Annotated in this window: 115 protein-coding genes and 1 other annotated feature (1 of these 116 running past the window's edge); of the genes, 35 read left to right on the forward strand and 80 right to left on the reverse strand. The window is 48.6% G+C overall.

Translation table 11 applies throughout. The annotated features are described in order from the left end of the window. Positions 1-148: 148 nt before the first annotated feature. The 9 genes from KNQ07_RS05010 to acnA form a co-directional block, all read right to left on the reverse strand. Positions 149-814: a copper homeostasis protein CutC gene (locus KNQ07_RS05010; RefSeq protein WP_214765156.1), complete on the reverse strand. Its 666-nt coding sequence runs from the start codon at positions 812-814 to the stop codon at positions 149-151. Positions 815-839: 25 nt separating this feature from the next. Then, positions 840-1,604, reverse strand: coding sequence for a DeoR/GlpR family DNA-binding transcription regulator (locus KNQ07_RS05015; RefSeq protein ID WP_012370050.1), 765 nt, complete (start codon positions 1,602-1,604; stop codon positions 840-842). Between the two features lie 202 nt (positions 1,605-1,806). After that, entirely contained in the window at positions 1,807-2,427 is a 621-nt protein-coding gene (plsY, locus tag KNQ07_RS05020) for a glycerol-3-phosphate 1-O-acyltransferase PlsY (RefSeq protein ID WP_012370049.1), read from the reverse strand. A gap of 17 nt (positions 2,428-2,444) precedes the next feature. Then, entirely contained in the window at positions 2,445-3,410 is a 966-nt protein-coding gene (locus tag KNQ07_RS05025; RefSeq protein ID WP_214765159.1) for a M15 family metallopeptidase, read from the reverse strand. Positions 3,411-3,505: 95 nt separating this feature from the next. Continuing rightward, positions 3,506-3,940 carry an acyl-CoA thioesterase gene (locus KNQ07_RS05030; RefSeq protein WP_012370047.1) on the reverse strand — a complete coding sequence of 145 codons (435 nt, stop codon included), beginning with the start codon at positions 3,938-3,940 and terminating at the stop codon, positions 3,506-3,508. A gap of 12 nt (positions 3,941-3,952) precedes the next feature. Then, positions 3,953-6,196, reverse strand: a complete 2,244-nt coding sequence (locus KNQ07_RS05035) for an AAA family ATPase (RefSeq protein ID WP_214765160.1) — start codon at positions 6,194-6,196, stop codon at positions 3,953-3,955. A gap of 75 nt (positions 6,197-6,271) precedes the next feature. Beyond that, entirely contained in the window at positions 6,272-6,979 is a 708-nt protein-coding gene (locus KNQ07_RS05040) for a hypothetical protein (RefSeq protein WP_114596152.1), read from the reverse strand. A 196-nt stretch (positions 6,980-7,175) separates the two neighbouring features. Beyond that, positions 7,176-7,640, reverse strand: coding sequence for a DUF3939 domain-containing protein (locus KNQ07_RS05045; protein ID WP_214765162.1), 465 nt, complete (start codon positions 7,638-7,640; stop codon positions 7,176-7,178). Positions 7,641-7,706: 66 nt separating this feature from the next. After that, positions 7,707-10,430, reverse strand: a complete 2,724-nt coding sequence (acnA, locus tag KNQ07_RS05050; RefSeq protein ID WP_214765164.1) for an aconitate hydratase AcnA — start codon at positions 10,428-10,430, stop codon at positions 7,707-7,709. 255 nt (positions 10,431-10,685) lie between these two features. On the opposite strand from acnA, the gene KNQ07_RS05055 reads away from it, so the two are divergent. After that, positions 10,686-11,180: a hypothetical protein gene (locus KNQ07_RS05055; RefSeq protein ID WP_214765166.1), complete on the forward strand. Its 495-nt coding sequence runs from the start codon at positions 10,686-10,688 to the stop codon at positions 11,178-11,180. A gap of 141 nt (positions 11,181-11,321) precedes the next feature. Here the strand turns inward: KNQ07_RS05055 and KNQ07_RS05060 are convergent, their stop codons facing one another. Both KNQ07_RS05060 and KNQ07_RS05065 read right to left on the reverse strand, forming a co-directional pair. After that, complete coding sequence (locus KNQ07_RS05060) at positions 11,322-11,561, reverse strand: hypothetical protein (RefSeq protein WP_214765167.1); 240 nt, start codon at positions 11,559-11,561, stop codon at positions 11,322-11,324. A gap of 65 nt (positions 11,562-11,626) precedes the next feature. Further along, entirely contained in the window at positions 11,627-12,376 is a 750-nt protein-coding gene (locus KNQ07_RS05065) for a nucleotidyltransferase domain-containing protein (RefSeq protein ID WP_214765169.1), read from the reverse strand. Positions 12,377-12,490: 114 nt separating this feature from the next. Between KNQ07_RS05065 and KNQ07_RS05070 the strand changes: the two genes are divergently transcribed. The 5 genes from KNQ07_RS05070 to KNQ07_RS05090 all read left to right on the forward strand — a co-directional run bounded on the left by KNQ07_RS05070 (position 12,491) and on the right by KNQ07_RS05090 (position 15,904). After that, positions 12,491-12,841 carry a hypothetical protein gene (locus KNQ07_RS05070; protein WP_214765171.1) on the forward strand — a complete coding sequence of 117 codons (351 nt, stop codon included), beginning with the start codon at positions 12,491-12,493 and terminating at the stop codon, positions 12,839-12,841. A gap of 49 nt (positions 12,842-12,890) precedes the next feature. Next, on the forward strand, positions 12,891-13,628 hold the full coding sequence (locus KNQ07_RS05075; RefSeq protein ID WP_214765173.1) for an alpha/beta hydrolase: 738 nt from the start codon (positions 12,891-12,893) through the stop codon (positions 13,626-13,628). Positions 13,629-13,807: 179 nt separating this feature from the next. Continuing rightward, entirely contained in the window at positions 13,808-14,242 is a 435-nt protein-coding gene (locus KNQ07_RS05080) for a MarR family winged helix-turn-helix transcriptional regulator (RefSeq protein WP_012370037.1), read from the forward strand. Positions 14,243-14,299: 57 nt separating this feature from the next. Further along, entirely contained in the window at positions 14,300-15,283 is a 984-nt protein-coding gene (locus tag KNQ07_RS05085) for a ring-cleaving dioxygenase (RefSeq protein WP_214765175.1), read from the forward strand. Between the two features lie 78 nt (positions 15,284-15,361). Further along, entirely contained in the window at positions 15,362-15,904 is a 543-nt protein-coding gene (locus tag KNQ07_RS05090; RefSeq protein ID WP_251135838.1) for an NADPH-dependent FMN reductase, read from the forward strand. An 89-nt stretch (positions 15,905-15,993) separates the two neighbouring features. Here the strand turns inward: KNQ07_RS05090 and KNQ07_RS05095 are convergent, their stop codons facing one another. The 3 genes from KNQ07_RS05095 to KNQ07_RS05105 all read right to left on the reverse strand — a co-directional run bounded on the left by KNQ07_RS05095 (position 15,994) and on the right by KNQ07_RS05105 (position 17,686). Next, complete coding sequence (locus KNQ07_RS05095; protein WP_214765354.1) at positions 15,994-16,254, reverse strand: hypothetical protein; 261 nt, start codon at positions 16,252-16,254, stop codon at positions 15,994-15,996. Between the two features lie 281 nt (positions 16,255-16,535). Continuing rightward, on the reverse strand, positions 16,536-17,165 hold the full coding sequence (locus KNQ07_RS05100) for a hypothetical protein (protein ID WP_251139480.1): 630 nt from the start codon (positions 17,163-17,165) through the stop codon (positions 16,536-16,538). Positions 17,166-17,188: 23 nt separating this feature from the next. After that, positions 17,189-17,686 carry a cysteine hydrolase family protein gene (locus KNQ07_RS05105; RefSeq protein ID WP_214765179.1) on the reverse strand — a complete coding sequence of 166 codons (498 nt, stop codon included), beginning with the start codon at positions 17,684-17,686 and terminating at the stop codon, positions 17,189-17,191. Between the two features lie 114 nt (positions 17,687-17,800). On the opposite strand from KNQ07_RS05105, the gene KNQ07_RS05110 reads away from it, so the two are divergent. Continuing rightward, entirely contained in the window at positions 17,801-18,292 is a 492-nt protein-coding gene (locus KNQ07_RS05110; RefSeq protein ID WP_214765181.1) for a GNAT family N-acetyltransferase, read from the forward strand. Between the two features lie 99 nt (positions 18,293-18,391). Here the strand turns inward: KNQ07_RS05110 and KNQ07_RS05115 are convergent, their stop codons facing one another. The 3 genes from KNQ07_RS05115 to KNQ07_RS05125 all read right to left on the reverse strand — a co-directional run bounded on the left by KNQ07_RS05115 (position 18,392) and on the right by KNQ07_RS05125 (position 21,287). Then, a complete protein-coding gene (locus tag KNQ07_RS05115) occupies positions 18,392-19,102 on the reverse strand; it encodes an N-acetylmuramoyl-L-alanine amidase (RefSeq protein WP_214765183.1) in 711 nt (236 codons plus the stop codon). A gap of 110 nt (positions 19,103-19,212) precedes the next feature. After that, entirely contained in the window at positions 19,213-20,403 is a 1,191-nt protein-coding gene (locus KNQ07_RS05120; RefSeq protein ID WP_214765185.1) for an RtcB family protein, read from the reverse strand. Between the two features lie 71 nt (positions 20,404-20,474). After that, on the reverse strand, positions 20,475-21,287 hold the full coding sequence (locus tag KNQ07_RS05125; RefSeq protein WP_214765187.1) for a LysR family transcriptional regulator: 813 nt from the start codon (positions 21,285-21,287) through the stop codon (positions 20,475-20,477). A 106-nt stretch (positions 21,288-21,393) separates the two neighbouring features. Between KNQ07_RS05125 and KNQ07_RS05130 the strand changes: the two genes are divergently transcribed. After that, a complete protein-coding gene (locus tag KNQ07_RS05130) occupies positions 21,394-22,632 on the forward strand; it encodes a purine/pyrimidine permease (RefSeq protein WP_214765189.1) in 1,239 nt (412 codons plus the stop codon). Between the two features lie 108 nt (positions 22,633-22,740). On the opposite strand, the gene KNQ07_RS05135 is transcribed toward KNQ07_RS05130, so the two are convergent. The 4 genes from KNQ07_RS05135 to KNQ07_RS05150 all read right to left on the reverse strand — a co-directional run bounded on the left by KNQ07_RS05135 (position 22,741) and on the right by KNQ07_RS05150 (position 27,054). After that, positions 22,741-23,394, reverse strand: coding sequence for a hypothetical protein (locus KNQ07_RS05135; RefSeq protein ID WP_214765191.1), 654 nt, complete (start codon positions 23,392-23,394; stop codon positions 22,741-22,743). Between the two features lie 262 nt (positions 23,395-23,656). After that, a complete protein-coding gene (locus tag KNQ07_RS05140; RefSeq protein WP_214765192.1) occupies positions 23,657-24,742 on the reverse strand; it encodes an MBL fold metallo-hydrolase in 1,086 nt (361 codons plus the stop codon). 121 nt (positions 24,743-24,863) lie between these two features. Continuing rightward, entirely contained in the window at positions 24,864-25,346 is a 483-nt protein-coding gene (locus KNQ07_RS05145) for a general stress protein (RefSeq protein ID WP_233494556.1), read from the reverse strand. Between the two features lie 121 nt (positions 25,347-25,467). Then, on the reverse strand, positions 25,468-27,054 hold the full coding sequence (locus tag KNQ07_RS05150; protein ID WP_012370017.1) for a peptide chain release factor 3: 1,587 nt from the start codon (positions 27,052-27,054) through the stop codon (positions 25,468-25,470). A 398-nt stretch (positions 27,055-27,452) separates the two neighbouring features. Here KNQ07_RS05150 and KNQ07_RS05155 point away from each other — a divergent pair, with 398 nt between their 5' ends. Continuing rightward, the gene (locus tag KNQ07_RS05155) at positions 27,453-28,700 is read left to right on the forward strand and encodes an MDR family MFS transporter (protein WP_214765194.1); all 1,248 of its coding nucleotides are present in this window, start codon (positions 27,453-27,455) and stop codon (positions 28,698-28,700) included. An 82-nt stretch (positions 28,701-28,782) separates the two neighbouring features. Here the strand turns inward: KNQ07_RS05155 and KNQ07_RS05160 are convergent, their stop codons facing one another. Then, positions 28,783-29,409, reverse strand: coding sequence for a histidine phosphatase family protein (locus KNQ07_RS05160; RefSeq protein WP_214765196.1), 627 nt, complete (start codon positions 29,407-29,409; stop codon positions 28,783-28,785). A 106-nt stretch (positions 29,410-29,515) separates the two neighbouring features. Beyond that, positions 29,516-30,316 (reverse strand): globin family protein, encoded by an 801-nt coding sequence (locus KNQ07_RS05165; RefSeq protein WP_214765198.1) that lies wholly within the window; start codon positions 30,314-30,316, stop codon positions 29,516-29,518. A 140-nt stretch (positions 30,317-30,456) separates the two neighbouring features. On the opposite strand from KNQ07_RS05165, the gene KNQ07_RS05170 reads away from it, so the two are divergent. From KNQ07_RS05170 to KNQ07_RS05180, 3 genes are all read left to right on the forward strand, one after another. Beyond that, positions 30,457-30,897, forward strand: a complete 441-nt coding sequence (locus tag KNQ07_RS05170) for an RrF2 family transcriptional regulator (RefSeq protein ID WP_214765200.1) — start codon at positions 30,457-30,459, stop codon at positions 30,895-30,897. Positions 30,898-30,988: 91 nt separating this feature from the next. Then, positions 30,989-32,002, forward strand: a complete 1,014-nt coding sequence (locus tag KNQ07_RS05175) for a hypothetical protein (RefSeq protein WP_214765202.1) — start codon at positions 30,989-30,991, stop codon at positions 32,000-32,002. Positions 32,003-32,025: 23 nt separating this feature from the next. Continuing rightward, positions 32,026-33,327, forward strand: coding sequence for a VOC family protein (locus KNQ07_RS05180; RefSeq protein WP_214765204.1), 1,302 nt, complete (start codon positions 32,026-32,028; stop codon positions 33,325-33,327). 37 nt (positions 33,328-33,364) lie between these two features. Here KNQ07_RS05180 and KNQ07_RS05185 read toward each other — a convergent pair whose 3' ends face one another. Continuing rightward, positions 33,365-33,688 carry a hypothetical protein gene (locus KNQ07_RS05185; protein WP_012370009.1) on the reverse strand — a complete coding sequence of 108 codons (324 nt, stop codon included), beginning with the start codon at positions 33,686-33,688 and terminating at the stop codon, positions 33,365-33,367. A 92-nt stretch (positions 33,689-33,780) separates the two neighbouring features. Between KNQ07_RS05185 and KNQ07_RS05190 the strand changes: the two genes are divergently transcribed. Next, the gene (locus KNQ07_RS05190; protein ID WP_214765206.1) at positions 33,781-34,206 is read left to right on the forward strand and encodes a DUF2621 family protein; all 426 of its coding nucleotides are present in this window, start codon (positions 33,781-33,783) and stop codon (positions 34,204-34,206) included. Positions 34,207-34,238: 32 nt separating this feature from the next. Here the strand turns inward: KNQ07_RS05190 and KNQ07_RS05195 are convergent, their stop codons facing one another. Continuing rightward, on the reverse strand, positions 34,239-34,721 hold the full coding sequence (locus tag KNQ07_RS05195) for a CcdC family protein (RefSeq protein ID WP_114596177.1): 483 nt from the start codon (positions 34,719-34,721) through the stop codon (positions 34,239-34,241). Between the two features lie 15 nt (positions 34,722-34,736). Then, on the reverse strand, positions 34,737-35,435 hold the full coding sequence (locus KNQ07_RS05200) for a cytochrome c biogenesis CcdA family protein (protein ID WP_214765208.1): 699 nt from the start codon (positions 35,433-35,435) through the stop codon (positions 34,737-34,739). A gap of 213 nt (positions 35,436-35,648) precedes the next feature. Here KNQ07_RS05200 and KNQ07_RS05205 point away from each other — a divergent pair, with 213 nt between their 5' ends. Continuing rightward, a complete protein-coding gene (locus KNQ07_RS05205) occupies positions 35,649-35,846 on the forward strand; it encodes an aspartyl-phosphate phosphatase Spo0E family protein (protein WP_214765210.1) in 198 nt (65 codons plus the stop codon). A 408-nt stretch (positions 35,847-36,254) separates the two neighbouring features. Further along, a complete protein-coding gene (locus tag KNQ07_RS05210) occupies positions 36,255-37,160 on the forward strand; it encodes an SH3 domain-containing protein (RefSeq protein ID WP_214765212.1) in 906 nt (301 codons plus the stop codon). A 54-nt stretch (positions 37,161-37,214) separates the two neighbouring features. Here KNQ07_RS05210 and KNQ07_RS05215 read toward each other — a convergent pair whose 3' ends face one another. The 7 genes from KNQ07_RS05215 to yneA form a co-directional block, all read right to left on the reverse strand. Continuing rightward, positions 37,215-38,981, reverse strand: coding sequence for an ABC transporter ATP-binding protein (locus KNQ07_RS05215; protein WP_214765214.1), 1,767 nt, complete (start codon positions 38,979-38,981; stop codon positions 37,215-37,217). Next, positions 38,971-40,728, reverse strand: coding sequence for an ABC transporter transmembrane domain-containing protein (locus KNQ07_RS05220; protein WP_214765215.1), 1,758 nt, complete (start codon positions 40,726-40,728; stop codon positions 38,971-38,973). Before KNQ07_RS05220 ends, KNQ07_RS05215 begins: the two co-directional genes overlap by 11 nt. Positions 40,729-40,846: 118 nt before the next feature. Then, positions 40,847-41,077 (reverse strand): YneF family protein, encoded by a 231-nt coding sequence (locus tag KNQ07_RS05225; RefSeq protein WP_012370001.1) that lies wholly within the window; start codon positions 41,075-41,077, stop codon positions 40,847-40,849. 108 nt (positions 41,078-41,185) lie between these two features. Beyond that, the gene (tkt, locus tag KNQ07_RS05230; RefSeq protein ID WP_214765217.1) at positions 41,186-43,174 is read right to left on the reverse strand and encodes a transketolase; all 1,989 of its coding nucleotides are present in this window, start codon (positions 43,172-43,174) and stop codon (positions 41,186-41,188) included. A 194-nt stretch (positions 43,175-43,368) separates the two neighbouring features. Next, the gene (locus tag KNQ07_RS05235) at positions 43,369-43,605 is read right to left on the reverse strand and encodes a DUF896 domain-containing protein (RefSeq protein WP_012369999.1); all 237 of its coding nucleotides are present in this window, start codon (positions 43,603-43,605) and stop codon (positions 43,369-43,371) included. 113 nt (positions 43,606-43,718) lie between these two features. Beyond that, complete coding sequence (locus KNQ07_RS05240; protein ID WP_214765219.1) at positions 43,719-44,372, reverse strand: YneB family resolvase-like protein; 654 nt, start codon at positions 44,370-44,372, stop codon at positions 43,719-43,721. A 45-nt stretch (positions 44,373-44,417) separates the two neighbouring features. After that, positions 44,418-44,705 carry a cell division suppressor protein YneA gene (yneA, locus tag KNQ07_RS05245; protein ID WP_214765221.1) on the reverse strand — a complete coding sequence of 96 codons (288 nt, stop codon included), beginning with the start codon at positions 44,703-44,705 and terminating at the stop codon, positions 44,418-44,420. Between the two features lie 208 nt (positions 44,706-44,913). On the opposite strand from yneA, the gene lexA reads away from it, so the two are divergent. The 4 genes from lexA (at position 44,914) to glpK (ending at position 48,475) form a co-directional block, all read left to right on the forward strand. Beyond that, a complete protein-coding gene (gene lexA, locus KNQ07_RS05250; RefSeq protein ID WP_214765223.1) occupies positions 44,914-45,528 on the forward strand; it encodes a transcriptional repressor LexA in 615 nt (204 codons plus the stop codon). A 30-nt stretch (positions 45,529-45,558) separates the two neighbouring features. Beyond that, complete coding sequence (locus KNQ07_RS05255) at positions 45,559-46,029, forward strand: metal-binding protein (protein WP_214765225.1); 471 nt, start codon at positions 45,559-45,561, stop codon at positions 46,027-46,029. A gap of 186 nt (positions 46,030-46,215) precedes the next feature. Further along, complete coding sequence (locus KNQ07_RS05260) at positions 46,216-46,920, forward strand: MIP/aquaporin family protein (RefSeq protein ID WP_214765227.1); 705 nt, start codon at positions 46,216-46,218, stop codon at positions 46,918-46,920. Between the two features lie 37 nt (positions 46,921-46,957). Next, a complete protein-coding gene (gene glpK, locus KNQ07_RS05265) occupies positions 46,958-48,475 on the forward strand; it encodes a glycerol kinase GlpK (RefSeq protein ID WP_214765229.1) in 1,518 nt (505 codons plus the stop codon). Between the two features lie 106 nt (positions 48,476-48,581). Here glpK and dhaM read toward each other — a convergent pair whose 3' ends face one another. The 3 genes from dhaM to dhaK are packed head-to-tail and all read right to left on the reverse strand — an operon-like array spanning position 48,582 to position 50,532. After that, a complete protein-coding gene (gene dhaM / locus KNQ07_RS05270) occupies positions 48,582-48,947 on the reverse strand; it encodes a dihydroxyacetone kinase phosphoryl donor subunit DhaM (protein WP_012369992.1) in 366 nt (121 codons plus the stop codon). After that, positions 48,944-49,543, reverse strand: a complete 600-nt coding sequence (dhaL, locus tag KNQ07_RS05275) for a dihydroxyacetone kinase subunit DhaL (protein WP_214765231.1) — start codon at positions 49,541-49,543, stop codon at positions 48,944-48,946. The genes dhaM and dhaL overlap by 4 nt, the downstream gene beginning before the upstream one ends. Before the next feature lie 20 nt (positions 49,544-49,563). Next, complete coding sequence (gene dhaK, locus KNQ07_RS05280; RefSeq protein ID WP_214765233.1) at positions 49,564-50,532, reverse strand: dihydroxyacetone kinase subunit DhaK; 969 nt, start codon at positions 50,530-50,532, stop codon at positions 49,564-49,566. 166 nt (positions 50,533-50,698) lie between these two features. On the opposite strand from dhaK, the gene KNQ07_RS05285 reads away from it, so the two are divergent. After that, the gene (locus tag KNQ07_RS05285) at positions 50,699-51,394 is read left to right on the forward strand and encodes an AzlC family ABC transporter permease (protein WP_214765235.1); all 696 of its coding nucleotides are present in this window, start codon (positions 50,699-50,701) and stop codon (positions 51,392-51,394) included. After that, a complete protein-coding gene (locus KNQ07_RS05290) occupies positions 51,379-51,705 on the forward strand; it encodes an AzlD domain-containing protein (RefSeq protein WP_214765237.1) in 327 nt (108 codons plus the stop codon). Before KNQ07_RS05285 ends, KNQ07_RS05290 begins: the two co-directional genes overlap by 16 nt. 90 nt (positions 51,706-51,795) lie before the next feature. Here the strand turns inward: KNQ07_RS05290 and KNQ07_RS05295 are convergent, their stop codons facing one another. From KNQ07_RS05295 to hflX, 6 genes are all read right to left on the reverse strand, one after another. Beyond that, positions 51,796-52,065 carry a GNAT family N-acetyltransferase gene (locus KNQ07_RS05295; protein ID WP_214765239.1) on the reverse strand — a complete coding sequence of 90 codons (270 nt, stop codon included), beginning with the start codon at positions 52,063-52,065 and terminating at the stop codon, positions 51,796-51,798. Further along, entirely contained in the window at positions 52,065-52,277 is a 213-nt protein-coding gene (locus tag KNQ07_RS05300) for a (4Fe-4S)-binding protein (protein WP_026833394.1), read from the reverse strand. The genes KNQ07_RS05295 and KNQ07_RS05300 overlap by 1 nt, the downstream gene beginning before the upstream one ends. Positions 52,278-52,371: 94 nt before the next feature. Next, complete coding sequence (gene glnA / locus KNQ07_RS05305; protein ID WP_012369986.1) at positions 52,372-53,718, reverse strand: type I glutamate--ammonia ligase; 1,347 nt, start codon at positions 53,716-53,718, stop codon at positions 52,372-52,374. Between the two features lie 45 nt (positions 53,719-53,763). Continuing rightward, positions 53,764-54,162: a MerR family transcriptional regulator gene (locus tag KNQ07_RS05310; RefSeq protein WP_012369985.1), complete on the reverse strand. Its 399-nt coding sequence runs from the start codon at positions 54,160-54,162 to the stop codon at positions 53,764-53,766. Positions 54,163-54,302: 140 nt separating this feature from the next. Then, entirely contained in the window at positions 54,303-55,580 is a 1,278-nt protein-coding gene (locus KNQ07_RS05315; protein WP_214765241.1) for a methionine gamma-lyase family protein, read from the reverse strand. Positions 55,581-55,582: 2 nt separating this feature from the next. Further along, entirely contained in the window at positions 55,583-56,824 is a 1,242-nt protein-coding gene (gene hflX, locus KNQ07_RS05320) for a GTPase HflX (protein ID WP_012369983.1), read from the reverse strand. 136 nt (positions 56,825-56,960) lie between these two features. Between hflX and KNQ07_RS05325 the strand changes: the two genes are divergently transcribed. Further along, complete coding sequence (locus KNQ07_RS05325) at positions 56,961-57,935, forward strand: tyrosine-type recombinase/integrase (protein WP_012369982.1); 975 nt, start codon at positions 56,961-56,963, stop codon at positions 57,933-57,935. Between the two features lie 62 nt (positions 57,936-57,997). Here the strand turns inward: KNQ07_RS05325 and hfq are convergent, their stop codons facing one another. The 4 genes from hfq to KNQ07_RS05345 all read right to left on the reverse strand — a co-directional run bounded on the left by hfq (position 57,998) and on the right by KNQ07_RS05345 (position 61,598). After that, the gene (hfq, locus tag KNQ07_RS05330; RefSeq protein ID WP_012369981.1) at positions 57,998-58,249 is read right to left on the reverse strand and encodes an RNA chaperone Hfq; all 252 of its coding nucleotides are present in this window, start codon (positions 58,247-58,249) and stop codon (positions 57,998-58,000) included. A 43-nt stretch (positions 58,250-58,292) separates the two neighbouring features. Next, the gene (miaA, locus tag KNQ07_RS05335) at positions 58,293-59,231 is read right to left on the reverse strand and encodes a tRNA (adenosine(37)-N6)-dimethylallyltransferase MiaA (RefSeq protein WP_214765243.1); all 939 of its coding nucleotides are present in this window, start codon (positions 59,229-59,231) and stop codon (positions 58,293-58,295) included. 455 nt (positions 59,232-59,686) lie between these two features. Next, entirely contained in the window at positions 59,687-60,685 is a 999-nt protein-coding gene (locus tag KNQ07_RS05340; protein ID WP_214765244.1) for an ABC transporter permease, read from the reverse strand. Then, positions 60,678-61,598 (reverse strand): ABC transporter ATP-binding protein, encoded by a 921-nt coding sequence (locus tag KNQ07_RS05345; RefSeq protein ID WP_214765246.1) that lies wholly within the window; start codon positions 61,596-61,598, stop codon positions 60,678-60,680. The genes KNQ07_RS05340 and KNQ07_RS05345 overlap by 8 nt, the downstream gene beginning before the upstream one ends. 126 nt (positions 61,599-61,724) lie before the next feature. Between KNQ07_RS05345 and KNQ07_RS05350 the strand changes: the two genes are divergently transcribed. Then, entirely contained in the window at positions 61,725-62,489 is a 765-nt protein-coding gene (locus KNQ07_RS05350) for an SGNH/GDSL hydrolase family protein (protein ID WP_214765248.1), read from the forward strand. An 85-nt stretch (positions 62,490-62,574) separates the two neighbouring features. Here the strand turns inward: KNQ07_RS05350 and KNQ07_RS05355 are convergent, their stop codons facing one another. Next, positions 62,575-62,931: a DoxX family protein gene (locus KNQ07_RS05355; protein WP_012369976.1), complete on the reverse strand. Its 357-nt coding sequence runs from the start codon at positions 62,929-62,931 to the stop codon at positions 62,575-62,577. 211 nt (positions 62,932-63,142) lie between these two features. Between KNQ07_RS05355 and KNQ07_RS05360 the strand changes: the two genes are divergently transcribed. Together KNQ07_RS05360 and KNQ07_RS05365 are read left to right on the forward strand one after the other, a co-directional pair. Further along, positions 63,143-64,273, forward strand: coding sequence for a S1C family serine protease (locus KNQ07_RS05360; protein WP_214765250.1), 1,131 nt, complete (start codon positions 63,143-63,145; stop codon positions 64,271-64,273). Between the two features lie 78 nt (positions 64,274-64,351). Next, a complete protein-coding gene (locus KNQ07_RS05365) occupies positions 64,352-65,599 on the forward strand; it encodes a lysine N(6)-hydroxylase/L-ornithine N(5)-oxygenase family protein (protein ID WP_214765252.1) in 1,248 nt (415 codons plus the stop codon). Positions 65,600-65,660: 61 nt separating this feature from the next. Here the strand turns inward: KNQ07_RS05365 and KNQ07_RS05370 are convergent, their stop codons facing one another. Together KNQ07_RS05370 and KNQ07_RS05375 are read right to left on the reverse strand one after the other, a co-directional pair. Continuing rightward, a complete protein-coding gene (locus KNQ07_RS05370) occupies positions 65,661-66,521 on the reverse strand; it encodes a DUF4003 family protein (RefSeq protein ID WP_214765254.1) in 861 nt (286 codons plus the stop codon). 119 nt (positions 66,522-66,640) lie between these two features. After that, positions 66,641-68,353, reverse strand: coding sequence for an ABC transporter ATP-binding protein (locus KNQ07_RS05375; RefSeq protein WP_214765256.1), 1,713 nt, complete (start codon positions 68,351-68,353; stop codon positions 66,641-66,643). Between the two features lie 216 nt (positions 68,354-68,569). On the opposite strand from KNQ07_RS05375, the gene KNQ07_RS05380 reads away from it, so the two are divergent. Then, on the forward strand, positions 68,570-70,012 hold the full coding sequence (locus tag KNQ07_RS05380) for a C40 family peptidase (RefSeq protein WP_214765258.1): 1,443 nt from the start codon (positions 68,570-68,572) through the stop codon (positions 70,010-70,012). 43 nt (positions 70,013-70,055) lie between these two features. Here the strand turns inward: KNQ07_RS05380 and KNQ07_RS05385 are convergent, their stop codons facing one another. After that, entirely contained in the window at positions 70,056-71,243 is a 1,188-nt protein-coding gene (locus tag KNQ07_RS05385) for a helix-turn-helix domain-containing protein (protein WP_214765260.1), read from the reverse strand. A gap of 121 nt (positions 71,244-71,364) precedes the next feature. On the opposite strand from KNQ07_RS05385, the gene KNQ07_RS05390 reads away from it, so the two are divergent. Further along, positions 71,365-72,633: an MFS transporter gene (locus tag KNQ07_RS05390; RefSeq protein WP_214765262.1), complete on the forward strand. Its 1,269-nt coding sequence runs from the start codon at positions 71,365-71,367 to the stop codon at positions 72,631-72,633. A gap of 19 nt (positions 72,634-72,652) precedes the next feature. On the opposite strand, the gene KNQ07_RS05395 is transcribed toward KNQ07_RS05390, so the two are convergent. Further along, positions 72,653-73,663 (reverse strand): LLM class flavin-dependent oxidoreductase, encoded by a 1,011-nt coding sequence (locus KNQ07_RS05395; RefSeq protein ID WP_114596206.1) that lies wholly within the window; start codon positions 73,661-73,663, stop codon positions 72,653-72,655. 167 nt (positions 73,664-73,830) lie between these two features. Between KNQ07_RS05395 and KNQ07_RS05400 the strand changes: the two genes are divergently transcribed. From KNQ07_RS05400 to KNQ07_RS05410, 3 genes are all read left to right on the forward strand, one after another. Next, entirely contained in the window at positions 73,831-74,319 is a 489-nt protein-coding gene (locus KNQ07_RS05400) for a pyridoxamine 5'-phosphate oxidase family protein (RefSeq protein WP_214765264.1), read from the forward strand. A 125-nt stretch (positions 74,320-74,444) separates the two neighbouring features. After that, positions 74,445-75,416 (forward strand): cation diffusion facilitator family transporter, encoded by a 972-nt coding sequence (locus KNQ07_RS05405; RefSeq protein ID WP_214765266.1) that lies wholly within the window; start codon positions 74,445-74,447, stop codon positions 75,414-75,416. Further along, positions 75,413-75,646: an MGMT family protein gene (locus KNQ07_RS05410; protein WP_214765268.1), complete on the forward strand. Its 234-nt coding sequence runs from the start codon at positions 75,413-75,415 to the stop codon at positions 75,644-75,646. Before KNQ07_RS05405 ends, KNQ07_RS05410 begins: the two co-directional genes overlap by 4 nt. A gap of 96 nt (positions 75,647-75,742) precedes the next feature. On the opposite strand, the gene KNQ07_RS05415 is transcribed toward KNQ07_RS05410, so the two are convergent. The 9 genes from KNQ07_RS05415 to KNQ07_RS05455 form a co-directional block, all read right to left on the reverse strand. Next, positions 75,743-76,255 (reverse strand): pyrophosphohydrolase domain-containing protein, encoded by a 513-nt coding sequence (locus KNQ07_RS05415; RefSeq protein ID WP_214765270.1) that lies wholly within the window; start codon positions 76,253-76,255, stop codon positions 75,743-75,745. Between the two features lie 79 nt (positions 76,256-76,334). Further along, positions 76,335-77,981, reverse strand: coding sequence for an aromatic amino acid hydroxylase (locus KNQ07_RS05420; protein ID WP_214765272.1), 1,647 nt, complete (start codon positions 77,979-77,981; stop codon positions 76,335-76,337). Between the two features lie 59 nt (positions 77,982-78,040). Beyond that, positions 78,041-78,244 (reverse strand) — a binding site (T-box leader). Positions 78,245-78,308: 64 nt separating this feature from the next. Further along, positions 78,309-79,454: an FUSC family protein gene (locus KNQ07_RS05425; RefSeq protein WP_114596212.1), complete on the reverse strand. Its 1,146-nt coding sequence runs from the start codon at positions 79,452-79,454 to the stop codon at positions 78,309-78,311. A 117-nt stretch (positions 79,455-79,571) separates the two neighbouring features. Next, positions 79,572-81,506, reverse strand: coding sequence for a PTS fructose transporter subunit IIABC (locus KNQ07_RS05430; RefSeq protein WP_214765274.1), 1,935 nt, complete (start codon positions 81,504-81,506; stop codon positions 79,572-79,574). Positions 81,507-81,522: 16 nt separating this feature from the next. Continuing rightward, positions 81,523-82,443: a 1-phosphofructokinase gene (gene pfkB, locus KNQ07_RS05435; protein WP_012369960.1), complete on the reverse strand. Its 921-nt coding sequence runs from the start codon at positions 82,441-82,443 to the stop codon at positions 81,523-81,525. Further along, positions 82,440-83,186: a DeoR/GlpR family DNA-binding transcription regulator gene (locus KNQ07_RS05440; RefSeq protein ID WP_147512411.1), complete on the reverse strand. Its 747-nt coding sequence runs from the start codon at positions 83,184-83,186 to the stop codon at positions 82,440-82,442. Before KNQ07_RS05440 ends, pfkB begins: the two co-directional genes overlap by 4 nt. A gap of 231 nt (positions 83,187-83,417) precedes the next feature. Beyond that, entirely contained in the window at positions 83,418-84,245 is an 828-nt protein-coding gene (locus KNQ07_RS05445; protein ID WP_214765276.1) for a fumarylacetoacetate hydrolase family protein, read from the reverse strand. 99 nt (positions 84,246-84,344) lie between these two features. Further along, positions 84,345-85,790 (reverse strand): SulP family inorganic anion transporter, encoded by a 1,446-nt coding sequence (locus KNQ07_RS05450; RefSeq protein WP_214765277.1) that lies wholly within the window; start codon positions 85,788-85,790, stop codon positions 84,345-84,347. Positions 85,791-85,865: 75 nt separating this feature from the next. Beyond that, entirely contained in the window at positions 85,866-86,774 is a 909-nt protein-coding gene (locus KNQ07_RS05455) for a TetR/AcrR family transcriptional regulator (RefSeq protein ID WP_012369956.1), read from the reverse strand. 164 nt (positions 86,775-86,938) lie between these two features. On the opposite strand from KNQ07_RS05455, the gene KNQ07_RS05460 reads away from it, so the two are divergent. Further along, on the forward strand, positions 86,939-88,414 hold the full coding sequence (locus tag KNQ07_RS05460) for a DHA2 family efflux MFS transporter permease subunit (RefSeq protein WP_214765278.1): 1,476 nt from the start codon (positions 86,939-86,941) through the stop codon (positions 88,412-88,414). A 53-nt stretch (positions 88,415-88,467) separates the two neighbouring features. Here the strand turns inward: KNQ07_RS05460 and nrdG are convergent, their stop codons facing one another. From nrdG to KNQ07_RS05535, 15 genes are all read right to left on the reverse strand, one after another. Beyond that, complete coding sequence (gene nrdG / locus KNQ07_RS05465; RefSeq protein WP_012369954.1) at positions 88,468-88,926, reverse strand: anaerobic ribonucleoside-triphosphate reductase activating protein; 459 nt, start codon at positions 88,924-88,926, stop codon at positions 88,468-88,470. Continuing rightward, on the reverse strand, positions 88,901-90,742 hold the full coding sequence (locus tag KNQ07_RS05470; RefSeq protein WP_214765279.1) for an anaerobic ribonucleoside triphosphate reductase: 1,842 nt from the start codon (positions 90,740-90,742) through the stop codon (positions 88,901-88,903). Before KNQ07_RS05470 ends, nrdG begins: the two co-directional genes overlap by 26 nt. Positions 90,743-91,011: 269 nt before the next feature. Further along, positions 91,012-93,051 carry an ATP-binding protein gene (locus KNQ07_RS05475; protein ID WP_012369952.1) on the reverse strand — a complete coding sequence of 680 codons (2,040 nt, stop codon included), beginning with the start codon at positions 93,049-93,051 and terminating at the stop codon, positions 91,012-91,014. Positions 93,052-93,114: 63 nt separating this feature from the next. Then, positions 93,115-93,690, reverse strand: a complete 576-nt coding sequence (locus tag KNQ07_RS05480; protein ID WP_214765280.1) for an AAA family ATPase — start codon at positions 93,688-93,690, stop codon at positions 93,115-93,117. A 43-nt stretch (positions 93,691-93,733) separates the two neighbouring features. Then, positions 93,734-94,414, reverse strand: coding sequence for an LrgB family protein (locus KNQ07_RS05485; protein ID WP_251139481.1), 681 nt, complete (start codon positions 94,412-94,414; stop codon positions 93,734-93,736). Beyond that, the gene (locus KNQ07_RS05490; protein ID WP_012369949.1) at positions 94,407-94,796 is read right to left on the reverse strand and encodes a CidA/LrgA family protein; all 390 of its coding nucleotides are present in this window, start codon (positions 94,794-94,796) and stop codon (positions 94,407-94,409) included. The genes KNQ07_RS05485 and KNQ07_RS05490 overlap by 8 nt, the downstream gene beginning before the upstream one ends. A gap of 177 nt (positions 94,797-94,973) precedes the next feature. Beyond that, a complete protein-coding gene (gene mutL, locus KNQ07_RS05495) occupies positions 94,974-96,797 on the reverse strand; it encodes a DNA mismatch repair endonuclease MutL (protein ID WP_012369948.1) in 1,824 nt (607 codons plus the stop codon). 14 nt (positions 96,798-96,811) lie between these two features. Continuing rightward, positions 96,812-99,343, reverse strand: coding sequence for a DNA mismatch repair protein MutS (gene mutS, locus KNQ07_RS05500; RefSeq protein WP_214765284.1), 2,532 nt, complete (start codon positions 99,341-99,343; stop codon positions 96,812-96,814). 66 nt (positions 99,344-99,409) lie between these two features. After that, a complete protein-coding gene (locus KNQ07_RS05505) occupies positions 99,410-99,847 on the reverse strand; it encodes a YlbF/YmcA family competence regulator (RefSeq protein ID WP_012369946.1) in 438 nt (145 codons plus the stop codon). 115 nt (positions 99,848-99,962) lie between these two features. Next, the gene (locus tag KNQ07_RS05510; protein ID WP_214765286.1) at positions 99,963-100,784 is read right to left on the reverse strand and encodes a DNA-3-methyladenine glycosylase family protein; all 822 of its coding nucleotides are present in this window, start codon (positions 100,782-100,784) and stop codon (positions 99,963-99,965) included. A gap of 12 nt (positions 100,785-100,796) precedes the next feature. Then, positions 100,797-102,065 (reverse strand): DUF445 domain-containing protein, encoded by a 1,269-nt coding sequence (locus tag KNQ07_RS05515; protein ID WP_214765288.1) that lies wholly within the window; start codon positions 102,063-102,065, stop codon positions 100,797-100,799. Positions 102,066-102,181: 116 nt separating this feature from the next. Further along, complete coding sequence (locus tag KNQ07_RS05520; RefSeq protein ID WP_012369943.1) at positions 102,182-102,469, reverse strand: hypothetical protein; 288 nt, start codon at positions 102,467-102,469, stop codon at positions 102,182-102,184. A 129-nt stretch (positions 102,470-102,598) separates the two neighbouring features. Continuing rightward, on the reverse strand, positions 102,599-104,056 hold the full coding sequence (locus KNQ07_RS05525) for a phytoene desaturase family protein (protein WP_214765290.1): 1,458 nt from the start codon (positions 104,054-104,056) through the stop codon (positions 102,599-102,601). Continuing rightward, positions 104,053-105,675, reverse strand: a complete 1,623-nt coding sequence (locus KNQ07_RS05530) for a DUF3153 domain-containing protein (protein WP_214765292.1) — start codon at positions 105,673-105,675, stop codon at positions 104,053-104,055. Before KNQ07_RS05530 ends, KNQ07_RS05525 begins: the two co-directional genes overlap by 4 nt. A 62-nt stretch (positions 105,676-105,737) precedes the next feature. Further along, positions 105,738-106,070: a hypothetical protein gene (locus tag KNQ07_RS05535; RefSeq protein WP_214765294.1), complete on the reverse strand. Its 333-nt coding sequence runs from the start codon at positions 106,068-106,070 to the stop codon at positions 105,738-105,740. 144 nt (positions 106,071-106,214) lie between these two features. Between KNQ07_RS05535 and KNQ07_RS05540 the strand changes: the two genes are divergently transcribed. From KNQ07_RS05540 to KNQ07_RS05555, 4 genes are read left to right on the forward strand one after another with little or no spacing between them, the layout of a single operon-like run. Beyond that, positions 106,215-107,210 carry a siderophore ABC transporter substrate-binding protein gene (locus KNQ07_RS05540; protein ID WP_214765296.1) on the forward strand — a complete coding sequence of 332 codons (996 nt, stop codon included), beginning with the start codon at positions 106,215-106,217 and terminating at the stop codon, positions 107,208-107,210. Then, positions 107,211-108,230 (forward strand): ABC transporter permease, encoded by a 1,020-nt coding sequence (locus KNQ07_RS05545; RefSeq protein WP_214765298.1) that lies wholly within the window; start codon positions 107,211-107,213, stop codon positions 108,228-108,230. Positions 108,231-108,238: 8 nt separating this feature from the next. Beyond that, positions 108,239-109,294: an iron chelate uptake ABC transporter family permease subunit gene (locus KNQ07_RS05550; RefSeq protein WP_376778096.1), complete on the forward strand. Its 1,056-nt coding sequence runs from the start codon at positions 108,239-108,241 to the stop codon at positions 109,292-109,294. Then, positions 109,291-110,043 (forward strand): iron ABC transporter ATP-binding protein, encoded by a 753-nt coding sequence (locus KNQ07_RS05555; protein WP_214765302.1) that lies wholly within the window; start codon positions 109,291-109,293, stop codon positions 110,041-110,043. Before KNQ07_RS05550 ends, KNQ07_RS05555 begins: the two co-directional genes overlap by 4 nt. A 75-nt stretch (positions 110,044-110,118) precedes the next feature. Here the strand turns inward: KNQ07_RS05555 and KNQ07_RS05560 are convergent, their stop codons facing one another. The 5 genes from KNQ07_RS05560 to KNQ07_RS05580 all read right to left on the reverse strand — a co-directional run. Further along, positions 110,119-111,291 carry a glycine C-acetyltransferase gene (locus tag KNQ07_RS05560; protein ID WP_214765304.1) on the reverse strand — a complete coding sequence of 391 codons (1,173 nt, stop codon included), beginning with the start codon at positions 111,289-111,291 and terminating at the stop codon, positions 110,119-110,121. Further along, positions 111,291-112,382 (reverse strand): L-threonine 3-dehydrogenase, encoded by a 1,092-nt coding sequence (gene tdh / locus KNQ07_RS05565; RefSeq protein WP_214765306.1) that lies wholly within the window; start codon positions 112,380-112,382, stop codon positions 111,291-111,293. The genes KNQ07_RS05560 and tdh overlap by 1 nt, the downstream gene beginning before the upstream one ends. Before the next feature lie 95 nt (positions 112,383-112,477). Continuing rightward, positions 112,478-113,344, reverse strand: a complete 867-nt coding sequence (locus KNQ07_RS05570; RefSeq protein WP_012369934.1) for a 2-oxoacid:ferredoxin oxidoreductase subunit beta — start codon at positions 113,342-113,344, stop codon at positions 112,478-112,480. After that, positions 113,331-115,082 carry a 2-oxoacid:acceptor oxidoreductase subunit alpha gene (locus KNQ07_RS05575; protein ID WP_012369933.1) on the reverse strand — a complete coding sequence of 584 codons (1,752 nt, stop codon included), beginning with the start codon at positions 115,080-115,082 and terminating at the stop codon, positions 113,331-113,333. Before KNQ07_RS05575 ends, KNQ07_RS05570 begins: the two co-directional genes overlap by 14 nt. A gap of 203 nt (positions 115,083-115,285) precedes the next feature. After that, a protein-coding gene (locus tag KNQ07_RS05580) for a stage V sporulation protein S (RefSeq protein ID WP_012369932.1) crosses the window boundary here: on the reverse strand, positions 115,286-115,343 show its 3' end. Its footprint extends 203 nt past the window's final position; the window shows 58 of its 261 coding nt (coding positions 204-261); its start codon lies beyond the right edge, outside the window — the gene reads right to left on this strand; its stop codon occupies positions 115,286-115,288.

The following is a 115,343-nucleotide window of genomic DNA, read 5'->3' on the forward strand; positions in this document are numbered from 1 at the left end:
TAAACGGCTTGGCTCCATTAGAATACAGAGCTCAAGCCGTTTAAAAGATTTTTATTATTTATCCTGTCTACTTGACGGGGAGCAGTTCAGATTCAAATCTGCCCTCTTTTCTCATAAGGTTAACTGTTACGCCAACGAATAACTTTGATTAACGTGCCAGCAATTGTTTTAACGCTTTGACCTTCTCCGGATCGACTTGACCGTCGACGAGGACAGCGGATCCGACATGTAACTCGGTTGCGTTCGTTGCATTAAGTAATTCTTCCGCCCGCTCGACTGTGATACCGGAACCCGGCAAGACAATCAGGTCAGGGTGCTGTTCGATTAGTTCGGCGATGACAGCCTGACCTTCCAGTGCCGTCGGTTGTGCCCCGGACGTCAAAATCCGGTCGACTTCCGGAAAATCAGCCAGGACTTCCGCAGCTTCCAGGATGTCCCGACTGCTGTCGATCGCCCTGTGGAACGTTAGCGACAAGTCGCCTTTATGTTTAATAATCCGTCCGAGGAATCCTTCATCAACACGTCCGTCTGCCGTCAATGAACCGACGACGATTCCGGCTGCTCCGAGTTCCCGAATCAAATCAATGTCCGTGATGATCGTTTCCTGATCGGCTTTCGAATAGACAAACGATTTACTGTGCGGTCGCACGAGGACGTGGACCGGAATCTCGACCGAAGACAAGACCTGCCGGATCAATCCGTAACTCGGCGTCAATCCGCCTTCTGATAAGGCCGAGACGAGTTCCAGCCGGTCGGCTCCCGCCCGCTCGGCGGCTGTTGCTTCTTCTACTGTTGCTGCAATGATTTCTAACATGATACATCCCTCCCGCCCTAGTGTATCATGAGACGACGGTCCAATTCACCCGTTCATTAAACAGCTTCATCTCCCAAGACGGCGGATAGGTCGAGGGACTGAGAACGATTTTAGCGCGGCGGAATTCCGCGACCTTATATTTCCGGTTGCCCTCGAATTCGTCACACGCCAAAAAGGCATAGACATCCTTTGTCCGACCGATGATGGCTTTTTGAATCAACGACGACTCGATGTCATCACTGACGAATCCCCGCTCGATCTCGGCTCCGTCGAACGTCAAAAAAGACGCGTCAAACGCATAGGCATCAAGCGCCTGCAAGACTTCGACCCCAACCGTCTGTCCATATGAATCGACGGTTCCGCCGAGTAATCGTATTTCGCCGTGGAACGGTCCCGTTTCCCGGCACTGTTCGAGATGACTGGCAATCGACAACGAGTTCGTGACAATCGTTGCGCTGCCGCTCAAGTACGGTAACAGATGTTCGACCGGCTCCCCTTTGCCTAAAAAGATGCAGGAGTAGTCCGCCAGCCAACCTTTCGCATAACGCGCCAGCCGACGGGACAATTGATCGGTCCGTCTTGAAATCGGCGATTCTTGTTTGCCGCCTTGGTAGATTGCTCCCCCGTAAACCCGCTTCAGTTGTCGTTCCCGCTCGAGTTCCTCGAGATAACGCCGGACAGTCTCCCCGGAGACATCCAGACGGTCAATCAAATCCTTCGTCATGACTTTTCCTTCTTCTTCGAGCCATTGCATGATTTGTGATTTTCGTTCCTCTCCTAATAACGACACATGAACTACTCCCTTCACAGACAAGTACTACTTCTAGTGTAGCGAACGTCTGTAAAGGTCTTGTAAATCCGGTGTAAAAAAACGTGTAATTCCTATGAAATGTTGTTGAATTCGTTTATTTTTCAGATTAACAAGATATTCACAAAAAAAAACGGATCCTCCTGTCCTTCCTTTACAGAAGAACAACAGCATCCGGTTGAAATCAATCGGTGTCTTTTTTATCTTTCGCAAACATACCAATCTTTGATTCCGTCCCTTGACGGATCCGGCTGATATTTTCACGGTGTTTAAAGATGACGAACAGCGCAAGAATCGTAAAGAACGTCGGGACGATCCAGTCCTGCTCGACGATACCGATCGTGATGGCAGCCACGATACCGATGCTTGCTGAGACGATTGAGCTGAGTGAAACCATCCGGCTCAGTCGTAACGTCGTCAAAAAGGAAATCAACAGCACCAGGAACAGAATCGGGCTCGTCACGAGCAGCATCCCGCCGGACGTCGCGACGGCCTTTCCGCCTTTGAACCTGGCAAAGACCGGATAAATGTGTCCGACGACGGCCGCTAGACCCGCAAACAGCGGATGCAGTTCGGAAGCAAGCAGAATCGGCACAAGACTGGCGACTGCCCCTTTGCCGAGATCACCAATCAAGACGATGATCCCCGCTTTTTTTCCTAGGACCCGGAACGTGTTCGTCGTCCCGAGATTCCCGCTGCCGTGCTGCCGAATATCAATGCCGTGTCCCCATTTTCCGACAAGCAGAGCAAACGGAATCGAGCCGAGTAAATAGCCTAAAATTAAAATCCCGATGATTTCAATCATGGTCAACCTCCAACGTATTAGTGACCGACCTTCATATATTCTTCGAGAGTCTGCCCATTATTTTTAATTTGTGTGGCTGGACCGACACCAACATACCGGATGTGCCATGGCTCATACGTGTACCCAGTCCGCGACTGGAACCCACGGTCGTACCGGACGATGAATCCATACTTCGCTGCGTTGTTCGCAATCCATTTTCCTTCTTTTGTATCTCCGAGTTCTGCCGTCAATCCATTCCCGACACTTGGTGCCGAGATATCGAACACAAGTCCGGTCTGGTGCTCACTGTGACCAGGACGGGCCGAATATTGATCGGCTGCCGCTTTTCCGTCACGGGCGACGTAGTTGTTGTAGAGAACCGTCTGACGTGAACCTGAACGGAATCCGCTGACAGCGTTCAGTGTCACACCATCGGCTTTCGCATCAGCAAACATTTTTTCCATTTGCTTCGCTGCCGGTGCCCGCATGTAACTTTGTTCGAGAACGCCTGAATACGAGAAGCTGACATTTGGCACGACTAAATCCGACGGTTTGTAATCGATCGGCAAGCTGTACTTTTTGTTGACGACGACTAACTCACCCAGTGACAGATCGGCTTTTGTATTCGATTTATCGACGTCCGGTGTTTCGGACTCCGGTTTCGACGGTTTGGCCGGTTCCGGATCCTGAGCGGAATCGGTTTTCCCATCGTCTTTTTTATCGGCCGCTTTCTCTTCAGCTGCTTTTTGATCGGCCGCTGCCTGTTCTTCTGCTTTTTTCTCAGCTTCCGCTTTCGCGTCGGCTTCTTTTTTCGCTTCTGCCGCTTCTTTTGCTTCTTTTTCTTTCGCTACTTCGGCATCACTTTTTTCAGAATCTGAAGTGGCCTTTTCGTCTGCGCTTTTATTCGCCTGTTCGGTTTTTGAGTTGTCTTGCGCTTCCTGATCCCCAGGGTTACATCCTGCAAGGAGGAGCGCCAATGTGCTGACTGCTACGATTTTTTTCATTTTTAATTCCCCGCTTCCTTGGTGCTATTCTATGTTACCTCTAATCGACTGATTAGAAAAGCCCTCACGCAAGAAATCCTGCTGAGGGCGGAGGCTTAATTTGAGATGAGTGCAGCATCCTCGGTACGCATTTGTTCGTAAATCGCGTGCCAGTTCGGAAAGACTTTTGGTAAACGGATCGGACGGAAGTTTTCTTTTTTGACGACGACATGCGACGTTTTTCCTGCGACCGCCAGTTGACCGTCGGCATTCTTGACTTCATAGCCGTAAATCGTCCGCAGACCGTCATAATGATCAACCCAGACGGACACCTGTGCTACGTCACCGTACGTCAATGACCGTTTGTAATCGAGATTCACGTTCGTGACCGGCGAGACATATCCGGCTTCTTCCATTTCCTTGTAATCAAGTCCGAGTGACTTGATCAGTTCCGTCCGTGCAATCTCAAAATAAACGAGATAATTCGAATGATAGACGATGCCCATCATATCGGTTTCAGCGTAACGGACTGGTATTTCAATCGTGTACATGTAGCTTCCCCCTTAAAAATCCTCTTTTTCAAGATAGGACCATTCTGAACCGGTTAAGCTAAGTTTGTCAATTAATCGGACGGATTGCTTCGCAATGGCCCGTTCGACGATCGTAATCGCGGCACGGGCATTTCCGTTCGGGACGGTTTCGATCATACCCTCAAGCGTATCTTTCGCTTCCTCCGTCAACTGATACCCATACTGGGCGGCGTAATTAACGATGATTTCGATCAGCTCGTCTTTCGCGTAGTTCGGGAAATGGAATTCGCGTTTAAACCGGGATTTCAGACCCGGATTGCTGGCGAGCAACGCCTGCATCGGCTGCTCGTAACCCGCGAGGACGACAACCAGATTATCGGCATGTTTCGTCATCTCGTCGACCAGCGTATCGATCGCTTCCTTGCCGAAATCGTTGGCACCCCCGTTTAACGCGTACGCTTCATCGATGAACAGAACACCGCCGAGCGCATCACGGATGACGTCCCGCGTTTGTTGCGCGGTCTGACCGACGTAGCCCGAGACAAGATCGGCCCGGCTGACGACTTTCAAGTGGCCCCGCTTCAAGTAACCACACTGGCGGAGGACATCGGCATACAAAGCCGCGACGGTCGTTTTCCCGGTTCCGCTGTTGCCGCTGAAGACCGCATGCAGTTCGACCGGCAACACTTTAAATCCGGCTTCCTGGCGGCGCTTCTGCATCGACAACAGGGCTTGGATCTGTTTGATTTCCGCTTTCAGCGGCTGTAATCCGACCAATTGTTCGAGTCGTTCCTCAACGGTATGATCATCTGAGGCAACAAGTTCAAAATCAGCTTGTTCGAGCAAAGCAAAATCTTCATGACTGGCACTTTCCCCGAGACTGGCCCCTTTTTTAAAGATCGCATCGAGGACGATATTTCGGACAGCGCGTCCGTTACCGAAACTGGCGTCGACCCGTTCGCGTTCGAGCCGGGACAATAACGCCCGCTCGGCCTGCTCCGTCAGGACATAATCGTTGACCGTTGCAATGGAACGTCCGATTTCAAGCAGTTCCGTATCGGTATAATCCGCGAGCAGATAATGATTCGATTCCGGGAAACGGCTCCGCAGACCAGGGTTCGCTTTCAGGAAATCGCGCATTTCTTCCGGATACCCGGCCAGAACGACGGCAAACCGGCCGGCGTATTCCCCGCTCGTCATCGCGGCAACCAGCGTATCAATGGCTGCCTGCCCGTAATCGTTGCCGCTTTGTCCGGCCCGTTTTAAGGCGTAGGCTTCATCGATGAACAAGACACCGCCAACCGCTTCCCGGACTTTACTCATGACCTGTTCTTCCGTCTGACCGACGAACGCACCGACGAGCGACGAGCGATCCGTCTCGACGACTTCCGGCCGTTCGAGCAGACCGAGTTCGTGATAGATTTTTGCCATCAGCCGGGCAAGCGTCGTCTTACCGGTTCCCGGATTTCCCATGAAAATCATGTGGAGTGACGGCTGATCACTCGAGCGGTAGCCGTCTGATGTCCGTTTTTGCTGATATTTCAAGAAACGGTACATCTGATGCACACGCAGTTTGATATCATCGAGACCAATCATCGCGTCGAGTTCCTCAAGCGCCGACCGTTCAACCTGTTTGATTTCTGCCGGCAACAAGGCGACGACCCGGCGCAGATCCTGCAATGCCGTCGCTTTCAGTTCCGTCATCTCCCGAAAAGCGTCACGGGAATAAAACCGTTCCTGCAGACTGTCGAGAAATTCCGTCGCAATCTGTTCGAGCGACGCGCTCGACAACAGCAATGCTTTACCGGCTTCAAACAGTTCCGACCAACGCGCCGTATCCATCCGGCGCAAGCGTTCCGTCTGTTCGACGACCTGTTCCGTCTCATGCAGGATTTGACCCGCTTGTTGGATCAATTCCTTTGTCGCGGACCGTTTGGCATTGGCATTGTCTGTCTCGCGGATCGTCGGGAAGGTATTCGCGACCAGTAACTGATAACTGCTCTGGAGCTGCTGTTCAATCAGCAACTGTTCAAGCCGTTCCGGCAGCCGGTCGTGCTGGCGGATTTCCTGCATCCAGCTTTCGGCCAGGGCATCGATCCGTCCCGTCATGATGTAACGGTGTTCGACGAGTAAAGCTAAAATCCGGACTAATGCTTCTGTTTCCTGTAATAGGCGGCTGCTTTGGGCATAACGTAAGGCGAGAACTTCTTCGACCTTCGCCCCGTTTTCCCAAGCCGTAATTTGTTTGAACATCTCCTCTTTTGAGAACGTCTCCATGTTATCTTGATTCCTCCCGCTTCTCGAAAAAACCGACTGTGGTCGTCACGGTGTGACACTCCAGTCGGTCTGTCCTCATTTAGCTTTTAACCAGTTTGGATCGAATGTATCCAGTGTCTCGATTTTTTTCATCTTGACCGAATAAAAAAGTTTTCCATTGTTACGTGACTCGGCTCCAAGTACTTTCGACCGGTCGGACGCGACATAGTAGGTCGCTTCTTCCGCATTGTCGTCCTTATCGAAGAACGATGGATACTGTTTGATCCATTCTTTCGGGACTGTGCTTGCCGGCTCTTTTTTGACGTAAACGTCAGCCGCATTTCCGGCGATATCGGCTTCGCCTTCGACTTGACCAAAGTCACCATTTTCGATGAACTTGATGATTTGTTCGTTAAAGCCGCGTGACAAGAACGGACGCGGTGCGCTGACACTCTTGGATGCTTTCGTTTCGTTCAACAATTTTCCGTCAGCATCGTATTCGCGGAACATCTTCCCGTCCCAAATCGCCATCGTTCCTTTCGATGGTCCGTCGATGACTTCTGTCCGGAAGTGGCCTTTGTCATCAAAAACGACTTCATATGTCCGCGTCTCGAGAGCGTCTTCCGTCGTCGACAGTTTCTTTTCGACGTACTGAATCCGCGACATCGTGTAAAACGGTTTGACCGGAGCAGCTTTATCTTCATTAGCGGTCTGTGTCTTATTCAAAAGGTAAAAATTATAGGCAAGGAGTATCGCCATTGCCACGATTGCGACTGCAATCCATGTGCTCGTTCGTTTCGTCATGCCATGTACACCATCCTAGATTTGTCTCGTTTCATGTTAATGGTATCGGTTTTAGGCTTAGAATACAAAGGGTTTGTCCAAGATTCCTGCATTTCCGAAGAAATACGTCAGACTTTTGAACAATTGATTCTGTTTTTTAGAAAAGCAGCCGGTTCATCAAAAAACCGGACTGCCCGTTCAGAGCAATCCGGCTGCGTTAATCGGTTTTCGGTTCGAGCGAGACGATCATCGATTCATCGACCAGGTAATAGAGATGTTTCGGCAACTCCCGTAAATAGCCTTGCTCAAACAGCTTTGCACAATCGACCTGGAATGTCTTCGAGTGCGGTTTGAGCGGTAATTTCCGTTCTTTTTCGAAATACCGGTCGACTGCAATCTGGACATGATCCATTTCATAGACCGTCAAATGATCTTTCGCTTCCATGATCGTAAACGTTTCCCGTGACATATAGAAGACCTGCGTCGAGCGGGCACCGAGATAGGGCGCAAGTTGCGTTAAATCAATCCGTTGTTCTTCATCGAGCAGAATCGTCCGGTTCGTCCCTTTCGGCAACGCCAGTTCAAAATCGTGCGTCGCCCGTTTGACTTCATCGAGCGTGACGTCGCGAACCGGCAGCTCGAGTTCTTCTTTTGCTTGAAACCATTTCTTGAATCGGTTCACGGTCTCGCCCCTTTCTGCATCAAAAAAGGTGGGGTTTCCCCCACCTCAAACGTTAATGTAAACGGTTTAGTTTTGCAAGCGTTCGCGGAGAACCATTGGTAAGATTCCGCCGTGACGGTAGTAATCGATATCGACTTCCGAATCAAAACGAGCGATTGCTTCGAACTTCGTGACTTTTCCGTCTGCAGCTGTCGCTGTAACTTCGACGACGTCACGCGGACGAACCGACTCGTCGATCGCGATACTGATTGATTCTTCGCCTGTTAAGCCAAGCGATTCAGCTGATGTGCCGGCTGCGTATTGAAGCGGCAGGACACCCATCATGACGAGGTTGGAACGGTGAATCCGCTCAAAGCTCTCTGCGATGACGGCTTTGACACCAAGAAGGTTTGTCCCTTTCGCTGCCCAGTCACGTGATGAACCCATCCCGTAATCTTTACCGGCGAGGATGACAAGACCTGTACCATCTTCTTTGTACTTCATCGCAGCGTCGTACATCGCCATCGTTTCGCCTGTCGGCCAGTACGTCGTGAAGCCGCCTTCTGTACCCGGAGCGACCTGGTTACGGATCCGGATGTTCGCGAATGTTCCGCGCATCATGATCTCGTGGTTACCACGGCGTGAACCGTATGAGTTGAAGTCTTTTGGTGCGACACCTTTGCTGACAAGGTATTGTCCGGCTGGTGTCGTTTTCGAGAATGAACCGGCTGGTGAGATGTGGTCTGTCGTGACAGAATCCGCAAACTTACCGAAGACACGGAGATCGTTTAATGCTTCGACGTGACCGGCTTCTTTCGCCAAGTTCTCGAAGAACGGCGGGTTTTGGATATATGTCGACTCTTCGTCGAAGTCATACTGATCGCCTGTCGGCACATCAAGGTTGTTCCAGCGTTCGTTTCCTGTGAAGACCGAGTCATACTCGGCACGGAAGCTTTCCGGTGTGACGACCGTGTTGATGATCGTTTGAATCTCGTCACGTGACGGCCAGATGTCCGCGAAGAAGACTTCTTGTCCGTCTTTGCCTGTTCCGAGTGACGCGTTCATGATGTCCACGTCAACCGTTCCGGCAATCGCGTACGCGACGACGAGTGGTGGTGATGCCAAGTAGTTGGCTTTCACGAGCGGGTGAACCCGTCCTTCGAAGTTCCGGTTTCCTGAGAGGACAGACGAGACAAGCAGGTCTGATCCGAGGATCGCGTTTTCGACGGCAAGGTCAAGTGGACCCGAGTTTCCGATACATGTCGTACACCCGTAACCGACTGTGTTGAAGCCGAGTTGATCGAGGTACGGTTGAAGTCCTGATTTCTCAAGGTAATCCGTAACGACTTTTGATCCAGGAGCAAGTGATGTCTTGACGTATTTCGGAACCGTCAATCCGAGCTCGATCGCTTTTTTCGCGACGAGTCCGGCACCAATCATGACGTATGGGTTTGATGTGTTCGTACAGCTCGTGATGGCTGCGATCGCGAGGTCTCCCGTACGCATCTCAACCGCTTCGTCTTCGAATTGAACGACCGCGACTTTGTTTGCTTCTTCTTCCGCAAGACCAAAACCGGCGTTTCCTTGTGGTGCTGTCAACGCTTTTTGGAACGACGTGTGCACGTCCGTCAAATCGATCCGGTCTTGTGGACGTTTTGGTCCGGCAAGTGCAGGAACGATTGTCGACAGATCAAGTTCAACCGTCTTCGTGAATGTTGGATCTTCGTTTTGCGGCGTGTAGAACAAGCCGTTTGCTTTTGAGTAGTTCTCGACTTTTTCGATCAAGTCTTCGTCACGGCCTGTCAGACGGAGGTACGTCAATGTTTCCGTATCCACCGGGAAAAATCCGCAAGTTGCGCCGTACTCAGGTGCCATGTTGGCGATTGTCGCGCGGTCAGACAATGACATCAAGTGAAGGGATGGTCCGAAGAACTCAACGAATTTACCGACAACGTTTTGTTGACGCAACATTTCCGTCACGCGAAGAGCAACGTCTGTCGCTGTTGTTCCAGGGTGCATTTCACCTGTGATGCGGACACCGATAACTTCAGGAACCGGGAAGAATGACGGTTGTCCGAGCATTCCTGCTTCCGCTTCGATTCCACCGACACCCCAACCAAGGACACCAAGTCCATTGATCATCGTTGTGTGAGAATCCGTTCCGACGAGTGTATCCGGGTAGACATCAACCGAACCGTCTGCTGTTTCTTTTTCAAGAACGACAGATGCCAAGTACTCGAGGTTAACTTGGTGGACGATTCCTGTTGCAGGCGGTACAGCACGGTAGTTATCGAATGCTGTTGTTGCCCAGCGTAACAATTTGTAACGTTCTTCGTTCCGTTCGAACTCAAGATCCATGTTTTCAGCGAGTGCACCGGCAAATCCGTAAGAATCGACTTGAACCGAGTGGTCAACGACGAGATCAACCGGAACTTCCGGGTTGATGACTGATGGATCTCCACCGAGGTCCTGCATCGCTTTACGGAGTGACGCGAGATCGACGACCGTCGGAACGCCCGTGAAATCCTGTAAGATGACGCGTGACGGCTTGAACGGCACATCGATATCATTCGATACTTGGGCAGTTCCCCATTTCGCCAAGTTTTCGACATGCTCTTGTGTAATCGAACGACCGTCTTGTTGACGAAGGACGGATTCAAGCAGCACACGGATTGAATACGGAAGACGTTTGACTTCCGTCAGACCGAGTTCTTCCAATTTTTCAATGCTGTAATAGTTGTAATTTTTACCGTTTGCTTCAAACGAACGGCGTGCACCAAACACGTCTTGCGATGGTTGCGTTTGCTTCATGCTGATTCCCCCTTTAAGTGTTGACGACATCAAGCCCCTGATACCGCTTACTTGTACAGCTCTATCATAGTATAATATGAGCCCCGTTACAATTTGAAAGAACAAAAGACCTTCAATAAGTTTTACTTATCTCCTAATTGAGAAGCTATATCAATCATATGCTTACAACGGCACACCGTTTCTAGTTTTTAATGGTTCTGTTACGGGTACAAGTAAATTGTAGAACGACATCAGAACTTTCTGGAGGCGGAAATTATGGCACAATATAAAAATGATGCAACTCACGTCGTCACGACGATTATTTTCAACGATTTGGAAAAAGCAAAAACCGGATTTGAAATGATCAAGGACCTCGAAGCGATCAAAGAGATTGAAATGGAACAGATGGTTCTCGCCGAACGCAATGAGACGGACGGCTTCTCCTTCATCGATGCGATCGACTTCACGCAACAGGATCAATCGTTTAAAGGTTCGTTGATTGGGATGGCCGTCGGCGTTGTCGGTGGACCTTTCGGCATGCTCGTCGGTTCCGTCGCCGGATACCTGATCGGGGCGAACCGTGACGAAAAAAACGAACGCGATTCGTTTGATCTGTTTAACCGGACACTCAACCAGATCAATCCCGACCACTACGGCGTCATCATCATCAGTGAGGTCAACGAGGATTCGGAAGCGATCAACGCGATTGCGGCGGAACTCGGAGCAACCGTGCGCCGGACCGGTGAAACGTTTACGGATGAGACGGTTTAATTAAAAAATATTGTTGCTTCGTCCCCTGTTGTTTGGGGGGCGTTTTTGTGTTCCACCAAATTTAACACGAGTCATTAGTGATTCTTACTGGCAGTCAAATATCATTGTTCCTAAAAATTCGTGTTCTTATTGTAAAACACCTTAGATTTCACCGAATGATTCTGCCGGTCGAATGGTTATCTTTTTTTCTACGGCATTGATTGAAATGACGCAATCCCATGTTGGTTTCAATTGAAGGACTCCTTCTTCATCCACCCAAAGCACAGCATTTAATTCTATAAAGCCACCCATTTCTACCATTTTCTTAGCTTTCTCATCAATGACAGCATGGAGTTCTTCACTTAAACTGACTTCCCAGTCTAAAAATGTATTGGTTTTCATATAGAATCTCCTTTTTTACGTCTTTTTTTAACAGAACAAGAAATCTCTCGCGTGGCAGATAACCGTTAAACAAAAGTTAACGCATATCGATGCAACAACTCACGTAACCATTCATCTGAAAGCTCCATCTTGTCAGTGGACTTCGCTAAATCCTCGATCAGTATGTTCTCAGGAAAATACAGACGCAGTATAGATAGGCTGTCCTCAATGGTGGACGCAAAACTTTGATCTTTTACATTAACGTGCAAGTAAGCGCCACGAATCATCCGTTTTACAAGGGATCTTTTTCCTATCCGAGTCATCTCGCCGGCCTCTAGTTTTTCATGAGCCATTCGTAGCTGAACGGACAAATCCCGATTCAAAGCACGACTAATCCGCACGTCCGGTTTCATATCTGGAAATTGATCAGATAAGTCGAAACCATCTATACAGGAACAAACATGACGTATCCAAAAGCCCCATTCGTACAGATTCTCAGGACTGAGCACTGTATCAAGGATGCCTATGTCGTAATCAACTTTAATAATTTCAGGATGCCGCTCCAACAAGTCTTCTGTTTCTTCTCTTAAAGCGTCAATGTGAACAGTCTCTTTTACAATAACCGTCAAATCTAAATCCGATTTTCCTGCAACGGCTGTGCCGCGACCGATACTGCCATATACGTATACGCTGTGAAGTACTTCGCCAAACTGTTTTTTCAACAAGCCTATCACTTCGTCAATGACAGGACGATACATCACTTGTATACGCATTCTACTCGTTTGATTAATAATATAGCCGGCCTCATCGGTGCCAAGTCGTGTAGGTAATTGCATTTTATCGACACCTCCAACTCATTTCTGTTAATGAAAATTCAACATCATCTACGATAACCATTGGTAAATTGATACAATATTATCATATGTACTCAAAGGAGAATGAGCTCAGATATGTCAGATGAAAATTATACCTATTTGATAGAGGAAATCGAAAATCTGAAATTTCACAATCGTACGTTATTGACTTTACTCGGAAATTTACATCCGAATGCAATGGAAGATACGACGATACATGAAGCAGTCATCCTGTTCGATCTCTCAAAAAATGATTTACGAAAGTTAAAAGACTTAATAATTAATTATGATCAAAACCGCTTTGCTTTTGAACAAAAAGCATTACTGATTAATCCCGTCTTCAGCAAAGACAACTTACTTTTTCTAGTAAACTCTCTTGTTAACTCCGAGATGCTTACTACTATCGGTAATACCATCTTAACTGACTATAAAGTGAAGGCGAACTAACGTACATATATAAAAATAAGAACTATGATGAAATGAGGAATTCCTTTCTATGAAATTATTACCTCCAAAACCCTTTTATTATGAAGGTGGAAAAAAAGCTGTTCTGCTCTTACATTCCTTCACCAGTAATCCGAATGATATGAAAAAGCTTGGAAGCTATTTGCAGCAAAATCAGTACTCCTGCTACGCCCCGACACTCAGTGGACATGGTCTGCCGGCAGAAGAACTTCTGAACTACGGACCAGCCGACTGGTGGCAGGATGTTCTTGACGGTTACCAGCTACTGAAAGACAAAGGATTTGAACATATAGCAGTCGTCGGTCTCTCACTGGGTGGTGTTCTTGCTTTAAAAACAGCACAGGAGTTGCAGATCAACGGTGTAGTCACCATGTCCGTACCCATGTATAAGGAAGCAGGCGTCCTAAAGGAACGAATTGTTTATTACGCCAAACGCTATAAACAACTCGAAGGAAAAGAGGACCAGCAGATTGCATCTGAAATGGCTGAACTGGATCACCTCCCTTTTGAATCGCTGACCCACTTCGAACACCTCATTAATCAGACGAGAGATCAGTTGGCACGTATTACCTCGCCTGTTCATGTCCTGTACGGGGAAATGGATGACCCCTCGTACAAGACGAGTGCCGAGAAGATTTTCCAAAGCGTAACTTCGGATCAAAAAACGATTAAAGGATTTGCGCATTCGAAACATTTAATGACGTTAGGGAAAGACATGAACGAAATCAACCAAGACATTCTTACTTTTTTAAATGAACTGAAATGGTGAAGTATTCCCCCATCCTAAAGGCAACCCGTACGATACGGGCTGCCTTTTTTCATGCTGCTGTATGAATCTAGGCTCTTGTAATCAGAAACCAATCAAAACAATTGACGCCATAAAAAACAGATGGTATATTTATCTCGAATTAAAGATATATGAATTGAAGATAAAAAGAGGTGAACGAAATGGAACAGCCGAATCCGAACTTAAAAGCACTGACAGTCATGGTTCGCGCAGTCGACGCGCTTCATGAAGTCATCAAACAGGATGTTGCGAAGTCCGGACTAAATCCGACTGATTTTTCCGTACTCGAGTTGTTGTATCACAAAGGAAGGCAACCGATTCAGCTGATTGGGAAAAAAGTATTGATTACCAGCGGCAGCATCACCTATGTCATCGATAAGCTCGAAAAAAAGAACTACGTCGTCCGCCAAGCCTGTCCGGAGGATCGGCGCGTGACATTTGCGGAACTCACCACAGAAGGTCAAACGTTAATGGATACGATTTTTCCGGAACATGAACAAGCCATTAATCAGGTTTTCCAAGGGATTGACCAGGCGGAAATTGAATTGTTCATTAAGACTGCTAAAAAAATAGGCTACCAAGCCCAAAATAATTAAATTTTTTTACCTATATATCTCGAATTCGAGATAATAACGATTAAGGGAGCGATTTAGATGAATGAATTAAAAGGAATCCACCACGTCACGGCCATCACAAGCAGTGCCGAGAAAAACTATGAGTTCTTCACAAACGTCTTAGGCATGCGTTTGGTCAAGAAAACTGTTAACCAGGACGATATTCAGACCTATCATTTATTCTTCGCTGACGATAAAGGATCAGCCGGTACCGATATGACGTTCTTCGACTTCCCGGGCATTCCAAAAGGAACACACGGAACAAATGAAATCTTTAAAACCGCTTTCCGCGTGCCGACGGACGAAGCACTCCACTACTGGATCAAACGATTTGATAAATACGATGTGAAGCATCGTGGCATTAAAGAACAGTTCGGTAAGAAGACCCTCTCGTTCGTCGATTTCGATGACCAGCAGTATATGCTGATTTCAGACGAGCATAACGAAGGCATTGCCTCCGGAACTCCGTGGCAAAACGGTCCGGTTCCATTAGAATTCGCCATCACCGGTTTAGGTCCAATCCACATCCGGATTGCCGAATTTGACCGGTTAAAAGAAGTCTTAGAAAAAGCGATGCTGATGCGAGAAATTGATCAAGCAGGATCACTGCATTTGTTTGAAATGGGTCAAGGCGGTAACGGAGCACAGGTCGTCGTCGAACATAACCTCCTCCTTCCGAGCGGACGCCAAGGATTCGGAACCGTCCATCACGTGGCGTTCCGGGTCGAAGATACAGCCGCTTTAAATGAATGGATCGAACGGATGCACAACTTACAATTCAACACATCCGGCTACGTCGATCGTTTCTTCTTCGAATCGTTGTATGCACGTGTCGCACGCGGCGTCCTGTTCGAATGGGCAACAGATGGTCCCGGTTTCTTGGGTGATGAGCCGTATGAAACAGTCGGAGAGAAATTATCGTTACCACCGTTCCTCGAATCGCAACGTCAACAAATCGAACAAATGGTCCGTCCGATTGATACCGTCCGAAGCACGCGAACAATCGAAAAAGAATATCTTTAATCCGGAGGAATTAACTTGAATATCTTCAATAAATTATTTGGTTCAAAGGAAACATCACAACAAGAGGAGGAAACGAACATGACAAAATTAAACATTGGGATTATCTTGGGATCAACACGTGAAGGCCGCTTAAGCCCACAGGTCGGGAACTGGGTGAAAGAGCTGGCGGACAACCGCGGAGACGCCAACTATACGATCATTGACATCGCCGACTACAAATTGCCGCTGCTCGGCGAAAAGGACGGCGATGCATCCGGTGCAGCTGCATGGTCTGAAGCGATTGCCGCTCAAGATGGATTTGTGTTCATCACACAGGAATACAACCACTCGATTGCCGCTTCCTTGAAAAATGCCCTCGATTATCTCCGTGTCGAGTGGAACAACAAAGCAGCCGGTATCGTCTCCTACGGTTCAGTCGGCGGCGCACGCGCAGCAGAACATTTACGCGGTATTTTAGGCGAATTATTGATCGCAGACGTCCGGGTCCACCCTGCCCTCTCGCTGTTCACTGACTTTGAGAATGGAGCTGTATTAAAAGCGGCACCGGTTCAAGCAGATTCCGTTAATCAAATGCTTGATCAAGTCATCCCTTGGGCTGGCGCTTTAAAAACGATTCGTTGATTATTCAATCGCGTTATTGATGTTGAAGAATGTTTGAATAGAGACAAAAAAATGAGAGAATTCCTTATCTTTGGGAGTTCTCTCATTTTTCATTTATTGTCTTCCGTCCACGTATCGACATACGAAACCACGTACTCTTTTTTCGTTCGACTGTACTTCGTTTCGAAATAATAGAGGACATTCTCTTTCTGGTTCAAGACAGAATAAGAATACGTCTTGTACGCTTTTGGAAAAACAGGCTGTTTTTTACCAAAATCAGTCGAGAATACTCCCACTTCTAAACTTTCAGGGCGAAGCCCTAGTGCAAGTGGGAGATGAATCGTCTTCGGGGAAGGCGTGTCTTGCGACACGTTAATTGCCCGACACTCCTGGTTTGAAAGCAATTAAAATCAGGAATAAAAAAAGAGTCATGTTCTTTGAAAACTGAAGATATAGGGTTGTGACAGGAAGTTCGTCTGTCACGTAAAATCTTCAACGTTCACCTTGCGGATGACCGAAGTAGCGAAAACCAAGCAGAGTAGGAATCCGCATAAAAGAAACGGACAAGATCAACGTTCAACCGTCGGGACGACGGGGTTAGCCTGATAAATTTTTGACCGCTAGGTTGAATAACTCAGGAATCCTCCACCTCTTAGCGAAGCGTAGGTGGAGGTAGTTCAACGGCTTGCTTTCCGACTTTTGAATAGTCGATATACGCGACTCTCTCATGTTTCCCAATCCCTGTTCCCGTCAGCACGCCATCCAACTGTTTTTTCGTCATCCCTTTTTTAATCTTTTGATCGTTATAGACACGTTTGGAATTGAAAGCAGATGAGTCAAACCAATGTTTTTCGACGAGTTTTAACTGCTTACTGTGTTCTTTTGATTTAAATACGAGCAACATGCGGACGGTTTGGAACGTCACTTCATCCGGATTGTCCGATTCATTCGATACCTTTGCATCTGGGTACAGATAGAACTCATACTTCAAATATTTCAGCTTTCCACTTTTATCGTATGTGTTGGAATCGTTCAATTCACCACTGCACAAAAGATTCACTTTTACCTCATCTTCCGGGCGGTCACACAGGTGTTTTTTGTAGCTTTTGCCATACATGACTTCCGCAACACTGGTCATCGATGCGTTCAATTTCAGCTTATTAAAGATGTCGTGTTGCGTTTCTTTTTTCGTTTTTGCCACGGTTTCATTTGGTGAATAACTTGTCAACATCAGACCTAATGAAACGGATAAAACAACGAGTGACTTGATGACGTTTTTCATGTTAACACCCTCCTTCAACAACGTTAATCAACCGAAAGTAAATCATTGAATTGAACAATGTGACTGCCCTTTTTCGCATAGTATTCAATCATTTCCGGAAGTTTCTTTTTATCGTAACTCGTTATGCCGTCCGTGATCACCGTCACACCGTAATCCAGTTTACGTAAGTTAAAACAGGTCGATTTGACACAAGCCGTCGCGTCTCCGCCGGTCAGATAAAAGTCGGTGATGTCGTTTTGCTCAATGAATGCTGTGAACGCTTCACTTGTTAAGGCATTCCCCTTATATTTTGTGAATACATGATCTGAAACGATGTTTAAATCAGGTGCTAACTCGGCACCACGCGTCCCGGTTTTAAACGTTCTGGTTCCGGCCGATAAATTCTCGTGCCGGATGTAGACCACATGCATGTCCTGTTCGACCGCCCAATCGATTGACTGATTGATCGTACCGATAACTTCTTTGTAGTTTTTTGTCATGTCATTTTGAATATCAATGACGACTAAGGCTTTCTTTTGCATGTAAACTCCTCCTGAATTAATGAACGGATTTTTAGTTTTGATGATGTTTTGCTTCTGATTCGGATTGGATAACGTACACTTGAGGTAAGAAGCAAATTCAAGGAGGCATGCCCCGTGAAAGAAAAATATTACTTTGACGTCTTTCCTGAACTGACGAGCGAACGGCTCCTCTTAAGAGAAATCCGGTTAAGTGAAGCGAACCACATGATTGAGATTACGGTCTATGATGGTCACCAGGCACAGAACAGCCGGGATGTCATCCGGATTTTGAGTCAGATTGCCCTCGATTACCTCAACGGGGACGGCATTACGTGGGGACTGTATTTAAAGTCGACCGGCGAATTCATCGGCAACTGCTGTTTTTGCAGAGGCTATCAACATAACATCGCCGAAATTGGGTATGTATTAAAACCGGATTTTCGGGGTTACGGCTATATGACAGAAGCCGTTAAAACAGTTACCCGGTTCGGACTCCAGGACATGAAGGTCTCACAGGTTTGCGCCTATACCGAGCTTGAAAATCACGCCTCGCAATCCGTGCTTCTAAAAGCCGGATTCACGACAGGTATTTGCGATCAAGACAGTCATCAGTTTATTTTCAGATAGTCTTAAAAGTAGATATTCTCCATAAAAAAATCACCAAAGTAGCTTGATGCATCAAATTACTTTGGTGTACATATATAAAAACCTAAACGTGTCATTTGTTCACTTTAATGAACTATCAATTCCTTTTATCATTCCATCTACTAATTTTTTTTGATAACTACTTGATGATAATTTTTGATCCTCGGAGACATTAGACATGAATCCCATTTCTACTAAAATAACCGGAGTAGTGGACCAATTGAATCCAGTCAAATCTGTTCTTGGAACTAATCCAGTTCCATAACTTTTTTTAGCTTTCGTCGTATCAATTAAACTTTTTAACATGAGTGATGCACTTTTTTTACTTTGAGAATTAATTGAAACTGTTGACTTACTATTTGGATAGAGAACAGAAATCCCCTCTACTTTACGATCAGTACTACCATCAGCATGAATTCTGACAGTCAATTTGACTTTTTTTGAATTACAGTATTTTGCGCGTTCCGCGTTACTTATGTTCACGTTATGCGATTCTCTAGTCATATATACTTTATAATTTTTCTTAAGTAATTCCTTCTTTAATTTTAATGCAACTTCTAAATTCAACTTATATTCCGGTAGTTTTGTTTTAACTCCGATCGTTCCAGATGTGACCTTAGCTTTCATTACTTTGGAATTCGGAGCAACAGGTTCTTTTTCTAAGTTCTGCTTACTTTGATGTCCTGGGTCGATACAAATCGGAATATTTTTAGAAGAAGATTTCGCACTCGTGTGCGTGTATGACATTCCTAAAATGAACATCGACACAAAAACGATAAAAAATTTTTTCATTTAATTCACTCCCTGCTTATCAATATCTTTTATCGTAACAAAAAAAGCTATTATTAACCTTTTAAAGTAAAAAATATACTTTCTTTCAATTACCTTCAAGAGTTATCGTTTTACTTCGCCTTAAAGTTATAGAGCGGCTTGATGACTTTGAGTAATTCGACCGTATCCATTGTGTTCCGGATGATTTCCTCCATCGGCTTATAGACGAATGGTGACTCATCACGTGTCGATTCGACGACCGAACTCGACCAGACGTCCTGCATCGTCGCTTCAAACTCTTTCAGATCAACGGATTTAAAGGCTTTCGAACGGGACATGATCCGTCCTGCCCCGTGTGGTGCCGAATAGTTCCAGTCCGGATTGCCTTTTCCTTTGACGATCAGTGAACCGTCGCGCATGTTCATCGGAATGATGGCGACTTCACCGGCTTGCGCCGAAATCGCGCCTTTCCGGAGAATCATCTGCTCGAGATCGATGTAGTTATGGATCGTATCGAACTGTTCCGTGACCGACCAGCCCATCGCTTCAACAATGACCTCCGTCATCGCTTGACGGTTCAGTGCCGCGTAGCGTTGGGCGATCTTTAAGTCATGCAGGTAGTTGTCCATATCGGAACCGGACACGTACGCTAATTCTTTATTGGTTTCATTGAATTGACTCTTCAGCTCGACCAGAGTCGATTGGATGTCCTGCTCCCGTCCCTGTTCTTTCAGCGAGGCGACGATCGCCTTGGTATCGACGGTGAATTGTGACGCTTCCGCCAACTTTTGATAATGCTCGGCAATCGTTTTTCCGAGATTTCGGCTGCCGGAATGAATCACGAGGTAGAGATTGTCTTCCTCGTCTGTATTCAGCTCGATGAAATGATTCCCGCCGCCTAACGTGCCGATCGACAATCGGGCGCGTGTTTCGTTAAACGGTGCCAATACTTGATCAAACGGAATCTGTTCCGATAACCGGTGCGGCTGATTACGGACGGACATGCCGCTCGGAACCAGTGCCTGAATCGCAGCATCCAACTTCTCATAATCGACGCCGGCTGTTCCTTCACGGTTGATTTGTGTACATAACATGCCGCAGCCAATGTCGACACCAACGAGATTCGGAACCACTTTATCGTGAATCCGCATCGTCGTGCCGATGACCGAGCCCTTGCCGGCGTGACAATCGGGCATGATGCGGACATTGCCGCCGACAGCAATGTTTTCGTTCAGCATTCCCGTCACCTGCTCAATCGTCATGTCATCGACATTGTGTGTAAAAATCTTCGCTTCGCCGTACTTTCCGCGAATCGTCTTCATTTCATCCTCCCCCTTACCTTCCTGTCTCTTGTTCTAGTATCCTATAAAATCCCTTTTTTAACAATTCGTTCTTACTCGTGGACAATCGAGACCCATTGTTGGGTCAGCGCCGATTGACCGTCTTCCGTCAACCAGACAAGAGCCGTCGTACTCGTCGCGTCCGGTAACCGTTTCCGCACCAGTCCCGTCATGTCGAGCTCGCGGAGCGTACTTTCCGGTAACAGTGTCACCGCCTGTCCACTGCGGACAAGTCCAATCAAAGTCAAGACGTCGGAACAGGTTTCCTGTGAGACGACCCCAAACTGCTGGCTGAGCGTTTGAAAGACACCAAGTCCTTCCTGACTCGGAATGATGACATCAGCATCCGGGAAATCGGGATGATGGACTCGGTAAAACGGTTCCTCTTCCATCCATTCGATCGTGACACCTTGTGCCTCAATCGGCAGCCGGACGAATGCCACGTCGATTGCATGATCCTTCAAACGATCAATCAAGGCCGCGGACTCGCCCTGATGAATTTGCAGCGTGATCCGGGGATGGCGTCGTTTCATCTCTTGTACCCATCCCGTCAATCGACCGGCGGACAACGTATTGACCCCGATCCGTAAGATGCCGGTCCGCCCTTCCTTGATGTCACTGACTTCAATCCGCGTTTCCGCTTCGTATCGCAACAAGGAGACGGCCCGTTCATACAACCGCTCACCGCTGGCCGTGATTCGGATGCCGCGTCCCGCCCGTTCAATCAGCCGTACACCAAGCAACTCTTCCATCTTTCGAATTTGTTGGGTCAAAGCAGGCTGTGCCATCCGCAGTCTTTCCGCCGCCCGCGTGACAGATTGTTCTTCGACGACCGCGCAAAAATAACGATATTGGCGTAAATCCATCTTCATCATCTCTTTCATATGTTTTCAGTCATAAATATGTATGAATCATAACATAAATCATATGATATGATGCTGAAATCAGCGATTTTTAAAGGAGACGATTTTTGTGAAACGTACGACGTCCACGATCCAGTGGATCATTTTCTTATTAGCCAATACGATTGCCTTGCCCATCGTCGTTGCCAGCCTGTTCGACCTCTCAAGTGTTGAGACGGCCGCACTTGTGCAACGGTCCTTCTTCGTCGGCGGGATTGCCTGTTTTCTCCATGGTGTCTTCGGTCACCGCTTACCAATCGTGTCCGGTCCGGCCGGTTCATGGGTCAGTATTTTTGTTGTCATCGCCGCGTTGCCGGTCGATTCAAAGACGGCCTTCACGATTGCGATGGCCGCTGTCGTCATCGCCGGCGTTGTCCTGATTTTCCTCGGATTGACGGGTTGGACGCGCTTCTTATTACCGGTCTTTACGCCGCTCGTCAGCGGAACGTTTTTGCTTTTATTATGTATTCAACTGACCGGCGTCATGCTCGGAGCAGTGCTTGCCGTTGAAGCGACACGACTCGCCGGCATTCTGACATTCCTGCTTGTGCTCGGACTCAGTCAATTCGGTCCGACGCGTTTACGGCCATTCGCTTTGATGATCGGTATTGTCGTCGGCTGGCTGGTCAGCCGTCCGTCGCTGCCGGAAGCGTCCGGTGTCTTCGCCTTTCCGACCGCTTTACCGTTCGGGATGCCGCAATTTGACGGCAGTGCGTTTCTCGTCGCGATTCCGTTTGCGATTCTTTTAATCGTCAATCTGATTGCTGCGTTAAGCGCCGTCGAAGCGACGATTCAGAAAAAAGGGGCCTTGAATCAAGGACTGACGATCGAAGGAATCATTCACTTGATTGCAGCGACGTTCTCGACGCTCGTTCCGGTTCCGTTACCGATTACGAGTGGTTTCATTGCTCAGACGGGAAGTAAGGAACGCCGGCCGTTTTTGATTGCCTCACTTGTCATTGCCCTGGTCGGCTTTTTCCCGAGCATCATCGGCATCATCGCCACATTACCACGCAGTGTCGCCAGTGCCGCTTTGCTTGCGACGTTACCGCACATGTTCCTGATTGCCTGGCAGTCGGCTGAAAGCAGCATGACGACGAGCCGTCGTAAACATGCCTTTGCGATTTGCGCCGTCATCGGGATCAGCATCCTCCTGCAATCGACGGTTCTTGCGGAAATCTTGCCGCTGACGTTACGTCCGTTCTTCAGTAACGGCCTACTGATCGGGACGATGCTTGTCCTCGGGTTTGAAGTCATCGAACGTTTGCGTTCACGACGTGATGCTAAATCAGAACGGCTTGCAAGTTAATCTTTCCGAAAACACAACATCCCCGTACTCTCGCGATAAGCGAAAGGACGGGGATGTTTTTTGTATCAAATTAATTCAAGCACAGTAATTTAAAGCTTTAACCATAATCTATTTAATCTTAAGCATATGTGCAGCACTGTGTTCAATTGAATGTCCATCATCTGTTATCAAGTAAACTCCTTTAGCATAAAAGGTTGTTTCTTTTATATATTCGATGATTTTTTCCTGAAGCAAGTACTCGTGATCTTCAGGAAAGTGTTCTAATGTAAATATCGTCGTAGAAAAAATCAATGTCACATCGTCATAATTTTTTTGAGATTTTTTGATGATATTCTGCTTTGTCTTTTCAAGAAAGATATTTCTTTTCTCCTCAAGAGACTCTAGACTGCTTAACCGTGATTGCCATCTTCCAACTTCATTTAATTTTTGTGAGATTTTTGTATCTTCTTGCCCGTCTATGTAAGAACTCACTTCAAATTTCTCAACTGCTCCATCAGTCTTTTTCATCAAAAAATCGTATCCTTGGTTTCCTAAAACAACTTTTATTTGTGCTCCTTTTGAAAAGAAAGGCGACATCGAGAAAATATATGCCGGTGTAAACTCTTCGCAAAATTCTTTAAAATGCCCTTTCTTTAATCTTAACAGTTTCAAAACTGAAGAATCTTTTTTAGCTTGATCAATTACAAACTTGTAATAGGTCGACATTTCCTCAGCATTTCTATATTGAGACAAATCATCCAACAAACTCAATTGTTCTTTCAAAATTAATCTCCCCTTTCAAAAAGATGAGTACATTTAACAAAAAGACGAGAACGATTAAAAATCATTCTCGTCTTACAAACTTTTCGTTAAACTCGGTTTCTTCCCGTAACTCCTTCAGGAAAAAGCGCGTGCTTTTCGCGCTGTCAGAGACAAACGAGACCCGGCTCCTCGTCCGAAAGGAATAGGAGCCGCGGCTTGTGTCTCGCCTGAGAAAAGTACGTTAAAAGAGTACGATTTTCACTTAACTTAACTTAACTTAACTTCACCGTACCTCGCGCCACCATTTACGCGTCTGACTGGCCTCGGTGACACTTTCACCAATCATCGGGGTCACGACCGGTACGTCGTGTTTCGCTGCTTCCTTCAGGACGCGTTCAACCGGTTCGAACCACGGATGAAACGCCAGCGTAAACGCCGACCAGTGGACGGGAATCATCACGTCCCCTTTGACATCGAGATGCGCGGCGAGCGTCTGTTCCGGCAACATATGCGAACTCGACCAACGGGTGTCGTATTGTCCGCATTCCATGATCGTTAAATCAAACGGACCATATTGTTCCCCAATGGCTTTGAAGTGAGGACCATACCCGCTGTCGCCGCTGAAGAAGATTTTTTTCGAGCCCTCAATCACCCATGACGCCCAAAGCGTCGAAAATTGATCGAGCCCGTTGCGACCCGAGTAGTGCCGGGCCGGTGTTGCCGTCAGGCGGAGACCGTTCGTCTCAACCGATTCATGCCAATCGAGTTCCGTAATCCGGGCCGGATCGACACCCCAGCCTTTCAGACGACTCGCGACACCAAGCGGGACGATGAATTGACCGACACGATCTTTTAACGCCAGGACCGAATGATAATCCAAGTGATCATAATGGTCATGTGAATAGATGACGAGATCAATCGGCGGTAAGGCGTCAAGATCGACCTGTGACGTCGTCTGGAACCGTCCGCCCCCGAGTTTCGGGAACGGTGACGGGGCACGTCCGAGCATCGGATCAAAGAAAATCGTCTGCTGATCGAGTTCAAGCAGGAACGCTGAGTGACCGAACCAGGTTACGCGCGGTTCCGTTCCGTCCGTCCGTTGTTCAAACGGAACAACCGGCAACGGTTTGACCGGTTTTAACGACGGCAGCTCCCGTCCGTAATCTTTTAAGATACTTTTCATTGTGTCCCATTCCATCTTTAATTGGAATGGCAGTTCATTTTGAAACTTTCCGTTCGAAAACTGAGCCGAACGGGCATAACGCTGTTGATCTGTCTTCGATGGTCGGCGGCCGAATAGCGGATAACGGGTCATGAAGACCGCTCCGAGGACGCCGAGTCCGGTTAGTGTTGCGACTGTTTTTTTCATTTTTCTTCACCTCTTTGATACGTTCAGTATAGCACCGGCGATTTTTAAAGCGGTAATGAACAAACTTCACTTCTCAAAAAAAGACGCCAAACTGAAAAGCTCAGCTTGGCGTCCCGGTTTATTAATCTACATCATCGGCTTTCCATTTTGAACGGTCGCTCTTGTCGTGATCATCCGAATGCTCTGATTCATAATCATTGATGCCCGGATTTGCGACTTTTCCGCCGTGACGGTCATTCTCATCGTTAGAATGATCATGTAAATGGTCGTGATCATGGTCGTGATTGTGATCATGTGTATGGTCATGTTCATCGTGCCGGTCTTTTGCGAACAATGCGATTCCTCCCCGCTCGACTTCCTGGTAATGGCGTTCCGCTTCATGATCGGAATGACCGACCCGCTTTAGTGTTTCCCGAAGCGGCGGCTCATGACTGAACTTTGATTTGATTTGGTCAATCCAGGACGCACCCGATGTTTCATCTGTTGCATCATCCCGTCCCACTACTGAAAAATCAGAATCTTTATGTCCTTGCTGTTTTAGTGCTTGCATTTTTTGATGTAAACTCGATTCATCATGAAAAATTCCGATAAATTTTTTCGCCATCGTCAACACCATTCCTCTCACAGAGATATGAATTTACAGACTCCAATTTTTACCCTTCTTTTCGGATCTCAAAACGAAAAAAACGTATCTTCCAGTGAACCGGAAGATACGTTTTAACAGATTAGTCTTTGAGTAATTGTGGTGAATCAACGAGTGTGATGACACCGTCGTTTTTCTGAACGAATCGTTCGTAGACGAAATCATTTGCAAACAAGAGAACCGGGTTTTCCCAGCGGTCGTAGACGAGGACAGTCCGTGAATCAGTCAATTTCTTGACTTCACTGATTTCTGTCACTTTGACCCACTTCGCGACCTGGAAGTTTGCCGCATCTTTTAAGATATCAACGCCGTATTCCCCTTTGAGACGGTGTTCGAAGACTTCGAATTGAAGTTGTCCGATTGCGCCGAGGATGATCTCGTTATATTCCGTCTTGTAGACTTGAATCGCTCCCTCTTGTGCAAGCTGTTCGACGCCTTTTTGGAACTGTTTTGATTTTAGGGCATTTTTCGTGAAGACTTTCAGGAACAATTCCGGTGCGAACGTCGGCAAGGCCTCGTACTGCAGGCTCGGATCACCGTTCGTGATTGTATCGCCGATTTGGTAGTTGCCGGAATCGTACAGACCGATGACATCGCCAGCAAACGCTTCGTTGACCGTTTCCCGCTCATCTGCCATGAACTGTGTCGATTGCGACAGCTTCATCTTTTTGCCGGTCCGCGTCAGGACGACTTCCATCCCACGGTCGAACTTACCGGTACAAATCCGGACGAACGCGATCCGGTCACGGTGATTCGGGTTCATGTTTGCTTGGATTTTGAAGACAAAACCGCTGAAGAAATCTTGTGCCGGCTCGATTTGTCCTTTGTTCGACTCACGCGGAGTCGGTGACGGTGACAAGTTGAGATAATGCTCAAGCAACGGTGTGATCCCGAAGTCGACTAAGGCAGAACCGAAGAAGACCGGAGTCAATTCACCTTTCGCAATCAATTCTTCATTGTATTCATTGCCGGCTCCGTCGAGTAAATCAACTTCGTCGACTAACGTGTCGTACATTTCATTGTTGATCGTTGAGGCTAACTGATCGTTTGCGAGTCCTTCTTCGCCGAGATCAATCGTCAGACGATCATTTTTGAAGCAGTGGAACTTCTCGTTGACACGGTCGTAGACACCTTCGAACTGTTGTCCGGATCCCGCAGGCCATGTGACAGCAACCGACGGAATGCCGAGAACTTCTTCAAGCTCTTCCATTAACTCAAGCGGGTCACGTGCTTGACGGTCCATCTTGTTAATAAACGTAAAGATTGGAATTCCGCGCATCCGGCAGACCTGGAACAGTTTTTTCGTTTGGGACTCAATCCCTTTCGCGGCATCGATGACCATGATCGCCGAGTCGACGGCTGTCAGGATCCGGTACGTATCTTCCCCGAAATCAGAGTGACCCGGTGTATCCATGATCGAGACGATTTTTTTATCGTATTCGAACTGCATGACGGAAGAAGTAACGGAGATTCCCCGTTGTTTTTCGATCTCCATCCAGTCGGATTTCGCAAATTTCGAGTTTTTCCGTGCCTTGACGGATCCGGCTTCGCGGATTGCTCCACCGTGGAGCAAGAATTTTTCAGTTAATGTCGTTTTCCCGGCATCCGGGTGGGAGATGATGCCGAAGATCCGGCGTTTCTCGACTTCGGTTTGAAGTAGTTTTGTCATGTATATTAATTCCTTTCACCTATATATTCAACCTCGATACAGATACTTTTTCGCAACTAGTCTATCATACCGAATTTTCGCAGTCTCGTCCATTTCACTTTGTTGACCCAATTTTCAGAATTTATCTTGACAACCCCGCTCTTTCTTCTATACGATGACGAGGAAGTCACTATTACAAGAAGGAGGAGACGTACAATGTCACAATCATTTGATCAGCAACAACCGATTCGCGTATTGGCTACAACTGTACGTCACCCAATCGTTTAATTTTCAATTAAGCAGGGTGTACGTATGCGTATACGTACATGCTGCCCTCTTATATCAGGACGGGTATGCCCATATTTGTGCGTATCCGTCTTTTTTATGGTCTAAAAACGGAAATATAAGGGGTTTTGTTTATGTTTACTGCATTAAAACAGCTTGACCGTAACATCTGGATCCGGTTCGTCGGGGAAACGATTACCGGAGTCATGATGTTCATGATTGCACCATTTCTTGTTCTCTATTATTCGGAACAGCTCGATTCGTACTTTTTGGTCGGTCTGATCATGGCGACCGGTCCGATCATGTCACTGTTCGGCTCGTTCCTCGGCGGACACCTGGCCGATCTGTACGGTCGCAAACCGTTAATGGTCATCTCGATCGTCGGGGATGTCATTGCTTTAATCGGCTTTTCATTCGCTGATTCATTCTGGCCGTTATTATTGATGAATGCCTTGCTCGGTCTGACGAATTCCTTGTTCCACCCGGCCGCAAGCGCGATGGTCGCCGATGTCACACCACCGGAACGGCTTAATGAATCCTTCGGGTTGCTCCGGATGGGACATAATGTCGGAGCCGCGTTCGGACCGTTGATCGGAAGTGCGGTCCTGTTCATCGACCGGTCGCTGATTTTTTACGCTGCTGCCGCTGTCTTTTTCCTGTATGCTCTGGTTTTACTGCTGTTCATCCAAGAAACCAAACCGGATCAGATCGAACACACGCACGACGAACCAAAGCTGTCGGCTTTCACTATCCTGCGCAAAGATCATGTCTTCCTGGTGTTCATTGCCGCCGGTGTCTTCATCTCGATGGGCTTCGCCCTGGTTGAAAGCATGTTGCCGGTTTTCCTGAAGGAAGCCTTGCCGGGATTGCCGAACGATAAAAATCCATTCCCGTACCTGATGGGATTAAACGGTTTCATGGTCGTCTTGTTCCAGTTCCCGGTCGCCGCCCGCTTGTCCGGTAAAGCATTCGGCAAAGTCATGTTGCTCGGGGCATCTATTTTCGGACTGGGGATGATTTTACTCGCCTTCATCCCGTCATATCTGTTCTCGCTCGGAACCGGCTATATCGTGCTCGTGACGATTTTACTCGTCATCTACGCGCTGTATACGCTCGGTGAGATGATCATGTCGCCGGTACAGATGACATTCATTGCCCTGATTGCCCCGGAACATCTGCGCGGAACGTATAACGGTGCCGCCAGTATCCAGTGGCTGATCGGCGGAGTTACAGCGCCGTTACTCGGTTCCTTGTTCCTCGACTCCGGAAACGGACAATACGCGCTTGCCGGTGTCGGTGTCGCCTGTTGTTTGTCCGGCCTCGTCTATCTTGCCCTTGACCGCTCGATCCAGCGCGCGAAACGGTTATCACAGTCGGCCTGATGAACGTCATTTAAATGACCAAAACACCCTGAACCGGACACTGTTTAATCAGTGCCTGGTTCAGAGTGTTTTTATGTAGTCGTTACAATACCGATTCTCGGTCGATGTGCTTCATATCTCCTTCAAGTACGATGGAATATCCCTGTTCCGTCGATTCGATGATTGTCAGGCTCGTTCCGTGAATGAACGGAGAAGACATCCACAACTGTTCCAGTCCATTCCCCTTAAAATGAGCTAACAGCACGTTGATCGCAATACCGTGCGTCACGATTAAAACCGTTTCTTCTTGATGCTTCAGTTGCATGTCGTTAAAACACGCCAGCAGCCGATTTTTCAGCACACCAAAGTTTTCTCCTGTTTTCGATCTATACAGATGAGGTGTTTTCCAAAACGAGGAATAGCCTTCTAAATCATGTTGTTCAATCGTTTCCCGCGTCTGCCCTTCCCATTCGCCCATATGTATTTCCTTTAATCGGTCATCTGTCTCAATCGGTGTTGACCATCCGTCACAAATCAATTGGGCCGTTTGGTAGGCACGTTCGCTCGGACTGGAATAGACAGCTTGAAACGGGATGTCTTGCAGACGCCGTCCCAATTTTTCTGCGTGAGAACGTCCTTTGGCGGTCAACGGGGAATCTCGCCACCCTTGCAGCCTGTCCTCGAGATTCCATTCCGTCTCACCGCGACGCGTCAGATAAATAGTCGGCATCTATGACCCTCTTTTCATATTTTTTCTTTATTTTACCATTCCATAAAAGAAGACACCAAAAATGACTTCAGGATTTCTCTGAAGCCATTTCACTATCAAATTCAAGTCAGGACGGAAGGACACCGTCCGCGATGAACGGACTGAATATGACCGGCAACGGTTCAAGCGTTCGTTGGACGTCTGCTATAAAGCGACTTGACCCGCTCGCAAAGGTGATTGGATCCCCCATCGAAATCAGTTTCAGGAACTGTTCGAGTTGCTCGTCCCACTCTTCCGTCTGCATGCTGTGGAAAACCAGTCCTTGTTTCGTTAGATCATTTAACGTCGTCATCAATTTTTCGGCCGACGGTTTTTGGTTTCTGACATGCAAAATTGTTGTTTGACGACCGCTCATTAACGCATAACGGGCTTCGTCGATGATTGCCCCTAAATGATGTTGTTCGGCAATCAACAAGACATCCAGCCGTGCCCAGTCGCCGTGACTTTTGTACTTATAAAAATGACGGCACGTCTCAACAAGTTGATGATGGACGATTTCCCAGGCAACCATGACCGGAGCGGTTGCTTCGAGCCCGAGTTCCGACCGGATAGCATCGAGCAATTCTTCGCTGACGATTTCCGGATACGTCATAAGAAAGGATTTTGACTGATTGATTTCGTTTAATAAAATCAATTTGAACAACTCACTTGACTCTTGTTGCTTCGTCACGTGTTTTAACAGTTGTCCGAGTCGAAGAATCCGTAACTCTAACGTTTGTTCTGTAGTCGTTTGACTTTCTATTTCTTCTAATAATACGCTATACTTATCTTCCAATTGTTTATAAAAACGACTCGCAATCCGAAAACTCTTCTGTTCCATCTCCCACTCAACTGTTTGCAACAGATATAATGCCTGATCAAAATGCATGACATGACCTACCTTCCCCGCTTATTATGGCAAAATCTTTCCCTAAATTCAATCTCCAAAATGCATCTTTAGATATGCACATTCAAACTTGTACTTCCTATTAATCTTCTCTAACATGTGTAGTTAAGTAGGTGATGAAAATGCGCATGACACGTTATACGGATTATGCAATCAGATCCCTGTTATTTGCCGGGGCACACTCTGATCGATTAGTCCGAATCCAGGAAGTAGCGGACTGTTACGACATTTCTAAAAATCATCTGATGAAAGTCGTCTATCGTTTAGGACAAAATGGATTGATTCATTCTGTTCGAGGTCGAGGTGGCGGATTCCGTTTGGCAAGCCCGCCGGATGAAATTTATATCGGTGACGTAGTGCAACTGTTTGAACCAACAACCCATTTTCTAGATCCACTCGAAGGGACATCTGAACTCCCTTCTTTAGACCCTGCACGCGAAGCCTTTGATGACGCGATTGCTGCGTTTCATCAAGTCTTGAACAGTTACACGATAAATGATTTGCTTCATCCAACAAGTTCCACCCATCGACAAATCCTTGAAATGATTCCGAGCCGCGACTAATCGTGGGCGGAATCATTTTTTTGTTCAGCGACATCCGGGACGCCTTCTGAATCCGTGCGTGGTATACTTATATAAGAAAGGAGGGGTACAGATGAACCCTCACGAAGAACTCAACAGTTTATATCTCCGCTTAAAAGAGGCAGATCCGTCACTCGAACGTGGTGAATCACTTTGGACCATCTTTGAGGATACGACCGACGCGACACTCCGTCCCCTTGCCTTGTGGACATTTTCTCAAAACCAATTTGATTTGGGTCACTTCCGCTCTTTTTTAGTTTCCTTTTCTTTATTAATGGATTGGGTCCGGAAAGATGAATTGACTTTAACGCCTAAACAAGAACTCGATCTGTACTGGAATTATAAATCCTATTTAATTTATGCAGCCGAACAGGAAGATATGCCTGTTGCTTTACTCGAAGAAGATTTCGACCGGTTCGTTGATTTTTGTGACGCCCATGGCTTTGCCCGGACACGCGACTACATCGGCTTCATGATTTACAGCAAGCTCGGTGACGAAGAACAGGCCGATCATTACCTTTCCAAATGGGTCGACGCTCCGTCCGACGAATTAAGTGACTGCCCGTCTTGCGAAGGCTTCAGCCGGATGACGTATGCCATCGAACGCGGTTACGAAGACCGGGCCTTGTTACTGTACGCTGCCATCCGTCACGAACGCGGTTGTTCGCGGATGCCCGACCAGGCCCATCCGTTCATTCTTCCGTTGTTCATCAGCCGGAAAAAAGACCGGTTCGACTGGACGGAACAGTTGATTCAAGAAGTCAAACGCGTCAAACCGCTCTTCACAGGCGGCGATGAACCGTATCACCTCTATGCCGCGATGTATTACGACGACAAGTACGTCTGGTCGATGGAAGAGAAAAAACAGTTGATTCCGTTGTTGACGGACCGTGGTTACCTGCAGTTCTTACTGGCTCACTATGCAGCGTCTTACCGGGCTGCCCGGCATGCCGAAGTGGCCTATCTCGGAGTCCTGCGCTCCAATATTTATGAAGTCGCCCAGGAACTGGATCGACGGATCGACGGACACTTTTACTTGAACTTCGTCGAACGCGAACTTAAACGGGTGACCGAATTCATCGTTTAATTTTCTTGAGAGGACGTGTCAGAATGTTAGATCACATACAGTTAGCTTCCCCAAGAAACTCGGAAGAACAGGCTCGGGCTTTTTATGCCGGGCTTTTACATATGAAAGAAGTTGAAAAACCGCCGGGTGTCAAAGCAAGCGGCGGTGTCTGGTTTGAATCGGATGGCACTGCCCTCCACCTCGGAATCGAGGAGCCGTTTCAACCGGCGGCAAAAGCACATCCGGGTCTGACATTTGCGCACCTGGACGACTTGGCGAACCGGTTGCAAGTGGCCGGGTATACCGCTCAGTTTGATGATCGTCTCGCACCACGCCGCCGGTTTTTCACAAATGATCCGTTCGGCAATCGGATTGAATGCATCGAACAGCAAATTCCCGTCATTGTGCCGAAGCGTCTGGCGAACGGTTCGCATGTTCGTCTGCTTGCACCGGCGTCAAGTCTTGCGACGGTCGAGTCAAGGATTCTCGATCAGGCGATCACGGTTTTGGAATCGTTTGGCTTACGGGTCTCGATTAGTCAGCATGCCCGGGCATTGAATCCGTTCGGTTCGAGTGATCCGGCATGCCGCCTGGACGATCTCCATACCGCATTCGCCGACCCGTCGATTGATGCGATTTTATGTGTCCGCGGCGGCTTCAGTTCCAACGAATTGCTTGACGGACTGGACTACGATTTAATCCGGAACAATCCGAAGATCCTCTGCGGTTTTTCCGATATTACAGCGCTCAGTCATGCCCTTTTGACGAAAAGCGGACTCGTCACCTACTCGGGACCGATGTTACGTGCCCTCGCCTCCCGCGATGCCTATACGTTACAGTCATTCGAACAGGTGTTGTTCGACAGCGGAACGATGCAGGTCCAGCCGAGTGTCAATTGGCATGATCAGCATGAAGGAAAAGACATGACACTTCCGAACCCCGGACCCGTCATTCTCTCAAAAGGCTCCGGCAGCGGACGTCTGCTCGGCGGGAATCTTTGTACGTTGAACCTTCTGCAAGGGACAACATACTTCCCGGACTTACGCGACAGTATTCTGTTCCTTGAAGATGATTACGAGGTCCATCCGGCAACTTTTGCCCGTGACTTCGCCTCCCTGATGGCACAGCCTGGAGCAGATCAAATTCGGGGAATCGTCTTTGGCCGCTTTCAGCTCGCAACTCAGATGACAGATGAACACCTGCGTTATCTGATCAGCCTGTACCCTGCCCTCGCGTCGATTCCGGTCGTCTCCGGCGCGGACTTCGGCCATACGATGCCGCTGTTCACTTTCCCGATTGGCGGGACCGCCTCGATCGAGGATGACAGAATTTCCATCCAACATTAAAAAGAAGGAGTCGCGGCGATCCGCGTCTCCTTCTTTTTTAATAGTCGAGCAATCTCGAAGCATCAATTTGACGCTTCGATCCATCTGCGAACATCTCGAGTGTCGCAAGGATTTTATGATCGGTCAAATCGTATCGTACCAACGTGAAGTCTTCGAGCGTCGAAATCGTCTTAAACGTTTTTCCGACCGTGAACGCCCGCTTGCGGCTTGCGTCCTGAGCAGGAATCGTCACGAAGACAACCGTGATGTCCGCTCCGTTCGTATCATAATAAAATTCGACGACACGTCCGTCCGCCGTCTCCGGCAAGAGCCCTTTTTGAGGCCGTCCGGACTCGTCGAGTTGTACATAAGGTTGTAACATCGTTCCGCCTCACTTTCTCCGTCATTTATCATAGCATGACAAAAAAAATTATGCTAATGTATAAGTGATGTTGAAAGGGGGATGAGTCACGGATGGCATGGTTCATGAACGGAATTTTGCTCTGGGGCTTTATCATGATCACATTGATGGCAATTGGCGGTTTCTTCATGTTCCGGAAGTTCCTTAAGAAACTTCCGAAAGAAGACGGCAAATCGATGATGGACTGGGAAGATGAATACATCGACCAGACCCGCCATTTATGGACGGATGAAACACTTGATTTATTAAATGCACTCGTCATGCCTGTCCCGGCTGCTTTTCGGGATGTCGCACGTCGGAAAATCGCGGGACGGATCGGGCAGTTTGCACTGGAAGAACGGGCAACCGAGATGACGTCCGAGTTGGTCGTCAAAGGCTATATTTCTGCGACACCGAAACGGGATCATAAATTCTTGAAAAAAGCCTTACGCGAACACGCCATCGATTGGCGGGATTACGAACTGTATTTCCAAAACTAAAAGGAAGGACTCTCTCGCGAGAATCCTTCCTTTTAGTTTTGCGGTAAATGTTTGACCGGAACGATTCCCGACTTGACCTGCTTATACTTCAGGTACATCGCAATCCGCCAAGGCACAATCATCCCAAAGGCGACGAGATAAAAAATTCCGCCCGTCTCAAAAATATCAATTTGCCCGCCGATGACAAACTTCGCGACGGTCCGGACAATCAGAATCCCGAACAGGACGATGAAAAAGGCTTTCGATCGTTGCAAATAAATTTGTCCTTCGGCTTCGTAAAAATTAGACGTCTTGATCAAAAAAATACTGAAGATCATCCCGATCAATAACGCTTCTGCCACTTCCGTCCAGGTCAGACGTGATGCCGGATATAAAAACTGCAGCATCCCGGTCGACATGGCGAAGGGCGGAATTAAGATTTTTTTAGCGTTCGTCGGTTTAGCCGAAGCTTTGACACGAATGAAGCTGATCAGTAAACCCATGACGAGCGCAACCCCTGTTGATACCCAAATCATCCCATCACTTCCTTGTTAAAATCCAGTGAATCCTACGATATCACTCATCCATGCAGCGAATGCACTGAGTCCGTCAAAATACAGGACGATTCCGAACAACATCATCAATGCTCCACCGAATTTTGTCATCTTTAAACTGTATTGAACGAATAATCTCGAACGACCGACGAAAAAGGCCATCAATAAAAATGGAATCGAGAATCCGAGCACATAAAACAGCATATACAACATACCTTGACTCGGGTTCGTCGCTGCCAGTCCGATGACACCTGCCAAAATCGGACCCGTACAGGGTGTCCATCCGGCAGCAAAACCAATTCCGACAAGGATGGTACCGATGTACCCGCCCTTTCGTTCACCTAAATTGAGTTTTTTCTCACGCATCAAGAATGTCGGTTGCCACAAGCCAAGCAACACCACACCAAATACGAAAATCACGAGCGCACCGACCATCCGTAATGTGTCACGGTAGGTAATGAAGACGTCCGCCAGTAAGGAAGTCGATAGGCCAAGAACAGCAAACACCATCGCAAATCCAACCAAAAAGGCTATGGTATGCAACAGTGACCGTTTTTCTCTGACCCCTTTTTCTTTCAAGTCCGTTACAGAAACACCGGTAATATAAGAGAGGAATACCGGATATAACGGAAGCGTACAAGGTGAGACAAATGACAACAACCCTGCACCAAACGCTAACCAAAGCGAGAGCTCCATTTCAGCAGCTCCTTTCTAATAAGAAGAAGTTCCTTCTCTATTTTGCCAAACTAATCGACATTTAGCACCTATTATCTTCCGAAAGATAAAAAAGATTCGTGACAATTGAAATTACAAAAAAATTACATTTCCTCAAAACAGATGAAATGTCGTTGCACTGCCAGAAACCACTTGCTAGAATATGGATATGACACCAATGTAAGGGAGGATTCTATGACAAGCCATCATCTATTGACTTTAGCGATCGAAGCAAAACGAAGTGAACTATATCATCAAGCGGATCGGTCTAGTTTCACCTCCCCGCATGTTTTAAAGCTGAGTCATGAACTCGATTTATTATTACTGGAGTATTCTCGTTTCGTTCAAAAGTATACGTACCATTCCTGCGCGAACGAATCCGTCTTAGGATAATATACAATTTGTCGTTTGGGCAAGACGATAATCGACTCCTATATATATTTATGAAAAAACCGCTGACGAGTGATAACCGTCAGCGGTTTTTTGCGTTTCTTCTATATAATGCGTTTTTTATTTTTAACTCTTTAAGAAAATCTTTACTTTGTCTCTTTACTTCTTTTTTTGAGTCTTTAGTTAGGTGAATAGTTAGAATATTTCTTCTAAAGTACGTCTAAAGTCCTACTTTTTCTTTATTTTACCAAGCATTATGACCTAGGCATGACAAAACATGCATTTTTGCAATCTGTTTGTCATACTAGCTCCGTTTGTAACTTGAATGACTCTGACCTGTAAACGCACAAACCGGAATTGCCGTGTAAAGTAGGAACAGTAAACACAGCATATGTCAGGAGGACATCAATAATGAAAAAAGCAGTTTTCGCTGCAGGTCTTGCAGCAACGGCTCTATCAGTAGGATTCGCCCAAGAGACAGAGGCTGCCTCAGAGACGGTAACAGTAAATACAGCGGTATTAAATGTACGCACAGCACCTACAACGGCATCAGCGGATGTAGGTAACGTATATAAAGGTCAAAAATTAAATGTCGAAGGACGTTCTGGCGCATGGATTCAAACAAACATCAATGGCCAAAAACGTTATGTACACGGCGCATACACTTCAGCCGGTTCTTCATTCGACTTTAAAAAAGCTACAGTCACTACGGCAGTATTAAACGTTCGCACGCAACCTACTACAAACTCTAAAGACGTTGGCAACTTGTATAAAGGCCAGTCCGTTAACGTAGAAAACAAAGTCGGTGCTTGGATCAAAACAACAATCGACGGAAAAACTCGTTACGTACACAGCGCTTATACAACTTTAGCGGGTTCAGCAACAAAAGCACCAGCGGTCAAAGCTCCAGTAGCTAAACCGGCAGCACCAGTTGCAAAACCAGCTCCAAAAGCAGCAGCTCAACCAGCTGCAGCAACAAAACAAACTACAGCAGCTAAATCAGGTACGAAAGTAACAATGAATGTTTCTGCGTACACAACTGATCCATCAAACAATGGTAGCCGCCTTTACAATGGCCGCGCATTGACTGCTAGCGGTTACGATGTCACAAATACGATCACGTACAATGGTATGCGTATCGTTGCAGCATCAGCTCAATACCCAATTGGTACACGCATGCACATCTCAGGTATCGGTGAAGCAATCGTACTTGACCGTGGCGGCGCAATCCAAGGTAACAAACTTGACCTTCTCGTTGGTTCACAACAAGAAGCACTCAACTGGGGACGTCAAAACGTCACAGTTACTGTCTACTAATTTTAAACACAAACAACCTGCCAGGCGAGATCGCCTGGCAGGCTTTTTTGTGTCTTATGATACCGACGAAACGTGACCGGATTGCAGTTCATACATCTTTTTATATAATCCATTCTTTTCAATCAGTGTCTGATGGTTCCCTTGTTCGATGACTTCCCCTTGATGCAGGACTAAAATCAGATCCGCATCCTGGATTGTCGACAACCGGTGGGCAATCGCAATCGTTGTTCGTCCCTGCCGCATCCGTTTTAAAGCGACCTGCACTTTTTCTTCCGTTTCCGTATCGATCGAACTTGTCGCTTCGTCGAGAATCAAGACTTTCGGGTCACGTGCCATCGTCCGGGCAAACGAAACGAGTTGACGTTCTCCGGCAGAGAAGGTAGCTCCCCGCTCCGCAACCGGACTGTCATATTGTTCGTCGAGCTGATTGATGAACCCGTCTGCTTGAACAAAGCGGGCTGCTTCCTCCACTTTTTTGAATGGAATGGACGGATCAAACAACCGGATGTTATCGGCGACACTGCCTGTAAACAGGAATGAATCCTGTAAGACCAGACCAACATGACGCCGCAGTTCGTCTTCCGGCAATTGTTCGAGCGGCTGTCCGTCGATCAGGATCCGGCCTGACTGATAGGAATAAAAACGCATCAGAATATTAATAATCGAACTTTTCCCACTGCCGGTCTGACCGACCAGAGCGACAGTCTGTCCTTTTTTCGCTTCAAACGAAATCCCTTTCAAGACTTCCTTCTCTCCGTCATAACTAAAGCGGACATTGTCAAAGACAATATGTCCTTCTGTAATATCCGCGTCCCCTGCAATCGTCTTCGCAGGTTCCGGCTCATCCGTATCGAGCACTTTAAAGACCCGGTCCGCCGAGACGATTGCCTGTTGGAATTCAGACAGGCGTTGCATGATTTGCTGGACCGGTTGAAAAATCCGTTCCATATAACTGATAAAAGCATAGACGACTCCGACTTGAACCGTTTGTGAAAATGACAGGACACCGAAGTACGTAATCAGGGACGCAATCGTCAGTGCAAGCAGCAGTTCAATGATCGGACGTAACAGCCAGCTGTCAAGTTTCAGGTTCTTGTAACGGCCGTTTTGATGGGCGATGTTCGTTTCTTCGAACTCTGCCATCAGCCGCTTTTCCTGCCGAAACTGTTGGATGATGGCCATTCCGTTGATCGACTCATTTAATTGTCCGTTAATCTTCGATAATAAATCCCGGACTTCCGCATAATATTTCGTCGAGTAACGACGGTAAATCCAGATGATGAAATAAAACAGCGGCAATAAGACTAACGCAATCGTCGCCAGGCGCGGTTCAAGCAGATACAGGAAGATATACGTTCCAATCAGTTGGACCCCGCTTTGGACGAATGTCGACAAAACGCCGATGTACAGCTCTTTGATTGCTTCTGTATCATTCGTAATCCGTGAAACGAGCACGCCGGCCGGTGTCCGGTCGAAGTAACCGAGCCGAAGATGCATGACGTGACGGAACACATCAATCCGGAGCCGTTGAATGACTTTTAAGGCAATTTTTTGGAACTCAAACGCCTGTAAATAATCGACGACGATACCGGTCGTATGCAACAGCAAGTAAACACCGAATAATAACGCGACTTCCTGGACCGGATAGTTCCCGACGGCCACATAATTATCGATGAAGATTTTGACGAGATAAGGTCCTCCGAGCTTTGCTCCGGTCGTCACGAGCAACAGTAAGAAGGCGACTAAAACCTGTTTTTTAAACGGTTTGACGAAGCCAAGCAATCGTCGCAAGACCGCTTTTTCATTAATATCATGATTCAAGCGTTCCACCTCCCTGTTCGACGAGTGATTCCAGTTGCTGACGGTCGTAGGTTTCTTTATACCAACCGTTCTTTGCAAGCAATTCGTCGTGTGTTCCCCGTTCAATGATTTTTCCCGCATCGAGAACGATGATTTCATCCGTATGCGAAACGGCTGACAGACGGTGGGCAACGATGATTTGCGACTGCTCATTATCAGCTGTCCGGAAATGTTCGATGATCGCTTCTTCCGTCTTCGCGTCAACCGCTGACAACGCATCATCGAGTACCAGAATCGGACAATCTGCAAGCAATGCCCGGGCAATCGAAATCCGTTGCTTTTGACCGCCGGATAACGTGACGCCGCGCTCCCCGACCATCGTCGCGTACCCTTCCGTAAAACCGAGAATATCCTCATGTACGGCAGCAATCCGTGCGGCTTCCATGATTTCTTCCATCGAAGCATCCGGTTTTGCAAAGGCAATATTATCGGCAATTGAAGCAGAGAACAGGAAATGGTCCTGCGGTACGATGGCGACCTGTTTGCGGACCGTTTCCCGCGTCAATTGTTTGACGTCTTGTCCACCAATGGCAATTGATCCATATTTGACATCGTATTCGCGTGATAACAGACGGACGAACGTCGATTTCCCGGCACCGGTCCGCCCAACGACTCCAAGTGTCCGTCCCGGTGTCAACGTCACGTGGATATTTTCGAGTACAGGTTGTGTATCATAAACAAAACGATCGACCGCGACCTGTAAATCAGCAGATGCGACGGTCGTCGCTGCTTCTTTGGCATCCTTGATTTCCGGCTCGATTGCAAGCATCCGTTCGATTCGATCGTACGAGGCACGTCCCCGTTCAACGATATTAAACAACCAGCCGAACGCGAGCATCGGCCATGTCAATAATCCTAAGTATGTAGTGAAAGACACGATGTCCCCGATCCGAATTTCGCCTTGCTGCAATAAATAGGCACCGTATCCGACGGCAATGATATAAGACAAGCCGACCAAACCGAAAATCGTCGGATCAAATAAAGCATCGATTTTTGCGACCCGGCGGTTTTTTTGTACGACATCGTCTGACAGCGATGTAAACGTACCGACATCCGACTCGACTTCCCCGGTTGCTTTTAAGACCCGGACCCCGCTGACGCTCTCTGCGACTTTATCATTTAAATCGGAAAAGGCTTCCTGTGCATCATGAAACCGCGAGTGCAGCATCTTGCCGTAACGTGATGTCAAATACACCATCAACGGCATCGGTAACAGGGAAACAAGTGTCAGTTTCCAACTGATTGTCGTAATCATCGTGATGATGACAAAACTCCCCATCGTCACAGAATCGACGAGTGTCAAAATACCGGCTCCAGCCGTCATCGAAACCGCTTGCACATCATTTGTCGCATGAGCCATTAAATCCCCGCTGCGGTACTTTTTATAAAACGATTGATCCAAGTCTGAAAAATGACCGTATAACTGACTTCGTAACAACCGCCCGAGCCGGATTGATGCACCGAAGATGAAGAACCGCCAAAAATAACGAATCACATAAGTCGATACCCCGATTAAGACCAATGTGCCGACCAATTTCCATAAATCATTTTTCGTCAAGCTGCCTTCACTCAGACCGTTGACCGTCGAACCGATTACTTTCGGCGGAATCAGTTCCAGTCCGGCAACAAAAATTAAAGCAACAATCCCCAAGCTGTAAGATTTCCATTCGAGTCGGAAAAACCAACTCAATTTCCTGAAGACTCCCATACAAGTCCCCCCTTTTTAAATCGATTGAGTATTTCTAATAGTCTCACATTTTAGATTAGCCATCTTCCTAAAAAATAGCAAACAAAAGGAGACCAAATTGGTCTCCTTTTACAAGTCATTATTTTTTCGGTGATTTCATTGAACCACTCATTGAACGCATCACTTGGTTGACTTTCTTTTGTGATGGCTTTTGACCCATTTGCATCATCAATGTCTTAATCATATCTTCGTTGATTGGTGGGTTTTGCTCCAAATAGTTCATCATGTATCGGCGAGCGATATAGAAACCAAGGGCGACACCAGCTACCAAGCAAAGAAGGGCAATTAAAATCCAAATCCATGTAGCCAAGTTGCTTCCTCCTCTAACTTCAAACGTCGCTTTTTACTATACTATAATTTAAAGCCTTTGCATAGATAATGCAAAAAAAAGGTGCGCGCGTTTGCGCACCTTTCTTCATTAACCGAGTTGCTTAACTGTATTTAGAACATTTTCGACAGACATGCCGTACTCTTTTAACAGAAGATCTCCAGGAGCAGAAGCACCAAAGCGATCGATTCCGATGACTTGACCTTCTGTTCCTACATATTTATACCAACCGAGCGAAGCTCCGGCTTCGATTGCAAGACGCTTCGTGATGCGTTTTGGCAAGACCGATTCTTTATATTCAGCTGATTGTGCTTCAAACAATTCCCATGATGGAAGTGAGACGACAGCTGCCGTTTCGCCGAGTTCTTTTTGTGCTTCAACGAGCAAGTGCACTTCAGAACCTGTTCCCATTAAGATTGTATCCGCTTTTTCAATGTCACCCGCGATGACATATCCGCCTTTTTCAGCGCCTTCGACTGTCGTACCTTCGAGTTCAGGCAATCCTTGACGTGTCATGACGAGAAGTGTCGGTTTGTTTTTCGATTGAACTGCTGTTTTCCATGCGGCAATCGTTTCTTTTCCGTCTGCCGGACGGTAAACTGTCAGGTTCGGCATCGCACGGAAGCTCATCAAGTGTTCAACCGGCTCGTGTGTCGGACCATCTTCACCGACTGCAATTGAGTCATGTGTCAGGACGAAGATCGACTGGATACCCATCAATGCTGCTAAGCGGACTGCCGGGCGGAGGTAATCCGAGAAGACGAAGAATGTCGCACCGTAAGGAATGACACCACCGTGTAACGCCATACCGTTGACAGCTGCTGCCATCGCGAACTCACGGACACCAAACCAGATGTTACGTCCGCTCGGATCGATGTCGAAGTCTGCTTCCCCTTTGAGCATCGTGTTGTTTGATCCTGCTAAGTCAGCTGATCCACCGAAAATGGACGGGATGTTTTTTGCGAGAGCGTTTAACACTTCACCACTTGTCTGACGTGTTGCTTTTTTCGATGTCAGATCGTATGTCGGAAGGTCTGCTTCCCAGTTGCTCGGCAATTCGTTGTTGATCGCTTGAACAAGCTCAGCGTGCAATTCCGGATGTGCTGCTTTGTATTGTTCCATTTTTTCTGTCCATGCTGCTTCTGTATCAGCACCACGTTTTTCGATGCGCTCTTCGAACAAGTCTTTGACTTCTTCCGGCACATAGAATTCTTCGTGATCCCAAACGTAGCTTGCTTTCGTCAACTTGATTTCCGCGTCACCGAGTGGTGCACCGTGTGAAGCCGATTTCCCTGATTTGTTCGGTGAACCGAATCCGATGACCGTTTTGACTTCGATCAATGTCGGTTTTGTTGTTTCAGCTTTCGCTGCTTCGATTGCTTTTGAAATCGAATCGAGATCCGTTCCGTCTTCGACACGGATGACTTGCCAGTTATACGCTTCAAAACGTTGCTGGACGTTTTCCGAGAACGATTTATCAAGGTCACCGTCAAGCGAGATATCGTTTGAATCATACAGAACCACGAGTTTACCAAGACCTAAATGTCCTGCGAGTGAAGCCGCTTCTGCTGAAACACCTTCCATTAAATCACCGTCTCCGCAAATCCCGTATGTGAAATGATCCACGACGTTTAAATCGTCACGGTTGTATTTCGCTTCGAGGTGACGCTCTGCCATCGCCATACCGACAGCCATCGCGATGCCTTGTCCGAGTGGACCAGTCGTCGCATCGACACCTGCTGTGTGACGGTATTCCGGGTGACCCGGTGTTTTTGAGTTCCATTGACGGAATGACTTCAAGTCATCCATCGCAAGATCGTATCCTGATAAATGGAGGAGTGAGTAGAGAAGCATTGAACCGTGTCCTGCTGAAAGTACAAAACGGTCACGGTTGAACCATTCTGGATTTTTAGGGTTGTGGTTCATATGATCCGCCCATAATGTAAATGCCATCGGTGCTGCACCCATCGGCATTCCCGGGTGACCCGAGTTCGCTTTTTGTACTGCATCAATTGATAAGGTACGAATCGTATTTACTGCTAATAATTCTACTGTTGTCATGTTCGTCAAAACAATCATCCTCTCTCTTTTTCACAAATTCCTTCTCATTTTAGCATACCCGCAAATGTGATACAACTTTTCTAAATAGTATGTCACATTAAAATGAATGCGCTATCTATTGCCGTTTTCTTACTACTTTCATGATACACATTACGAACTTTTTATCAAAAAAAGCTATGTCACTCATCCCATTGAGTGACATAGCTTTTTCGTTATTGTTTATTGCGTTCTTCTTCTTGTGCCTGCTTCAATTTTTCAGGTGTTACGTCCGTTCCTTCTTCATCGACGATTTTAATGCCCATCATCTGATTTTTGAATGAACCGCGGAATGCTTCGAGATACGCTGTCCGTAATTCTTTTTGTTCCGCCGTTTCCGCATCTGTTAGCGGTTCGACTTTTGATTTATTGGCCAGTTCATTAATCCGGTCTAATTGTTCTTGTGATAACATGATATCCCTCTTTCTGTTGACTCAAATATGAGTTTTAAATCGTAATCCTACTGTAAAAGACCCACTAAAAAAAAGCAAGTTTGATGCGCCGCTGACGCACCAAACCTGCTTCCTTATTCATACGTACTGATGACTTCTTTATATTCCAGATAACGCCGGTTGACGGTCGCTTTCGAAATGTCGTGTCCCATGCCTCTCAGCGTCACGGCGATGTCCGCAAATGTCAGCCCTAACTCACGTAAGCGGACGATTTCTTCGATTGGCACTTCTTTTCGGCTCCGTCCGGCGTTCTCGCCTTGCCGATTGAGATTTTGTTCGGGACGGAAGCCGTTTTCAACAGCTCGCCGCATCCCGCGGGCAATCTTCGCATTATGCAGTTTCCGTTGATACTCTTCGACGAGCGATACGATCTCAAGCACCATCGCTTCAGCGTCCGCCAGTTTATACTCGCCATCCGATTCCATCGTCATCAGTTGAACCTGATGTTTTTGGAACGTATGTAAAATGGCGATTTTGGCATTCCCGCGTCCGATCCGCGTATCATCCGTTACGAGAACGGCATCCACCGCTTGACGTGTGACGTAATCAAGAACGGATAACATCCCTTCCCGGTCAACGTCGTAACCACTTTCTTTTTCCGTGATGATATCCACGACTTCAAATCCTTTTGTTGCAGCGAGTCCCGACAGTTCTGATCTTTGCCGCTCAAGCGAGCTGTCCTGTGCTTCTTTTTCCGTCGAGACGCGACAGTAGATTACTACTTTCATCGTACTTCACACCCCTGTTCGTTCATTGACAACTTTTACAGTTTGTCATTGTTGCGCGATTGGTACAACGATTTTGTTTTTCGAAATGACATGTGTTGTCTTTAACTCATTATTCTCAATCAACCATTCGACATATTCTTGGTCCGTCATTGAACCGTCGTTGTATACTTCCGCTACCTGTTCGACGGTCGCGTTCTGGTCTACTGTAACGGAAGTCGTTAACAGCTGTTCGACCTTTTCATCTGGGCGAGGCGTTAAGAGAAAAAGAATGAAGGCAAGGCTGAGCGTATAAAAAACAATGGAAAAGGCATGGGTACGGATTGAATGCATCATGATGAATCCCTCCAAATTAAAATGATTTAGAATAAACGTTCGCGGAACAATTGTTCGCATAACTCATCTTAAACCAGGAACCGGTGTTCGGTCAACATAAAATGTCGAACAATTGTTTGTACGCTCATTTGTTCTATGTTATAGTAATTTTAGAAACATGTATTCCTATAACCTTCAAAAACCAATCCGGAAAGAGGTGGCAATTCATATGCGGAAAATGTCGAAACGACAACAAGAAATCCTTGACTACATCGTTGCTCAAGTGAAACTGAAAGGGTATCCACCTTCAGTTCGTGAAATCGGTGAAGCTGTTGGTCTTGCTTCAAGCTCAACGGTACACGGTCATTTGGATCGTCTAGAAAAACGCGGACTGATTCGCCGTGACCCAACAAAACCACGTGCGATTGAGATATTGCTTGATAAACCTGAAGAAAATCATGAAGCCATCGTACACATTCCTGTCATCGGGAAAGTAACGGCCGGTTTTCCTATCACAGCCATCGAAAATATCGAAGAACATTTCCCGCTTCCTGCACATTATGTCGGGAACGAAAATGTCTTCATGTTGACGATTGACGGTGAGTCCATGATCAATGCAGGTATTCTAGACGGTGACCGGGTCATCGTTCGTCAGCAAAACACAGCAGAGAATGGTGAAATCGTCGTGGCTATGACCGAAGATAGCGAAGCGACAGTCAAACGGTTCTTCTTAGAAGATCAACAAGTACGTCTCCAACCAGAAAATGACTCGATGGACCCGATGTATTTCGATAACGTCTCGATTCTTGGCAAGGTCATCGGCGTATATCGGACGATCCACTAAGCGAGGGACCAGCGTAGCTGGTCTTTTTTCATGCCTTCTGGAAATGTACATGATACAGTCAATACCGTCGCTCTAACCGGCTACGTTGCGTATTCGGTCGCAACGCAGCAGACGGATTGGCTTCCAACCGCTGTCGGCATCGCCGTCGGCACCCTTTGGCTTTCACCAGACCTCGATTTGAAGTCTGAACCTTACTATCGGCACGGTCCTTTACGTGTCCTTTGGATGCCTTATGTCAAAATCATGCCCCACCGGTCCATCTGGTCACACGGATTGATCATCGGTGACCTGATCCGCCTGTTGTACAGCGCCGCTTTCGTGATTCCACTTCTGTTTTTGGCGCTGTATCTGAAACTTGTTGAATCAAGCACAGTGGATTCCTGGTTTGCGGCCATGCCGGCTTTTATCATCGGTGTTATGATCGCCAGTACGATACATATCGTTCTTGATCACTCCAGTAGCTTCTTCCGCACAAAAAAGAAACGGAAAAAGCGTCGTTAAAAATCCTTTGTTCATTGAAAAATGAACAAAGGATTTTTTTAATATCCATTTCTCATTTTTTTAAACATAAATTAAGGAAATTTTAATTTGAAGTTTTGAAGTATTTGTATTGAAAACGTTCTCAATTAGATGTAGGTTTAAATGGAAAGACCATTATTTGCTTTAATCCAAAGGGAGGGTTTTTGCATGAGTAACTTTACAAGTGAGCTGATTGGAACAATGATTCTGATTTTGCTCGGGGACGGAGTCGTTGCAGGGGTTGTCTTAAGAAAGACAAAATCTGAGAACGGCGGTTGGATCGTCATTACATTCGCTTGGGGTCTCGCCGTTATGACAGCAGCATATATCGCTGCTTCAAGTGGTGCCCACCTCAACCCTGCATTGACATTGGCGCTTGCCATGAATTCCGATTTACCGTGGGCAGACGTACCTGTCTACATTGCCGGTCAATTAATCGGAGCATTCATTGGTGCAGTACTCGTTTGGCTTCATTATATGAAACACTTTGAAGCGACTGATGATCAAGCAGCAAAACTGGGTGTATTCGCGACAGGTCCAGCGATTCGTCATACACCGTCAAACCTGATTTCAGAAATCATCGGGACATTTGTCCTGGTATTCGGAATCCTGTCATTTGGTCTGACAACATTTGGTGACGGACTGAAACCATTCATCGTCGGTCTTCTTGTCGTCGTCATCGGTCTCTCGCTAGGTGGTACAACAGGGTATGCCATCAACCCGGCCCGTGACCTCGGTCCGCGGATTGCCCACGCTATCCTGCCGATCAAAGGAAAAGGTTCATCTGACTGGAGTTACTCGTGGATTCCAATCGTCGGCCCGATCATCGGCGGTGGAGTAGCCGTCTTGCTGTATCAACTGCTACAAAACTAATTTTGTTTGACACCTACATCTCAAGGGGGATTTTAGAATGGAAAACAAGTACATCTTAGCACTTGACCAAGGAACAACAAGCTCGCGTGCCATCATTTTTGACCATGATGGTCAAATCGTGAACTCGGCGCAACGTGAATTCAAACAATACTTCCCGCAACCGGGCTGGGTCGAACATGATGCCAATGAAATCTGGGGCTCTATCCTCGCCGTTATGGCGGATGCACTTGGAACGGCTGATATCAAACCAAGCCAAATTGCAAGTATCGGAATTACGAACCAACGTGAGACAACAGTCGTGTGGAATAAAGAAACCGGCAAACCGGTTTATCATGCTCTCGTCTGGCAATCCCGTCAAACATCCGGTATCTGTGATGAACTGAATGCGCAGGGACTCAATCAAACATTCCGCGATAAAACAGGTCTCCTGATTGATGCCTACTTCTCAGGCACGAAAGTGAAATGGATTTTGGATAACGTCGAAGGCGCACGGGAACAAGCGGAAAATGGTGAACTTCTCTTCGGAACAATCGACACTTGGCTCGTCTGGAAGTTGTCTGGCGGTAAAACACATATCACAGACTATACAAACGCTTCCCGGACGTTGATGTACAACATCTACGAACAAAAGTGGGATGACGAGTTGCTTGAAATCCTGACAGTTCCAAAATCAATGCTGCCGGAAGTCCGTCAATCAAGCGAAGTCTACGATAATACCGTCCCGTATCATTTCTTCGGTTTTGAAGTTCCGATTGCCGGAATCGCCGGTGACCAACAAGCGGCTCTCTTCGGACAAACTTGCTTCGAGCCGGGTGAAGGAAAGAACACATACGGTACAGGTTGCTTTATGCTCATGAATACTGGTGAAAAAGCTGTTTCTTCAGACCACGGTCTGTTAACAACCATCGCATGGGGCGTCGACGGCAAAGTCGAATACGCGCTCGAAGGATCGATTTTCGTTGCCGGTTCTGCCATCCAATGGTTACGTGACGGCTTACGGATGTTGAAAAATGCGAAGGACTCGGAAGGTTATGCCTTAAAAGTTGATTCAACAGAAGGCGTTTACGTCGTTCCTGCATTCGTCGGACTCGGTGCCCCGTACTGGGATAGTGACGTTCGCGGCGCAATCTTCGGCTTAACACGCGGAACGGAGAAAGAACATTTCGTCCGTGCGACTCTTGAATCCCTTGCTTACCAGACACGTGATGTCTTGACGGCGATGGAAAAAGATTCAGGAATCGAATTGAAAACGTTGCGCGTTGACGGTGGTGCGGTTTCAAACGACTTCTTGATGCAGTTCCAGTCGGATATCTTAGGTGTACCGGTTGACCGTCCGGAAATCAATGAGACAACAGCTCTCGGTGCTGCCTATCTCGCCGGTCTCGCAGTCGGTTACTGGAAAGACAAAGCAGAAATCAAACAACAATGGAAACTGAACCATCAGTTTAAACCAGAAATGAAAGAAGACGATCGCGAACAGCGTTATGCCGGATGGCAAAAAGCGGTCGAAGCAACCATGGCGTTTAAACCAAACAAAAAAGAAGTCAACGCCTGATTTCTTTACTGGTATTCCTTCGTGGAATACCAGTTTTTTTGTTTTCCCTAAAAAAACAGGTTCGCTTCCTCTTCGGAAACGAACCTGTTAGATCGGACCACTTGTCTTACGAAAATTCTGCTTTGATGCCTGTTACGATATCATCCAGCGATTTTGATTGACCACTTAAGACCGCTGCCAAAAAAGCGCCCTCTACCAGCGGTGCTTCGACGAACTGAACGTTCCGGTCCCCACTGTATAATTCTAAGGCCAGTTCCGCGTTCATCGTCGCCGATCCGATATCCGTCAAAATTAAGCCGTCATCGTTCAACTCATTCATCGTCTCTTCAATTCGGGACGCATCGGTCCCGATACTGCCGTCCGCCAGCCCTGCGGCAAGTAAAATCGGTGTATCCGGAGCCATTTCAGCCAATAGTTCCTTTAGTCCGGTCGCAAGCTTTTCACTATGGGAGACTAAAATCAAATTAATCATGACAAGACCTCCACAATCGAACGTAATAACAGTGAACTTGATAATGCGCCGGGATCCTGGACACCAACTGTTGCATCCCCAAAATAAGAAGCCCGTCCTTTTGTCGCCTCACGTTCTTTTGTGTCTTCCAATGCTTGATCGAGTGCTGCGTTCAGATCACTTTCGCTTTCCAGCGCTTCGTAAAACGGTGTCCAAATATCGACCATCGTTTTTTGCCCGAACTCCGACTTCCCGCGCATTTTGATTCCCTCTGCCGCTTCTTTAAAGGCCGCTGCGAGTTCCTGCCCTTCGACTTCTGTTTTCCCTTTGAACGCTCCGGCAAATTTAACGAATGCTGTTCCGTAAAGGGGACCGGACGCACCACCTACCGTTTTAATTAAGGTCATTCCGACTTGTTTCGATAAGACACCCAGATCTTCGTACTCCTCTTGCGCTTCAAGTTCTTTTTGAACGGCTTGGAAGCCGCGGGACATATTGATACCGTGATCCCCGTCACCAATCTCCCGGTCAAGGTCCGTCAATTCATCCTTATGTTGTTCCAGTTCGGTTGCTGCTTTCAGCAGTGCTTCACGCAATTTTTCGGTTGTTAACTTCATCTGTCTGCACCCTCTTTTAGTTAGAATCCAATCGCGTTTGTTTTGGCATCCAGATAGCCGACGAGTTCATCATCCACCGGAAGCAAGGTAATCGAAAATCCGTGCATTTCAAGCGATGTCATATAGTTGCCGACGAACGGACGAACAATCTCATATCCTTTAGCCTGTAATTGTTCCGCTACATATTTATATGTGATGTAGAGTTCTGATTCCGGTGTTCCACCCATCCCGTTGACCATGACTGCCACTTTTTTATCCGTCACTTCGGCTGTCAGTCGGTCGAGTAATTCCGTTACAATCGCATCAACGGATGCAATCGGTTTGCGCTCCAGACCCTTTTCCCCGTGAATCCCGATACCGATTTCCATCTCATCCTCATACAGATCGAATCCGGGTTTTCCGCTTTCCGGCATATAACACGGTGACAACGCCATCCCGATGGAACGGACGCCCGCAATGACCTTCTCGGCAACGGCTTTGACTTCAGCGAGTGACTTACCTTCCGCTGCCGCAGCCCCTGCGATTTTATGAACGAAAATTGTCCCCGCGACGCCGCGTCGGTCTTCTTCTTTTTTAATGGCGATATCATCCCGGACGATGACCGTCTCGACTTCGATATCTTCGAGTTCCGCCAGTTCTTTAGCCATATCGAAATTCATGACATCACCGGAATAGTTTTTGACGACGAGCAATACCCCTTTTCCTCCGTCAGCTGCTTTGATTCCTTCGAGCACCATGTCCGGTGTCGGAGAAGTGAAGACTTCGCCGCAAACAGCAGCAGCAAGCATACCGTCCCCGATAAACCCGGCATGCGCCGGTTCGTGCCCGCTTCCCCCTCCGGATACGAGAGCGACTTTCCCATTCAGCGGTTCTTTCCGTTTGATGACATTGACTCCGTCGACTTTTGCATAAAGATCGGGATGTGCTAAAACGAGACCTTCCACCATATCTGAGACAAACCGGTTTGCATCTTGCATTAATTTATCCATCTTGAAAGCTCCCTTGTCTAACGAATTTTGCCGTACCACTTAGTCTTTACCACAAATCGGGACGACTTATGTCAAGGAAACATATGAAAATATTGACCAGTTCGTTTCCAATCTGTTTGGAGGATGCTATGCTGAAAACACATCATCATGAGAGGAGTCACCGTCTATGAACGCTTCGTTTCAAGCAGGAATCAAAGCCTGCCTTCCGACCGTCCTCGGTTATCTTGGCATTGGCTTTTCTGCCGGCATCGTCGGTCGGGCAGCGGGTCTCAGCCCACTCGAGATCGGCTTGATGTCACTTTTGATTTATGCCGGAGCGGCCCAATTCATCATCACCAGTCTGTTGCTGTTAAACAGTCCGTTCTCTGCCATCATCTTGACGACATTCATCGTCAACTCCCGTCATTTACTGATGAGTATGACGCTCGCACCGCGTGTTAAAAGCCGGCATCATTTAGACCGGTTTGGAATCGGCGCTCTCTTAACGGATGAGTCATTCGCCGTCGCCATGAATACCTCGCTAAAACAGCGGATTGATGCGAACTTCATGCACGGTCTAAACCTGACCGCTTACTTGAGCTGGATTGGTTCCACCGTGCTCGGAGCACTCGTCGGCAGCTGGTTCCCGGATCCGGAACGGTTCGGTCTCGACTTTGCTTTAACAGCTATGTTCATCGGTTTGTTGTACCTGCAATTTGAAAGCGAACGGTCCCGCATAGCTTTGAACGGTCTATTACTCGTCTTTGTCTTTTTGTTGTTGTACATATCGATGCGCTATCTGTCCCCGGAACTCGCCGTTTTATTTGCGACGATGATAGCCGCCAGTATAGGAGTAGTGATCTCACGATGGAAATCCGTCTAGAACTGTTTGTCTTGTTTGCCGCTTGTGGTCTTGTCACATTGATTCCGCGGATTTTACCGTTTCTGCTTATGCACGGACTGACCTTGCCGCGTTTATTGACCGATTGGTTATCCTTTATTCCGATTTGCCTGCTGAGCGCACTTTTCTTTCAAAATTTATTGATTGTACGAAGCGGGGAGTTCCCGACACTTTCCTTGCTGCATCTCGCAGCAGCCATACCGACAGTCCTCGTCGCCGTCAGCAGTAAAAGTCTTTCCTACACCGTCATTACCGGTGTCCTGTCGATGGCGTTGCTCCGATTTTTCCAATGAGGATTGCGCACCTCTCTCTAAAAAAAGACGAGAAAAAACGGATGTCGTTTCCGCTTTTTCTCGCCTTCTGTTCATTACATTCTTTCTCTATTACGCCGATACGTCCGCATAGTCCGGCGTCTGTTCAAACTCGCGTTTTGCGAACGGACAGAGCGGCAAAAGTTTGACATTTTCTTCCCGTGCCCACTCGACCACTGCTTTGACCAGTTGTTCGTCGATCTGTTGGTTCCGATGATTCGGATCAACATACGTGTGATCAATGATCCATTTGCCGCCCTTTGTATCACTGTACGTGATCTTCCCGACAGCTTGCCCCTCCTGATACGCTTCAATCTTTTGATTCGCTCGTTTCAATTCCATCAGGCTTCCCTCCGTTCATATGATAAGGCGCCGCTCGGACAGCCGTCGACGACCCGCATGACATCTTCAACCGGTGCACCGTCTGCTTCGATCCAGGGTCGCTTTTTAACATCAAAGACGGTCGGCAGACTCTTGACACAATGACCGGAATGAATACAGACTTCGGCATCAAAATAAACAGTGATTTCTTTCCCTTCGTATGCCTTTTTCATTTGAAACGCCTCCTTAGATAGAGAGTTCGCTGTCATTGTTTCGAATTCCTTCACACAAAAAAACGCCCGAACCAAGTTCGGACGTTTCAAGAGATTAGAACAAGACCATGTACTGATCGCGTTCCCATTCCGTGACTTGCGTCCGGAACATATCCCATTCGATTTCTTTCAGTTCAACGAAGTGCTCTGCGATGTGCTCGCCGAGTGCGTGCATGACGACGTCATCCGCTTTCAGGACTTCGAGTGCGTGGCTGAGTGTTGACGGAAGATCGTCAATGCCGTTTGCCACACGTTCCGGTTTGTCCATCACGTAGATGTTACGGTCGATTGGAGCCGGTGCTTGGAGATTGTTTTTGATTCCGTCAAGACCTGAAGCGAGCAATGTCGCAAGTGCCAAGTACGGGTTGGCTGCCGGATCGACTGAGCGGACTTCGATCCGTGTCGAAAGACCACGAGCTGCCGGTACACGAACGAGTGGTGAACGGTTACGAGCTGACCATGCAACGTAGCAAGGTGCTTCATAACCAGGTACAAGACGTTTGTACGAGTTGACTGTCGGGTTACAGACAGCTGTAAACGCACGTGCATGTTTCAGGATACCTGCCGTGAAGGCGCGGGCATCGTCTGAAAGCTGCATGTTGCTATTCTCTTCGTCGAAGAAGACGTTTTCGTTGCCTTTAAAGAGCGACATGTTAGCGTGCATTCCTGAACCGTTGACACCGTAAAGTGGTTTTGGCATGAATGTCGCGTGTAAGTTATGTTTTGCTGCAATCGTCTTAACAACGAGCTTAAACGTTTGGATGTTATCCGCCGTTGTGATCGCATCAGCGTATTTGAAGTCGATTTCGTGTTGTCCCGGTGCGACTTCGTGGTGAGATGCTTCGATTTCAAAGCCCATGTTTTCAAGCTCGATGACGATTTCCTTACGGCAGTTTTCACCGAGATCGACTGGTGCGAGGTCGAAGTAACCACCTTGATCATTCAGTTCAAGTGTCGGACGGCCGTTCGCATCCTTCTTGAACAAGAAGAATTCCGGTTCTGGACCGACGTTGAATGAAGTGAAGCCAAGTTCTTCCATTTCTTTAAGTACACGTTTGAGTTGACCACGCGGATCTCCAGCAAACGGTGTGCCATCCGGATTGTAGATGTCACAGATGAGACGTGCGACTTTACCCGTTCCGTCTTCTGTCCATGGGAATACGACCCATGTGTTGAGGTCTGGGAAGAGATACATATCTGATTCTTCAATGCGGACGAATCCTTCGATTGACGAACCATCGAACATCATTTTGTTATCAAGTGCTTTTTCCAATTGGCTGACTGGAATTTCAACGTTCTTGATCGTACCGAGGATATCTGTGAACTGTAAACGAATAAAACGTACATCCTCAGCTTTAGCGATTTTCATAATGTCTTCTCGTGTAATGTTGCGACGTGTCATGTGACAAATCCCCTCTCCGGCTCTTTTTTATATGGTAACAGGTGCTTACTTGAAAAATCGTCCGAGTTCACCTTGAATGAGTGACGTTTTTCCATGTCGCCCTGCTTCCTGCAATTCGTTTTTCAGGAGTTTATACAATTCGCCATCCGATAATTCCGGACGGGCCGTAACGACCTTCTCCGCAACTCGTTCCCGTTTGACAAGATCATTATCAAAAATCATTTTGATCCCTGCGATATTTAATCCCTGGTCCAGATATTCCTTGATCGACAACAAGCGATCGACATCGTTGAACGAATAGAGGCGACGTTTCGTCTCTGTCCGCTCCGGCTTGATCAATCCTTGTTCTTCGTAATATCGGATTTGTCGGGCAGATAACGCGGTCAACTCTTGAACGACTCCGATGGGGAATAGTGGCTTGGACTGTCGTGATAAGTCTGCCATTTCGTTCCTCCTTTTTCCTTACTTCATGAGAATAAACCTCTGTAAGGCAAGTTGTCAAGAGATGTAAGGAAAGTTAACATGACTTTCTTACAAGTCAGACGTCCTGCGTAACAGAGGTCTTTTCACATCAAGCTATTTTTTTAAACCTGTTGTGGTTGAATCAATTGTCGTTCCATCAGTTGATTGACAGCCGAAACAATCGCGATTTTGACGTGACTGTAGGTCAATCCGCCTTGAACGTACGCTGTATACGGTGCCCGGATCGGACCATCTGCTGATAACTCGATCGACGATCCTTGAATGAACGTTCCGGCAGCCATGATGACATCATCGGCGTATCCCGGCATATAGTCAGGAATCGGCAAGGCTTGCGCATTGACCGGAGACGCCGCTTGAATCGCCTGACAAAAAGCAATCATCGGTTCCGGGGCATGGAAGGAGACCGATTGAATCAAGTCCGTCCGTTCCGCCGCATAATGCGGTGCCGTATCGAATCCGAACTGTTCCATCATGCTTGAAGTAAACATCGCCCCCATCAGCGCCTGACTGACCGTATGCGGAGCCATGAAGAACCCCTGGTACATGTCCTGCAGCGAATAAAGTGACGGACCGGCCTCGGCACCGATTCCAGGTGTCGTCATCCGGAACGATGCCCGTTCAATCAAATCGCGGCGTCCGACGAGATACCCGCCTGTTTTCGCAAGACCGCCGCCCGGATTTTTAATCAGTGATCCGGCCATCAGATCCGCTCCAACATGAGTCGGTTCGATCGTTTCGACGAATTCCCCGTAACAGTTGTCGACGAACACAATCACGTGCGGATGTTGTTCTTTGATCGCGGCAATCGCTTCGCCGATCTCAGTAACCGGTAAGCTCCGGCGGGTCGCATAGCCTTTCGAACGCTGAATACCGACGACTTTTGTCTTGTCCGTGATCCGGGCGAGGACCGCTTCAAGATCAATCGTTTCAGCCTGTTTCATCTCGACGACGTCATAGGTGACACCAAGCTCTTTCAGGGAGCCGCGTCCGTCACCGCGGATGCCGACGATTTCCTCTAACGTATCGTACGGTTTACCGGTGATATACAGCAATTCATCGCCCGGCAGCAATAAACCGAACAACGCAATCCCGATTGCATGCGTCCCGCTGATGATCTGTGCCCGGCACAGTCCGGCTTCTGCACCGAAGACCGCTGCGTAAATCCGTTCGAGATTATCGCGCCCTTCATCGTTGTAACCGTAACCGGTCGATGGCATGAAGTGAAAGTCACTCACTTTATGTTCCCGGAAAGCGTTCAGGACACGAAACTGATTCTGTTCCGCAATTTGTTGCGCCTTACGGATTCCCGGCGCGATTTTTTCTTCCGCCTGCTCGACGAACGGACGGATCGTTTCATAATGCGTTAACTCTGTAAACATGCTTACACCTCGTATTGTTTCAATGTCGAGTACAGCCGCGTATCCTTACGCAAATAGCCTTTTAAGGTCACGGATCCGTCCTCTTCATATTGTTCTGTTAAATTCATCATGACTTCCTTCGCCGGATTGTAATGCGCAAACGCATGGACCGGAATCCGGATCTCGAGATACTCGAGAATGTCACTGATCGCTTTTTCGATTTCGACGGTCAAACGATCGATGTCTGCCGGATCAAGAGCCGAAATCAACAGTTTTCCACCGCTGAATAAATGCGTTAACTGGTCTTTTTTATTGAAGACCTCGAGTTGCGGGATGTCTCCGGCACCGAGTTCATCGAGGACATCATTCGTCGTCTGCATCTGATTCAGATAATGTTCGCTTGAGGCATCGATGACGTGAAGAATCAGATCCGCCTCGAGCACTTCTTCGAGTGTCGACCGGAACGCCGCAATCAATTTCGTCGGCAGATCCTGAATGAATCCGACGGTATCCGTCAACAGAATCTGTCCGCCTTCCGGCAGGTCGAGCTGACGCGTCAACGGATCGAGCGTCGCAAATAATTCGTTTTTTTCATACGTGTCGGCATTGGTCAACCGGTTAAAAATCGTTGATTTCCCGGCATTCGTGTATCCGACGAGCGCAATTTGAAACGTCTGGTTTTCTTTCCGGCGTTCCCGGTAGCGGGCACGGTGGGCAACGGATGTTTCGAGCTGTTTCTTGATTTCGTCGACACGGCGGCGGATGTGCCGGCGGTCGGTCTCAAGTTTCGATTCCCCGGGACCACGTGTCCCGATTCCGCCTCCAAGACGTGACAATTGGGTTCCCTGCCCGCTCAGGCGCGGCAACAGGTAACTCATTTGGGCAAGTTCAACTTGCAACTTCCCTTCCCGGGACTGGGCACGGCCGGCAAAGATGTCGAGAATCAATTGTGTCCGGTCAATCAGTTTAATCGATTCCGGATCTTCGAGGGCAATCCGGATATTCTTCATCTGACCCGGCGTGACTTCGGCATTAAAAATAATCAAATCCGGTTCGAGTTCCTGTGCTAATGCGACCAGTTCCTCGACCTTTCCTTTTCCGATAAACGTACGGCGGTCGATCGATTGACGCTTTTGATCGAGTCGTCCCACGACGACGGCGTGCGCGGTCGTAACGAGTGCTTCAAGCTCCGCGACCGATTCTTCATAAATATGATCCGGTACACCGGGGAGCTGACAACCGACGACGATGACGCGTTCTGACATATAATCATTCCTTTCAAAATAACAAACCTTCTGCGCCCCTAATCATACCACATGGACCTCTTGTCTGAACATTTTTGGACAGGAAACATCCGTTCGGTTTATGATAGAGAAAAGTACTTCAAACAGGAGGTCTGTTATGGCACGCGAACGGCTTGACTACACTTTGCCGGAATTCATCGAACGGTATCTGTTTTTCCTCAGCGCAAGCGGCAGACAGGACTCGACGATCCGGCGTTACCGGTACGATCTGATTGAAATTCACCGTTATATGACCGAAGTGGATCAGCCGCTCGAGACGATCGAGGATTTCAAAGCGATTCCGCTCGAAACCTGGAAAACGTTCATTAATGAGTATTTGATCGAAGAAAAATTGTATCAACAGGCAACGGTCGCCCGAATTGTCACTGTCCTCAACCAAATCAATTACCAGATCCGGCAGACGAAATCGAAGCTGATCGAATATGCCCAACCGACCCACGAACTGACGCCGCAGCATATCGCGTCACTGGCCGAATACGAGCAACTGATCCGGACGAACCGGTCCGACCGGGGCTTGACGGACCACCAGCTCGTTGCGCGGCCGTATCTGATCGACCGGAACGAACTGATTTTACGGCTCTTTTACCGCTACGGTCTCCGCGTCCACCACATCATCGGTCTGAAGATGCAGGATTTGAATTTTGCGCAACGCGAGATGACGGTTCACGACCGGCTTGGGAATGCCTACCTGCTCCACCTCGAACGGGACGACCAGGATTTGATGCTTGGTTATTTAAAGACGATCCCGGAACCGGTCCGTCCGCGGTACCACTCGACCGATCCGTTTTTTGTCGCCTTTGATTTCTCGCGGATGACGTTCCGCTGGGTGTACAGTAAAAATGCTCCGAAACAATTGTCGATCGTCATGATCACGAAGATGATGCGTCAGTTAAACGAACGGTCGGACAATAAACGGATCATTACGCCGTCGATGCTGCGGAACAGTTTCATTCTCGGTACGTATCTCGAAGAACTGACGAAAGAGGAACGGCTGACGAAGACGTGTCTTTATAAAGAGGTTTCACTCCGGCGTTATGCGGAAGCGTTCGACGAACTGAAGGGTTTGTTATAACAAAAAAGGAGCAACGCCATGGCGTTGCTCCAACAAGTAGGCGGCCCCCCGGCCGTCTTTTTTTAACGCGTGACTTCTTCCGTTTCCGTTTCCTGTTCATACAACGTCACATTACGTGCCGGTGCGAACGTCGAGATGGCGTGTTTGTAAATCAATTGCTGTTTGCCTTCCGATTCTAAAATGACGGTGAAGTTGTCAAACGACTTGATCAATCCCCGTAACTGATACCCGCTGATTAAAAACACTGTCGTCGGAACCGAATCTTTTCGTAATTGATTTAAGAAATAGTCTTGAATGTTGTACGTTGCCTTCATAAGCCCCCGTGCCCCCTCTATTTTTATCTGTTTTTCTTTCAGGCTACTCCGATTTAACCGCTTTCAGAAACCCTACTGTTCTATCATAGATAATTTTGAAGTTTTCTTCAAATGAAAGCCTTCCCATTTCAATCCAATTTCCGTCAAATTGATGGCGGAACCACGTCAGTTGCCGTTTGGCGAAACGACGGGTGTTCCGTTTCAGCTGCTCGACAGCCGGTTCGAGCGGTACCCCTTCGAGAACCGGAACGATTTCCTTATAGCCGATTGCCTGCATCGCTTTCGTGTCCCGATAGCCGGCTGCAACCAATCGATCGACTTCCGCAACCAATCCCTGTTCAATCATTAAGTCGACCCGCTGATCAATCCGGTCGTACAGCTGTTCCCGGTCTTCCATATGTAAGACGAACAACAGACTGTCATACAAACTCGGTTCACTGCCGGAGACTTGCGTCTGTCCGCTCATGGCGACTTCAATCGCCCGGACGACCCGTTGAATGTTGTTCGGGTGAATTTCGTCCGCCCGTTTGGCATCCAGCTGGCGCAGACGGTCATGCAGAGCCGTTGCTCCTTCCGCTTGGGCGAACTGTTCCAGTTCCTGGCGCAAGACTTTATTTTCCGCCTGGACGGTAAATTGATAATCATACAGAATCGCCCGGATATAGAGTCCGGTTCCGCCGACGATGATCGGCAGCTTGCCTTTGGCGGCAATCTCATCGATTGCCGTCCGGGCCAGCGTTTGAAAACGCGCGACGCTCATCTCGTCATCCGGATCGACGAGATCAAGCAGATGGTGCGGAATCCCTTCCATTTCTTCCTGCGTCACCTTGGCTGACCCGATATCCATCTGTTTATAGACCTGAACGGAATCACCGGAAATGATTTCACCGTTTAATCGTTTTGCTAATTCAATACCTGTCTTCGTTTTTCCGACTGCGGTCGGTCCAACGATGACAATGACGGGCTGTTTACTCAATGACATCACCATTCCTAGCTCATACATTTTTGTAGTCAGTGTATCATATCCGGACAAGTCGCAGACACGACAAAAAAACCGTCTTCTCAATAAAAGAAGACGGTTCAATGAGTTCTGTTACACACGGCGGATGAAGTCATCGTATACCGCACTAAATACACACCATCCACAAATGACTAAACCTGTCATCATAATTCCCCAATCAGCCATTTTGGCACCTCCTCGTTGTCTTTAGATACCTTTTGACAAAACCGGGACTTCGTAAACCCTTTCAAGCAGGTTTGACACCAATTACTGGAATCGCTATGATAAAAGTACGATTGTTACGTAGCGCAGAAGCCGACCTGCATCGGCTTCTTTTCAGAGGGATTCCCCTCTTGATTCCATGCAGATGCCCGACATCTGCAAAAAGTCCCTTTTCCATTACGGAGAAGGGACTTTTTTTGTTTAAACTGTACGTATCAGTACATATCTTTTTGCGTGAAATTCCAGAATGCGACAACCAACGCGCCGATCGTCCAGCAGAGCAGAACGGTGAGCGAGAACGGTAACGTCATCCCTTCGATCGGCGGAGCTTGTCCGTCGAGATAGTTAATCAAACCGAAGTTGACGTTGACGAGATATTTCGAACTCGTCCAGCTTGAACCAAGCGTCGTCAACAAAGTTCCGGAAATCAGGACAGCCATCATGATGCCGATACCGGTTGCCGTGTTTTTGACAAGCACGGACACCATTAAGGCAATCGTCGCGACGACGGCCGTGACGATCCAGGCGAGACCGACCGCCATCAACAGATACTCCCACATCGGTATCGTATGCACGAATTCGGTCGAGAACGTTCCGCTCGGCGACGCCTGGAACCCGGTTAGGATTGGTGCGGTCCAGCCGTCATATCCGAGGACGATACCGGAAATCGCATAACAGACGGCGGCAGTCAACGCCATCAGCATCGACGTATAGAGCAGGACCGTCAACCATTTCGCCATCAGGATCTTCCAGCGCCTTACAGGACGGGACAGCAACGTCTTGATTGTTCCGTCATTCTGCTCCCCGCTGACGATATCCGCCATGATGACGATGATGAAGAGCGGCAGGATTAACGTCAATCCTTGAGAGAAGAAGATCCGGATGAAGGTCGGCGCCCCCGGATAATTCGGATTGATGTCGTTATCGAGATAATATTGATTTTGCTTTAAATCAAATTCTAAAAACTGGCGAAATTCGTCCTGGATACTGCTCGAAGCCAGACGGTTTTGAGTATCGACGATATCCTGTTGCAACTCGACCCGCCAATCGAGCGTTCCCTGTTTCTTGATCTGTTCCTGGATGTCACGGTACTGCGCATACGTGAACATCGAGACGAGGACCACTAAGATGATGGCAACGACGGCAAAACGTTTTTTCGAAGCAATCTTCATGACTTCGTTTTGAATCAAACCGAGCATGTTCGGATTACGCAATATGATCCCCTCCTGTCAATGTAATGAAGAGATCTTCGAGCGTCTGGACTTTCCGTTCGATCGTCCATACTTCGACACCCGCTTCGAACAGCTGTTTATTCAAGGATGGTGTCTTGCTTGCATCCATCAGGGTATGGACCGTATTGGCATCCACGATTTCCGAGACCTGGACGTCAGGCGACGCGGACAGGATCTCGTTTGCTTTAAACGCGTCATCGACACGCCAGTCGACTCCCGGTGCAAGCGATTCGATCAGTTCCTTGACCGTTCCGACCTGCACGATTTTTCCGTAACTCATGATGGCGACACGATCCGCCAGCATCTCGATTTCCGCCAGGATATGACTCGACACGAGGACCGACAAACCGGTCTCATCGACCAGTTTCCGGATGAATTGACGTAAATCACGGATTCCCATCGGATCGAGTCCGTTCGTCGGTTCATCAAGAATCAGGACATCGGGCCGTCCGAGCAACGCTTGGGCAATCCCGAGACGCTGACGCATCCCGAGCGAATAGGTCCGGACTTGATCGTCAACGCGTGCCGTCAAATCGACCAGGTCAATGACTTCCTGGATCCGGGCATCGTCGACATTCGGCAGCATCCGTGAGAAGACTTGTAAATTTTCACGCCCCGTCAGATATTTATACAGTTCGGGATTTTCAACGATCGAGCCGATTCGTTGCATCGCTTGAACAAACTGTTTCCGGACATCAAAGTCGCAGACCGTGATTTTACCGGATGTCGGTTTGATTAATCCGACGAGCATACGGATCGTCGTCGTCTTTCCGGCACCATTGGGTCCGAGGAATCCGAACACTTCACCGGGGAAGATTTCAAATGAAATATTATCGATGATCGTTTTCTTTCCAATGACTTTTGTGACTGACTCTAGTTTTACGGTTGGTTTCACGTCTCTCACCTCTTAGTATCCATTCTAGCGGAATAATGAATGATTTACCTTATTGGAACACTTCAAAACCGCACATTCCAAAAAGGTTTGCTACAATCATAGTAACAGCAAAAGGAGGAACGGTTCATGAAACGATATCTTTGGCCACTTTTTTTAATAGTTTCTCTTATTTTAACGGCAGTCTTCGGGTACGGCTTTGCCAGTGCCTATAACGATGTCGTCAATCCCCCGAAACGGGCCGTCTTGACGCCGACCAAGGAAGAACCGGTCAAAAAAGGCGGAACTTATGTCGCGCTCGGTGATTCCCTGACACGCGGCGTCGGTGCCTCGAACGGAAACAGTTACGCCGCCATCATCGGTCGCGAGCTTGTCAAAAAGGACCGCGTTGAACGTTTCCAAAATCTCGCCGTCAGCGGTGCCCGGACGGAAGATCTCTTAAAACAATTGAAGCAAAAGGAAGTCCGCCGCACGTTGTCCCAAGCAAAAGTCATCTCGGTGACGATTGGCGGAAACGATTTATTCAACCGCGGTGAAGGTGTCGCAAACTTCAATGCGAAGAAGACAGCCGCCACGATTGCAACGGCTCAAACCAACCTCGCCAAGACATTCAAGATCCTGCGTAAAGAAAATCCGGATGCCGTCATCTTTTACGTCGGACTCTACAATCCGTTCCGCGCCAGTGAAAATGGACAGGCGTTTGACGCCATCGTCCAGGAATGGAATGCGAAATCACGGACACTCGGTCTGAAATACGATATCGAAATCATCGATACGTTTAATCTCGTCCGTGACGTCAAACGTGATCTTTCAAGCGACCAGTTCCATCCGAACGATTCGACATACGAAGACATTGCCAACGCAGCCATCCTCGCCGTCGAAAAACGTTTTTAATTGAATAATGAAAAGGGTAACCGGAAAAGCAACTGATTGCTTTCCGGTCACCCTTTTGTTTTGTCCTGACAATTTAATGCAGTCCTTATTTCAAACGTTTAGCAAACGCAATCAAGACCCACTGCAACGGCAAACGGCCCCATAGTCCCCAAGCCGGCAATGTTTTCCCGTTAACCGGTTTCGGATTGACCGCCATATTGATATTTGCCGGTAAGACGGCATATAAAAATGCCGGTAATGTCTTCCGGACGAGGTCAACACCACGTCCGGACAGCAGCATCAAGCCGTACAGGATTTCGATCACACCCGTCACCTGGACGAAAAAACGTTTGAACGGGATGAAAGCGGGCATAATCTTAACGAACCCCTTTTCATTTCGAAAATGACCGATTCCGGCAAACAACAGGCCGGCACCGTACAAAACACGCAGTACATACTTCATCTGAATCTCTCCCTTTGTGACTAAGTCGGTTACTTAAGTACGAAACACACTCAGTGTACCGAACTGGCCGACGCGACTCAACTGTTTGAGATTGTTGTCGAATTATGGGGAATGATGAGGCATTTTGGAAAAACCACCGTAATTTCATTCCGGCCGATTAAATTTGATACATTAATCTTAGAAAAAACACTACATGAAGGGATGGATTTCGATGGCAGGAAAAACAAGACAACTCTTACCCGGACTTACTGGAGGCATCATCGGTGCTGTACTTACCGCAACAGTCGCCTTTCCGATTTTGATGGATCAAGAACAGCAAGTCGCCGATACACCACTCTCAAACGGCATGCCAAAACAAATTTCGACGACGACAAGCGATCCCGTAACAAACGCTGTCGCAACGGCTCAAAAATCCGTCGTCACGGTCACGAACTATCAATCGGGGAATTCGATGAGTCAGGAAGAGGCAGCAGCGGGTTCCGGCTCAGGCGTCATTTATAAAAAAACAGATGGTAAAGCCTACATCATTACGAACCACCACGTCGTCGACGGAGCCTCGAAACTCGAGGTCACGTTGAACAACGGCAAAACACTCAGCGCCAAATTACTGGGCAGTGACGAAACGTACGATTTAGCCGTACTGGAAGTCAACGCCAGTGATGTTCCGTCCGTTATCACACTCGGAAAATCGGCTGACTTAAAAGCCGGTCAAACCGTGCTCGCCATCGGTAACCCGCTCGGTGAGTTCCAAAACTCGGTCACCCGAGGTATCGTCAGCTCAAACGACCGGACGGTTCCCGTTGATACGAACAAGGATGGACAGGACGACTTCAATACGACGGTGATCCAAACGGATGCCGCCATCAATCCGGGGAACTCCGGTGGTGCCTTGATCAATGAACAAGGACAACTGGTCGGCATCAACTCGATGAAGATTGCCGAAACAGGCGTCGAAGGCGTCGGTTTCAGCATTCCGATCGATGACGCACTGCCGATTTTAAAACAGCTCGAAACGAACGGTGAAGTCAAACATCCGACACTCGGTGTCGCACTGCAGGATGTCTCGGCCTTCCCTGCCGGTTACCTGCTGGACCAAGTCAAATTGCCGGAATCACAAAAAACAGGCGTCGTCGTCATGTCCGTCGAACCGAACAGTCCCGCCGCTTCTGCAAAATTGAAAACCGGTGATGTCATCACGAAAATCAATAATGAGGAAATCAAAAGTTTTGTCGACATTAAAACCGCGTTGATTAAATCGGACGGCAACGTCACGTTGAATATCATCCGTGACGGAAAACAAATGACGGTCTCGACTAAAACAACAACGACCGATCAACTGTAAAGAACTGACAAGATACGTTTCAACCCCCTCCTATATCGGGTATTGTTTTATAACAATATCGATTGGGAGGCTTTTTTTATGTATGATTTGATTGGCGTAGGAATCGGACCGATGAATCTGGGGTTAAGTGCTCTGGCCCATCCGACACCTTTACGGACACTATTTTTTGACGAAAGCGAACAATTCTCTTGGCATCCCGGGATGATGATCAAGGATTCGATGATGCAGACAAGCTTCATTTCCGATCTTGTCACACTTGCCGATCCGACAAGCCCGTTTACGTATTTGAACTATTTACGATCTCTCAACCGTTTGCATACGTTTTATTTTTACGAAAAACTACTTATTTCGCGACAAGAATATAATGCTTACTTGAAATGGGTCTCGACTCAGCTCGACGATTTACATTTTTCGACCCGCGTCATCGATATTCAAGATACGGGTGACAGTTATGAAGTCTTGGTCGAAGAAGTCGCGACCGGTAAACGGACGACATACGAAACACGAAACGTCGTGCTCGGAACCGGTTCGAAACCTTCGATTCCGGGGAGCTTTGATAAAAATGTCATCCATAACACCCAATACGTCATGGAAAAAGAAGCCATCCTGCAACAGGATAAAGTCAGCATTGTCGGTTCCGGTCAAAGTGCGGCTGAAATTTTCCTCGATTTACTGACGAGCGACCGTCCGGAAACCTTTGAACTCGAATGGATTTCCCGCTCGACTATTTTCGAGACGCTTGAGACCGGCAAACTGGGTGAAGAAATCTTTTCTCCAAGTTACGTCCGCTACTTCAACAGTCTGCCGCTTGCTACCAGACAGGAAGCAGTCGCCAAATTCACGCGGTCCCAAAACGGCATCAGTCCCGAAACACTGCAAGCCATTTATGAACACCTCTATGATTTATCACCGGAAGAACAACAACGGGTCAAAATCCGGGCCAACTTGGAAGTCGATCAGATTTCATACGATTCGGACTTTACGATTACGATGCGGCATACCGAACTGAATGAACAACGGACTTCCAAAACCGGTGCCGTCGTCGCTGCGACCGGTTTCGTTCCATCGCTTCCCCGCTTCACTAACCGGCTCGACATCGAGTTCGAAGGTGAACAGGCCTGGAAGGTCGACGCCAACTACCGGATCAGCCGTACCGTACCAACGAACCATCATTTATATGCGACAACGAATCTCGAACTGTCGCACGGTCCGGCAGCTGATAATCTTGGCATGTCCGTTTCACGCAATCAACTGATTTTAAATGATGTCGCCGGTAAAGAGTTGTATCCGGTCGAACAGCATGCCACTTTTACAACGTTTGACTAATCATCGGACTTATCAAAAAGATCCTCGACGAATTCGCCGAGGATCTTTTTTGATTGTTTTCTCACGGCTTTTTTGTCAGTTCAAGCGTTGCTAAAATCAGCAGGGCCGACTGCAGGCGGCTTTTGCCGCTTTTCGCAAGCAACAGATGAAACGCAATCAACCAATTGACTTCATCCGAAAAGCGGTTCCGGGAACGTTCCCGGTCGACGACACGTGTCACGTAAATCATATCGACCCGTTCAGTTGTCTCAAGTAACGACAGCAACGGGAAAATCCGATCCCAAATCCGCAATTCCCGCTCTTCCATCATTTCGCACCAAGCTTGAATCCGGGATTTTTGATCGTCCATCGCACCGGATGCAGCTAAAATCTGTGCGGTCATCAACCGTTCGCTCGACGGCTTCATCCATCGTTCGAGCCACCGTTCGGCCTCATCGACCGTCTCGGTGAAGCGTTCCGGAAGGTTGCCCCCTTCCATAAGCGTTGACGTCACGACATATTGTTTCGCTAGATTGAGGACAGGGCGTGTCTGTCGAAGTTGCTCCACAATCGGAAAGGCATCAATGCCCTGTTCACGGTTCAAGACTTCGCCGAGAGCAAAAAACGGCCGGACCGCCTTTTCTTTAATGAAACGCCGTTTGATATGGCGTTCCGCCTCGATGACCCGTTCGAGCAACCGCTCCGGTTCGGAACTGTTGAGTTGGATATGCGAAATCAAGAGCGGCGTATACCGGCTGCGTAGAGCTGAAAACCGGGTCGTCTTCTGTTTGACGATTTGCATCATCCGATCATACGCCGCTTTGTCGAAAACCGTATTATGAATCGTATATGACAAGGCAAAAAAGCGATGAAAATCATGTGAGGATTCCCCGTGTAACGTCGAATAGGTTTCATTATAGTTTTCACAAAACAAACCGTACATGTCCCCGTCCTCCCTTCTCTTATATGTTCCCGGTTCCCATAAAATCATTCCGTCTTTCTTCCTTCAATAAAAAAACCGGAAGCCATGCTCATCTTGAGGATGAGTTGACTTCCGGTTTATCAGACGCGTTGGCGGTCAAGGAGTCGTGCGAAGTACCCTCCATTTTCGACCAGTTCTTCGTGTGTCCCGTCTTCAACGATTCCGTCTTTCGTCACGACCAGAATCCGGTCCGCTTGACGAATCGTCGCCAGACGGTGTGCGATGATCAGCGTCGTCCGGTTTTTCGACAGTTCGGCCAGAGACTCTTGGATGATTGCTTCCGTTTCGGTATCAAGAGCCGACGTTGCTTCATCCAGAATTAGGATCGGCGGATTTTTCAAGAACATCCGCGCAATCGCCAACCGTTGTTTTTGTCCACCTGACAGCTTCAATCCCCGTTCCCCGATCTCGGTGTCGTATCCGTCCGGTAAATCGGCAATCATCTGTCCGAGATGCGCCCGTTCCGCCGCTTCCACGATGTCAGCACGATCGGCCGACAAATCGCCGTACGCAATATTTTCAGCAATCGTTCCCGAGAACAGAAAGACATCCTGTTGCACGATTCCGATTTGTTGCCGCAACGACGATTTCGTCATCTGCCGAATATCGATGCCGTCAATCGTAATGGCACCGTCCGTCACGTCATAAAACCTCGGAATCAAGGAACAAATCGTTGTCTTCCCGGCTCCTGACGTTCCGACAAAGGCAATCGTCTGTCCCGGTTCTACAGACAGGCTGATGTCTTTTAAAATCAACCGCTCGGCTTCGTAACCGAAGCTGACGTCATCAAACCGGATCGCCCCACGTAATGCCGAGACATGAACGGCATCCGGCGCATCCTTCAGTTCTTCATCATGATCAATCATTTCCAGGAACCGTTTAAAACCGGCCATTCCTTTTGGATACAGTTCCAAGAGAGCCGTAATTTTATCAATCGGTTTCAATAAGATGTTCATATAGAGAATGAATCCGACCAGTTCCCCGTATGTGAGTTTATTCTGATAACTGAGATAGGCACCGACAACGAGGACGGCAAGCGTCATCAACCGGGTCGTCAGATAGATACCGGACAGACTCGTACTCATGACTTTATAAGCATTGATCTTCGACTGCCGGAACGTCCGATTGTCTTTTTCGAACCGTGCCACTTCATGTGCTTCATTCGTAAACGATTGAACAACGCGAATGCCGGAGACACTGTCCTCCACCCGGGAATTAACCTCGGCAATGTTGCCGTACATCCGGTCCCACGACCGGTTCATCCGGACGTTCGCATAACTGATCAACCAGATCAGGAACGGAACGGCAATAATCGTCACCAGTGCAAGCGGCACATTGATCGTCAACATGATTGAGAATGCACCGATTAATGTCATGACGGCAATAAAGGCATCTTCCGGACCATGGTGGGCCAGTTCACCGATGTCGAACAAGTCATTTGTAATCCGGCTCATGATATGTCCCGTTTTTGTGTTATCAAAAAAACGGAACGACTGTTTTTGGACATGACCGAATAATTGCCGCCGCATATCCGTCTCGATGTTGATTCCGAGCTTATGACCAAAGTAGTTGACGACGAACTGCATCAATGTACTGATGACATACAGGCCGAGTAATCCGACACTGACGAGAATGATCCAGTTCAACTCTCCTTTTGGTAACAGTGAATCGATGAACCATTTGACAGCAAGCGGAAAAGCGAGCTCGAGCAAACCAACGAACAAGGCGGACGAAAAATCCAGCCAAAACAGTCGTTTATGCGGTATGTAATAGTGATAAAATCGTTTTAACATGCGAGTCCTCCTTCCAAATTACCTTTAGTGTACAGGATTACTGAAAATAATTCTCGTTTACAATTCTTTCTTCTTTTTTTGAAAATAACTCGAATTTCTTTCTCAAAAAATATATTTTAAAATAAGGTGAATCCCTGTCTTCTTATGACAAAATGGTAACAATGATTCGATGCCTCATCGAACAAGACTGACTATTTTGGAAGGGAGCCACACTACGTGAAAAAGACTTTTCTCACTTTGACGACACTTGCGCTGATCAGCTCAGCCACTGGCGTCGAAGCCGCATCAACGACACTCATCTTGACAGACAACGTCAACATCCGGACTGCTGCCACTACTTCCGCTCCTGTCATCACCACACTTAAAAAAGGAACGACGGTCACTGCAGTCAAAAAGACCGGATCCTGGTACGAAATTCGTCACCAATCGAAAAAGGCTTTCATTACAGCCGCATACGTCAAAACCGTTCCAGCAAAAGCACCGACAACCACGACCTACATAACGAACACCTCGTCCGTCAACGTGCGTGAGAAAGCAACGACCGCTTCTAAATCGCTCGGTAAACTGGCGAAGAACGTCAGTCTTTCCGTTAAAAAGAAAACCGGTGAATGGTACGAAATCAATTACAAAAACAAATCCGCTTATGTCCATACGACACTGGTCACCGCTAAAACATCGACCGTGACGACAGGATCAAAACCGCCGGTCACGACACCGGTCACACCTCCTGTTTCAACGGCCGTCAAAGCTGTCGATTCGTCCAAGCAGTACGAAGTCAATGCTAAAGAAGGGCTAAATGCCCGCCTTTCCGCTTCGACGACAGGAAAAATCTATAAAACGCTGGCGCACAAAACCGTCCTGAAAGTAACAGGTGCGGTCGATACGTGGTATCAAATTCAATTAGACGGCAAAGCACTGTATGTCGCCTCGAGTTATGTCTCAGCGACGGCTAAGGATGCACCGCCGCCCGCTCCTTCAACACCGGGTGTCTCTGTCACACCGGTCGACCAGTCGAAAACGTATAAAGTCGATGCACCGACCGGCTTAAATGTCCGGACTGCTCCATCGACGGCATCGACCGTCTTCACACAACTTGCACACGGATCAACGGTTCAAGTCATGGGCGAAACGACCGGTACAAGTGCCGGTTGGTATCAGATTAAAATTGGTACCGCTTATTATTATGTGGCTAAAACCTACATCACGACCGGCTCTGTCTCTACTCCGGTGACACCACCCGTCACTCCGCCAACGACGACGATTCCGGCGTCAGGCATCATGGAAAAAGCCATCTCAATCGGTCAACAGTACCTTGGTACGCCGTACGTCTGGGGTTCAAGCAGTCCCGTCAACGGTGGATTCGATTGCTCCGGCTTCATCAACTATGCGCTCAATACGGCCGGCTACAAAGTGGCCCGGACGAACGTCAACGGCTACTGGAACAATGACGGCTACCTCGGTCAAAAATTATCGAAATTACGTCAACCGGTCCGCGGCGACATCATTTTCTTCGAAAATACGTATGCAGCCGGTCCGACGCACATTGGCATCATGTTGAACAACGATCAGTTCATTCATGCCAACACACCGTCACTCGGGATCAGTCGCCTGTCTGAGCGTTACTGGACACAAAAATTACTTGGTTTTAAAGCACTTTAATCCAACAGGACCAACTGGGTGATATCCCGATTGGTCCTGTTTTTTATGCCAATTCCGCTAACATTTCCTCAATTTGCCGTTTGAAATGACCGGGTGACAGTTGTATCGTCAATTCTTCCACTTCTGCTTGACGATCCAATCCAACTCCGGCCCGCATGGCAAACGCGAGCGCATATAACATCATCGCGTGATCGTACTCACCACCGGCCCGCCATAACTGGGCATTCCTCCAAATTTTAGAAACGGCGCTCTGCAGGTCAAAGGTCAGTTCCTCTTTTGAATCATTCCACAGACAAAGATAGACTTCGAAATATCCGATGTAATGAAGACAGGCTTCAATCTCGACTTCGATCAGCCGTTCCCGTGCCCCACGAATTCCGGCATAATCCTTGCGATGGACAGCAATCGATCCTTTCGTCAAATCGACAAGAATTTGATCAAGTGCCGTCGCTTCCGTGAATAAAAAGAAGTGCTGTAATTTTTCGAGTTCAAATTCTGCCGCTTCGTACTCCTTTTCCAAACTTAAAAACAGGGCGAGCAACCGGTGGTAGTTACTGACATCACTGTAGACACCCTTTTCCCGCATGTAGCGGATTCCTTCCCGTAAGAAAGCAATCGACTGACTCCAGTTATCATCAATCACACTGACACGGATTGCCTGCAACATTTGATAATCAAGAAATGTCTCATGCGCGAGCGGGACATCCTGAAAAATCATCATCCCGTCAATCTTCCGGTACGCTTCTTCATAGCGGCGCAGGAAAAATAAAAAATAGACTTTTGAAATTTGTACTTTAATCTGTTCATCCCGTAATCCAAGCTGTTTAAATACGTCTTCCGCCAGATCGAAGTAATGTAATCCTTTTTCCGTATCAGAAAAACGTAAAGCACTTCCATACTCGTAATAAACTTGTCCTTGCCAGTACGAATTGATGGCGGGCTCTAAATACGGCTCGAGCATCGTCGCAATCTGTCCTTCCGCATAATAACCGCTTGCAGCCGAATTGATTTTTTCAATCATCTGTTTCATTTCGACGGCACGCGGATCAATCAATAATTCATCGATGGAGACTTGCAGACGACTTGCGATCGATTGTAAGGCCGGTAAAGACGGTGTCGCTTTTTCGTTCTCGATCATACTGAGCATCGACTTCGTCATGATGCCGTCCGCAACATCAGACTGCGTCATTTTTTTCGCTTTCCGGAAACTTTTAATTCGTTGTCCAAGCATCGTTGGCACCTCACCTTATCTAATAAGTTAAATTAAATTTAACTTTTGTATTTACAATCATTCCCTGTTCCTCTAGTATAAAGGAAAGTTCAATTTAATTGAACAAAAAGGAGGAATCATGATGTCGAAAAATTTACAACGGTTGCTGTTCGGTAAGTTTTGTTCGTTATTCGCCGCCAGTCTGTTTACATTTGTTGCCGGTCTGACCGTGTTACGGGAAACGTCGTCCGGGCTTCAGTTCGCACTCGTCTTACTTGCCGGCACGCTGCCGAGGATTCTGTTATCCCCAGTTGCCGGTGTTCTATCTGATCGCTGGAATCGGAAAAAAATCATCGTCACGACCGAGGCAACGAGCGCCTTCATACTCACCGTATTTGCAAGTTACGCGACCTTTTTTCCTGTCCATACGATTCATTACATGATTGTCAGTGCCCTTTTGACTGCTCTGTCGACCTTCCTTTCCGTCACCTTGATGAGTTCATTGACGCGTCTGCTTGATGATGCCGAATTACAGCGCGGTAATTCCCTCATTTCAAGCATCAGTTCCCTTTCATCGATCGTTGCTCCGATACTTGCCGGTTTCCTGTTAGCTTTTATGCCAATCCATCTTTTTGCCCTCTTGCCACTCATGTTATTCGCCTTCGCCGCGATTTGGAACGTCAGTCTGACATTTAGAACCATTCCTTCTGTCTGTGAAGAAAGCTCACCTTCATTTTGGACAGACTTTCAGTCAGGCTACAGCTATTTATTCAAGCAACGTGTCTTGACGACACTCATCTTGATGGCACTTGTCCTAAATTTCTTTTTCATTGCACTCGAAGTTATCTATCCGATTATCCTGCTCGACCGCCTCAGCTTCACCGCTTTCCAATTCGGAACGATTGAAGCCGCTTTAGGTGCCGGTCTGCTACTCAGCTCCCTGATGCTTGCTCTTCCCCGCTTCACCATCAAGCGTCCGTTGATGACATTGTTTCAGTCAATTGCTTTAGTCGGCATGTTGTTTCTTTCACCTGTCTTACCGTTACTCGACGTCATCCCGTCAAACTGGACATTCGGTTACTTTTTCGTTTTTTCTTTTATCGTTGGATTCATTCTCCTCCGGGCAAATATTCCAATTCAACTGCTCGTCCAACGTCACACAGACCCTGCATACTTAGGGCGGGTCATCGGCGTCATGGAATCACTTGCGATGGGAATCATTCCGCTCGGTATGCTGTTATTCGGCTTATTAAGTGATCATGTCTCGCTCACTCTAATACTCGGAATCAGTTCATTCGGCTTACTCGTGACGGTCGGTATCGGATTCTTCCATTTGCGGCACGATATCAAAATAGAACGCTTACCGGAAAACCAGCTTGAAACAGAAAAAACATCCACCCCAGCGAGCTGAGATGAACGTTTTGATAGACTTAAACCGTTGCTTTGACTGCATCCATGATCAGACGGAGTGATTGTTGTTTCGCGTCCTTGTCGGCAATCATCGAAGCAATCATCACTTCATCTGTTCCGTACGAATCTGCGAGATTTTGCAACTGACGTGCGACGTCCTCGGGATTTCCGACAATCATCCGTTTCCGGTTTTCGGCAATCCGGAACTGGTCTTGGAACGAGTACTGGTAAGCGGCTGCTTCCTCCGGAGTCGGTGTGCCTGTTGACGAGACACCTTTCTCAAGCAGGAGCAACGACAAATCAAGACTTGAAGCCAATCTTTCCGCTTCTTCCGTCGTTTCGGCACACGTTACGAAAATTGAGACGAGTGTTTGCGGTGTCGCGTTGAACGACGTCGCCATGAAGTTATGACGGTAGTAATCCATCACTTCCTGCCCGCCTTGTCCGTTGATGAAGTGGGCAAAGGCGAATCCGAATCCGCGTTGTGCGGCATTCAAGGCACTGCCGCCGCTTGATCCAAGCAACCAGGCTTCTGGTGTCGTATCGACTTCCGGTGTTGCGACGAGTCCTGCAAACCGGTGATCAGCCGGTGCCCCGTCGGATAAATAATCGACGAGATCATCGAGTTGAGCGCCGTAGTCGGCTCCGCCGAACCGCGGTGACGATCCTTCCTGAAGGGCACGTGTCGCGAGCGGCATGCCGCCTGGTGCACGACCGAGTCCTAAATCAATTCGGTTCGGTGCCAGTCCTTCGAGGACACGGAAGTTTTCCGCGACTTTGTACGGACTGTAATGCGGTAACATGACGCCCCCTGAACCGAGACGAATCTGTTTTGTGACGGCTGCCATATAGGCGATCAAAACTTCCGGACTTGATCCGGCAAGCGTCTTCGCAAAGTGGTGTTCCGACACCCATAACCGCGTATAACCGAGTTCATCGGCAATCTTCGCCAGTTCAACCGTTTCATGTAAGGCTTCTGACGGCGTCTGTCCTTTTGAGACCGGCGACTGATCTAAAATACTTAATTTCATTTATAATCTCTCCCCTTGCTGTTGACTTCATGTCTAAACTGTACGCCTGTCTGATAATCGAATGCAATTAAACTGCCTGTTTACCGGATGGCGACGTTTTCAATTTAAAATTCAGGGAACATTCTTAAAGTAGCCGCAACAAAAACTTAAAGGATGAGGTGTTTTTTATGTCAACGAATCATACATCAAATCAGGAAGCCGTCGAAACGGTCAAAAAATTAATCGATAAAATCGAAACAGCGATGCTGACGACTGTTTCTGATGAAGGTCTTGTCTCACGTCCGATGCAAACTCAGGATATCGAGTTCGATGGCGATCTCTGGTTCCTTACATCAAAAGATACAGGCAAATATAATGAAATTCTTAAAAATCCGAACGTTAACGTCGCGTATGTCGACAAATCATATGTCTCAATCCGCGGGAAAGCGGAATTCGTCGAAGATGTCGCCCGTAAAAAAGAATTGTGGAGCCCGCGTTATGAAGCGTATCTCGAAACGACGTACGAAGATCCTAAAGTCGTCCTGATTAAGGTCAACACGGAAGGCGCGGAATACTGGGAGACGGGAAACACGACAAAATCCGTTAAACAACTGTTGAAAAAAGCGGTCGGTAATGATGACTCGAATGAAATCAACAAAAAAGTTGATTTAAAATAATTCTTATTTGACCGAATCGCCTTATAGCGATTTGGTCTTTTTTTGTTTGAATTGGTTTTAAGCACGTCATCTGGTGTAACATACTACTATTAGTAATCAAGTTTATTAGCTAAAGGAGACGCATCATGGGAGAATTTATTACCTTATTAAAACGCGGTAACCGTTCGGCTCTGACCGCCGGTATTGTTAACTCGATTATCGCCATCATTAAAGCAGTTGCTTATGTCTTAACGGGAAACGTCGCTATGTTTGCCGAAATGATGCATACGTTCGGCGATGCCGCCAACCAGTTTTTTGTCTTCATCGGCTCCGCCCTCAGTAAGAAGGCGCCAACTAAACGGTTCCCGAACGGGTTCGGCCGTCTCGTCAACCTCGTATTACTCGGTGCGATTCTATTCGTCGGCATCATGGCTTACGAAACGATTCATGAAGGCATTGCCCATATCATTGAACCGACCGAATCAACCGGTTTTTGGATTACACTGTCCGTCTTATTTGTCGGTGTCGTCCTCGAAAGCGGCGTCTTTTACAAAGCGATGCAGGAAATTGCCCACGATGCCCGCCTCACGACAAAAGGTCCCAAATTGATTCTCGACAGCTTCCGTGCCTTAAAGCAGGCAAAACCCGCGACACGTCTTGTCTTCCTCGAAGATTTAGTCGCAACGGCCGGCGGACTCGTCGCCATGATTGCCGTCATCATCTCGCACCTGACACCGTTCCATCAGGCGGAAGGGATTGCGTCGATCATCATCGGACTGATGATGTTTTATGTCGTCGGCAACGTCTTTTTACAAAACGCGGCCGGCGCACTTGGTGAAGCCGATGAGACGATGGCCGCACGGCTCGGCGGTCTCATCATGCAGGATGCCGATGTTCGCGACATCAGTAAGCTCGAAGTCATCAAGGAAGGGGACCATTTCCATGTCGAAGTCGAGATTGAAGTCGATCCGTCGTTGACGATTGCACAAGCCGATGACATCAAAGACCGGCTCGAACTGCAAATCCGTCTGCAACAAGGGATCACAGATGTCACGATCGGGTTTGACGAAGATGATAAAATTCAGCAGTATATCGTTTCCACGAAGGAAACCCTTTGATTCCGTTTACGCAAGAGGTCGTTGGTATTATCCGCTCGATTCCGGCAGGACGCGTCATGACGTACGGTCAAGTCGCCCGGCTTGCCGGAAACCCGCGGGCAGCCCGGCAAGTGGCACGGATTCTCCACAGCCTGAGCCGGACGGAACACCTGCCGTGGCACCGAGTCTTAAATGCCAAAGGTGAAATTTCACTGGACGGTGACGAACAGCAACTGGCACTCGAGGCGTAAGGAATCGTCTTTGATCGTCCCGGGAAGTTGTCGTTGTCCCGTTATCAGGTCTGAACAAAAAGGAAGTAAACCGCATGTGCGGCTTACTTCCTTTTTTCATGCTTTTTCTTTCATTTGGCGCACTACTTCTGCTTCGAGTTGCGGCTCCGGCGGCAACCAGCCGTCCGGCTTCATGACCTTCTGATCCGATTCCCGGAAAATCGGTTGGCCGTCCGGACCGAGTTTCGCCATGTTGGCCTGTTGGACGATTTCGAACAACGGCCCCGGCTCAAGACCGGCTTCAACAAAACTGCCCATGATGAAGTACAGGGCATCCGTCAAGGCATCGCCTTGACCGACGAGCCGTTCGACTTCCGTCACCGGATAGGTTTCCTTCAGTGATTTTTTAACGGCCTGATCGAGTCCTGCCTTAAACGTCTCGATGGCAGCTAAAAACTCCGTTTCGCTTTGCGACGACTGATGCAGGAACTCGACGACTGCTTCTTCTGCTGTCCAGGTCGCCCGTTTGACACCGCGGTCGAGCGGAATCGCTGTCGGTTGAACCGCCCCCGGATGATGGAACGTCTGATGGAATTGTTTGACGTCCTGATAGTAGTTCGGTTGTTTCATATCGATCACTCCCCTGTTCCGTTTCACTTTCACACGGTTTCCATTCTAACAGGTTTCAAGGGATTTCTCGACCGTCCGCTTACCGGACGAGATCCAGCAGACGCATACCGCGTGTAATCAATTCTTCCCGTTCGACCGATGTCTGCTTCAAACGGTCGAGATCAGCGATTAGTCGCGGCTGATCGACTTCATCGGCCAGTTCGAGCAACTCCAGGCGGAGTAACCAAGCATCCGGTAATTGGTTGAGTGCCCGGTCAATCAACTGTGGCAACAATTGACGGTCAGCCCGTCCTTCCCGCATTTCCCGAACAGCTTCAAAGATTGGGTCGGCTGCTGTCAACGGACGTTCAATCCGTTCGAATTCGACTGTCTCAGGAATCGGTTTTAACGCTTCGACTTCTGTTCCTGGGAAAGCTGATGTGATTTCACCGACGACCAGTTCCATCCGGTCCATCGCTGTTGTTTGACCGGCATTTGTCACCTGCGCGTCTTCCAGAATGACGAGTGCCCGATGACCGTTAACATTTTGAATCGCTGAAATTTGTCCTGTGAGATGAACTGTCCCTTCTGTCCAGTCGAGTTGCTCTCCGACTTTGACTTGCATCAGGACTTCATTCAGTTCTTGTCCGTGAAGGAGTGTAAATCCTTCCGGATGATCGGCGAGCCCTTGTCCTGTCAAAACTTCACCGTTCGCAGCAAGCGCTGTCGGACCGGTCAGCTTAACGAGGTGCAGAGATTCATGGATTTCCTGTGTTTCCGGCACACCGACAAGCGAGACGCCGCTGTCAAAGACAAGCGTCGAAAGGTTGCCTGACTCGACGGCTTTCGTCAACCCGTGGATACCGCCGCGGACGTATGACATCGTCTGCGCGAACTCCTCCAGGGCTTCCCGGAGCTGTTCGAATGATTCGCAGACAAACAGTTCTTTTTGCATGCTCGTGACGTCATGTTTCGTCGCCAGTGCTTTCGCAAGTGAAAACGGATGTTTGACGACCGCGTCTGTCAGACAGTGACGGCTTTCACCGACTGATGATAAAAGACCGGCTCCGTAGATTTGCGGATTGTCGAGATCACCGATGAGACCAAACTCAACCGTCCACCAGAACAGACGTGAAATTTCATTCGCTTCCGAGATACCGGTCACATGGGTCCGGGTTTCAGCAAGGGCAATTTCCGCCTTCTCGATGTCAGCCGGTGTCGAAAACGGACTTTCTTTGACAATCGTCAATTTTTTCAACGCTTTGAAGACGTCGTGCTCCGCTTTATGGTTAAAGGCATGGGCACCGATCTCACCGAACCGGCGAACGAATTCTGCGTACGTCGGATTCATCAGGATTGGTGCATGTCCCGCTGCTTCGTGCAAGATGTCCGGTGCCGGTGTGTAGAGAATGTTATCGACCTTGCGGATATCCGTTGCGATCGGTAACAAGCCGTGTCCTTGGAAATCAAAGAATGCGACGCCCGGTATCAGACCGTCAACGGCGACCGTTCCCCAGCCGCCCCGGCTCAAGTTGGCCGTCATCTCCCGGACATCCGGAATCCGTTCCGGACTGATGCCGGACGCAGCGAGTCCTTCGAGGTATGCCGGATGGGCTGTGTCTTGTAACGTCTTTAAATTCAGTCGCATGACGTAACGCCAGACCGCGTGATCCGTCGGCGTGTAATCGTCGTAGTGCTGTGGTGCGACGTGTGGTTGTAAGTGACTTGGAATGATTGGTGTAGACATATGAATTCCCCCTTGAAAGTAGATGAACAACAAAAAGTCCCTGCCGAACAAAGATGTTCGACAGGGACGACAAAAGGCCGCGGTACCACCCTGATAATCTACGTAGACATAGATCGCTTCATTACGGGATAACGGTTTTCTCCGCTTGCATGGCAAGAGACTCGGAAACTGTAATTCGATCCAATCTGTGTACACGTTCGCAGCGCCACGTGCTCTCTGAAACAGGGAGATTGTTTCTACTTCGGTTTCGTCTTCGTCCAATTCCTTTTGTTCTGTTATGCTGTTATGCTGTTAGCAACTAAAGTGCTGTTAAGAAGGACTATACGCTTACTTTTGACTTTCGTCAATCGCTTTTTTTCGTTTAAAGCGGTTAAAGGTTTTATCACGGACTGATTTTTGTTCGATCGACAGCGAAGTCACATGGCGGCGAAGCGCCCCGTTCAGCCGTTTTTCAAACAATTCCAGTTCCTGAATCCACTCGTTCATCGCGACGACGATTGGCAGGATTTCCATGATGATTTCCTCTTCCAGTTCGTCCCGGTCAAGGAAAGAATGTTTGACGAAGGCAATGTTTTCTTTGACGAGATCTTCCATCGCGAGCGGTTCTTCCGTCAATAACAAGTCATACGTCAGCAAGACCTTTTCCTGACGCTGGGCGATATGCATCAGGTGATAGAACAACTCGCTCCGTAACTCGTCAGCAATCGAATTCAACGCCTTCTCCCGCTCCCGGAAACGTTCTGCCGTCGCGACACCCCGTTCTAAACACGACTGCATATGTTGCAGAATGATCAGGTTCCGCAGTAACGAGACGTGCCGTTGCCGGGATCCGCGAATTTCTTCCCGGTGCAGATTAAACAACGTCTTCGTTTCGAGCATCGAACGGCTCATCTTGTCGATGGCTGACCGGTAAGGTGTGACTTTCCCTTCAAAGGCAATTGCCCGGGTCACGACGAGCAGCTTCTCGAACAGTTTCGAGGCTTTCTGATAATAGACATTTCCGTAACGCGGCGGGAAAATCAGCGCATTGACACCGAGGGCACAACCAATCCCGAGCATGACGAGTAAGTAACGGATCAGGACGATTTGCCACAATGGATCGGTCGCCCCTTCAACACTTTCCAGGATGACGATGATCATCAAGACGACGTGGGGAATCGTCCGGCCGAAACCAAATGCCAATAAAATTGAGATGGCGGCCATGATGACGATTCCGATTGCCAGTGGATTAGCCGGGTTGTCACCTAAAATCCATAACGAGACAAGCGTCAGGAAGGCTCCGATCAGGTTAGCTTCCGCTTCCTCGAGGAATTGTTTCCATGTCTGATAAACGGACGGTAATAACGTTGTCGCTGCCGAAATCGCAGGTAGGATCGGGCTCAGATTAAACAGGTTGCTGATAATCAGCGCCAAAATGACCGCAAGTCCGGTCTTGATGGTACGTGGTCCGATTTGTAAAGACTGACCGCCCATATACAAACCTCCTTTTATAGTGGGGATACGCCCCCTATTCTTGCTCTAATACCCGAAAAAGGCAATTAAAAAATCACTCCAAGTCGCCTTGGAGTGATTTTATCGAATAATTTTTTCTTATGAAGCTTTTGTTCCCGTGCCAGAAGTCATTTCTTTTTTCGCAACTTCTTGATCGACGAGCGGTTTTTTCAAGATCGAGAGGATGGCAGCTCCGACAAGTGCTCCGATTAAGATCGCACCAGCGTAGCTGAGGACTGCCATCAATGTGCCTGATGGTCCGTCAAGTAATGGGAAGACGAACACACCGCCGTGTGGTGCCGGAAGCAACACACCGAAGACGATTGTCAAGGCACCGGCGATTGCTGAACCGATGACGCTTGACGGGATGACACGAAGTGGATCGGCTGCTGCGAATGGAATCGCACCTTCTGTGACGAATGAAGCCCCCATTGCGTAAGCAGCGATACCGGCTTCGCGTTCTTGCGGTGTAAATTTCTTACGTGCGAACAATGTGGAAGAGAAAGCAACGAGAAGCGGTGGAACCATACCACCTGCCATGACGGCTGCCATGACTTCCGTGTTTCCTGCTGTTAAAGCGGCTGTTCCGAAGACGTAAGCCGTTTTGTTGATTGGACCACCCATATCAATCGCCATCATCGCTGCGACGAGCATACCGAGCAGGATCGCGTTACCGCCACTGAGACCGTTGAGTGAATCTGTCAACCATGTCATGAAAGCAGCGATCGGTTCGTTGATGACAAGCAACATGATCATACCTGTGATGAATGAACCGAACAGCGGGTAAAGCAAGACCGGTTTGATCCCTTCAAGAGCTTTCGGAAGACCTTGTAAGACTTTGATCAGTAAGAGAACGACATAACCAGCAAGGAAACCGGCAATCAATCCGCCGAGGAATCCAGCGTTCCCTTGGCTTGCGAGGAACCCGGCAATCAAACCTGGTGCGAGACCCGGTTTATCGGCAATCGACATCGCGATGAATCCGGCAAGAATCGGAATTAAGAGACCAAAGGCTGCTTTACCAATCGACATCAATTGAGCGGCAAATTCGTTGTATGACGGATCTTCCGGGTTCGCTGAGTTGATGCCCCAGAAAAAGCTGATGGCGATTAAGAGTCCGCCGGCAACGACGAGTGGTAACATGGCGGATACCCCGCTCATCAAGTGTTTGTAGAATCCGCCGCGGGCTGGTTTTGAGCTGTCGCTTGATCCACTGCCTTTATAGACCGGCGCATCCTGTTTGACAGCACGATCAATCAGTTCTTTTGGTTTACGGATTCCTTGAGCGACCGGAACTTCAACGACATGTTTTCCGTTGAAACGATCCATCTCGACGGCTTTATCCGCAGCGACGATGATGGCTGTCGCTTCTTGAATATCTTGACTTGTCAGACCGTTTTTCACGCCGGTCGAACCGTTTGTCTCGACTTTGATGCGGACACCCATTTCTTCCGCTTTTTGACGGAGGGCGTCGGCTGCCATATACGTATGGGCGATACCGGTCGGACATGCTGTGACAGCAAGAATGTATGGTGCATCTTGGGCAACATTTGACGACGAGACGTCGACCGGATCTTCTTCTTCCCGTTCTTTTGCTTCGATCGCAGCGATGACTTCATCTTCCGAACGAGCGGAAAGAATCGTATCACGGAACTTCATGTCCATCAGGTAGACAGACAGTTTTGATAATGTTTCAAGGTGCGCGTTGTCGGCATTTTCGCCGGCTGCAATCATGAAGAACAAGCGGCTTGGTTGTCCGTCAAGTGCTTCGTAATCGATTCCTGTCGAACGTCCAAAAGCGATGGCCGGTGATTTGACGGCTGCCGTCTTCGCATGCGGAATCGCGATTCCTTCACCAAGTCCCGTCGTACTTTGGGCTTCCCGGGCCAAAATGGCTTCGCGGTAAGCCGAGCGGTCATTTAATTTTCCGGCACGATCGAGTACATCCACTAATTCATCGATGACAGCTGCTTTATTCGACGAACGTAAGTCGAGTTGGATCGTATCACGTGTTAACAGATCTGTAATTTTCATGAGTTTGTCACTCCTTTTAGGATTGAATGAGTTCAACGACTTGGACATCGGTCAGTAAACGGTCAATATCTTCTTTTGTACATAATCCAAACGAGTAAGCGGAGGCACTGCCTGTCGTGACGGCGTACCGGAACGCTTCTTCCGGCGGTCGTCCGAGCGCGTAACTGGCGACGAATCCTGCGACGAGTGAATCTCCGGCACCGACGGAATTGATCAGCTTACCGGCTGGTGTGTTCGCCGTGTAGGCCCCCTGCTTGTTGACGAGTAACGCTCCGTCACCCGCAAAAGAGATGATGACATTTTCCGCACCGCGTTCAACAAGTTGTTGCGCATACGGGACAGCCATTTCTTTTGACGTGATGTCGACATCAAAGATTTCACCGAGTTCGTGATGGTTCGGTTTAATCATGAACGGACCGAGCGGTAAAACTTCAAGCATCGCTTCCTTCGTCGTATCGACGGCGAACTTGACGCCTCGTTCCGTCAGGACTTGCGCAATCTTCCGATACAAATCCTGCGGCAGACTGCTTGGAATGCTGCCGGCGAAGACGACGATGTCACCCGGCTGCATCGTTTCGAACGCAGCCAGTAACGCCTGTAATTCTTCATCCTTGATTTGAGGACCTGCCGCATTAAGTTCCGATTCCTGATCGGCACGGATCTTAACGTTGATCCGTGTTTCGTCAGCAATCGGTGTGAAAGCGGTCAAGACGCCTTGTTTTTCCAGTTCGTTACGAATGAATTGCCCCGTACTGCCACCTAAAAATCCAAGAGCTTCCGTCTCGACGTCGTAGTTTCTTAAGACGAGCGAGACATTGATTCCTTTTCCACCTGCTACTTTTTCCGCTTGTTCCACACGATTGACTTGTCCTGCCTCAAATACCGGCAATGTGACGTAATAATCGATCGATGGGTTGAGTGTCAGTGTATAAATCATTTCGCGTTCACCACCTCTGTATATTGACTGTACTTCGCTTCTTGTTCACTTGATGTCATCGTAATGATGGTTGCCGCTCGCAATGACGCGACCCGACTGAAACTGATTTCATCGAGTTTCGTCTCATCGACTAACACATAAGACTTTTTCGCTAACTCAATCGCGGTCTTCTTAACGAGTGCCTCTTCCGGATCTGGTGTCGTAAAACCTTGAGTCGGATGAACACCGTTCATCCCAAGGAAAGCGACATCAAAATGGTAAATCAACATTCCTTCACGTGCATTATACCCAACGAGTGCCTGGGTCGAATGCTTGAGTTGCCCTCCGACGACGAACGTCGGGATACGGTGATAGAGTAACGTATTCGCTAGAGGAAGACTGTTCGTCACGACTGTAATCGCCTTTTGTTCGAGGTAAGGAACGATTGCGAGTGTCGTCGTTCCTGCATCGAGATACACGTACATTCCGTCTTCGATCAGATCGGCCGCAGCTTGCGCGATCCGGTCCTTCTCTTCGACGAAACGGTCACTTTTCTCGAAATAACTCGGTTCATCAATCTGCATGTGATTGGCCGTCGCTCCGCCGTGAACCCGCCGTAAGTGACCGGCTGATTCAAGCTGTGATAAATCCCGGCGAATCGTCGACTCACTGGCTCCTGTCTGATCCACGATGGTTTGCATTTTGACGACTTCTTCCCGGGCGAGCAGCTCGAGAATCAGTTGATGGCGTTTTTTCGTTAACATGAGTTTCCCTCCACATCCTTAATATAAAGCGTTTACATTCAAAAATCAATCAAAAACATTCATTTTTTTATGATTTCCGTTAAAAAACCTTCAAAATACGATTTTATTCGACAATAACATCCTGTTATACATCCATTATACATCAAAAACGGTCATCCCGTGACCGTTTAAACAAAAAAACCGCTCACGTAATGAGCGGTTTTAAAGAGTACGGGCATCGAATATTCATTTTTACGCTTTGACGTGATTTCGAAGATGACCGATTCCTTCAATCGAGACATCTACAACATCCCCGTCCTGGAGATACATCGGCGGTTTCATGCCGTGTCCGACGCCGGCCGGTGTACCGGTCGCGATGATATCCCCTGCTTCAAGTGTCATCCCACGCGACACCTCTGTCAAAATCGTTACGACATCCCGCAACATCAGTTTCGTCGAACCCGATTGCCGCAATTGACCGTTGACCCGGGTCTCAACCAATACATCCGTCGGATCAAAGCTGTCTTCCGTCACGATAACCGGACCGAACGGGCAAAACCCGTCAAGTGATTTGCCGCGGAAAAACTGGACATGCTCTTTTTGCAGATCCCGTGCCGTCACATCATTGACGATACTGTAACCGAAGACATGATCCAGTGCATTTTCCGGTGTCAAATCACGACCGGACGTCCCGATGATGATGGCAAGCTCACCTTCGTAATCGAGTTGTTGTGTCAACTCCGCATGTCGCTCGATTGCTTCAAACGGACCGACAATGGAGCTCGGTGCCTTCGTAAACAGGACAAACTTCCCGGCTCCTGCCGTGTCCATCTCTTTGATATGATCGGCATAGTTTTTCCCGACACAAATCACGTTGCGCGGTGGTATGTAGGGTGCGAGTAACCGGATCTCATCGTTCAACCGTGGTGCGACATCCAGATCAAGATCCATCTCGAATCCCCGTGCGATGACTTCAAGTAACGAATCCGTATAAACCTGCGTTGTCACGTCGTACCGGAAACCTGCTTCCTCGACCCCAATCCGTGACTCTCCTTCTTGCTCAAACCGAAACCATTTCATGACTATTCCCCCTTTTTTTCCAGTATACCGAAAAGTCTCCGTGACCGTCTGCTTTCACGAAAAAAGAACCGCCCGAAATACGTCTCGGACGGTTCTTCTTCAGGCAATGCGACGGGCTAAACGGTCGACAAGTGCCTGTGATTCTTCATTTAATGAAACCAAATCGACTGACAGACCGGCTGCCTGATATTTCAAGACAACCGTTTCAATCGCTTCCGTTGCCGAATCATCAAACAAATGCGCCTGCGTAAAATCAAGCGTAATCCGTTCGAAATCGCTGTCTGCCGGCAAATCGAATTGTTCGACGAACGCCGTCGTCGACGCAAAGAAGATCGGACCGTTGATCCGGTAGACGACGTTTGTCCCTTCGACCTGACGTTTGACAGCAATCTGCGAAATTTTCGACGCAAACAGAATCGCGGCGAGTAAAATCCCGACCAGTACGCCCATCGACAAATCATGCGTCAGGACGGTCACGAGGACCGTTGCCAGCATGACAGCGGAATCGCTTTTCGGCGAATTTTTCAGCATTTTAAACGATCCCCAGTCAAATGTCGCGTACGACACAAAGAACATGACACCGACGAGGGCGCCCATCGGAATCGTCATCAATAAATCGTTCATCGTCACCATCAAAAGCATCAGAAACGCTCCGGCTGTGAAAGTCGACAAGCGACCGCGACCGCCGGATGTGACATTGATGACCGATTGACCGATCATCGCACAGCCCGGCATACCGCCAAAGAATCCGGCCACGATGTTGGCGATTCCTTGTCCACGGGATTCGATTGCTTTATTCGATGTCGTATTCGTCATCTCATCGACAATCCGCGCCGTCAACAACGACTCGATCAGACCGACGAACGCAAGCGACAACGCATACGGGAAGATGATTTGCAGTGTTTCCAGTGAAAACGGGACATTTGGCAGGAAGAAGTTCGGCAGCGAAGCTGAAATCTGACCCATGTCGCCGATGACACGTGTATCGAGCGAAAAGGCGACCGTCAGGATGGTCATGATTGTAATCGCGACGAGTGGTGCCGGGATGACTTTCGTAAACCGCGGGAAGATCAGGATGATCGCAAGGGACGCCGCGACCATCGCGTACATGATCCAGTTCTGTCCTTCAAACTGCGGCAGCTGCGCCGAAAAAATCAAGATGGCCAAGGCATTGACGAACCCGACCATGACGGCCCGGGGAATAAAACGTAATAATTTCGCGACGCCGGCAAGACCTAAAATAATCTGGAAGATCCCTGCGAGAATACCGGCCGCCAGTAAATAATCGACGCCATGATCTTTAACGAGCTGGACCACGACAAGCGCCATCGCTCCGGTTGCTGCCGAGATCATCCCCGGGCGGCCGCCGGCAATCGAGATGATGATGGCAATGATGACGGACGCATATAAGCCGACCATCGGATTGACTCCGGCGATTAAGGAAAAGGCAATCGCTTCCGGAACCAGTGCCAAGGCAACGACGATACCGGATAACAAATCTGCTTTCGGTTGCAGAACCCATTCTTTTCTCCATTGTGAAAACATCTAATTCCTCATTTCTTGTGTTTAACATACATCGTTTTATAGTAAGAGGTTTTGCCTGAAACAACAAGTCCTTCTTTACTGAAGACGCGTCCGGATCCGGACGATTTCATCGACCATCTCCTGATAACGGACCATGATTTCCTGACCGGTGAAGATCGGATCTTCCGCCAACGTTTCGAGTGCCCGCTTCAACAGATGGATTTTCGGTTTTTTCCGTTCCAATAATTCTTCGTAAATGAAATCAAGCACCTCGTCATGGGCTTCTTTTGATTCCTCTGAAATGACGGACAGTGTGATCAATTGCTTCATATGAGCATTCGTCTTCTCGAATAAATCTTTCCGGATGACGACCTCATCTTGCGGACGGTCGAGCCAGACCGACAGGAAGCGTGGCGGAATCAATTGTTCTTCCGTCCGGCTGACATCTTCGACGAGATGCGTCAACCGGTTGAAGACATAGCGGACGACCCGCTCCGGTTGCGTATTCCGTTCCGATTGCCGGAAGAAGTACATCGCATATTGCAGCATGCCGGTATAAATGACTGCTAAATCGAGCAGATACGGTGTTTTCGCTTCTCCGAACAAATCGCGCAACCGGTGATAGGTCCATTCGATTTCGAGCAGCCGGTTATTTTCCATGAATGCTTTTAATTCTTTTTCATTCGAAGCAATCGCTTCTTCAAACAACGTATACAGTTTGTACTTCTGCATCAGTTCGAGGTAGCAGTTCCCTTGCTGAATGAATGTCTCGTAATCCGAGACGTCGCGTCCGACCAGGATTTCTTTTCGGGCGTTACGCATCTTTTCGAAGACGGTGTTGAAGACATCAATGAACAGTTCGTTTTTCGACGAAAAATAATTATAGAATGTTCCTTTGGAGACGACACTTTGATCTAAAATGTCCTGGATCGAGGTTGACTGGTATCCTTTTTCGACGAACAGTTGGTAGGCAGCATCAAGGAGCTGTTTCTTTTTCGGGTTCATGTCATTATCCTTTTCTTTAAATGATCTGTTTTTCAAAAATCATCTATATACTTTAGTGTATAAAGCAAATAATTTGTAATGTTTTTCTTCAGACGGTAAGATAGCTAAGTTGTAGAATCAGTGTATAACAAAATAGACTTACTGTACAAAAGGAGCATAACGAAATGCAATCAACGAAGCAATCATCTCGTCTTTATTTAATCTTAGCGGTCTTGATGGCCGGCGCCTTCGTTGCCGTCCTGAACTCGACGCTGTTAAATATCGCTTTACCATCGATCATGAAATCATTCAACATTGAAGCCAGTACGGCGCAATGGCTGACAACCGGCTATATGCTGGTAAACGGAATCATGATTCCGACGTCGGCTTTTCTCGTTCAAAAGTTTTCGACGCGCCAGTTGTTCTTGACGGCAATGGGATTGTTCTCGATCGGCACCATTGTCGCCGGTCAAGCCGATCTGTTTCCGGTCCTGCTCGGCTCGCGGATGTTACAGGCATCCGGTTCCGCCATCATGATGCCGCTGTTAATGAACGTTTTGTTAAACGGCTTCCCGATCGAAAAACGCGGACAAGCCATGGGGATTTTCGGTCTAGTCATCACGTTCGCACCCGCCATCGGTCCGACATTATCCGGTTGGGTGCTTGAACATTATGAATGGCGGATGCTGTTCCATATCGTTACACCGATCTCTCTTCTCGTTCTGGTCATCGGATTTTTCTTATTAAAGAAAGAAGTCGTTACAAGCACACTCCGTCTCGAAAAACTTTCACTTGTCCTCTCGAGTTTCGGATTCGGTGGATTACTGTACGGTTTCAGTTCAGCCGGTTCAGCTGGTTGGGATTCTTTCACAGTCATCGGTGCGCTTGCCATCGGTGTCATCAGTCTCGCCTCGTTCATTATACGCCAATTCCGGCTTGATGAACCGATGCTTGAGTTCCGGATCTTTAAATATCCGATGTTTGCTTTATCGCAGGCGATTTCAATGGTCTTGAACATGTCGATGTTCTCCGCCATGATCCTGATGCCGATCTACGTCCAGACGATCCGCGGCATCTCACCGTTCCACTCCGGACTCTTGATGTTGCCGGGTGCACTCGTCATGGCCTTCATGTCGCCTATTACCGGCCGACTGTTTGACCGTTTCGGTGCGCGGATTCTAGCGATGATCGGATTATCGCTGACGGTTCTGACGACCTTCTTCTTCAGTCGTCTGACTGCGGATACAGCGTATTCATTCCTCGTCATCATGTATACGTTACGCTTCCTCGGTATTTCAATGGTCATGATGCCGGTCATGACAAACGGGTTAAACCATATCCCGCAACACTTGACACCGCACGGGACAGCACTCAATAACACGTTGTCGCAAGTCTCCGGTGCAATCGGTTCAGGACTCCTCGTCACCGTCATGACAACACGGACCGCCGGGTATGCAAAAGAATTGGCAGCAAGCGCTACGCCGACGACCAATCCGCAAACGATCATCACACAATCGATGGTCGAAGGCATCAACGATACGTTCTTCATCGCTACGTTGCTCGCCTTACTCGCTTTAGGGTTATCCTTCTTCATTAAAAAACGGAAAGTCGATCAAGACGTCATTCACATCGAAGAAGCACGTGAAAAAAAATACGCATAATCACCAAACAGGTCGTTTCTTCTCATGTCGAGTGAGAGGAAACGACCTGTTTTTTATTCGAGAATGAGTTGAAGCTGTTCCCGATTGAAAATCCGTTGATTGGTACTGCCGCGAATGGCTAAAGAGTGATCGTGAAGTCTCTGGATATACCGACCATCAATTAAACAGTCCACCTGTGACAGGATTTGTCGGGCCTGTGTATCATCAAGCAACTGTTCGAGCCGATAACCGGTAAACAGATAGATGTCATAGCCGGTCAATGCGTGGACCAGTTCGGATAACGCCTGCTGTTGCAAAAATGGTTCTCCGCCGGAAATCGTCACCCGGTACGAACCCATCTGTTGAATCTGTTCAATGACTTGCTCCACGCTACAGTCCTCTCCGCCTTCAACCGCCCAGGAATCCGGATTATGGCACCCGGGACAATGGTGGGGGCAACCGGCAAAAAAGACAACCGTTCGCAGACCCGGACCGTCGACGACAGAATCAGCGAGAATCTGAAGCAGCCGCATGTTTCACCCGGTCCTGTTCTTCCGCCCGCTTGGCAGGATTCCACCGGTCCATCGTCCCGACCAGATAACCGGTAATCCGGCGAATCCGTTCAATCTCTTCCCCGCCGCACACCGGACATGCCTGTTCCATTGTCTGTTCCGTCCGGCACGTCAAACACCGGTCAATCGGATGATTAATCGAACCGTACCCGATGCCTGATTCCGCCATCAGCCGGACGATATCTTCGATGGCTTCCGGATTTTCAGCGAGTGCCCCGTCCGTCTCGACATACGTGATGTGTCCGCCGTTACATAAGGCATGAAACGGTGCTTCGAGCCGGATTTTTTCCCGGATGGTCACGTTCGTCCCGACCGGCAGATGAAACGAGTTCGTATAATACGGCTTATCGGTCACACGTTCAATGACACCGAATTGTTCTTTATCTGCAACCGTGAATTTACCGGATAATCCTTCTGCCGGTGTCGCCAGGACGGAAAAATTCAGACCGGTTTTCTCCCCGTACTGATCGGCAATCGTCCGTATCAATCGAATCAAGGCTTGACCGATTCCGTGAGCAAGTTCCGATTCCCCGTGATGTTGCCCCGTCAGGACAATTAAGGCTTCCGCCAAACCGATGAACCCGACAGACAACGTTCCTTGCCGTAAAACGGGTTCGACCCGGTCGGATCCAGCAAGCGTCTCTCCGCCGCGCCAGATATGCCGGTACAAAAAAGTAAACTCATCGGCCGTCCGATTGGCTTGATAGTGATAACGTTCCAACAATTGTTCACAAATCAAAGTCGTGTACGTGGTAACGGCTTCAAACATCCGGTCCAGACTTTGTGTCATCAAAGCGAGACGGACGAGATTCAGACTCGTAAACGACAGGTTTCCCCGCCCGACGACGGACGCCCGGCCTTGCCGGTTCTCAAGAACTCGCGTCCGGCAACCCATGTACGCCACTTCTGTGTCCGGCGTATCATCCGCTGATTGATTGAACGGGGCATCGAGAAATGCGAAGTTCGGAAATAACCGTTTTCCTGTCACTTCGGTCGCCAATTGAAATAGATCGTAATTGGGATCCGTTGCATTTAGTGTCACCCCGGCCTTGATTTTAAAAATTTGAATCGGAAAAATCGGGGTTTCGCCTTTTCCAAGTCCCGCCCGTGTCGCTTCAAGTAGGGCGCGAATCAACATCCGGCCAAACATCGACGTATCCGTTCCGTAATTAATCGAGATAAAGGGAACTTGACCGCCGCCGCGTGAATGCATCGAATTCGTGTTATGAATAAACGCTTCACAGGCTTGATAGGTCATTTCGTACGTTTCTGACATTGCGTAGGCTCGCTTGCGCCGATTTGACCATTTCGGGACCACGTCATGAATTTTCTTCAATTGACGTTGAAAGGTTTTTTCGACAAACGGAGCTAGATCAAAATCGAACATCGGATAGGATTGCCCGCCGTGTTGCATATTCTGATTCGCCTGCATGATAATGGCGGCGAGTGCTAACGCCGACCGGATATCCTGTGCCGGACGGATGGATCCATGGGCCATGGTAAATCCATCTTGTAACAACCGGCCGAGCGGCAGTTGGACACAGGTCGTCGTCCCGGTCACGTAATAGTCGGCATCATGGATGTAGATGATGTTTTCAGCAAGCGCCTGTTTCGCTTCCGTTGACAGCAGCATATCCTGCATCATCTGTTTTGCAGTGACAGCTGCAAGGCGGTTCAGCTTGCCGAGCGGCGATTTTCCGTCGACATTGGCATTTTCCTGCATCTCATCCGTTGACGGATGCTCCACGATTTGTTCGTATAGTGTCTGTACGTCCATCTTCATCTCTCCCTAAATTCGTGTGGTTTCTGTCTGTATCCCCACTATAGCGAGAGCTTTCCGAGAGCGGCAATCCCTGCATATCTCAAATGATTTGCAAGGAAAACGGGTGTTTCGTCACGAAATGTTTTCAGAAAATCGTATGGAATTTGCTCTCATCCACTTTTCTTCTATCCTCTCCCGGTATGAGAAACCTCACTGTTCACGAAAAAACAGGACAGGATACACGGATGATTCTTTTCCGCACTTCCTGCCCTGTCCTATTTGATTTAATTCATTTCAATCAATGTATCGGAGACACTTGGTAACAATACCTTAAACACGGTACCTTCCCCTAAAATCGATTCGACATCAATATTGCCGTCATGTGCCCGGACAATTTCTTTACAAATCGAGAGACCTAAGCCCGTTCCACCGATTTTACGGCTGTCGGAATTGTCGACCCGGTAAAATTTGCTGAACAGATGCGGCATCGCACTGCTTGGAATCCCTAATCCAAAGTCACGGACACTTAACTCAATCTGATTGTGGTGATGCGTCAGCGAGATGACGACATCGCCGCCGTCCGGTGAATATTTGATTGCATTATGAAGTAAATTACCGAGCAGTTGTTTCATGCTGTTTTTATCCGCATGAATCAAAAACTCATGATTTTCATCGACATCCAGCTGCAGACGATGTTGTTCGGTTGACGCCTGATAAAAACGTGTCTGTTCCCGGACCGTATCAATCAGATCAAACACTTCTTTATCGTAGGAATGTTTCCCGGACTCCATCCGTTGAACATTTAAGAAATCGCTGACAAGATCCGTCAATCGTTTCGATTCATCATGAATCGTCTGCAGGTAGCGTTTGTTCCGTTCCGGATCCAGTTTGCGTTTGAGCATCAGTTCCGTGAACCCGTAAATGGAAGAAAGCGGTGTCCGCAGTTCGTGCGAGACGGTCGAGACAAGTTCCGACTTCATCCGGTCGACTTCCGTTTCCGCCGTCACGTCCCGGAATACAAGAATCGTTCCTTTTGCCTGTTCACTGAGCATGATTTCTTCCGCATAGACCTGAATGAAATATTCCCCTTGGTCAATCGATAACGAAAACATCCCCTCCGGAATCTGACCAGATAAGACTTCTTCAAAATATGCTTCAAATGCCTCTTTTTGATCGACCTGTTCAAACATCGTCTCCGGCCGCACTTCGAGGAATGTCATCGAATCGTTGTCTTCTTCGATCTGTAACGATTCGAAGATATCAAATAACGCCTGATTCCCAAGAATCGTTTTTTCGTCATGTTTGATATAGAGGATGGCTTCCCGGACTGAATTCAGCAGTTGGGCTGTCTCTTTTCGTTCGTATTCCATTTGTTCATACAGTGACATCCGCATCAAGGAAATCGCAATCTGTTTCGAGAACGATTCCAGTTCATTCAATTCTTTTGTGTTGAAGGGTTGATCGAACCGTGCCAGATAGAGGCAGGCAATCAGTTCATCTTTCGCCTGATCCATGATGGGGATGACGGCTTCATAAATGTAGTATGGGAAACCAATCAAACTGTCATTGGCGACTTTTTTCGAAGAATTGGCACGTTCTTTCGAAATCATAACCCGTTTGAGCAGTAACGATTCGGTTTTTAGGCTCTCCTGCTGTTCTTCCGTCATTTCTTTTGGAACGACCGAGGAGATCTCATTGTTTTTAATCAATAACAGGGCTCCAAACTCGGTTTTCGTCAAACGGACAATCGTACTGATGACCGAGGAATAATCAAACAAACTTTCCTTCGAAGCAAGTGTTTCAATCAGTTCATTACGGTCCTGCAGATGCAATTCGTTCGAACGTGTGACTTCGAGTGCCTGTTCCAGTTCCGTTTGTTTACTTTTAAGGGCTTCTTGATTCTGTTCCATCAACTGATTTTTTCGTGACAGCTCCGTGTGTTGCGAGGAGATTGAACGGGCCATCCGATAAAAGGATTCCGTCAGTTGCCCGACTTCGTTCTCCACCAGTACATCGTGTTCGAGCGAAATTGATTTTCCTTCCGCAAGTCGCTGACTTTTGATATTCAGTTCATGTAACTGCATCGTCAGCCGGCCAATCAACGGTCGGACGATGAATAATAAGCATAAAAGAAAAATCAATAAGTTCAAAAACCAGAACCACTGGGTTTGTTGCAGTTGAGCAAGTACTTGTTCCTTCGTCTGACCAGCCGAATTGTCGATATAAAGATAACTAGCGACAGATGTGAGTACACTCCAGACAAACACGCTGTAAAAAACGGCCATCAGCTGTCTCCCCAGTTTTTCAGTCATCCATTGTTTCATATTGCTAAAGCCTCCTACTAAAACTACAAAAATAAAGGTGTGATACGAAACAACAGTTCCGCATCACACCTTTATTTCCCTCAATCCTGCCGTTTCAATCCTGTCTCTTACGCTCCGTGGCGGCAATAACCGAAGATTACAGACTAATCCGATGGCATCAACGATTTGCTGTTTCGACATGGCGTCCGTCTGAAGATGATGCGAGAAGAGCGGATGGGAAAGCTCACGCAACCGGTCCTCGGCTTGTTTCCCGCCCCAGGACTGTCCGCGTTCAAATCGGCTTCGCAACCGGCGTCTGACGGTTTTCGGACTCGCCATCAACGTCACGTGATGCACCTGATGTCCGGTTTTTCTTAAGGCACCGATGATTTCTTCAAAATACGTACTATTTGTTAACGTCATCGGTACGAGGATGACGGCAGATGCCTGATCCAGCTGTTCAAGCAGGAGCAGATTTAGGCGGCGCCAAAGCGGCGCATCTTGAAAATCATCAGGCTGGTCCGCTTGCGGAAGCTGTTGACGCAACAGTTGACCTGTCAATTCCGGATCAAACACATGTGATCCTTTGATCCGTTGCTGCAATCCTTGTGCAGCCGTTGTTTTACCGACACCAAACGTTCCATTGATCCAAATAATCATTGTCAGGGTTCACACCTTTATCTTTCCTCTGAAGGAGTTTCCTTTAATATACAATTTGAATAATCCATGGTGCAAGCACACTGGCAAGAACAGCCGTCAAAACCATCGTCAGCAGACCGACTGCGCCTTCGCGTTGATCAAGACTCATTGATTTCGTTGCCCCCATGACGTGAGCAATCGAGGCCAGTCCGACACCGCGTCCGACGAAGTGCCGGATCCGGAGCCCGGTCATCAACCGTGGCCCGACAATCGAACCGACAAGCCCGGTCACAAGCACGAACGTCGCTGTCAACGCCAGCGTCCCGCCGGACCGTTCCGAAATCGCCAAGGCAACGGGTAACGTAACCGATTTCGGCAATAATGCCAAGTTGGTCGCCCGGCCCAGATGCAGCAACAGACCAAGCAGCAGATCAGATGTCAAGGCAATCAACGTTCCGATCCCGACACCAAGCGTAATCTCAGGTAAAAACTTCCGGACATGATGGCGGACCTGATATAACGGAATCGCAAAGGCCGTAATCGCCGGTCCGAGCATCCGTGCTAAATATTGTCCGCCTGCCATATAGGCGGCATGTGTTGTGCCGCTGATCGATAAAATGACAATCACGGCCGCCGTTACGGTCAGAATCGGTAAAGTCCAGACGAACGGAAATGTCCGGTATAACCAAAACGCGCCGCCAAACAGCAATGTCGTCAACACCAGCCAAAACAGTGCTTCACTCATGGACATCAATCCCCTCTTTGCGTCGGGCCAATCGATCGACGAGGAACGCGGATCCCGTTAATGTCAACAGACTGCTGATGATTAAAATCACCAGGACTTGAAGACCGGATTGACGCATGAACACCGTGTAGTCCATAATGCCGGACAAAGCCGGAACAAAAAATAACGGCATGACGAGCAACAGCAACCGTCCTCCCCGCTCGACGTAATCAACTTTAAGCAGACGACTTTTTAATGCCAGATACAATAAGATCAATCCGATGATATTTCCCGGTAACGGTAACTGCAATCCTCTACTCACCATATCCCCGAGCATGGCGAAACCGGAGATGAGGATGATCTGCAGTAGAATCGTTACACTTAACAATAGTTTTGAACGCATTCTGATTTCCCCTTGTTTAACGTATTCGGGTCTTATTATCCTCCTCACTTTGTGAACAATCAATGAAATAACCCCGATTCGTTCAAGTAACCGTTCTCACACCGTTTCTGTCCTTTTTCTGTTCTAGCACAAAAAAAGAAGAGCCACCTGTCGTAAGACAGGCATCTCTTCTCTTCGTTACGTGACGCGTTTAAACAGTTTTTCCAGTTCATACGTCGTCCATTCGATGATGACCGGCCGACCGTGCGGACAGGTGAACGGCATCTCGGTTTTGGCGAGGTCAACGATCAACTGCCGCATCATCTCATGATTCAGTGGATGATTCGCTTTGATCGATTTTTTACACGCCATCATGATTGCCGCATCTTCCCGGTACGTTTCAAGATCGACCTTGCGTTTCATCAACGCTTCATCCATCAGTTCCTGAATCGTCTCCTCCTGCCGGTGCGACGGGAACCAGGTCGGAACTTCCCGGACGATGAAGCTTTGGGGACCAAAGGCTTCGAGCTCAATCCCGACATCACGGAGGAGCGGCAATACTTCGTCCATCCGTCGCATGTCGTCACTCGCAATCTCAAACGTATACGGTAGCAACAGCTGTTGTTTCTGCTCGAGCGGACGACCGAACATGACCTTATACGTCTCATATTTAATCCGTTCCTGGGCGGCATGCTGATCAATCAGATACATTCCATCCGCACCCGAACAGACGATATACGAAGAATGAAGCTGACCGATGACATCAAGATGCGGAAATTTCGGACCCGTCGCGACCGGCTCATCTGTTTGTTCCGGTACCGGCTCATCCGGCATATCGATCGATGGATCCGGTGGTTGAATCCGGTTGGCTGACGGGACATGTTCGTTCCCCGCTTCCGTCCGTTTCGGAATCGGATAATTCCAAACGGATCGCGAAGACAGTTCCTCAACCGGCTCTGCCACATAGGAAAATTCCAACTTCTCCTGCGCACTCGGATCTTTTTTAGGTTTTTGCGGTGTCACTTTCGGAATCAATGTCTGGCGGCTGAGTGTTAAGCGGATCGTCTCCTGAATCAGTTGACAAAGTTCCGCTTCCTTCGACAGACGGACCTCCCGCTTCGCCGGGTGGACATTAACATCAATCAGCAACGGATCCATCGTCACTTCAATGACGGCAATCGGAAAACGACCGATTGGCAGCAAAGTGTGATAACCGTTTAAAACGGCTTGTGTCAGGGCAAAGTTTTTCACCGAACGCCCATTTAAGATCAAGGTAATGTAATTTTTCGATGCCCGGGTCACTTCCGGCTTCACGAGATGACAGGTCAGTTGATAATCGGCCGTCGTGCCGGTTGCAACAAGTGTCCCCTGAATCGTCTGATGCCCGTAGACACTGGCAAGAGCCTGCCGGACATCCCCCGAACCATTCGTCTGAATCAAGACTTTGCCTTCATGGACCGCATACAATTTGACATCCGGATGGGCAAAAGCGACCCGGTTTAAAATGTCCGTGATGGCCGCCAGTTCCGTATGCGTCGTTTTGAGATACTTCAGCCGGGCCGGTGTATTAAAGAATAATTGTTCGACCGTCAGCTCTGTCCCCCGATTCATCGCAATCGCCGACCGATCCGTCAGCCGTCCGCAATCAAGCGTCAGCTGAATCCCTTCCTGCTCTTCCCGTTTCGTCTTTAAGGTCACTTTACTGACGGATGCAATCGAGGCCAAGGCTTCACCACGGAATCCAAGCGTCTTGATGCGGAATAAATCGTGTTCATCCTTGATTTTGCTTGTCGCGTGCCGGACAAACGCCAGTTCCGCGTCTTCCGGATAAAAACCGTGTCCGTTGTCACGGATCGTGATGCGTTTCATTCCCGCTTCTTCGAGTTCGACATCAACCTGTGTCGCTCCCGCATCGAGTGCATTTTCCACCAGTTCCTTGACGACAGAGGCAGGCCGTTCGACGACCTCACCTGCCGCAATCCGGTTCGCAAGCGAATCGGACAGTTCCCGAATGATTCCCATGCCGGACGACCTCCTTATTTTCTCGCTTCCGCCTGCAGACGGTAGAGCGTGTTTAATGCTTCAAGTGGTGTCATATTGATTAAATCCAGTGTCTGGACCGTTTCCCGGACCGGGTCCGTCTCCGCAAAGAGACTGAGTTGATCAACCGGTTCCGCCTGAACGACCGGCTCTTTCGGTGATACGACGGTCCGTTCCTCTGTTTGCTCGAATTCCGATAACAGGACTTCCGCCCGGGCAATCAGGGCATCCGGTAAATCAGCCAGACGGGCAACGTGGATTCCGTATGATTGATCGGCTTTCCCGTCCCTTACTTCATGTAAGAAGACGACCCGTCCATCCTGTTCGACAGCCCGGACATGGACATTCGCGAGACGCGGCATCGAGTCCTCAAGGACCGTCAACTCATGATAATGGGTCGAGAACAGAGTCTTCGCCCCGACGTGCTCCGCGATGTGCTCGACGATGGCCTGTGCGAGCGCCATCCCGTCATACGTCGATGTCCCGCGACCAATTTCGTCGAGGAGAATCAACGAACGGTCCGTTGCCCGTGTCAACGCTTCCTGCGTCTCGACCATCTCGACCATGAAGGTCGATTGACCGCTGACTAAATCGTCCGCTGCTCCGATCCGGGTGAAAATCTGATCAAAGATCGGTAACTCGGCCCGGCTTGCCGGGACAAACGATCCGATTTGATGCAATAAGGCAATCAAAGCAAACTGGCGCATATACGTCGATTTACCGGACATGTTCGGTCCTGTGATTAACAGCATTTCCCGGTCTTCATTCAGATTGATGCCGTTCGCAACATACTCCCCGCGTGGCAATACCGTCTCGATGACCGGATGTCGCCCGTTTTCAATCATTACATTCCGACCCGTCAAGGTCACCGGTCGGACGTAATCATGCCGTTCAGCGGTTTCCGCCAAAGCGACGAGAACATCAAGTTCGGCAATCCGCCGGCTGACCCGTTGCAGACTTTCGATGTGTGTCTTCACCTGATCGCGGACCTGACAAAACAGTTCGTATTCCAGCGTAATACTTTTTTCCTCAGCTCCGAGAATCAGTGCTTCCTTCTCTTTCAGTTCCGGCGTCACATACCGTTCCGCATTCGCAAGTGTCTGTTTCCGTTCGTAACGCCCTTCCGGCAACAGTTTGGCATTGGCCCGCGATACTTCGATGTAATAACCGAAGACCCGGTTGTAGCCGATTTTCAACGTCTTAATCCCCGTCGCTTGCCGTTCACTGGCTTCAAGCGTTGCCAGCCACGTCTTCCCGTCTTTTGACGCCACCAGTAATTCGTCGAGCGCCGGATCAAATCCGGTCCGGATCATTCCGCCATCTTTCGTCGAAATCGGTGGAGCCTCGACAAAAGCACGGTCGAGCAGATCGGTTAATTCATCGTGCGGATCAAGTCCAAGTGCCAGCTGTCCGAGCCGGTCACTGAGTAATTCTTCCAGTGCCGCTTGAATCCGCGGAATCAGACGCAGCGTTGACTTCAACTGGACGAGATCGCGGGCGGAAGCCGTCCCGTATCCGACTTTTGCGACCAATCGTTCCAAATCATAGACTTCCCGCAACGTATCCTTCAACTGTTGACGCTCGAAATAATGAGCCAACAATTCTTCGACGGCATCCAGCCGCTCGGCAATCGTGTGTTGCGAAAGCAACGGTTTTTCGAGCCAGCGCTTCAGCATCCGGCCACCCATTGCCGTACCCGTGACGTCAAGCAGTCCCAGTAACGAGCCTTTTTTATCGCCGGTCCGAGCAGACCGGACCAGCTCCAGATTTTTGACCGTATTCGGTTCGAGCTGCATGAAGTCGGCCGCTTCGTAAACGATGGCCGGTTGCAGATGGGCAAGCGACCGTTTTTGCGTATCATGCATGTAAGCATAGAGCACAGCAAAGGCATCTGCTTGTGCCGCATCAATCGCCCTGTCGCCGTGCGGATGGGTTTCCCGGCGCGTACTTTGTGTCAACGGAATCTGCAAGTGGCTGAGTGCCGCCTCGTGTTCACTTGACGTGACGACAATTTCACGCGGCAGGATGATACTCAATTCTTTTGCCACGGCATCAAGTGTCGCAACACTCGTCAAGGCACATTCACCGGTCGAAACGTCGCCCCGGGCAATCCCGAATCGTCCGTCCTGTTCGACGACGGCGACGAGATACCGGTTTTCTTTTTCCGTCAACGAGGACATCAGCGTTCCCGGTGTAATGACTTGGACGACTTCTCGTTTAACGAGACCTTTCGTCAGCTTCGGATCTTCGACCTGATCACATAAAGCCACCTTATAACCGCGTTCGATCAATTGTTCGATATAGCCGTTTGCGGCATGGTGCGGTACACCGCACATCGGAATCGGGTGTTCGGCATTCTTGCCGTTTTTCGCTGTCAGCGTCAATTCCAGTTCATGCGCCACTTGTTTGGCATCTTCAAAAAATAATTCGTAAAAATCACCTAACCGATAAAACAAAAAGGCATCCGGATAGTCGGCCTTAATCGAAAAATATTGTTTCATCATCGGTGTGTTATGGACTGCTTCCATGCTGTTCACCCCATTCGCGTAAAAAGCCGACGGGAATCCGTCGGCTTTTCCCATTCAATTCATTGATTAATAGCCGCAACCGCCGCTTTTATTTTCTGCTTCCATCCCGCTGCCTGTTTTCCCCGCCAGGACATCACCGTCTGTCGCTTCGATAATTTGATCTGTGATTCCGTTTGAAATCGTTACCGTCACGTATTGAAGGAGTCCGTTGACTTCTTCCTGTGATTCCTGGAATTGCTGGACGACCGGCATTTCATCGAGTTCTGCGAATAATTTATCCAGTTTTGCTTCGACACGTGCCAAAGCTTCCGTTTTGCCGTAGTGCTGGCAGTTGACGGCTTCTTTTTGCAGGAACTTGATTTGTTTCATCATCTTTTGAACTTTTTCGTTCCCGTTGATGTTGGCTTCAGCGGCTTTGAATCGTTCCACCTCTGACGTTTCGGAAATCATTTTCGCGATTTCGTTGGCCTTTTCGATGATTTGTTCATCTGTGTACATATACATTCGTCCCCTCTATCGGAAGCGGTGATTCCGCTACGCTTATCGTATCTGCGAACGATGACTCGTTCTTAACGCATTCATTATACCGTTCTCATTGAGGGGTGACAAGAATAGTTCCTTATTCAATCGACCGCCATAATAAATACGCAGCATGACTCCGATACGGGGTAAATTCTTCCGCAAGCAGAACCGCTTCCTCGACACTCGGGCGTGTACCGTGCAACCGCTCAAACGCTCGCAAAATACCGATATCCGATGCCGGAAACAAATCTTCCCGTCCATAACCGAACATCAGGACATTTTGCACCGTCCAGGGACCGACCCCTTTTAAGGCAATCAGCGTCTCGGCAATCGTGGCGTCTGGCGCTTCCGTCAGCCGATCGAAATCGATTGCGGCCCGTGCGGCACCAAGCAAATAGTCGACTTTTCGGCCGGATAGTTGCAATGCCCGAAGCTGTTCCGGTTCGACATTCACCAGTTGCTCTGCCGTCGGCGGGAAAATTACACCGTTTTGTTCCGTGCCGAACGTCCGGCAGAAGCGTTCCATCAGCACTTGCGCAAATGCCAGATTAATCTGTTGATGGATGATGGACCGGATCAGTGCCGTAAACGGATTAATATCCAGGACCAGCCGCTCCGCACCAAACGTTGACACGACTTCTGAAAGCGAAGTCTCTGAGAGGTGCTGACTTGGGTTCGTCGTATCCAGACGAAACCGACGGCGCAACAGTTGCACCATCGGTTCCTGTGGACCTTCTCCGGATAAGAGCAGTTCGCGGGAACCGACTGCTTCCACCTGACCGATGAAGTTCCCTTCCGGCAACATAACCGGTATGAACAACCGCCCGTCCTGTTCAACTTGTAGCCGGTCACCGCGAAGCCGCTTCCGGATTCCGGCAAAATCATAGTCGTCTTCTAACCGTAAGTTCTCCTGCCACATACCATCGCTCCTTCAGCCAATGAATAGTTTGATTCCACCGAGAATCAGACCGATGAAAAAGCCGCAGATCGCACCGTTGACACGAATCCATTGCAAATCATTCCCGACTTTATCTTCAATCATATGAATCAATGTCTCTGTATCAAAACGGTTTAAGTTTTCCCGGACCAAACCGCCGATTTTTTGATGGTTTTGATCCACGAATCGGACGAGCTGATCTTTCATCCAGCGGTCACTTTCTTCTTTGAACGTCGGATGCTGATCCCACTCGTTCAGCGCTTGGTTCATCAACGGTAAAGCACGGTTTTCCCAGAAAGAGTCGGATGCGAGATACGTCTTCAGTTCCTCGATTCCTGCCGTGTAGGCCCGGTTCAAGACCGGTTGCAAATCAAAACGATCAACTTCTGTTGCTTTCCATTGATCAATTTTTGCAAGCCGCTCTTCATCTTGCGTCAATTGTGCCAAATTCCGGCGTACATGATCAAGAATCGCCAGACGGTTCGGGTGATGCACCTGCTTCATATCTTCAATTACACTCAGCAGGACCGATTGAATGACAAGGCTCAACCGTTCTTCCGAGTAGACTTTTTGTACTGTCTTCGCCGTCACCCGTAAAAAGGTGTTTTTTTCCTGATCAATCATCGCGTGATACGCCAAACGACCGATTTGATCCCGAATAACAGGATCTTCGAGCAGGCGTTGTCCGTATCCGAGCAATTGATCGATTGCCAGCTCATCGAGCCGCCGTTCCTCGTTTAATCCCATCAGCCGTTCTGCCAACCGTTTCGACGGATACGCTTTGACCGTATCGGAAATCCGGTCATCGACGACTTTCAGAATCGCCTCTTTCGGCAGTTTGTGTAAAGTACCCGTCAGCAGTTCCGTCACCGTCGAACGAAATGCCGGCAACAGGACAATCGAACGCAATAATTTGATGAAACGGTCGGCGAGTGTCATATGCCGCAACTTTTCGACGATACTTTCTTTATTGAGCAAATCTTTCTCGAGCATCTGGACGATCGACTCGATAACGCGTTCCCGGTTTTTCGGCAACAGGTTCGTATGGGGAATTTTCAGTCCGAGCGGATGGCGGAATAACGCCGTGATGGCGAACCAGTCCGCAATTCCGCCGACGAGACCTGCTTCAAAGCCGCTTTGCAGCCAGAACACCCAGTTGTTTTCTTTAAACGGCAACGAGGCGATAAAGCCGACTGCCATAAAAATCAGGGACACGGTCGCAAGACGCCGCGTCGATGATTTGGGTTTTAGTTGTTGTTGCAAGATGGTTCCTCCTTCTCGCTGCGTTTTTTTGTCATACTTCGTATACGTTTTGAAACGGATACAAGTTTCGACATGAAAGAGTCCCAGCCTCAACCGGACTGGGACTCATTATGTAGTTAAAACGTAAATTCACCGAAATTTTCGCCGTCCCATGTCGCAGTCGCTGTCGATACAAAGTAGACGAGTCCGTTTCCGAACGTATTTTCCATCAATGACACGATTTGGTGGCCGGCTGTCTGTTCGACGAACGCCAATCGGACTTCCTCTTTCCCTTGGTAAATACGCTCATAGACACTTAATCCCCGGGCATTAATGAAGGTGCGGGCGTTTGTAAAAATCAACGGACCGACTTCCGGACGACGTTCTTGAATGAAATGTTGACACTTGTCCTCAAACTGATTCAATCTCGTTCACTCCTTCTCTCTCTTTTTTCTCTCATGATTATGTACTTCCCGTCTCGCCTCAATCATAATCCTGTTCTCTAAAAAAAGCGACCATTCGGCCGCTTCTTTCATGATTTACCAAATTCATGCTTAAATCTTCACACCAAACTCACGGGCGACATGAATCGCCGATGTCGTCGCCCCGATTGTCCCGGCACCCGGAAATACGGTGTCACCGATGATATAAAGTCCCGGCAGCCCCGTCCGAAATGAGGCTGCCCGAAACAGACTGGTCGACGGTAACTGCGGATAGCCGCCGACACCGCCGTCCGGACGTGACGTATAGCGGACCCAGGCACCCGGTCCGCCGGGATGGCGTTCGATCGCTTGATCTTTGAAACCCGGAAATTCGCCTTCTAAAATCGTTTCGAACGTTTCCTGCATGGCTTTAACTTGCCGGTCATATTGCGCACGGTCGTCGCGTGCGAACCGGCCGATCGGAATATGACAGGACATCGTCAATGTCCGACATCCGATTGGTGCCCGGTTGAGATCTCCCGGTCGAGATAACGAGATGAACGCATGGCCGGACGGCAACATCGGATCGTGGATTTGCCGAAATGCCTGATCGTCTTGAATGATTGCCTCGGGAATCGCTGCATAGTAGGTGAATGTCGCCCACTGCGACAAACCGGCTTGCCGCTTGTATGTCCGACGGAGAACCGGTCTTAAGGACGGACTGACGAGTTGTTGCACTGCTTCGAGCGGCAGAGCACCGATGACGGCGTCCGCAAGCAGGAGTCGCCCCCGCCGGTCTTCCAGCAAAAAGCCGTCTGCCGTTTTCCGCACCGAGGTGATTTTCCGACCCAGTAACACGGTTGCCCCGTCTGCTTCAGCAGACGCTTTCAGACGTTTGGCGACCTGATACAATCCACCCGGAACATAATAGGCGCCGTCATGATAAATCGATAACGCCACGGCTCCAAGCAATGCCGATGCTTCCTTGCCCGTCTGCATGCTGTCTAGTAAAATCCCGTCAATCAATTGGGCAAAAATCGTCCCGTCCAACTGATGTTTCCGAAGCATGTCACCTATCGTCCGTGTCAGATAAGGCAACAGAGGCAGACTTGCTTTCGTTTCTTTGACGACCATCCGGGCATCGTCCCATGTCTTGAGCGGCAATGCCGGTAAGGCCTGCATCAACGGTCGGACGTGCCGCTGAATCCGGTCCACTTCGTCAAAAAAGTCTTGAATCGCGTCTGCCTGATTGCGGAACTGTTCCTTCAGATGACGAATGAACCGTGTACGGTCGCGGTAATAGAGGATGTCGTGTCCCGGAAGTTTAATGGTCATGACGGTATCGAGCAGTTCAACAGGCTGGTCGATTTGCAGGTGCCGCAACACCCGTTCATGAATGCCGCCCGACTCAAAACCCATTCCGAGCGTTGCACCGACCGGGTAAGTGAAATCTTTCCGGGTAAACTTCCCCGCCGATCCGCCCCATTCGCGACTCCCCTCGCACAAGGTGACGTCATGTCCGTGTCGAGCAAGTAAGGCGGCTGCGGTGACTCCGGCTATCCCGCCCCCGATGATGGCAATCCGTTTCATGACGATTCCTCCTCTGTTTCTGTCACCAGATTTTCTTTAAACAAGAAATTCCGGACTTCCTTAAACACCGGTTCGCGGCGATGAATCGTAAAGTGATCATATTTATAAGATTTCATTTGGATATTATCCGTATACGCATCGAGTGCAAACGAACTTTTAAGCGGAATCAAATTGAAGTCTCCGCCCTTCGCGCCAAAGGAATAGACGAGTACATCACGCGGCCAAGTGTCGAGCCGGTCTTTCAGATTTTTCATCGCCGCTGAATTTTCGGCTAAATCCTGGATCGCCGGACTGTTTGTATTCGTTCCGAACGGAGCAAGCGTCAGCCCGAGCGTCGCATAATCAGAACCGCTGATCGGCGCATCAAGTGTCACGAGTTTTCGGACATGATACGGGATGTCTTCTTTCAGCGTATAGGCGACGACATCGACTCCGCCCATACTGTGACCGACCAGTTGGATATCGGTGAACGTCGCCTGTTGTTTCCGGTCATACTGTTCGATCGCTGCACTGAGCCATTTTTGTTGATTGGCAAGACTGGCTTCGTCATCTTCAAAAACGATCCGGACAAGCGGATAGCCGGTCGTGGACGGTTTGACGTCACACAGCACTTTTCCCTTCCGTGAGACGTCACATCTGCCGCCGTCATCCGCCAGCTTCTTTTTCGTAAAATTATCAATCATCGGCAGAAACGTCCGCTCGGTTCCAAACAAACCATGGACCATGAAAGTCGGTGTGATTTCACCGACTTGTGGCGTGACAATCTGTTTCGTCGGCGGTGGGGCACTCGATGTCTCGTCGGCAAAGAACCACCAGGCACTCCCACCGACAAGCAGACAGACAAGGGTTGAAATACCAATCGTCTGCAATTGTTTGCGCCGTAATTTGCGGACGTGATGCACAATCCAGAACACGAGCAGACAGAAACCAATCAACAGAACGACACCGGTAATGATCCAGCCGATCGGATTCGGAACATAGGCAATCAGTTGTAATTGGTTGGCCTTCGTCCCGTACAGTTTCCACGAGACATTGTTATGATTCGCCCAGTCGATTTTTTCCCCGTTTTGCAGACCGATCACTTTCGGTCCATGCAGGTTGATTTCGATATCCGCCTGCCGGAGATAACGATCGGCTAATTTTTTGACCTGTCCGGTCGGCTGATACCCTTTAATATTCAAACGATCGATACTTAAATCAATGTTCGTGTCTAACCGATACGTATTAAACCAAAATCCTTTTTCCTGTTTTACTTCATACGTCGTATCCGGCGGAATCAGAATACCGCCGATACCCGTTTTCCATTCATCTTTAATCGTCGCCAAGTCTTCGAATTTTGCAAATTTCTTTTCCATCCGGATGCCTTCATAATCATCCTGCGTCTTAAACGTTTCTGCCGCATAACCGTTTTTCTCCGCCTGCTTGGCATACTTACTCCAGTCCGGATTCAAGTTAAGTAGTCGCGCCACCGGGTGCTCTTTTGCGGCATATGTCGTTTTTAAGGTCACGCTTTTGTCGGTATGGACCGTCGCATCGTACTGGATCCGGATACAGCCCCCAAGTACCATCGCCATCAAGGCGAACGACAGCACAATGAGTTTTTTTTGTTTGCTGATCAAACTGTCACACGCCCTTTCTCTCTTTTATCGGTTCTTGTTTCTTTTCCCTAACTCGTCAGTCCTCATGCTTCAAAATAGGATTGTCCAACAAAATGTAACAGACCACAAGCACGGATCGTTTTATCAGGCAGGACAAAAAATCCTTTTTTCATTCCGTGCTTTCTACTTTTCCAGAAAAACATTTGTTGATTCCATCGGTTGATAAAAAATCGATCAGGTTCCAGCGAATAATTTAATTCGATTGTTTTCGCCATTATAGCAAGTCTTTCGCCGGTTATCAGTAAGTGATCGGCTGCTCCTGCAACATATGACTTTCGAGTAACCGTTTCATTTTTTATTTTTATATAGTTTATAGAAATAAAAAATCGACAACTCCGGTAAATGGAAATTGTCATTGCATCTCCAATTTTTGTCTGCTATCATTCAGTTTGAAGATGACAATGATAATCATTATCAATAATTCTGTGAGGAATTAATCCACCTACATATTCACGGAATTGATGGGAGGCATTGTCCAAATCAAAAGGAGATGAATGAGAATGGGCACAGTAAAAACATCGATGGTGATCAGTTCACTCGCCGTCCTACTCGCCGCGTGCGGCACAGCGAACGAAACGACTACGACGGACAGCAAGAAATCCGCCACGAAAACGATCGACATTACAGACGCACACGGTACGGTCAAGGTACCCGTAAAACCAAAGAAAGTCGTGGCACTCGATAACCGGACATTTGAAACACTCGCTGACTGGGAGGTCAAACTCGCGGCTGCTCCGGTCGGACTGTTGCCGGCGGAATCACCTTACGCCAAGGACAAGGATATCGTCGACGTCGGAATGCACTTCGAACCGAACCTTGAAGCAATTGCCGGAGTTGATCCGGATGTCGTCATCGTCGGTCAACGCTTTGCGGATTATTACGATGATATTAAAAAACTGGTCCCGGAAGCCGCAGTCATCGATCTCGACATCGAACTGCCGGAACAATCCGGTACGCCCGGTGAATTGCTAGTCAAAGGGCTCGAGGATACGACACACACGCTCGGACAGATTTTTGCCAAGGAAAAAGAAGCCGACCAACTCGTCACGACGTTTGAACAATCGATTCAGGACGTGAAAAAATCATATAACGGAACAGACAGCGTCATGTCCGTCATCGTCTCGGGCGGCGATATCGGTTTCTCCGCACCGATGAGCGGTCGGGTCTTCGGACCGATGTATGACATATTCGGCTGGAAACCGGCCCTGGAAGTCAAACAAAAATCAGGTAACGATCAAGGAGACGAGGTGTCCGTCGAAGCCATCGCTCAAAGCAATCCGGACCGGTTACTTGTCTTAGACCGTGACGCTCCTCTCGGAAACGCCAAAGATGCTGTTCCGGCGGAAGATGTCATCGATCGTGCACCGGCGCTTCAACAGACAACAGCCGTCAAAGAACAGCGGATCGTCTATACGCCTAAAGATATGTACTTAAACGAATCGATCCAGACCTATTCGGAATTTTTCCAAAGCGTATCGAAAGCGTTTGTGAAGTAAATGGAGCAGGTCAAGCCGCAACAAGTGAATGGAAGTGTTGAGCCGAGTGCCCGACCTTCCTTTTCTGTCGTTTGGACGCCGCCGTTCATCATCGCTCTCCTGATCATCGGTCTGCTTGCCGTTACTTCCCTGTTGACCGGAGTCTATGAACTCAACAACACGGCGAATGACTTTTCTATGTTTTGGATTACACGTGTTCCGCGAACAATCGCCCTGATGCTGACAGGTGCAGCGATGGCGATGGCGGGACTCGTCATGCAGCTGATTACACAGAACCGGCTCGTCGAACCGACGACGACCGGTACGATTGAATGGGCGGGACTTGGACTATTGACCGTTTATCTGCTTGTTCCGGCACCGACACTGATGATGCGGATGACCGGTGCCATTGTGTTTGCCTTTATCGGAACGATGGTGTTCTTTTGGTTCCTGCGTTCGGTCAAGCTTCGGTCTTCGCTGATCGTACCGATCATCGGACTGATGCTCGGCGCTGTCATCTCGGCCATTTCCACCTTCTTAGGTTTATACTTCCGGGCGAGTCAGGCACTGGAAGGCTGGTTCGTCGGATCGTTTTCATCCGTCCAGATCGGTCGCTATGAATACTTATGGATAATTGTCGGGGTCACGTTTTGTATCTTTTTTCTCGCCAATCGTTTAACGTTGGTTGGTCTCGGTGAAGATATCGCGACCAGTCTCGGCGTTCATTACAATCGTTTGATGATGATGGCAACAGGTCTGATTGCCTTGTCCGTCGGCATCGTTGCGACGGTCATCGGAAATTTATCGTTTCTCGGTCTGATCGTGCCGAACCTTGTCTCGATGATGCGCGGAGATGACTTGCGCAGTAACTTGCCATGGGTCTGCGTCATCGGGATGGGGACGGTTCTCATCAGTGATTTGGTTTCGCGGACGTTGATCCGCCCCTTTGAACTGCCGGTCTCACTGATCCTTGGAACAGTCGGAGCAGCAGTCTTCATTCTCATCCTGTTGCGGCAACGAACAAGAGGAGGTATCCGATGAATACCGTCATGCACAGAAAACCAAAATCCTACCGAAGTGAACGAACAACCGCTCATACAAGTGACCGGAACACTTCTGCCTTCCCGTCCAAACGACATGCACGCCGCTACTGGATCTTGTTGTCCCTGTTTCTGTTCGGTGGACTGCTCTGTTCCCTTGGTCTACTGCTCTACAACAATCCGGTACCCGTTCAGTCACCGTCCTTTTGGCCGGTCGTCGAACGCCGAATCACAGCCGTCACGACGATGGCGATTGCCGCACTCTGCCAAAGTCTCGCCACCGTCGCCTTTCATTCGGTCACGAATAACCGGATCATCACGCCGTCCCTGCTTGGATTCGATGCGCTGTACTCAACGATTCAAACGTCGATGATCTTTTTCTTTGGTGCAGGGGCTCTGATCGGTTTTTCCGGAACGAAAGCCTTTTTGACACAAGTCGGTCTCATGCTCGTGATGAGTCTATTGCTTTACGGATGGCTGTTATCCGGAAAATATGCCGATTTACAACTCCTGTTGCTCGTCGGTATCATCCTTGGCACCGGACTGAATTCTCTTGCCAGCTTCATGCGGCGGATGCTCGATCCGTCCGAGTTCGATATTTTGCAGGCCCGATTGTTCGGTTCAGTCACGAATGCCGATCCTGCCTATTTTCCAATCGTGATTCCGGTTGTCCTGATTGTCAGTGTCTTGTTGTTCCTGTCGGCGAACCGTCTGAATATCATCGCCCTCGGAAAGGACGTCGCGACCTCGTTCGGCATCAATCACCGCCGAAGCGTCCTCTACATCCTCATCCTTATTTCCCTGCTCATGTCGATGTCGACGGCACTGATCGGACCACTGACGTTTTTCGGTTTTCTTGTTGCCACACTCAGTTATCAGGTCGCTTCCACGTATGACCATAAGTACGTCTTGCCGATGGCCTTTTCGATTGGTTTTCTCGTTCTGACGAGTGCTTATTTCTTTATGTATCATATTTTCAATGCACCGAGCGTCGTCTCCGTCATCATCGAACTGTTTGGCGGTCTGATTTTCTTAACGGTGTTATTACGAAAGAGGTCCTTATGATTAAATTAACGCAAGTCAAAAAAACGTATACGGATCATGTCCAGATCGGTCCGCTTGAGTTAGAGATTCCGAAAGCGGGTCTGACCGCACTGATCGGACCGAACGGCGCCGGTAAATCGACGACACTGATGATGATCGGTCGTCTGTTGCAACTTGATGAAGGACAGATTCAAGTCGCAGGATTCGATGTCTCAAGCACGAAGTCAAAGGATTTAGCAAAAATCATGACGATTCTTCGTCAGGAAAATCATTTCGTGACCCGGCTGACGGTTCGCCAACTGGTCGGATTTGGCCGGTTCCCCTACTCGCAAGGGCGAATGACACTGGAAGATGAGAACATCACGTCAAAATACATCGACTTTCTTGACCTGACACCACTTGAGAACCGTTACCTCGACGAACTGTCAGGCGGACAGCGTCAACGGGCTTATGTCGCGATGGTCTTGTGTCAGGAGACGGACTACGTGTTGCTTGATGAACCGCTCAACAATCTCGATATCGCCCGGTCCGTCCAGATGATGGGATATCTGCGTCATGTCGCGGATGAGCTTGGAAGAACGATCATTACCGTCTTACACGACATCAACTTTGCGGCGAAATATGCCGACCATATTTGTGCGATGAAACATGGACAGATTGCTGCATTCGGTACGGTACAGGAAATCATGGTCGCAAACACGCTCTCCGATATTTTTGAGACCGATCTCGAGATTATTGACGGACCATACGGACCGATTGCTATTTATTGAAATCAAGCATGAGGAACACCAAAAAGGGACGGCGCATCGTAGTGATGTGCCGTCCCTTCTATGTTTTCGTACCTTTTAAATCAATTCCAGCTCTTGACCGACTTGTTTAAACGCTTCGAGCGCTTGCTCCAAGTCTTCCCGTGTATGTTCGGCCGTGACGATTGTCCGGACACGTGCTTTACCTTTTGCGACCGTCGGGAAGGCAATCCCTTGTGCAAAGACACCGTGTTGACGCAGACGGTCTGACAGCTGATGGCATAATGCTTCGTCGCCGACGATGACCGGTGTGATCGGCGTCGTCGACGTGCCGATATTAAAGCCGAATTCTCGTAATCCGTGTTTAAAGAATTCCGTGTTTTCCCAGAGACGGTCAAACAGTTCTGTTTCTTCTTCCATGACACGAAGCGCTTCCCGGTTCGCTTCGACGACTGCCGGTGGATGCGACGTCGAGAACAAGAACGGACGGCCTTTATGGATCAGATAGTCTTTGACGTGTTGTTCACACGCGACGTACCCTCCTAGAACACCGATCGCTTTTGAGAGTGTCCCGACTTGCAACGCGACCCGTCCGTCGAGACCGAAGTGATTAACAGTTCCGCGGCCACTTTTTCCGAGAACACCCGATGCATGGGCATCATCGACCATGACGAGGGCATCATATTTTTCAGCCAGTTCAACGATTTCTGGGAGTGGCGCGATATTACCGTCCATTGAGAAGACACCATCCGTCACGACGAGACGTGTCCGTGCGTCCTGTGTTTCCTGCAGTGCTGCTTCCAAATCCGCAAGATCGACGTGGTTATAGATCCGGCGTTTCGCTTTCGTCAGACGGATTCCGTCGATGATGGACGCATGGTTCAAGGCGTCAGAAATGACGACGTCTTCCGGTCCAAGCAAGGCTGACAACACACCGAGGTTTGTCGCGAATCCTGATTGAAAGACAAGTGCCGCTTCTGTATGCTTAAAGGTCGCCAGTTCACGTTCGAATGCTTGGTGCATTTCGAGTGTTCCAGCAATCGTCCGGACCGATCCTGTTCCGGCACCGAATTCAAGAGCAGCGTCCGCTGCCCGCTTCGCGAGCCGCGGGTGCGCCGCGAGTCCGAGATAGTTGTTTGACGACAATTGAATCAATTCTTTCCCGTCGACAGTTACCCGGTTGTGCTGGGCACTTTCGAGTGCAACGAGTTCGCGGAACGTTCCCGCTTGTTTCATCTCTTCTAATTCTGTCCGTAAATGTTCAAATCCCATTAATTCGTCCCCCTTGGTTGTAGTACGACCTTTCCACATTTCCCTTGTCGCATCAATTCGAATCCTTCTTCAAACCGTTCGAGTGGCAATGTGTGTGTAATCAACGGTTTGACATCGACTTTTCCGCTCGACAGGAAAGCGGATACCTGACTCCATGTCTCATACATCTTCCGCCCGGTAATCCCCTGAACGCGGACTCCTTTGAAGACGACATGGTTCGTCAAATCGATTTCAACCGGTTTGACCGGCAGGCTCAAGATGTTAACGTCTCCTCCTGCTGTCACCATCTCAAATGCTTGACCGATCGCGACCGGATGACCGCTCATTTCGCAGACGACATCAATACCGTCTCCGTCCGTCATCATCCGGACCCGTTCGAGGACATCTTCATGACGCGAATCGATGACGACATCTGCGCCCATCGTTTTCGCAAGCTCCAACCGGTACGGATTGACATCAATCGCAATGACTTCCGCAGCTCCTGCCGCTTTTGCGACCGAGACAGCCATCAGACCGATTGGACCGCAACCGACGATGGCGACCGTTTTAGCGCTGACGTCACTCGCAAGAACCGTGTGAACGGCATTGCCCATCGGCTCTTGAATCGATGCGATGGCGGCTGGCATATCCTCCGGATTGACCCAGAGATTTTCTTCCGGCATGACGACGTACTCGGCGAAACAGCCTTGTGTATCGACGCCGATGATTTTTGTGTTTTTACAAATGTGATACTGCCCCCGCAGACACTGTTTGCATTGATGACAGACGATATGTGTTTCCGCTGAGACACGGTCCCCGAGTTTCAGACGTTTCGTCCCTTCTCCCAGTTCCACGACTTCACCGGAAAACTCATGTCCGAAAACATACGGCGGATTCACGCGTGATGCTGCCCACGCGTCCCATTCGTAAATGTGGACATCCGTCCCGCAGATGGAAGTCGCTTCCACGCGAATCAAGACTTCACCACGTTTTGGTGAAGGAACTGCGACTTCTTTCAAGACAGCGCCAAATCCCCGTTCTTCCTTGACGAGTGCGCGCATCGTTTTTACTTTTGTCGTATCTTCTACAGCTGTCACTAGTTTTGTCATCATTCCCCGACTCCTTCGTGGTCTTTGCCTCTTTCTCTAATCGGTCCAGACCAAGTATTGAGCATCCCCAAATAACCAAACAATCTTTCACTTCTAGTTTACATGAATTCAGCCGCAAGTTTACCAAATGTTTCTTCATTCATCTCAAGATCGGCAAAAGTTAGTCCATTCTCCGCATATCCGTCGATTTGTGACTGATAATCCGGACGTGAATCATCCTGATAAATCAGACCCATGACGAGACCGTTGTGTTCATGGACGACGCGTTTCGCCACATCAAGATCCGTCGCGTCATAGTCTTCAAGATCATCGAGTTTCGTCAGATTCTGCTTGAACCAGTCGTACGTGTTGACTTTATTAAACGTCACACACGGACTGAAAACGTTGATGAAGGCAAATCCTTTATGTTGCGTCGCCTGTTCAATCAGACTCGTCAAGCCTTTTAAGTCGTTCGAAAAACTTTGGGCGACGAAGGTCGCGCCTGCCGTCAAGGCCAGTTCGACCGGTGAAACACTTTTTTCAATCGATCCTTTCGGCGTCGACTTCGTCTTAAAACCAAGTGCCGACGTCGGTGATGTCTGCCCTTTCGTTAGCCCGTAAATTTGATTGTCCATGACGATGTACGTCATATCCACATTTCGTTTGAAGGCGTGAATCGTATGCCCCATCCCGATGGCAAAACCATCTCCGTCACCGCCGGACGCGATGACCGTCAATTCACGGTTTGCCATCTTGACGCCTTGAGCGATCGGTAACGACCGGCCATGAACGCCGTGGAAGCCGTACGTGTTGATATAACCGGAAATTCGTCCCGAACAGCCGATGCCGGAAATCAACGCCAGTTCTTCAGGCTCTAGCCCGACGTTTGCGACGGCACGCTGAATGGCCGCCTGAATCGAAAAGTCGCCGCAGCCCGGACACCAGTTCGGTTTGACATCGTTTCTGAAATCTTTAAAGGTTGCCATGGAAAATCCCTCCTGCAACGACTTGTTCCACTACTTCCGCCGGATAGAACGGATCGCCGTTGAATTTTAAAATGTGTTCAATTTTTTCTGCAAAACCGCAGTTCATCTGAATCAGTTTCGCGAGTTGGCCCGTCGCATTGTATTCGACGACGACAACCTGCTTTGCCCGCTCGAGGTGCGGACGGACCAGTTCACTCGGAAACGGATGCATCTGGCGGATGTGGAGATGATCGACATGAATGCCCTGTTCTTCGAGACGCGGCATCACTTCTTCAATCGTTCCGCGTGTCGAATTAAAACCGACAAACAGGATATCCGGTGTCGCATGCTGTTCCGTGACGAGGACGGCATCCTTCATCCGGAATTGACCGAGCTTCCGCAGACGTTTCGTCATTTGGTCGACCCGGTTTTTCGTCGCTTCCGACGGACGGCCTTCTTCGTTATGTTCGACGCCCGTCACGTGATGGATCCCGTGTTTCGTACCGGGGACGACTCGTGGACTGATTCCGTCTTCCGTCACTTCATACCGTTTGAAATACGATTTACCTTCAAGCTCCGGCAATTCGTCGAGCATCAGTTTCCCGCGACGGATTTCCACACGGTTGACATCAAGCGGTTCGACAGACTGTTTTCCGAGCGACAACATCAAGTCCGTCAATAAAATCACTGGACACTGGTATTCTTCCGCGATGTTGAACGCTTCGGCTGCATCATAAAAAGCTTCTTCGACCGTCGACGGCGCGAGGACGACTTTCGGGATCTCACCATGTGTGCTGTAAATCATCGCCATCAAGTCGGACTGTTCCTGTTTCGTCGGCAGTCCGGTCGATGGTCCGCCGCGTTGCGTATCGATGATGACAAGCGGCGTTTCCGTCATCCCGGACAAGCCGATCGCCTCTGCCATGAGAGACAATCCCGGTCCGGCTGACGCGGTCAGGGACCGGACGCCGGCATAGTTGGCACCGATGGCCATTGTCACCGCGGCAAGTTCATCTTCCGTCTGAACGACGGTTCCGCCGAACTGCGGTAATTTTTTAATTAAGTACTCCATGATTTCCGACGACGGCGTAATCGGATAGGCGGCCATCAGACGGGCTCCGCCTGCCACTGCACCAAGCGCAATCGCATCGTTGCCGATCATGAACATCCGTTGCTGTCCGTCTGCCGGATCGAGGATAAAGCGTTCCGCTGTTCCGGCCATCGCCTCAAATGCCGCGGCGCCTTCACGGATTGCCGATAAGTTCTTTTCGACCATCTCCGGTCCTTTTCGACCAAAAATTTGTTCCACGACCGCCTGGAACCGTTCCGGTGCAATCCCGAGAATGGCGCTCGATGCTCCGATGGCGACCATGTTCTTCATCAGCGATGTGCCAAGTCCGGACGCAATTTCCGTAAAGGGAATCGGATACAAAGCAGCACGTGTCTGATCCGGATTCGTCGGATTGAACTTCGCGTCGGCGATGATGATGGCGCCTTGACGCAACTCATGGAAGTTGACATCGATGGTTTCCTGATCAAAGGCGACCAGAATATCAAGATCATCGGCGACGGTCCGGACTTCGTGTGTCGCGACACGGATTTTGTTGTTCGTATGTCCTCCCTTGATGCGTGAAGAAAAATGACGGTATCCATATAAGTAATAACCAAGACGGTTCAAGGCAATGGCAAAGATCTCACCCGTCGACTCGATCCCTTCCCCCTGCTGACCGCCTACTTTCCATGACAATTGATTGTACATCGACGTTCGCTCCTTTTATCCCCTGAAATGATTGAAGCTGTCTGCTTCACTATCCTCCCCCATGATACCGATTTCCCGATACTTGTACAATGCTCCTCTGGCGAATCCATTGATTTTTTCCGGCTGTCCGACATAAAAAAAAGACCATCTACTCCAACGAGTAAATGGTCTGCTTTAACGTAGGACCTATGTCCAATGATGCATCATCGTGGTTCAATGATTAATTTGATTGCCGTCCGTTCCTCGCCATCAATCATGATG

This window comes from Exiguobacterium sp. s145 (assembly GCF_018618835.1).
Taxonomy (GTDB): Bacteria; Bacillota; Bacilli; order Exiguobacteriales; family Exiguobacteriaceae; genus Exiguobacterium_A; species Exiguobacterium_A artemiae.

Coding starts and splice junctions, on each gene's coding strand:
- KNQ07_RS05010 (WP_214765156.1), bottom strand. CDS start 814: ATGTTAGAAATCATTGCAGCAACAGTAGAAGAAGCAACAGCCGCCGAG.
- plsY (WP_012370049.1), bottom strand. CDS start 2,427: ATGATTGAAATCATCGGGATTTTAATTTTAGGCTATTTACTCGGCTCG.
- KNQ07_RS05025 (WP_214765159.1), bottom strand. CDS start 3,410: ATGAAAAAAATCGTAGCAGTCAGCACATTGGCGCTCCTCCTTGCAGGA.
- KNQ07_RS05030 (WP_012370047.1), bottom strand. CDS start 3,940: ATGTACACGATTGAAATACCAGTCCGTTACGCTGAAACCGATATGATG.
- KNQ07_RS05035 (WP_214765160.1), bottom strand. CDS start 6,196: ATGGAGACGTTCTCAAAAGAGGAGATGTTCAAACAAATTACGGCTTGG.
- KNQ07_RS05040 (WP_114596152.1), bottom strand. CDS start 6,979: ATGACGAAACGAACGAGCACATGGATTGCAGTCGCAATCGTGGCAATG.
- acnA (WP_214765164.1), bottom strand. CDS start 10,430: ATGAAGCAAACGCAACCATCGCAAGACGTGTTTGGTGCACGCCGTTCG.
- KNQ07_RS05055 (WP_214765166.1), top strand. CDS start 10,686: ATGGCACAATATAAAAATGATGCAACTCACGTCGTCACGACGATTATT.
- KNQ07_RS05060 (WP_214765167.1), bottom strand. CDS start 11,561: ATGAAAACCAATACATTTTTAGACTGGGAAGTCAGTTTAAGTGAAGAA.
- KNQ07_RS05065 (WP_214765169.1), bottom strand. CDS start 12,376: ATGCAATTACCTACACGACTTGGCACCGATGAGGCCGGCTATATTATT.
- KNQ07_RS05070 (WP_214765171.1), top strand. CDS start 12,491: ATGTCAGATGAAAATTATACCTATTTGATAGAGGAAATCGAAAATCTG.
- KNQ07_RS05075 (WP_214765173.1), top strand. CDS start 12,891: ATGAAATTATTACCTCCAAAACCCTTTTATTATGAAGGTGGAAAAAAA.
- KNQ07_RS05080 (WP_012370037.1), top strand. CDS start 13,808: ATGGAACAGCCGAATCCGAACTTAAAAGCACTGACAGTCATGGTTCGC.
- KNQ07_RS05085 (WP_214765175.1), top strand. CDS start 14,300: ATGAATGAATTAAAAGGAATCCACCACGTCACGGCCATCACAAGCAGT.
- KNQ07_RS05090 (WP_251135838.1), top strand. CDS start 15,362: ATGACAAAATTAAACATTGGGATTATCTTGGGATCAACACGTGAAGGC.
- KNQ07_RS05100 (WP_251139480.1), bottom strand. CDS start 17,165: ATGAAAAACGTCATCAAGTCACTCGTTGTTTTATCCGTTTCATTAGGT.
- KNQ07_RS05105 (WP_214765179.1), bottom strand. CDS start 17,686: ATGCAAAAGAAAGCCTTAGTCGTCATTGATATTCAAAATGACATGACA.
- KNQ07_RS05115 (WP_214765183.1), bottom strand. CDS start 19,102: ATGAAAAAATTTTTTATCGTTTTTGTGTCGATGTTCATTTTAGGAATG.
- KNQ07_RS05120 (WP_214765185.1), bottom strand. CDS start 20,403: ATGAAGACGATTCGCGGAAAGTACGGCGAAGCGAAGATTTTTACACAC.
- KNQ07_RS05125 (WP_214765187.1), bottom strand. CDS start 21,287: ATGGATTTACGCCAATATCGTTATTTTTGCGCGGTCGTCGAAGAACAA.
- KNQ07_RS05140 (WP_214765192.1), bottom strand. CDS start 24,742: ATGAAAAAAACAGTCGCAACACTAACCGGACTCGGCGTCCTCGGAGCG.
- KNQ07_RS05145 (WP_233494556.1), bottom strand. CDS start 25,346: ATGGCGAAAAAATTTATCGGAATTTTTCATGATGAATCGAGTTTACAT.
- KNQ07_RS05150 (WP_012370017.1), bottom strand. CDS start 27,054: ATGACAAAACTACTTCAAACCGAAGTCGAGAAACGCCGGATCTTCGGC.
- KNQ07_RS05155 (WP_214765194.1), top strand. CDS start 27,453: ATGTTTACTGCATTAAAACAGCTTGACCGTAACATCTGGATCCGGTTC.
- KNQ07_RS05160 (WP_214765196.1), bottom strand. CDS start 29,409: ATGCCGACTATTTATCTGACGCGTCGCGGTGAGACGGAATGGAATCTC.
- KNQ07_RS05165 (WP_214765198.1), bottom strand. CDS start 30,316: ATGCATTTTGATCAGGCATTATATCTGTTGCAAACAGTTGAGTGGGAG.
- KNQ07_RS05170 (WP_214765200.1), top strand. CDS start 30,457: ATGCGCATGACACGTTATACGGATTATGCAATCAGATCCCTGTTATTT.
- KNQ07_RS05175 (WP_214765202.1), top strand. CDS start 30,989: ATGAACCCTCACGAAGAACTCAACAGTTTATATCTCCGCTTAAAAGAG.
- KNQ07_RS05180 (WP_214765204.1), top strand. CDS start 32,026: ATGTTAGATCACATACAGTTAGCTTCCCCAAGAAACTCGGAAGAACAG.
- KNQ07_RS05185 (WP_012370009.1), bottom strand. CDS start 33,688: ATGTTACAACCTTATGTACAACTCGACGAGTCCGGACGGCCTCAAAAA.
- KNQ07_RS05190 (WP_214765206.1), top strand. CDS start 33,781: ATGGCATGGTTCATGAACGGAATTTTGCTCTGGGGCTTTATCATGATC.
- KNQ07_RS05195 (WP_114596177.1), bottom strand. CDS start 34,721: ATGATTTGGGTATCAACAGGGGTTGCGCTCGTCATGGGTTTACTGATC.
- KNQ07_RS05200 (WP_214765208.1), bottom strand. CDS start 35,435: ATGGAGCTCTCGCTTTGGTTAGCGTTTGGTGCAGGGTTGTTGTCATTT.
- KNQ07_RS05205 (WP_214765210.1), top strand. CDS start 35,649: ATGACAAGCCATCATCTATTGACTTTAGCGATCGAAGCAAAACGAAGT.
- KNQ07_RS05210 (WP_214765212.1), top strand. CDS start 36,255: ATGAAAAAAGCAGTTTTCGCTGCAGGTCTTGCAGCAACGGCTCTATCA.
- KNQ07_RS05220 (WP_214765215.1), bottom strand. CDS start 40,728: ATGGGAGTCTTCAGGAAATTGAGTTGGTTTTTCCGACTCGAATGGAAA.
- tkt (WP_214765217.1), bottom strand. CDS start 43,174: ATGATTGTTTTGACGAACATGACAACAGTAGAATTATTAGCAGTAAAT.
- KNQ07_RS05235 (WP_012369999.1), bottom strand. CDS start 43,605: ATGTTATCACAAGAACAATTAGACCGGATTAATGAACTGGCCAATAAA.
- KNQ07_RS05240 (WP_214765219.1), bottom strand. CDS start 44,372: ATGAAAGTAGTAATCTACTGTCGCGTCTCGACGGAAAAAGAAGCACAG.
- yneA (WP_214765221.1), bottom strand. CDS start 44,705: ATGATGCATTCAATCCGTACCCATGCCTTTTCCATTGTTTTTTATACG.
- lexA (WP_214765223.1), top strand. CDS start 44,914: ATGCGGAAAATGTCGAAACGACAACAAGAAATCCTTGACTACATCGTT.
- KNQ07_RS05255 (WP_214765225.1), top strand. CDS start 45,559: ATGCCTTCTGGAAATGTACATGATACAGTCAATACCGTCGCTCTAACC.
- KNQ07_RS05260 (WP_214765227.1), top strand. CDS start 46,216: ATGAGTAACTTTACAAGTGAGCTGATTGGAACAATGATTCTGATTTTG.
- glpK (WP_214765229.1), top strand. CDS start 46,958: ATGGAAAACAAGTACATCTTAGCACTTGACCAAGGAACAACAAGCTCG.
- dhaM (WP_012369992.1), bottom strand. CDS start 48,947: ATGATTAATTTGATTTTAGTCTCCCATAGTGAAAAGCTTGCGACCGGA.
- dhaL (WP_214765231.1), bottom strand. CDS start 49,543: ATGAAGTTAACAACCGAAAAATTGCGTGAAGCACTGCTGAAAGCAGCA.
- dhaK (WP_214765233.1), bottom strand. CDS start 50,532: ATGGATAAATTAATGCAAGATGCAAACCGGTTTGTCTCAGATATGGTG.
- KNQ07_RS05285 (WP_214765235.1), top strand. CDS start 50,699: ATGAACGCTTCGTTTCAAGCAGGAATCAAAGCCTGCCTTCCGACCGTC.
- KNQ07_RS05290 (WP_214765237.1), top strand. CDS start 51,379: ATGGAAATCCGTCTAGAACTGTTTGTCTTGTTTGCCGCTTGTGGTCTT.
- KNQ07_RS05295 (WP_214765239.1), bottom strand. CDS start 52,065: ATGGAATTGAAACGAGCGAATCAAAAGATTGAAGCGTATCAGGAGGGG.
- KNQ07_RS05300 (WP_026833394.1), bottom strand. CDS start 52,277: ATGAAAAAGGCATACGAAGGGAAAGAAATCACTGTTTATTTTGATGCC.
- glnA (WP_012369986.1), bottom strand. CDS start 53,718: ATGACACGTCGCAACATTACACGAGAAGACATTATGAAAATCGCTAAA.
- KNQ07_RS05310 (WP_012369985.1), bottom strand. CDS start 54,162: ATGGCAGACTTATCACGACAGTCCAAGCCACTATTCCCCATCGGAGTC.
- KNQ07_RS05315 (WP_214765241.1), bottom strand. CDS start 55,580: ATGTTTACAGAGTTAACGCATTATGAAACGATCCGTCCGTTCGTCGAG.
- hflX (WP_012369983.1), bottom strand. CDS start 56,824: ATGTCAGAACGCGTCATCGTCGTCGGTTGTCAGCTCCCCGGTGTACCG.
- KNQ07_RS05325 (WP_012369982.1), top strand. CDS start 56,961: ATGGCACGCGAACGGCTTGACTACACTTTGCCGGAATTCATCGAACGG.
- hfq (WP_012369981.1), bottom strand. CDS start 58,249: ATGAAGGCAACGTACAACATTCAAGACTATTTCTTAAATCAATTACGA.
- miaA (WP_214765243.1), bottom strand. CDS start 59,231: ATGTCATTGAGTAAACAGCCCGTCATTGTCATCGTTGGACCGACCGCA.
- KNQ07_RS05350 (WP_214765248.1), top strand. CDS start 61,725: ATGAAACGATATCTTTGGCCACTTTTTTTAATAGTTTCTCTTATTTTA.
- KNQ07_RS05355 (WP_012369976.1), bottom strand. CDS start 62,931: ATGAAGTATGTACTGCGTGTTTTGTACGGTGCCGGCCTGTTGTTTGCC.
- KNQ07_RS05360 (WP_214765250.1), top strand. CDS start 63,143: ATGGCAGGAAAAACAAGACAACTCTTACCCGGACTTACTGGAGGCATC.
- KNQ07_RS05365 (WP_214765252.1), top strand. CDS start 64,352: ATGTATGATTTGATTGGCGTAGGAATCGGACCGATGAATCTGGGGTTA.
- KNQ07_RS05370 (WP_214765254.1), bottom strand. CDS start 66,521: ATGTACGGTTTGTTTTGTGAAAACTATAATGAAACCTATTCGACGTTA.
- KNQ07_RS05375 (WP_214765256.1), bottom strand. CDS start 68,353: ATGTTAAAACGATTTTATCACTATTACATACCGCATAAACGACTGTTT.
- KNQ07_RS05385 (WP_214765260.1), bottom strand. CDS start 71,243: ATGCTTGGACAACGAATTAAAAGTTTCCGGAAAGCGAAAAAAATGACG.
- KNQ07_RS05390 (WP_214765262.1), top strand. CDS start 71,365: ATGTCGAAAAATTTACAACGGTTGCTGTTCGGTAAGTTTTGTTCGTTA.
- KNQ07_RS05395 (WP_114596206.1), bottom strand. CDS start 73,663: ATGAAATTAAGTATTTTAGATCAGTCGCCGGTCTCAAAAGGACAGACG.
- KNQ07_RS05400 (WP_214765264.1), top strand. CDS start 73,831: ATGTCAACGAATCATACATCAAATCAGGAAGCCGTCGAAACGGTCAAA.
- KNQ07_RS05405 (WP_214765266.1), top strand. CDS start 74,445: ATGGGAGAATTTATTACCTTATTAAAACGCGGTAACCGTTCGGCTCTG.
- KNQ07_RS05415 (WP_214765270.1), bottom strand. CDS start 76,255: ATGAAACAACCGAACTACTATCAGGACGTCAAACAATTCCATCAGACG.
- KNQ07_RS05420 (WP_214765272.1), bottom strand. CDS start 77,981: ATGTCTACACCAATCATTCCAAGTCACTTACAACCACACGTCGCACCA.
- KNQ07_RS05425 (WP_114596212.1), bottom strand. CDS start 79,454: ATGGGCGGTCAGTCTTTACAAATCGGACCACGTACCATCAAGACCGGA.
- KNQ07_RS05430 (WP_214765274.1), bottom strand. CDS start 81,506: ATGAAAATTACAGATCTGTTAACACGTGATACGATCCAACTCGACTTA.
- pfkB (WP_012369960.1), bottom strand. CDS start 82,443: ATGATTTATACACTGACACTCAACCCATCGATCGATTATTACGTCACA.
- KNQ07_RS05440 (WP_147512411.1), bottom strand. CDS start 83,186: ATGTTAACGAAAAAACGCCATCAACTGATTCTCGAGCTGCTCGCCCGG.
- KNQ07_RS05445 (WP_214765276.1), bottom strand. CDS start 84,245: ATGAAATGGTTTCGGTTTGAGCAAGAAGGAGAGTCACGGATTGGGGTC.
- KNQ07_RS05450 (WP_214765277.1), bottom strand. CDS start 85,790: ATGTTTTCACAATGGAGAAAAGAATGGGTTCTGCAACCGAAAGCAGAT.
- KNQ07_RS05455 (WP_012369956.1), bottom strand. CDS start 86,774: ATGAACCCGAAAAAGAAACAGCTCCTTGATGCTGCCTACCAACTGTTC.
- KNQ07_RS05460 (WP_214765278.1), top strand. CDS start 86,939: ATGCAATCAACGAAGCAATCATCTCGTCTTTATTTAATCTTAGCGGTC.
- nrdG (WP_012369954.1), bottom strand. CDS start 88,926: ATGCGGCTGCTTCAGATTCTCGCTGATTCTGTCGTCGACGGTCCGGGT.
- KNQ07_RS05470 (WP_214765279.1), bottom strand. CDS start 90,742: ATGGACGTACAGACACTATACGAACAAATCGTGGAGCATCCGTCAACG.
- KNQ07_RS05475 (WP_012369952.1), bottom strand. CDS start 93,051: ATGAAACAATGGATGACTGAAAAACTGGGGAGACAGCTGATGGCCGTT.
- KNQ07_RS05480 (WP_214765280.1), bottom strand. CDS start 93,690: ATGATTATTTGGATCAATGGAACGTTTGGTGTCGGTAAAACAACGGCT.
- KNQ07_RS05485 (WP_251139481.1), bottom strand. CDS start 94,414: ATGAGTGAAGCACTGTTTTGGCTGGTGTTGACGACATTGCTGTTTGGC.
- KNQ07_RS05490 (WP_012369949.1), bottom strand. CDS start 94,796: ATGCGTTCAAAACTATTGTTAAGTGTAACGATTCTACTGCAGATCATC.
- mutL (WP_012369948.1), bottom strand. CDS start 96,797: ATGGGAATCATTCGGGAACTGTCCGATTCGCTTGCGAACCGGATTGCG.
- mutS (WP_214765284.1), bottom strand. CDS start 99,343: ATGGAAGCAGTCCATAACACACCGATGATGAAACAATATTTTTCGATT.
- KNQ07_RS05505 (WP_012369946.1), bottom strand. CDS start 99,847: ATGTATATGTACACAGATGAACAAATCATCGAAAAGGCCAACGAAATC.
- KNQ07_RS05510 (WP_214765286.1), bottom strand. CDS start 100,784: ATGTGGCAGGAGAACTTACGGTTAGAAGACGACTATGATTTTGCCGGA.
- KNQ07_RS05525 (WP_214765290.1), bottom strand. CDS start 104,056: ATGAAACGGATTGCCATCATCGGGGGCGGGATAGCCGGAGTCACCGCA.
- KNQ07_RS05535 (WP_214765294.1), bottom strand. CDS start 106,070: ATGACAATTTCCATTTACCGGAGTTGTCGATTTTTTATTTCTATAAAC.
- KNQ07_RS05540 (WP_214765296.1), top strand. CDS start 106,215: ATGGGCACAGTAAAAACATCGATGGTGATCAGTTCACTCGCCGTCCTA.
- KNQ07_RS05545 (WP_214765298.1), top strand. CDS start 107,211: ATGGAGCAGGTCAAGCCGCAACAAGTGAATGGAAGTGTTGAGCCGAGT.
- KNQ07_RS05550 (WP_376778096.1), top strand. CDS start 108,239: ATGCACAGAAAACCAAAATCCTACCGAAGTGAACGAACAACCGCTCAT.
- KNQ07_RS05555 (WP_214765302.1), top strand. CDS start 109,291: ATGATTAAATTAACGCAAGTCAAAAAAACGTATACGGATCATGTCCAG.
- KNQ07_RS05560 (WP_214765304.1), bottom strand. CDS start 111,291: ATGGGATTTGAACATTTACGGACAGAATTAGAAGAGATGAAACAAGCG.
- tdh (WP_214765306.1), bottom strand. CDS start 112,382: ATGATGACAAAACTAGTGACAGCTGTAGAAGATACGACAAAAGTAAAA.
- KNQ07_RS05570 (WP_012369934.1), bottom strand. CDS start 113,344: ATGGCAACCTTTAAAGATTTCAGAAACGATGTCAAACCGAACTGGTGT.
- KNQ07_RS05575 (WP_012369933.1), bottom strand. CDS start 115,082: ATGTACAATCAATTGTCATGGAAAGTAGGCGGTCAGCAGGGGGAAGGG.